The sequence below is a fragment of the Microcoleus sp. Pol7_A1 genome, assembly GCF_036701085.1.
GTDB lineage: Bacteria > Cyanobacteriota > Cyanobacteriia > Cyanobacteriales > Microcoleaceae > Microcoleus > Microcoleus asticus.
This window is the reverse complement of record NZ_JAUBQD010000017.1, coordinates 1-111,476: the sequence shown is the minus strand read 5'-3', so window position 1 is coordinate 111,476 and position 111,476 is coordinate 1. Positions and strand designations below refer to the sequence as shown.

General features: G+C 45.8%; 94 protein-coding genes, 1 tRNA gene and 3 pseudogenes. 43 read left to right on the top strand and 55 right to left on the bottom strand.

Annotated features, from left to right (window positions below):
* Positions 1 to 555: 555 nt before the first annotated feature.
* Complete coding sequence (locus QUA20_RS12715) at positions 556 to 1,758, bottom strand: argininosuccinate synthase (protein WP_333189182.1); 1,203 nt, start codon at positions 1,756 to 1,758, stop codon at positions 556 to 558.
* Positions 1,759 to 2,069: 311 nt separating this feature from the next.
* Here QUA20_RS12715 and QUA20_RS12710 point away from each other — a divergent pair, with 311 nt between their 5' ends.
* From QUA20_RS12710 to argZ, 3 genes are all read left to right on the top strand, one after another.
* Positions 2,070 to 3,008 (top strand): glycosyltransferase family A protein, encoded by a 939-nt coding sequence (locus QUA20_RS12710; RefSeq protein WP_333189181.1) that lies wholly within the window; start codon positions 2,070 to 2,072, stop codon positions 3,006 to 3,008.
* A gap of 568 nt (positions 3,009 to 3,576) precedes the next feature.
* Positions 3,577 to 6,339, top strand: coding sequence for a PAS domain-containing protein (locus QUA20_RS12705; RefSeq protein WP_333189180.1), 2,763 nt, complete (start codon positions 3,577 to 3,579; stop codon positions 6,337 to 6,339).
* A gap of 377 nt (positions 6,340 to 6,716) precedes the next feature.
* Entirely contained in the window at positions 6,717 to 8,831 is a 2,115-nt protein-coding gene (gene argZ, locus QUA20_RS12700; protein ID WP_333189179.1) for a bifunctional arginine dihydrolase/ornithine cyclodeaminase, read from the top strand.
* A gap of 640 nt (positions 8,832 to 9,471) precedes the next feature.
* Here the strand turns inward: argZ and QUA20_RS12695 are convergent.
* From QUA20_RS12695 to QUA20_RS12675, 5 genes are all read right to left on the bottom strand, one after another.
* Positions 9,472 to 10,617, bottom strand: coding sequence for a citrate synthase (locus QUA20_RS12695; protein ID WP_333189178.1), 1,146 nt, complete (start codon positions 10,615 to 10,617; stop codon positions 9,472 to 9,474).
* Between the two features lie 234 nt (positions 10,618 to 10,851).
* Complete coding sequence (gene sixA / locus QUA20_RS12690) at positions 10,852 to 11,346, bottom strand: phosphohistidine phosphatase SixA (protein ID WP_333189176.1); 495 nt, start codon at positions 11,344 to 11,346, stop codon at positions 10,852 to 10,854.
* 86 nt (positions 11,347 to 11,432) lie between these two features.
* Positions 11,433 to 15,059: a diguanylate cyclase domain-containing protein gene (locus QUA20_RS12685; protein WP_333189175.1), complete on the bottom strand. Its 3,627-nt coding sequence runs from the start codon at positions 15,057 to 15,059 to the stop codon at positions 11,433 to 11,435.
* A gap of 727 nt (positions 15,060 to 15,786) precedes the next feature.
* On the bottom strand, positions 15,787 to 17,061 hold the full coding sequence (locus QUA20_RS12680) for a bifunctional oligoribonuclease/PAP phosphatase NrnA (protein WP_333189174.1): 1,275 nt from the start codon (positions 17,059 to 17,061) through the stop codon (positions 15,787 to 15,789).
* A 245-nt stretch (positions 17,062 to 17,306) separates the two neighbouring features.
* Positions 17,307 to 17,804, bottom strand: a complete 498-nt coding sequence (locus tag QUA20_RS12675) for an HNH endonuclease (protein WP_333189173.1) — start codon at positions 17,802 to 17,804, stop codon at positions 17,307 to 17,309.
* Between the two features lie 344 nt (positions 17,805 to 18,148).
* Between QUA20_RS12675 and QUA20_RS12670 the strand changes: the two genes are divergently transcribed.
* Entirely contained in the window at positions 18,149 to 18,613 is a 465-nt protein-coding gene (locus QUA20_RS12670) for a COP23 domain-containing protein (RefSeq protein WP_333189172.1), read from the top strand.
* 88 nt (positions 18,614 to 18,701) lie between these two features.
* Here QUA20_RS12670 and QUA20_RS12665 read toward each other — a convergent pair whose 3' ends face one another.
* Positions 18,702 to 21,479 (bottom strand): AAA-like domain-containing protein, encoded by a 2,778-nt coding sequence (locus QUA20_RS12665; RefSeq protein WP_333189171.1) that lies wholly within the window; start codon positions 21,477 to 21,479, stop codon positions 18,702 to 18,704.
* Positions 21,480 to 21,620: 141 nt separating this feature from the next.
* The gene (locus tag QUA20_RS12660) at positions 21,621 to 21,749 is read right to left on the bottom strand and encodes a hypothetical protein (RefSeq protein ID WP_333189170.1); all 129 of its coding nucleotides are present in this window, start codon (positions 21,747 to 21,749) and stop codon (positions 21,621 to 21,623) included.
* A 33-nt stretch (positions 21,750 to 21,782) separates the two neighbouring features.
* Here QUA20_RS12660 and QUA20_RS12655 point away from each other — a divergent pair, with 33 nt between their 5' ends.
* Together QUA20_RS12655 and QUA20_RS12650 are read left to right on the top strand one after the other, a co-directional pair.
* Positions 21,783 to 22,466, top strand: a complete 684-nt coding sequence (locus tag QUA20_RS12655) for a 5-formyltetrahydrofolate cyclo-ligase (protein ID WP_333189169.1) — start codon at positions 21,783 to 21,785, stop codon at positions 22,464 to 22,466.
* Positions 22,467 to 22,514: 48 nt separating this feature from the next.
* Positions 22,515 to 23,033, top strand: coding sequence for an O-acetyl-ADP-ribose deacetylase (locus tag QUA20_RS12650; protein WP_333189168.1), 519 nt, complete (start codon positions 22,515 to 22,517; stop codon positions 23,031 to 23,033).
* Between the two features lie 47 nt (positions 23,034 to 23,080).
* On the opposite strand, the gene QUA20_RS12645 is transcribed toward QUA20_RS12650, so the two are convergent.
* The 3 genes from QUA20_RS12645 to QUA20_RS12635 all read right to left on the bottom strand — a co-directional run bounded on the left by QUA20_RS12645 (position 23,081) and on the right by QUA20_RS12635 (position 26,942).
* Positions 23,081 to 23,680 carry a Uma2 family endonuclease gene (locus tag QUA20_RS12645; protein ID WP_333189167.1) on the bottom strand — a complete coding sequence of 200 codons (600 nt, stop codon included), beginning with the start codon at positions 23,678 to 23,680 and terminating at the stop codon, positions 23,081 to 23,083.
* Between the two features lie 324 nt (positions 23,681 to 24,004).
* The gene (locus QUA20_RS12640) at positions 24,005 to 24,955 is read right to left on the bottom strand and encodes a phytanoyl-CoA dioxygenase family protein (RefSeq protein ID WP_333189166.1); all 951 of its coding nucleotides are present in this window, start codon (positions 24,953 to 24,955) and stop codon (positions 24,005 to 24,007) included.
* Between the two features lie 121 nt (positions 24,956 to 25,076).
* Positions 25,077 to 26,942, bottom strand: coding sequence for an AAA-like domain-containing protein (locus tag QUA20_RS12635; RefSeq protein ID WP_333189165.1), 1,866 nt, complete (start codon positions 26,940 to 26,942; stop codon positions 25,077 to 25,079).
* A gap of 276 nt (positions 26,943 to 27,218) precedes the next feature.
* On the opposite strand from QUA20_RS12635, the gene QUA20_RS12630 reads away from it, so the two are divergent.
* The 3 genes from QUA20_RS12630 (at position 27,219) to QUA20_RS12620 (ending at position 29,377) form a co-directional block, all read left to right on the top strand.
* The gene (locus tag QUA20_RS12630; RefSeq protein WP_333189164.1) at positions 27,219 to 27,392 is read left to right on the top strand and encodes a hypothetical protein; all 174 of its coding nucleotides are present in this window, start codon (positions 27,219 to 27,221) and stop codon (positions 27,390 to 27,392) included.
* 31 nt (positions 27,393 to 27,423) lie between these two features.
* Positions 27,424 to 27,762 carry a hypothetical protein gene (locus QUA20_RS12625; RefSeq protein WP_333189163.1) on the top strand — a complete coding sequence of 113 codons (339 nt, stop codon included), beginning with the start codon at positions 27,424 to 27,426 and terminating at the stop codon, positions 27,760 to 27,762.
* A 289-nt stretch (positions 27,763 to 28,051) separates the two neighbouring features.
* Positions 28,052 to 29,377: a serine hydrolase gene (locus QUA20_RS12620; protein ID WP_333189162.1), complete on the top strand. Its 1,326-nt coding sequence runs from the start codon at positions 28,052 to 28,054 to the stop codon at positions 29,375 to 29,377.
* Between the two features lie 117 nt (positions 29,378 to 29,494).
* Here the strand turns inward: QUA20_RS12620 and QUA20_RS12615 are convergent, their stop codons facing one another.
* From QUA20_RS12615 to QUA20_RS12590, 6 genes are all read right to left on the bottom strand, one after another.
* Positions 29,495 to 29,863, bottom strand: coding sequence for a DUF4342 domain-containing protein (locus tag QUA20_RS12615; RefSeq protein WP_333189161.1), 369 nt, complete (start codon positions 29,861 to 29,863; stop codon positions 29,495 to 29,497).
* A 220-nt stretch (positions 29,864 to 30,083) separates the two neighbouring features.
* Positions 30,084 to 31,559: a glycogen synthase GlgA gene (gene glgA, locus QUA20_RS12610; RefSeq protein ID WP_333189160.1), complete on the bottom strand. Its 1,476-nt coding sequence runs from the start codon at positions 31,557 to 31,559 to the stop codon at positions 30,084 to 30,086.
* A 40-nt stretch (positions 31,560 to 31,599) separates the two neighbouring features.
* Positions 31,600 to 31,845: a hypothetical protein gene (locus QUA20_RS12605; RefSeq protein WP_333189159.1), complete on the bottom strand. Its 246-nt coding sequence runs from the start codon at positions 31,843 to 31,845 to the stop codon at positions 31,600 to 31,602.
* A complete protein-coding gene (locus tag QUA20_RS12600) occupies positions 31,832 to 32,131 on the bottom strand; it encodes a hypothetical protein (RefSeq protein ID WP_333189158.1) in 300 nt (99 codons plus the stop codon). Before QUA20_RS12600 ends, QUA20_RS12605 begins: the two co-directional genes overlap by 14 nt.
* 104 nt (positions 32,132 to 32,235) lie before the next feature.
* Positions 32,236 to 32,376, bottom strand: coding sequence for a hypothetical protein (locus tag QUA20_RS12595; protein ID WP_333189157.1), 141 nt, complete (start codon positions 32,374 to 32,376; stop codon positions 32,236 to 32,238).
* Between the two features lie 33 nt (positions 32,377 to 32,409).
* Positions 32,410 to 33,138: an AIM24 family protein gene (locus QUA20_RS12590; RefSeq protein WP_172191029.1), complete on the bottom strand. Its 729-nt coding sequence runs from the start codon at positions 33,136 to 33,138 to the stop codon at positions 32,410 to 32,412.
* 180 nt (positions 33,139 to 33,318) lie between these two features.
* On the opposite strand from QUA20_RS12590, the gene QUA20_RS12585 reads away from it, so the two are divergent.
* Positions 33,319 to 34,815 (top strand): glycosyl hydrolase family 57, encoded by a 1,497-nt coding sequence (locus QUA20_RS12585; RefSeq protein WP_333189156.1) that lies wholly within the window; start codon positions 33,319 to 33,321, stop codon positions 34,813 to 34,815.
* A gap of 143 nt (positions 34,816 to 34,958) precedes the next feature.
* Here the strand turns inward: QUA20_RS12585 and QUA20_RS12580 are convergent, their stop codons facing one another.
* Together QUA20_RS12580 and QUA20_RS12575 are read right to left on the bottom strand one after the other, a co-directional pair.
* A complete protein-coding gene (locus QUA20_RS12580) occupies positions 34,959 to 35,258 on the bottom strand; it encodes a hypothetical protein (RefSeq protein ID WP_333027404.1) in 300 nt (99 codons plus the stop codon).
* 49 nt (positions 35,259 to 35,307) lie between these two features.
* Positions 35,308 to 35,919, bottom strand: a complete 612-nt coding sequence (locus QUA20_RS12575) for a DNA-3-methyladenine glycosylase (RefSeq protein ID WP_333189155.1) — start codon at positions 35,917 to 35,919, stop codon at positions 35,308 to 35,310.
* Between the two features lie 20 nt (positions 35,920 to 35,939).
* Here QUA20_RS12575 and QUA20_RS12570 point away from each other — a divergent pair, with 20 nt between their 5' ends.
* On the top strand, positions 35,940 to 36,062 hold the full coding sequence (locus QUA20_RS12570) for a hypothetical protein (protein WP_006633228.1): 123 nt from the start codon (positions 35,940 to 35,942) through the stop codon (positions 36,060 to 36,062).
* Positions 36,063 to 36,161: 99 nt separating this feature from the next.
* On the opposite strand, the gene QUA20_RS12565 is transcribed toward QUA20_RS12570, so the two are convergent.
* The gene (locus tag QUA20_RS12565; protein WP_333189154.1) at positions 36,162 to 36,680 is read right to left on the bottom strand and encodes a pentapeptide repeat-containing protein; all 519 of its coding nucleotides are present in this window, start codon (positions 36,678 to 36,680) and stop codon (positions 36,162 to 36,164) included.
* A gap of 47 nt (positions 36,681 to 36,727) precedes the next feature.
* On the bottom strand, positions 36,728 to 36,910 hold the full coding sequence (locus QUA20_RS12560; protein ID WP_333189153.1) for a hypothetical protein: 183 nt from the start codon (positions 36,908 to 36,910) through the stop codon (positions 36,728 to 36,730).
* A 295-nt stretch (positions 36,911 to 37,205) separates the two neighbouring features.
* Here QUA20_RS12560 and QUA20_RS12555 point away from each other — a divergent pair, with 295 nt between their 5' ends.
* Entirely contained in the window at positions 37,206 to 37,709 is a 504-nt protein-coding gene (locus QUA20_RS12555) for a hypothetical protein (RefSeq protein ID WP_333189152.1), read from the top strand.
* Between the two features lie 108 nt (positions 37,710 to 37,817).
* Positions 37,818 to 38,138 carry a translation initiation factor gene (locus tag QUA20_RS12550; protein ID WP_333189151.1) on the top strand — a complete coding sequence of 107 codons (321 nt, stop codon included), beginning with the start codon at positions 37,818 to 37,820 and terminating at the stop codon, positions 38,136 to 38,138.
* A 154-nt stretch (positions 38,139 to 38,292) separates the two neighbouring features.
* Here QUA20_RS12550 and QUA20_RS12545 read toward each other — a convergent pair.
* Positions 38,293 to 38,379: transfer RNA gene (locus QUA20_RS12545), tRNA-Ser, on the bottom strand.
* A 34-nt stretch (positions 38,380 to 38,413) separates the two neighbouring features.
* The gene (locus tag QUA20_RS12540) at positions 38,414 to 39,331 is read right to left on the bottom strand and encodes a TIGR04168 family protein (protein ID WP_333189150.1); all 918 of its coding nucleotides are present in this window, start codon (positions 39,329 to 39,331) and stop codon (positions 38,414 to 38,416) included.
* Between the two features lie 211 nt (positions 39,332 to 39,542).
* On the opposite strand from QUA20_RS12540, the gene nadA reads away from it, so the two are divergent.
* From nadA to QUA20_RS12500, 8 genes are all read left to right on the top strand, one after another.
* On the top strand, positions 39,543 to 40,511 hold the full coding sequence (nadA, locus tag QUA20_RS12535) for a quinolinate synthase NadA (RefSeq protein WP_333189149.1): 969 nt from the start codon (positions 39,543 to 39,545) through the stop codon (positions 40,509 to 40,511).
* Between the two features lie 179 nt (positions 40,512 to 40,690).
* The gene (locus tag QUA20_RS12530; RefSeq protein ID WP_333189148.1) at positions 40,691 to 41,308 is read left to right on the top strand and encodes a TIGR04282 family arsenosugar biosynthesis glycosyltransferase; all 618 of its coding nucleotides are present in this window, start codon (positions 40,691 to 40,693) and stop codon (positions 41,306 to 41,308) included.
* Positions 41,309 to 41,630: 322 nt separating this feature from the next.
* On the top strand, positions 41,631 to 42,347 hold the full coding sequence (locus QUA20_RS12525; RefSeq protein WP_333189147.1) for a TIGR04283 family arsenosugar biosynthesis glycosyltransferase: 717 nt from the start codon (positions 41,631 to 41,633) through the stop codon (positions 42,345 to 42,347).
* Between the two features lie 114 nt (positions 42,348 to 42,461).
* Positions 42,462 to 42,971, top strand: coding sequence for a photosystem I reaction center protein subunit XI (locus tag QUA20_RS12520; protein WP_172191067.1), 510 nt, complete (start codon positions 42,462 to 42,464; stop codon positions 42,969 to 42,971).
* A 57-nt stretch (positions 42,972 to 43,028) separates the two neighbouring features.
* Positions 43,029 to 43,145: a photosystem I reaction center subunit VIII gene (locus QUA20_RS12515; protein WP_015174678.1), complete on the top strand. Its 117-nt coding sequence runs from the start codon at positions 43,029 to 43,031 to the stop codon at positions 43,143 to 43,145.
* Between the two features lie 337 nt (positions 43,146 to 43,482).
* On the top strand, positions 43,483 to 44,037 hold the full coding sequence (locus QUA20_RS12510; protein WP_172191051.1) for a hypothetical protein: 555 nt from the start codon (positions 43,483 to 43,485) through the stop codon (positions 44,035 to 44,037).
* Positions 44,038 to 44,175: 138 nt separating this feature from the next.
* A complete protein-coding gene (locus tag QUA20_RS12505) occupies positions 44,176 to 45,063 on the top strand; it encodes a hypothetical protein (RefSeq protein ID WP_333189146.1) in 888 nt (295 codons plus the stop codon).
* Positions 45,064 to 45,242: 179 nt separating this feature from the next.
* A complete protein-coding gene (locus tag QUA20_RS12500; protein ID WP_333189145.1) occupies positions 45,243 to 46,256 on the top strand; it encodes a DUF2996 domain-containing protein in 1,014 nt (337 codons plus the stop codon).
* Between the two features lie 173 nt (positions 46,257 to 46,429).
* On the opposite strand, the gene QUA20_RS12495 is transcribed toward QUA20_RS12500, so the two are convergent.
* Together QUA20_RS12495 and QUA20_RS12490 are read right to left on the bottom strand one after the other, a co-directional pair.
* Positions 46,430 to 47,251 (bottom strand): alpha/beta hydrolase, encoded by an 822-nt coding sequence (locus QUA20_RS12495; protein ID WP_333189144.1) that lies wholly within the window; start codon positions 47,249 to 47,251, stop codon positions 46,430 to 46,432.
* A 92-nt stretch (positions 47,252 to 47,343) separates the two neighbouring features.
* Positions 47,344 to 48,069, bottom strand: a complete 726-nt coding sequence (locus tag QUA20_RS12490) for a lysophospholipid acyltransferase family protein (RefSeq protein ID WP_172191059.1) — start codon at positions 48,067 to 48,069, stop codon at positions 47,344 to 47,346.
* 104 nt (positions 48,070 to 48,173) lie between these two features.
* Here QUA20_RS12490 and QUA20_RS12485 point away from each other — a divergent pair, with 104 nt between their 5' ends.
* The 5 genes from QUA20_RS12485 (at position 48,174) to QUA20_RS12465 (ending at position 51,778) form a co-directional block, all read left to right on the top strand.
* Entirely contained in the window at positions 48,174 to 48,431 is a 258-nt protein-coding gene (locus QUA20_RS12485) for a hypothetical protein (RefSeq protein WP_333189143.1), read from the top strand.
* Positions 48,432 to 48,486: 55 nt separating this feature from the next.
* Positions 48,487 to 48,801, top strand: a complete 315-nt coding sequence (locus tag QUA20_RS12480; RefSeq protein WP_015174671.1) for a hypothetical protein — start codon at positions 48,487 to 48,489, stop codon at positions 48,799 to 48,801.
* Between the two features lie 129 nt (positions 48,802 to 48,930).
* On the top strand, positions 48,931 to 50,658 hold the full coding sequence (locus QUA20_RS12475; protein WP_333189142.1) for a succinate dehydrogenase/fumarate reductase flavoprotein subunit: 1,728 nt from the start codon (positions 48,931 to 48,933) through the stop codon (positions 50,656 to 50,658).
* A 320-nt stretch (positions 50,659 to 50,978) separates the two neighbouring features.
* Positions 50,979 to 51,341, top strand: a complete 363-nt coding sequence (locus tag QUA20_RS12470) for a type II toxin-antitoxin system RelE/ParE family toxin (RefSeq protein ID WP_333189141.1) — start codon at positions 50,979 to 50,981, stop codon at positions 51,339 to 51,341.
* Positions 51,342 to 51,466: 125 nt separating this feature from the next.
* Positions 51,467 to 51,778 carry a helix-turn-helix transcriptional regulator gene (locus tag QUA20_RS12465; protein WP_333189140.1) on the top strand — a complete coding sequence of 104 codons (312 nt, stop codon included), beginning with the start codon at positions 51,467 to 51,469 and terminating at the stop codon, positions 51,776 to 51,778.
* Between the two features lie 67 nt (positions 51,779 to 51,845).
* Here the strand turns inward: QUA20_RS12465 and QUA20_RS12460 are convergent.
* Together QUA20_RS12460 and QUA20_RS12455 are read right to left on the bottom strand one after the other, a co-directional pair.
* Positions 51,846 to 52,735 (bottom strand): annotated as a pseudogene (locus QUA20_RS12460) (Uma2 family endonuclease).
* A gap of 130 nt (positions 52,736 to 52,865) precedes the next feature.
* Entirely contained in the window at positions 52,866 to 53,777 is a 912-nt protein-coding gene (locus QUA20_RS12455) for a tetratricopeptide repeat protein (RefSeq protein WP_333189139.1), read from the bottom strand.
* Between the two features lie 581 nt (positions 53,778 to 54,358).
* Between QUA20_RS12455 and QUA20_RS12450 the strand changes: the two genes are divergently transcribed.
* Complete coding sequence (locus QUA20_RS12450) at positions 54,359 to 55,606, top strand: hypothetical protein (protein WP_333189138.1); 1,248 nt, start codon at positions 54,359 to 54,361, stop codon at positions 55,604 to 55,606.
* Between the two features lie 244 nt (positions 55,607 to 55,850).
* Here the strand turns inward: QUA20_RS12450 and QUA20_RS12445 are convergent, their stop codons facing one another.
* The 5 genes and pseudogenes from QUA20_RS12445 to QUA20_RS12425 form a co-directional block, all read right to left on the bottom strand.
* Positions 55,851 to 57,026, bottom strand: a complete 1,176-nt coding sequence (locus QUA20_RS12445) for a homocysteine biosynthesis protein (RefSeq protein ID WP_333189137.1) — start codon at positions 57,024 to 57,026, stop codon at positions 55,851 to 55,853.
* Between the two features lie 137 nt (positions 57,027 to 57,163).
* Complete coding sequence (locus tag QUA20_RS12440; protein ID WP_333189136.1) at positions 57,164 to 57,784, bottom strand: Uma2 family endonuclease; 621 nt, start codon at positions 57,782 to 57,784, stop codon at positions 57,164 to 57,166.
* Positions 57,785 to 57,800: 16 nt separating this feature from the next.
* Positions 57,801 to 58,973: an AI-2E family transporter gene (locus tag QUA20_RS12435; protein WP_333189135.1), complete on the bottom strand. Its 1,173-nt coding sequence runs from the start codon at positions 58,971 to 58,973 to the stop codon at positions 57,801 to 57,803.
* A 172-nt stretch (positions 58,974 to 59,145) separates the two neighbouring features.
* A pseudogene (locus tag QUA20_RS12430) lies at positions 59,146 to 59,764 on the bottom strand (Uma2 family endonuclease).
* Between the two features lie 121 nt (positions 59,765 to 59,885).
* Complete coding sequence (locus tag QUA20_RS12425) at positions 59,886 to 60,065, bottom strand: hypothetical protein (protein ID WP_333189134.1); 180 nt, start codon at positions 60,063 to 60,065, stop codon at positions 59,886 to 59,888.
* A 126-nt stretch (positions 60,066 to 60,191) separates the two neighbouring features.
* On the opposite strand from QUA20_RS12425, the gene QUA20_RS12420 reads away from it, so the two are divergent.
* The 3 genes from QUA20_RS12420 to QUA20_RS12410 all read left to right on the top strand — a co-directional run bounded on the left by QUA20_RS12420 (position 60,192) and on the right by QUA20_RS12410 (position 64,523).
* On the top strand, positions 60,192 to 61,514 hold the full coding sequence (locus QUA20_RS12420) for a methyltransferase domain-containing protein (RefSeq protein WP_333189133.1): 1,323 nt from the start codon (positions 60,192 to 60,194) through the stop codon (positions 61,512 to 61,514).
* Between the two features lie 114 nt (positions 61,515 to 61,628).
* Positions 61,629 to 62,150, top strand: a complete 522-nt coding sequence (locus tag QUA20_RS12415; RefSeq protein ID WP_333189132.1) for a type IV pilin-like G/H family protein — start codon at positions 61,629 to 61,631, stop codon at positions 62,148 to 62,150.
* 138 nt (positions 62,151 to 62,288) lie between these two features.
* Positions 62,289 to 64,523 carry an O-linked N-acetylglucosamine transferase family protein gene (locus QUA20_RS12410; protein WP_333189131.1) on the top strand — a complete coding sequence of 745 codons (2,235 nt, stop codon included), beginning with the start codon at positions 62,289 to 62,291 and terminating at the stop codon, positions 64,521 to 64,523.
* Here QUA20_RS12410 and QUA20_RS12405 read toward each other — a convergent pair.
* The 8 genes and pseudogenes from QUA20_RS12405 to QUA20_RS12370 form a co-directional block, all read right to left on the bottom strand.
* Positions 64,520 to 68,275 (bottom strand): tetratricopeptide repeat protein, encoded by a 3,756-nt coding sequence (locus QUA20_RS12405; protein WP_333189130.1) that lies wholly within the window; start codon positions 68,273 to 68,275, stop codon positions 64,520 to 64,522. The genes QUA20_RS12410 and QUA20_RS12405 overlap by 4 nt on opposite strands.
* A gap of 39 nt (positions 68,276 to 68,314) precedes the next feature.
* Complete coding sequence (locus QUA20_RS12400) at positions 68,315 to 73,627, bottom strand: O-linked N-acetylglucosamine transferase family protein (protein ID WP_333189129.1); 5,313 nt, start codon at positions 73,625 to 73,627, stop codon at positions 68,315 to 68,317.
* Between the two features lie 49 nt (positions 73,628 to 73,676).
* Complete coding sequence (locus QUA20_RS12395; protein ID WP_333189127.1) at positions 73,677 to 74,069, bottom strand: tetratricopeptide repeat protein; 393 nt, start codon at positions 74,067 to 74,069, stop codon at positions 73,677 to 73,679.
* A gap of 667 nt (positions 74,070 to 74,736) precedes the next feature.
* Positions 74,737 to 75,099 (bottom strand): Uma2 family endonuclease, encoded by a 363-nt coding sequence (locus QUA20_RS12390; protein ID WP_333189126.1) that lies wholly within the window; start codon positions 75,097 to 75,099, stop codon positions 74,737 to 74,739.
* A gap of 115 nt (positions 75,100 to 75,214) precedes the next feature.
* Positions 75,215 to 75,907: pseudogene (locus tag QUA20_RS12385) on the bottom strand (Uma2 family endonuclease).
* Positions 75,908 to 76,155: 248 nt separating this feature from the next.
* The gene (locus QUA20_RS12380) at positions 76,156 to 77,646 is read right to left on the bottom strand and encodes an MlaD family protein (RefSeq protein WP_333189125.1); all 1,491 of its coding nucleotides are present in this window, start codon (positions 77,644 to 77,646) and stop codon (positions 76,156 to 76,158) included.
* Positions 77,647 to 77,771: 125 nt separating this feature from the next.
* The gene (locus tag QUA20_RS12375) at positions 77,772 to 78,152 is read right to left on the bottom strand and encodes a four helix bundle protein (protein ID WP_333189124.1); all 381 of its coding nucleotides are present in this window, start codon (positions 78,150 to 78,152) and stop codon (positions 77,772 to 77,774) included.
* A 62-nt stretch (positions 78,153 to 78,214) separates the two neighbouring features.
* The gene (locus QUA20_RS12370) at positions 78,215 to 78,997 is read right to left on the bottom strand and encodes an ATP-binding cassette domain-containing protein (RefSeq protein ID WP_333189123.1); all 783 of its coding nucleotides are present in this window, start codon (positions 78,995 to 78,997) and stop codon (positions 78,215 to 78,217) included.
* 171 nt (positions 78,998 to 79,168) lie between these two features.
* Between QUA20_RS12370 and QUA20_RS12365 the strand changes: the two genes are divergently transcribed.
* Complete coding sequence (locus QUA20_RS12365) at positions 79,169 to 80,569, top strand: gluconeogenesis factor YvcK family protein (protein WP_333189122.1); 1,401 nt, start codon at positions 79,169 to 79,171, stop codon at positions 80,567 to 80,569.
* 136 nt (positions 80,570 to 80,705) lie between these two features.
* On the top strand, positions 80,706 to 81,155 hold the full coding sequence (gene tsaE / locus QUA20_RS12360; protein ID WP_172190356.1) for a tRNA (adenosine(37)-N6)-threonylcarbamoyltransferase complex ATPase subunit type 1 TsaE: 450 nt from the start codon (positions 80,706 to 80,708) through the stop codon (positions 81,153 to 81,155).
* A 41-nt stretch (positions 81,156 to 81,196) separates the two neighbouring features.
* Here the strand turns inward: tsaE and QUA20_RS12355 are convergent, their stop codons facing one another.
* The 3 genes from QUA20_RS12355 to QUA20_RS12345 all read right to left on the bottom strand — a co-directional run bounded on the left by QUA20_RS12355 (position 81,197) and on the right by QUA20_RS12345 (position 83,258).
* Positions 81,197 to 81,529 (bottom strand): DUF5615 family PIN-like protein, encoded by a 333-nt coding sequence (locus QUA20_RS12355; RefSeq protein ID WP_333189121.1) that lies wholly within the window; start codon positions 81,527 to 81,529, stop codon positions 81,197 to 81,199.
* A gap of 3 nt (positions 81,530 to 81,532) precedes the next feature.
* Positions 81,533 to 81,874, bottom strand: coding sequence for a DUF433 domain-containing protein (locus QUA20_RS12350; protein WP_333189120.1), 342 nt, complete (start codon positions 81,872 to 81,874; stop codon positions 81,533 to 81,535).
* Positions 81,875 to 81,935: 61 nt separating this feature from the next.
* On the bottom strand, positions 81,936 to 83,258 hold the full coding sequence (locus QUA20_RS12345) for a dihydroorotase (protein ID WP_333189119.1): 1,323 nt from the start codon (positions 83,256 to 83,258) through the stop codon (positions 81,936 to 81,938).
* A gap of 400 nt (positions 83,259 to 83,658) precedes the next feature.
* Here QUA20_RS12345 and lepB point away from each other — a divergent pair, with 400 nt between their 5' ends.
* Positions 83,659 to 84,267 (top strand): signal peptidase I, encoded by a 609-nt coding sequence (gene lepB / locus QUA20_RS12340; protein WP_333189118.1) that lies wholly within the window; start codon positions 83,659 to 83,661, stop codon positions 84,265 to 84,267.
* Between the two features lie 104 nt (positions 84,268 to 84,371).
* Here lepB and QUA20_RS12335 read toward each other — a convergent pair whose 3' ends face one another.
* On the bottom strand, positions 84,372 to 85,895 hold the full coding sequence (locus tag QUA20_RS12335) for a peptide ligase PGM1-related protein (protein WP_333189117.1): 1,524 nt from the start codon (positions 85,893 to 85,895) through the stop codon (positions 84,372 to 84,374).
* A gap of 356 nt (positions 85,896 to 86,251) precedes the next feature.
* On the bottom strand, positions 86,252 to 87,868 hold the full coding sequence (locus QUA20_RS12330; protein ID WP_333189116.1) for a glycosyltransferase family 39 protein: 1,617 nt from the start codon (positions 87,866 to 87,868) through the stop codon (positions 86,252 to 86,254).
* A 318-nt stretch (positions 87,869 to 88,186) separates the two neighbouring features.
* Here QUA20_RS12330 and recA point away from each other — a divergent pair, with 318 nt between their 5' ends.
* The gene (gene recA / locus QUA20_RS12325) at positions 88,187 to 89,326 is read left to right on the top strand and encodes a recombinase RecA (protein ID WP_333189115.1); all 1,140 of its coding nucleotides are present in this window, start codon (positions 88,187 to 88,189) and stop codon (positions 89,324 to 89,326) included.
* A gap of 313 nt (positions 89,327 to 89,639) precedes the next feature.
* On the opposite strand, the gene QUA20_RS12320 is transcribed toward recA, so the two are convergent.
* Together QUA20_RS12320 and QUA20_RS12315 are read right to left on the bottom strand one after the other, a co-directional pair.
* Complete coding sequence (locus tag QUA20_RS12320) at positions 89,640 to 89,972, bottom strand: hypothetical protein (RefSeq protein ID WP_333189114.1); 333 nt, start codon at positions 89,970 to 89,972, stop codon at positions 89,640 to 89,642.
* Positions 89,973 to 90,094: 122 nt separating this feature from the next.
* Positions 90,095 to 90,814 (bottom strand): hypothetical protein, encoded by a 720-nt coding sequence (locus QUA20_RS12315; protein ID WP_333189113.1) that lies wholly within the window; start codon positions 90,812 to 90,814, stop codon positions 90,095 to 90,097.
* A 561-nt stretch (positions 90,815 to 91,375) separates the two neighbouring features.
* Between QUA20_RS12315 and QUA20_RS12310 the strand changes: the two genes are divergently transcribed.
* Positions 91,376 to 91,849 carry a Coq4 family protein gene (locus tag QUA20_RS12310; protein ID WP_333189112.1) on the top strand — a complete coding sequence of 158 codons (474 nt, stop codon included), beginning with the start codon at positions 91,376 to 91,378 and terminating at the stop codon, positions 91,847 to 91,849.
* A gap of 29 nt (positions 91,850 to 91,878) precedes the next feature.
* Positions 91,879 to 92,103: a response regulator transcription factor gene (locus tag QUA20_RS12305; protein ID WP_172191715.1), complete on the top strand. Its 225-nt coding sequence runs from the start codon at positions 91,879 to 91,881 to the stop codon at positions 92,101 to 92,103.
* Between the two features lie 116 nt (positions 92,104 to 92,219).
* Here the strand turns inward: QUA20_RS12305 and QUA20_RS12300 are convergent, their stop codons facing one another.
* The 3 genes from QUA20_RS12300 to QUA20_RS12290 all read right to left on the bottom strand — a co-directional run bounded on the left by QUA20_RS12300 (position 92,220) and on the right by QUA20_RS12290 (position 95,184).
* Complete coding sequence (locus QUA20_RS12300; RefSeq protein WP_333189111.1) at positions 92,220 to 93,116, bottom strand: alpha/beta hydrolase; 897 nt, start codon at positions 93,114 to 93,116, stop codon at positions 92,220 to 92,222.
* A gap of 217 nt (positions 93,117 to 93,333) precedes the next feature.
* A complete protein-coding gene (gene dacB / locus QUA20_RS12295; protein ID WP_445304672.1) occupies positions 93,334 to 94,782 on the bottom strand; it encodes a D-alanyl-D-alanine carboxypeptidase/D-alanyl-D-alanine endopeptidase in 1,449 nt (482 codons plus the stop codon).
* Positions 94,783 to 94,857: 75 nt separating this feature from the next.
* Entirely contained in the window at positions 94,858 to 95,184 is a 327-nt protein-coding gene (locus QUA20_RS12290) for a (2Fe-2S) ferredoxin domain-containing protein (RefSeq protein WP_333189109.1), read from the bottom strand.
* Between the two features lie 244 nt (positions 95,185 to 95,428).
* On the opposite strand from QUA20_RS12290, the gene QUA20_RS12285 reads away from it, so the two are divergent.
* From QUA20_RS12285 to QUA20_RS12275, 3 genes are all read left to right on the top strand, one after another.
* Positions 95,429 to 95,890 (top strand): CBS domain-containing protein, encoded by a 462-nt coding sequence (locus QUA20_RS12285; RefSeq protein WP_333189183.1) that lies wholly within the window; start codon positions 95,429 to 95,431, stop codon positions 95,888 to 95,890.
* Positions 95,891 to 96,010: 120 nt separating this feature from the next.
* A complete protein-coding gene (gene nblB, locus QUA20_RS12280; protein WP_333189108.1) occupies positions 96,011 to 96,685 on the top strand; it encodes a phycobilisome degradation protein NblB in 675 nt (224 codons plus the stop codon).
* Between the two features lie 481 nt (positions 96,686 to 97,166).
* Complete coding sequence (locus QUA20_RS12275; RefSeq protein WP_333189107.1) at positions 97,167 to 98,453, top strand: CAP domain-containing protein; 1,287 nt, start codon at positions 97,167 to 97,169, stop codon at positions 98,451 to 98,453.
* A gap of 224 nt (positions 98,454 to 98,677) precedes the next feature.
* Here QUA20_RS12275 and QUA20_RS12270 read toward each other — a convergent pair whose 3' ends face one another.
* A complete protein-coding gene (locus QUA20_RS12270) occupies positions 98,678 to 100,318 on the bottom strand; it encodes a bifunctional diguanylate cyclase/phosphodiesterase (RefSeq protein WP_333189106.1) in 1,641 nt (546 codons plus the stop codon).
* A gap of 440 nt (positions 100,319 to 100,758) precedes the next feature.
* Between QUA20_RS12270 and QUA20_RS12265 the strand changes: the two genes are divergently transcribed.
* Positions 100,759 to 101,289, top strand: a complete 531-nt coding sequence (locus QUA20_RS12265) for an adenylate kinase (RefSeq protein ID WP_333189105.1) — start codon at positions 100,759 to 100,761, stop codon at positions 101,287 to 101,289.
* A 165-nt stretch (positions 101,290 to 101,454) separates the two neighbouring features.
* Here the strand turns inward: QUA20_RS12265 and murQ are convergent, their stop codons facing one another.
* Both murQ and QUA20_RS12255 read right to left on the bottom strand, forming a co-directional pair.
* Positions 101,455 to 102,369 (bottom strand): N-acetylmuramic acid 6-phosphate etherase, encoded by a 915-nt coding sequence (gene murQ, locus QUA20_RS12260; protein WP_333189104.1) that lies wholly within the window; start codon positions 102,367 to 102,369, stop codon positions 101,455 to 101,457.
* Between the two features lie 217 nt (positions 102,370 to 102,586).
* A complete protein-coding gene (locus QUA20_RS12255) occupies positions 102,587 to 102,961 on the bottom strand; it encodes a DUF3110 domain-containing protein (RefSeq protein WP_172192320.1) in 375 nt (124 codons plus the stop codon).
* A 435-nt stretch (positions 102,962 to 103,396) separates the two neighbouring features.
* On the opposite strand from QUA20_RS12255, the gene QUA20_RS12250 reads away from it, so the two are divergent.
* Complete coding sequence (locus QUA20_RS12250; protein ID WP_333189103.1) at positions 103,397 to 110,074, top strand: translocation/assembly module TamB domain-containing protein; 6,678 nt, start codon at positions 103,397 to 103,399, stop codon at positions 110,072 to 110,074.
* A 38-nt stretch (positions 110,075 to 110,112) separates the two neighbouring features.
* Here the strand turns inward: QUA20_RS12250 and QUA20_RS12245 are convergent, their stop codons facing one another.
* Positions 110,113 to 110,265, bottom strand: coding sequence for a hypothetical protein (locus QUA20_RS12245; protein WP_333189102.1), 153 nt, complete (start codon positions 110,263 to 110,265; stop codon positions 110,113 to 110,115).
* Between the two features lie 162 nt (positions 110,266 to 110,427).
* Between QUA20_RS12245 and QUA20_RS12240 the strand changes: the two genes are divergently transcribed.
* A complete protein-coding gene (locus QUA20_RS12240) occupies positions 110,428 to 110,790 on the top strand; it encodes a hypothetical protein (RefSeq protein ID WP_333189101.1) in 363 nt (120 codons plus the stop codon).
* On the opposite strand, the gene QUA20_RS12235 is transcribed toward QUA20_RS12240, so the two are convergent.
* Positions 110,752 to 111,027, bottom strand: a complete 276-nt coding sequence (locus QUA20_RS12235) for a hypothetical protein (protein ID WP_333189100.1) — start codon at positions 111,025 to 111,027, stop codon at positions 110,752 to 110,754. The genes QUA20_RS12240 and QUA20_RS12235 overlap by 39 nt on opposite strands.
* Before the next feature lie 191 nt (positions 111,028 to 111,218).
* Between QUA20_RS12235 and QUA20_RS12230 the strand changes: the two genes are divergently transcribed.
* Entirely contained in the window at positions 111,219 to 111,377 is a 159-nt protein-coding gene (locus QUA20_RS12230) for a DUF4351 domain-containing protein (RefSeq protein ID WP_333189099.1), read from the top strand.
* Positions 111,378 to 111,476 lie beyond the last annotated feature (99 nt).

Here is a 111,476-nt window from a genome sequence, read left to right as displayed (position 1 = left end):
TGCTTACTTAAATGGCTTAATTGGTAAGCGAAGAAATGTTTGAGTATAAATACTCATCGCAAAAGTGACACGCTCCCTCCATTTTTTAGTGATGTCAAAGTTTAAAATCTGCTTTTAACTGTTGTAAGTCTATTATTTTTCCCCTATGGGCTTGTTGAATACCGCATTGCAACTGGGCAATAAATTCGCGACCGTAGAGAATTTATATGGTTTCTAACAGAGATTCAAATTGTTTAAAACTGAGCACAATGATTGCCGATTTTCCATCCTTAGTGATGATAGCTGGCTCTGCTGCTAAGTCATCGCGCTACTTTGGCAGTTGTTGTTGCGCTTCTGTAATTGTCAGGTATTTTGGTGTATTTCCAGGAGTTAAATTTTATAGTTATTATAGCATGGTTAATTCAGCACAATATCTGCGCTAGCAATTCATTTAGCAAATAAGGTGCGCATTGCGCACCTTACTCTTAGTCCACGCACCATCCGGACTTTGTTTGTGTAGCCTCGAATTCGATTCGGCGGGTTAACATCGGCTTTCTAATCCGATTGTAATTAACACTAACCCCTATTTTTCTCCGACCAAATGCGGGTTGGCAGTCCCCAAACGTAGACAAAGCCTTCGGCCGCTTTGTGGTCGAATTCGTCCTCTGCGCCGTAGGTTGCTAAATCGAAACTGTACAGGGAATTTTCGGATTTGCGGCCGACAATTGTGGCATTTCCTTTGAACAGTTTGAGCCGCACAGTTCCAGTTACTCGCTTTTGCGTGTCCTGAATAAATGCGTCTAAAGCTGTTTTCAAAGGATTGTACCAAAGACCGTTGTAAATCATTTGGCTGTAGGTTTCTTCGATGCCTCGCTTGTATCGCGTTACATCTGCTGTCAGAGTCAAACTTTCTAAGTCCCGGTGCGCGTGCATCAAAACTAAAATCGCTGGTGTTTCGTAAATTTCCCGCGATTTAATTCCGACTAGGCGGTTTTCAATCATGTCGATGCGCCCGACTCCGTGATTTCCAACTATTTCGTTGAGTTGGGAAATTAAGGCGACTGGTGATAAATCTTTGCCGTTTAAACTGACAGGATTTCCGCAATCGAAACCGATTTCAATATATTCTGGTGTGTCGGGAGTTTGCTCGATCGCCTTTGTCATCAAATACACCTCTTCCGGCGGTTCCGCCCAAGGATCTTCGAGGATTCCGGCTTCAATAGCCATTCCCAACAAGTTGCGATCGATGCTGTAAGGAGAAGATTTTTTCACGGGCGACGGAATGCCGCATTTCTCGCCGTATGCGATCGTTTCCTCGCGGCTCATTTTCCACTCCCGCGCCGGTGCTAAGATTTTAATCTTGGGATTGAGCGCGCCGATCGACACATCGAACCGCACTTGATCGTTTCCTTTACCCGTACACCCGTGGGCGATCGCATCTGCACCGTATTTTTCCGCAGCTTCTACTAACAATTTAGCAATTAGCGGGCGAGCCAGCGCCGTAGAAAGGGGATAGCGATTTTCGTAAAGTGCGTTAGCTTGAATTGCTGGAAACGCATAGTTTTTGACAAATTCCTCGGTAGCATCGATTACCAGCGATTCCGAAGCACCGGATGCCAAAGCTTTTTTGCGGATCGGTTCTAATTCGTCTCCCTGTCCCAAATCCGCGGCCAGAGTAATTACCTCTTCCACACCCCACTCGTTTTTGAGGTAAGGAATGCAGACGGAGGTATCGACTCCGCCCGAATATGCTAGCACAACTTTTTTAGCGCGACTCATTGCTATTTACATCCTGAATTTAACTGACATCTTGCACCATTTACTATAATCCCGCTCCGGGGCGGGCAAGATGCCCAACCCACAAGAAAATTTAATTTGTGTGGAACAGGCCCGAAAGCCTGTTTCTGAGAATGGTGCAAGATATCCGATTTAACCGACTTTTCATTATGCACCTAATTGACATCGATTCTTGTCAGAAATAGTACAGATTTATATATTCTTTTTTTGCTAAAGTTTGCTATTTTGCGGAGGAGTTGCTGCGGAAAATCTGTTACCGTGGGATACGGTAACTGTGGCAATGGGGAAAAGGCGTGTTTTTTAGTGTTGTGATTCCGACGTACAATCGTAAACCGATTTTGGCAAAATGTCTGCTGGCTTTGGAAAATCAGCAGTTCGGTGAGATTGTCAGAGAGTATGAAGTAATTGTCGTGGACGACGGCTCGACTGACGGGACGCTGGAGTGGTTGGCGGCAGATGCGGACTTGTTGCCTCATGTGCGATCGATCGCCCAATGTCACCAAGGCCCGGCGGCGGCCCGGAATTTGGGCGTTGAAGATGCTAAGGGCGATACGATTATTTTTATTGACAGCGATTTGGTGGTAACAGAGCATTTTTTGCAAGCACACGCCGATGCTTTGCTACAGGGTTACAAAGATACTGATGCGGTTTTTACTTACGGCAGCGTGATTAATACTTGCAATTTCGACAATCCTACTTCGGAACCTTACAAAATAACGGATTTTTCGGCGGCTTATTTTGCTACGGGAAATGTGGCGATCGCCCGCCACTGGCTGCTGGGTGCTGGACTGTTTGACACTCGGTTTCAACTGTACGGATGGGAAGATTTAGAATTGGGTGTCAGGTTAAAAAAGTTAGGTTTGAAACTGATTAAATGTCCGGCTGCTGTCGGATATCACTGGCATCCACCTTTTAGTTTAAAGCAAATTCCGGGCATGATTGACAGAGAAATTCAGCGGGGCAGAATGGGAGTTTTGTTTTATCAAAAACACCCAAGTTGGGAAGTACGAATGATGATACAAATGACTTTTTTGCATCAAATACTCTGGGGAGTTTTATCATTGGGCGGGATGCTGAACGAGCGGACGATGGCTCCTTTTTTGCAGTGGTTGATTGACCGAGGCAAGCCGCAGTTAGCTTTAGAAATTGCTCGGATTTTTCTGAATTGGTATAACGTTAAAGCCGTGTACGCCGCAAGCGGGGAATTGCAGACCGAGACAAAGATACCATAAATCAGCCCGATGGCGCAAATAAAATATGAGATATTGTAGGAGTTTTTCAGGGCGTATTGGTGTCAATTTAAGCTCCAATGTAGTAACGGTATACTGTTTTACAGTTAGGCCAAAATCCCCCTAGCCCTGCTTAAAAAGGGCAATTTAGGGGGTTCAAGACTTGGATACAAACAAGACAGACAAAGGATTTTAGTCTTAACTTGACACCAATAGTCATGGCTGGTTTAGTTGGCGTTTAGAGTAAGTAGATCTACTGAAAAAACCTAACACTGAGTCACTCAGTAAATGCAGGCGAAACCTGGTTATAGACACTGTAAAAGTTTTATGTTTAATCAAAGTTGCTTAGCCTGTGCTTTGAGCAAGCTCTGCTTTTCACTCGATTGACTGCGATAATTTGAGCCGCAAACATTTTCAAAGGACGCTCATTTTTGATATTATGATAGATGATTTAGGAGTACGCTATATATAGCCGATAGTTGTGCTAATTTCCCGGGAAGTGTGAGGTACAAGCGGTTAATAGCTTTAAAAAGGTTCCCCCAAATAAAATTCAATAGTTCGAGAGCCTGCTGTGAATACAACTGACGGTAAAGATCCAAGACTAGAAACTCTTACACTTCAAAACACTGTCTTACAAGAAAATATTTTAATGGTGGACGACCACCCAGAAAGCTTGCGGCTTTTATCCCAGCTTTTGTCTAAGCGGGGATATAAAGTTCGGCCGACACGGGATGGCAAATTGGCTCTCAACTTTGCTCTATCGAGTCCACCTGATTTGATTTTGCTGGACATCCTGATGCCAGGTATGGATGGCTATCAAGTCTGCGAACAGCTAAAAGCTTGTCCGGAAACCAAAGATATTCCTGTGATTTTTATCAGTTCTTTAAATGAAGTTTTTGATAAAGTAAAAGCTTTTTCGCTGGGGGCAGTAGACTACATTACTAAACCGTTTCAAACAGAAGAAGTGGTGAGTCGCGTCGAAAATAAACTGCTTCTGAGCCGGCTTTATAAGCAAGTTTTAGCACAAAATGCGCAACTGCAAGCAGAAATAGAAGAACGCAAGCGGATCGAAGCAGAACTCCGAGACAGCCAACGCTGGCTGTCGGCAGTAATTCAAACGAATCCTAATCTTTTGTACGTTTACGATTTGATAGAACAGCGAACTCTGTATATTAACCGCGAAATTTATAGCGATATTGGCTACAGCCTTGAAGAAATACAACAGATGACAGGAGCATTTATTCATAACTTAATACACCCTGACGATTTGCCGGGATTCTCAGAACACATGAGCAGGATTGAGACAGCAAAAGACGGTGAAAGCTTTGAGTTTGAGTACCGAATTCAGCACAAAAACGGTGAATATAGCTGGTTTTTGAGTCGGGATACCGTTTTTGCCAGAACAGCAGACGACAAACCTTGGAAAATTCTGGGAACTGCTACTGAAATTAGCGATCGCAAACAAGCTGAACTCGAACTTAAAACAGCTTTAGCTGCTTTGGAACGGCAAATCAAGCAAAGATTTCTGCTAGAAACAATTACTCTGGAAATTCGCTACAGCTTAAAGCAGGATCAAATTTTTCAAACAGTGGCGGCCCAAATAGGTCGAATTTTTAATGCCGATTGCTGCTTGATTCACACCTACAAAGAACACCCAAATCCCCGCATTTTTAATGTGGCTGAGTACAGAAAAACCGCGTCTAAATCGCTTTTAGATGTAGAAATACCCGTAAAGGGCAATCGTCACACTCAGTTTTTATTATCCCAAGATCAAGCTGTAGTTGCTGATGATGTCTTTGCCGAACCTCTGCTAGAAAACGTCAGAGAATTGTACTGTCAAATAGGTTTGAAGTCGATGATCTCCATCCGCACTTCCTACCAGGGAAAAGCTAACGGAATGATATGCTTGCACCAGTACGATCGCCCCCGCCACTGGACGCAAGATGAGATCGGATTATTGAAAGGTGTGGCGGCACAAATGGGAATTGCGATCGCTCAAGCCAATCTTCTCGAACAAGATAAACAACAGCGACTTAAACTTCAGCAGAGCGAAGCTAGTCTAGCAGCAGCCCAGAAAATTGCCCATATCGGCAGTTGGGAATTTGATTTACTCACCAAAAAAATTACTTGGTCAGAAGAAGTATTCCGCATTTTTGGTCTTAACTCAACCGCAACTGAACCAAGCTCTGCCAAACTTTTAAAGATGTGTCATCCCGACGACAGAGACTTGTTCCAACAAAGTGTCCACCTGACTATATCACAAGGAATTTCTTACAAAAAAGAGTTCCGATTTTTGCATCCCAGCGGGCAAATTCTATACCTGGAAGGAAGGGGAGAAGCTGTTTTTAACGAAACCGCAGAAGTAATCAAACTGTTGGGAACAGTCATGGATATTAGCGATCGCAAACAAGCCGAAGCAGCTTTGCAAATTAGCGAACAGCGAGAACGAGAAAAAGCGCAACAGCTAGAACAAACTCTGGAAGACTTAAAAAATGCTCAAACCCAGCTCATTCAAGCCGAAAAAATGTCAACTATCGGGCAAATGGTAGCGGGAGTAGCCCACGAAATTAATAACCCCGTCAACTTCATCTACGGTAATATTATTCCCGCCGCACAGTACGCTCGCGATTTGGTAAACTTAATCGATCTCTACCAGCAACACTATCCCGAACCAGTTGCCGAAATTGACGAAAGATTGGCAGAAATAGAAGTAGATTTTATCGCTGAGGATTTTCCGAAAATCCTGGCTTCAATGCAAGAAGGTGCTAACCGCATTAAGCAGATCGTGCTGTCTTTGCGAAACTTTTCAAGACTCGACGAAACAGAGCGCAAAGTAATAGATATCCACGAAGGGATAGAGAGCACTTTGGTGATTTTGCAGCACCGATTGCAGTCACAAGTAAAACGTGGGGAAATTCAAGTTATTAAAAATTACGGCGAACTGCCAAAAGTCGAGTGTTATCCGGCTCAATTAAATCAGGTATTTATGAATTTACTGTCGAATGCGATCGACGCTGTGGAAGAGTCATCAGCAAACTGTACTTGCAAAGTTAACCAAATTCGCATTGTTACTGAAGTCAGCAGCGACAATCAAGTGTGTGTGAGGATTTCTGACAGCGGGCCCGGTATCCGTCCCGAAGTTCAGTCAAGGATGTTTGACCCGTTTTTTACTACTAAACCGATCGGCAGCGGCACTGGTTTGGGGTTGTCGATTAGTTACCAAATTGTTAAAGACACCCACGGCGGTAAGTTGGAGTGTCATTCAGAAGTTGGCCGGGGGACAGAATTTGCGATCGAACTGCCGATTTCGCAAAAGTTGAAAGTTAAAAGTTAGGATAAGCTGTTATATCTTGTCCGGTAAATTAACCATAATTCTTGTAGTGACCAGTTTACCAACAATCTATAATATAAGCCAGAGACGAGCATAAACGCGCCCCTACCGTCAGATTGGAGGCAATTCAACAAAGATTATATTAATCGTCTATCAGAACCTATTCTATGGTGCGTCCTAACCTGACATTTTATCTAGTATTTCCTGTGAACGATTTGTCATTTAGTTTAATGTCATCCTAAACATGATAAAATAAAGAGTTAGCCTTTAGAGGCTCCAGACGTTGCGCTGCTAAAATTAGTAGTGAATATTACAGTTGCTATTATACAAACTCTGTCAACATACGTCTGCTGTAGCGTCTACCACATTTTAACTGAATTATGACTGACTCAATTCGCTTCCTCATGTGCGCTCCCGACCACTACGATGTAGACTACGTGATTAATCCGTGGATGGAGGGAAATGTCCACAAATCATCGCGCGATCGCGCCGTCGAACAGTGGGAAAAACTCTACCACGTCCTCAAAGACAACGCCGTGGTAGACCTCGTACCGCCAGAAAAAGGCTGGCCGGATATGGTTTTCACCGCCAACGCAGGCTTGCTGTTAGGCAATACCTTCGTCCTCAGCCGTTTCTATCACAAAGAACGCCAAGGCGAAGAGCCCTATTTCAAAGCATGGTTTGAAAGCAAAGGTTTCACCGTGCACGAACTCCCGAAAGACTTGCCGTTTGAGGGCGCTGGCGATGCTTTGCTCGATCGCGAAGGACGCTGGTTGTGGGCCGGATACGGCTTCCGTTCCGAACTAGACTCGCACCCGTTACTAGCAAAATGGCTCAACATTGAAGTGCTTTCGCTGCGTTTAGTTGACGAACGTTTCTATCACCTAGATACCTGTTTTTGTCCCCTGACAGGCGGCTATTTGCTCTACTATCCAGCCGCATTTGATTCCTACTCAAACCGCTTAATTGAAATGCGAGTGGCGCCGGAAAAACGCATTGCCATTGAAGAAGCAGATGCCGCAAATTTTGCCTGCAATGCCGTCAATATTGACAAAATTGTGGTAATGAACAAGGTTAGCGAAGCCTTGAAAACGCGCATCACTAAGGCCGGTTTTCAAGTGATTGAAACGCCGCTGAGCGAATTCCTCAAAGCTGGCGGTGCTGCTAAGTGTTTGACGCTGCGGGTAACGGAACCTGTGCAAGAAGAGCGATCGGCAAACGTGATGGTAGAAAGCCGCACAATTCGCATGGAAGGTCACTTGCTCGATGCCGGTTTAATCAGCCGCGCTTTAGACTTAATTATCGAAAACGGCGGCAGTTTCCAAGTGCTCAATTTCAATTTAGGAGAGCAGCGGCAAAGCACATCATCTGCAGACGTTAAAGTTTCGGCTCCTTCCCACGATGTGATGGAAGAAATCATGGGACTGCTGATTGACTTGGGTGCAGTGCCCCCGCCCCAAGAGATTTGCGACGCTATTTTAGAGCCTGTAGTGCAAGATGGCGTCGGCCCGGACGACTTTTATGTGAGTACGATTTATCCCACGGAAGTGCGGGTAAAGAACCAGTGGGTGAAGGTACAAAATCAGCGGATGGATGGAGCAGTAGCTATTACAGAAGCGGCAGAAGGCCCAGTGGCAAAATGCAAATTATTGCGCGATTTAAAAGTAGGTGAAAAAGTAGTTGTTGATGTGGTCGGCATCCGCACCATCCGCAAAACAGAATCGCGGGAACAGCGCAATTCTCAAGAATTCAGCTTTATGTCGGGCAGCGTTTCTAGCGAACGCCGCGTCGAATTGGTAGTAGAACAAGTAGCGTGGGAATTGCGCCAAATTCGCGATCGCGGTGGCAAAGTTGTAGTTACGGCAGGGCCTGTTGTCATCCACACCGGCGGTGGCGAACATTTAGCGCACTTAATTCGTGAAGGTTACGTGCAAGCGTTGTTGGGCGGAAATGCGATCGCAGTTCACGACATGGAACAATCGAATATGGGAACTTCTTTAGGAGTTGACATGAAACGCGGCGTAGCGGTGCGCGGCGGACACCGCCATCACCTGAAAATAATTAACACTGTACGGCGTTACGGGAGTATTGCAAAAGCTGTTGAAGCCGGGCTGGTTACTAACGGTGTGATGTACGAGTGCGTGAAGCATAATATACCCTTTTCCCTAGCAGGTTCGATCCGCGATGACGGGCCGCTTCCTGACACGCAAATGGATTTAGTTAAGGCTCAAGAAGAATATACTGAGCTGTTACGGGGTGCAGATATGGTGTTAATGCTGTCGTCTATGCTGCACTCAATTGGCGTGGGAAATATGACGCCGGCGGGTGTGAAGATGGTCTGTGTGGACATTAATCCGGCGGTGGTGACGAAATTGAGCGATCGGGGGTCGATCGAATCTACTGGAGTTGTTACCGATGTGGGATTGTTCCTAAGTTTGTTGGTGAATCAATTGGATAAATTGACCAGTCGCCATCATGTAACTCAATCCGTGTAGACTTGGCGGTTGAAACCGCGTCTATACAAACTTTCGTCCCTCTGTAAGAGACTGAAGAATAGAGGTTAGTAGGGTGCGCATTGCGCACCTTACTAATTCCTAGAAATTTTGAAGCAAAAAGCGATGGTACAAGAATTAATAGACCTCAGAAATTGTATTTTAGAAGGCAGAAATGAAGATGATCTAGCGAGAGTCGATGAATTAGAGGGCAGGAGCAAACAAGCAACTTTACGGAATAATTGCTGTAAAATACTGAGGGTAATAAACGATGCGTGCGATCGCACCCTATCGAAAGCTATTCGTAAATCAGAGGGTGGCTGGGGCGGGTTTACTTGCTCTTTCGCGCTTTTTTAGCGATTTAGATCGACCCGCCCCTATATTGCCTACAACTTTGATATTGCAATAAAAAGCCTCAGACCCGCAAGCCTGAGGACCGGAGTTCCTGAAAATCGTCACTTCTTACTATTGTTGCCAACAAACAGCACAATATACAAGAGGGGTGCAACCCAGCACGGCAGCTTTTGGCAGACAGAGAGAGATTGCTTCCTGAGTCGCAACGCGAAAGCAATGTTTAATTCAACACTTCACTTTGCAAAACAATTCTTCTCGCCATTTACATATCTGGGTTGATAATTTTGCTTTAGGATGGGAGTCTGTCCTCGATCGCAATATAAGGAGCACCGTGAGTTCCCGTATATATTTGAGTCGGGCGGTAAATGCGGTTTGCCTCTAGTTGTTCCTTCCAGTGGGCCAACCAGCCGGCAACGCGGGCGATCGCAAAAACCGGCGTAAACAAGTCGATGGGAATTCCCATTTTTCGGTAAACCAGACCAGAATAGAAATCTACATTTGCATAAATTCCTTTGTGACCCAAGTTCTCCTCAACCACTTCTTCCAACTTGACAGCAATGTCGTAATAATCGTCGTGGCCGAAGTTCTCAAACAACTGTTCCGCTAACCTCTGAAGAATAGTTGCTCTCGGATCTTTCACCTTGTAAACTCGGTGACCGAAGCCCATGATTTTGTCTTTATTTGCAACGCTCTTCTCGACAAAAGCCCGCACGTTTTCTACCGAACCAATTTGCTCCAACATATCAATCACTTCTTCATTAGCTCCCCCGTGCAGTGGCCCAGCCAAAGTGCCAACGGCTGAAGCAATCACTCCGTAAGGGTCTGTCAGCGTCGAAGCTGTTACCATTGCCGAAAATGTAGAGGCATTAATTGTATGTTCAGCGTGGAGAGTCAGACAAGTGTCAAAAATGCTAGCTAACAGCGGATCGGGTTCTTGCTCGTTGAGCATATAAAGAAAGTTAGCCGAGTAGTTCAAATCATCCCTCGGCCGCACCGGATCATTTCCCCGTCGCATTTGCTGGAACGCTGCTACCATTGTGGGAATCTTAGCTAGCAGCCGCACTACAGCTTCTCGAATGTATCCCTGGTTGGGGAGAGCTCGGCGCGAGTAGAACAAGCCCAGGGCGGCCGCTGAAGCTTGCAGGGCGTCCATTGGATGTCCTCTTTCAGGAAAGCATTTCATCATGTCCCGGATGCGATATTTGATCCGGCGGTGATACCGAATTTCATGCTCGAAAGCTTCTAGTTCTTCCTTTGTCGGAAGTACCCCCCAGATTAATAAATATGAAGTTTCAACAAAGGAACTTTTCAGTGCTAGTTCCTCGATGCTAATCCCGCGATATTCCAGCAATCCTTTTTGTCCATCGACGTAGCTAATGCTGGACAAGGTGGCGGGAACACCTTCTAAACCTGGTTTGAATTCGCCGACGACCATTGCGATACCGTTTTGTGTGAGTTGAACAATACTAAAAGTACATTACCAGAAACCAAGATAGTGTCACAGTCTTGACAAATAATCATTTAATTGCGGTTCAGAAACCGGGTTTTTCAACCGAGAACCCGATCGCACCGCTGCGTATTTTCGCCCCTTTTTCCCGGTTTTGGCGTCCGGGAATGCGGGTTTAAGAGGGCTGGCGCCTCCTGTTACTGTCAGGGCGGTTCGCTGTTTCTAGGGCAGCAAAAACTTGGGCGGAGTTAGCCAAAACATTTGGCTGCGGCCCACTGGGGACCCGGTTTCCGGGAGGATTAAGCCGATGATACCTGCTTTTTTGAGAATCAGGGCATCTTGCGATCGAGCCCAAAGCAAAGTTTCTGCCCAATGGCCTAAATCTGGTTGGTGGCCGACCAGGGCCAAGCTGCTGCTACCTATTTCCTGCCACTGTTTGTACCACTCCAGCCAGTTCCCGATGCCTCCTGAAGGTGCGAGGGCGGCGGATTCTTCTATTTTGGAACTGAGACCGACTGTTTGCAGGATTTGGGCGGTTTGCTGCGCCCGCAGTAGGGGACTGGTCAGAATCAGGTCAAACTGAATTTCGAGTTCGTACAGCCGCTGGGCGATTTTCCGGGTTTTACGATCGCCCTCTTTAGTGAGCGGGCGTTCTGAATCTGTATCGTATTCTTCGGGTGAGGCTGCGATACCGTGGCGGATCAGGTAAATAACCATATATCAATACTTCCAGGCATTTTATCCCATTTTTCTAGGAGCGGTCTAGGATATACCTACCTTCTTTTGCCTATTCTACAACTGGATTAGACCTCTGGCGCCGTTATCTGGTTTGCGCTTGTGTAGCGATCGCGCCCTTGTCGTTTCGCATCGTACAATGCTCGATCGGCGAGGGCAACGAGTTCATCCGGTGATGTTGCCAAGGAGGGAATCACAGTCGCAATTCCCATGCTAACGGTCACGATCGCGCTCACATCAGATTGCTCGTGAGGGACTGCCAACTGTCGGATTGCCTGACGCATCGACTCCGCAACCGCGATCGCCCCTGCAGCATCCGTATTCGGCAGGATAGCAGCGAATTCTTCGCCCCCATAGCGCACAAACAAATCGGTAGAACGTTTAACCGCGGCTGCTGCGGCTTTCGCGACTTTCACCAAACAAGTATCCCCAGCTTGATGTCCGTAGCAATCGTTATATCGCTTGAAATAATCTACATCCAACATAATCAACGAAAGCTGTTGTTTGCCCTGCATCAGTCGGTGCCATTCCGACTGCAACCGCTCATCAAAACAGCGGCGGTTTGCTACTTGTGTTAGCCCATCTGTCGTAGCAATTAATCTTTCTCGTTCCGCCCGGTGTCTTAGCATCTCATCTGCCCGCTTGCGTTCTGTAATATCAGCAAAAGTCGTCACTACTGCATAGGGTTGAGACTGATTGAGATGGAACAGCGGTTGAGAATTAATCGAGATCCAAGTCAGCGTTTTATCCGATTTGTGAATGCCCATAACCACATTCGATTGCGGTTGTCCCGTGCGCAGGGTAATTGTTGCCGGATGCTGTTCGCCCGGGAACGGTTCGCCATCCTCCCGAACGGTTCGCCAGTCTAAATCTTCTATCGATGTGTGCCCCATCATTTGCTCCGGGGTCAGCCCGATAATCCTTTCGGCACTAGCATTGCAGGCAGTAATTTGTCCGTCTGCTAGCTGGAGTACGACACCTTCTGTCATGGTGATAATCACAGAACGGTACCGTTCCTCGCTTTCCTGCAATTGACTCAGGAGAATGTTCTTAGCATCAAATTCTGAAGCCAGATGCAGGCTGCTTGCCAGAAACCCGGCCATCAGTTGTAAAGTCTGGATATCTGACTCTGTAAAGGCAGAGGGTGTAGCTGAAAGCACTTTTAAGACGCCAACCCGATCGTCCTGATAGAACAAGGGAACAACCACCATTGACCGGAGACCAATGCGCTCGCAGGCAGCCCGATTTACCCGTGCATCGGTTTCTGAATCCTCGCAAAGCATGATTTGACCCGTCGCAATACATTTTCCCGATAAACTTGTCCCTACTTTGATCCGTAATCCAATATAGGGGGTGGCGATACCGCTGGCTGCCCGATACACCAATTCATCCCCTTCCACAATTTCAATCACTGCTCCATCGGCGCGGGTCAAATCTTGAGTCCTCTCTGCAATCACGGCCATGACTGCATCGAGATTGGGATTGTGGATGGCGATTTTCTGTTGGGTAGCAATCACTATACTCAGACGCTCGAACTCTTGTTGTAATGCTGCTTCTGCTTGCTTGCGATCGGTGATATCCTTCATAAAGCAGTGATGCCCGATCGCTCGCTCCTGCGAGTCGTAGGCTGCCAACATCACCAATTGCTTGTAAAAAATCGAACCATCTTTCCTGATACCGCGGGCCTCAACCTCCACTCGGCCCTCGGCTCGCATTTTTTGATAAGCCGCTATCATCCTGTCGCAGTCCTCAGGATGAACTGTTTTCTGCCAATTCATACCCACCATTTCTTCAGGTTGATAACCCGCTATATTGGCGTAGGCTTGATTAACTGTGATATACCGTCCGAAAATATCCAGGCGCGAGATGCCGTCCACCGCATTAGCAAGAGCTGTACTCATTTCTCTGAGTTCTGTTTCCGCCTGGACAAGATCCGTAATGTCTTGGGATGTACCAAACAACCGAATGACTTGTCCCTCTGCATTGAGTTCGACCTGTCCTCTGGCTTCGGTATGGCGGATAGAACCATTCGGGCGCAAGACTTTGAGGCGCAATAGATAAGGCTCTCCCCGAGTCAGCGCTCGTTGAACTACCATTTGTAGCTGTTTGGCACTTTCGGGATGGTAAATCCGCAGGTTTTCTTCATAGGTAGGTTCGCCCAGTGCCCTGTCGCGTCCCAAAATCTCAAATAGTTGGGGAGACCAGGTAATTTTACCCGTAATCGCGTCCCATTCCCAGCTACCGATGTGGGCAACCCGCTGGGCTTCTGACAACCTGGTTTCATTCTGTTGCAGGGCAGTTTCTGTTTGCTGGCGACTAGCGGTAATGTCATTTTCGTTGACGACCAACATCGGGTTGCCTGTTACCGGGTCTTTGGTACACCGCACGTCGATCCTGTGCCAGCGAATCCCCGCCAGAGTTATCACTTGAGCCTCAGTGATCGAGACCTCGCCGTACCCTTGAACTCCCATTGCTCGCTCTCCTACCTGAGGGTCAACAAAGTGGCTCAGAAAAGCATTGTCTGACGCAGAGCGAGGGTGCAGCGCATCCCCATAACAGCGCAAGGCCGCCGGGTTTTCCAGCAGCGGTAAGCCTTCTAGGGTGTACAGGGAAACCATGAGCGTGGTGTGCCGGAGTGCCTCGATCGATCGCAGGATTTCCGGCTCCATTTGATGAGCGCTTTCGACCGTACCCTCGACCAGCATTGCCAAACGCCCGCTCTCTATCCCGATCCCAGAACACCGACAGCGGACAGAAACAGGCTGACCGCCCGGGTAAAACGTCCACTGCTCGGACAAGGTTTTGCCTTGCTTAAACTGCTGCAGATATGTCTGCAAGCGAATCCGAGTAGACTCTGACACATCGCTAAAGTTGCGGCTCGCAAGTTCTTGCTGGCTAGAAGCGTTCCACAGGTACAAGGATGCTTGGTTGGCCCACCACATTTGCAAATGCTCAATATCAAATATCCAGATCGGGTTTTGCAATAACTCAAAGGCTCTGAGGTGGACAATACCCCCGCTCAGGGAACAGGCAAACTCTGGTTGCAGGCAATTTTCATGGACTATTGGCGCGCTGTCTGTATTAATTGCAGTTTGATTCGGTTCTGTTTTGAGTTCCGGCGGTTGATTTGGCGGCAGCACCGGGTGGTGAGATATCAGGTGCCGCATCCTCAACCCAAGCAGCACTGCAACGTGTTGCAGGATCTGAACGTCGAGAGGTTCCCACTGACGCGGACTTCGGCATTCATGAGCAATCAACAGTCCCCAAAGCTTCGGAGATTGCTGCTGTTTGCCATCTAGCAAGATTGGCACAACTAAATTTGCCTGAACCTGGGTGCGATCGAGCAATTCGACATCACAAGCTTGAAGATGACCGCTGTGAATATCAGAAATGCTGCTAGTTTGTCCCTGGCTGTAACGCTCTACCCAGGTAGCTTCAAAGCAAGAATCATAAATCTGTTTTCCTAGGATTCGCGGCCACTGAGCATCAACCGATTCAGCAAATACTACGCCATCTCCCTGTGGTAGGAAGCGATAAATAATCACGCGATCGGTTTGCAGCAGCACCCTCGTTTCTTCTACCGCACATTGCAAAATTGTCTCCAGATCGCCCAAGTCGTTGATTTGAAGTGCAATTTCAGTAATTTTTTCTAGAATATTCTCTAATGACCAAGAGAAAGTCTCTTTTGTAGACATCTCCGTGTTCCTTTTTTTGTTAAGTATTTTTTTACTATTCTAACCCGCCACCAAAAAATATAATAATTTGTTTTAAGCCGTAGCAACTGCTTGTTTGGTTGAGGAACGAAACCAACACTTTATGTTTGGATTAAAACTTTAATGAAATGGTACAAATTTTATTTTTTATGTGAGTTAGCCAATAATTTATGTTTTTCCGTCTCTATTTGGCTTCTTGAGCGGCTTTTTTATATAAAAAGTTAGCTAAAGTTTCCTCACCAACTCTAAAAAATTGTAATTTATTTAAGCAATTAATTTGGAAATATCAAAAAAATAACCCTGTAAAACTTTTAAGATTCAAGGATTATATTGTGAGTTTAGTAAGCTATATAAAACTAAGTTTTTCCAGCAATCGGGTTTGTTTTTCAAAATACTTCGTTGTTTTTATTTACAATAGTTAAAAAAAGGTTTCTTTGGTGTATTTGTGGAAAATAATCAAATTTATTCTTGTTATTCCTGGAAAAATCAACCGGGTTTTTTAAACCCCTTACTTCGTTCAAACCCTCAATAAGACTTAAAAAACCCGGTTGATGAGAGTTAGAGTGCGTAGATGACCGATCGTCAAGTTGAGATTTTGCCCGGAAGCAAAAAAAAACGCGGCAAAACCTGGTAGCAACCGGAGACCGAACCCAGCAACAGCCTGGGAAGGCTGTTGCTGGAAGAAATACCGCACCTACAAAATCCAGAGTTAATGATCGTAAACAGGATTGTCTTTAGGACTAATTAATTTCAGCAACTTTTGCTTGATCTGGGTATCGAATACTTCCCATTTCAGCCTCGCATAATCGCTATTCTCATTGTCGCCGGAAAGAAATCCTACCGGAATTTCAAAACCTCCTGCTTGACTTCTACCACCGCCAAAAAAGCGTCCTTGAGCATCTTGACCGAAAGCTTCTTTAATAAATTCGTCGGGGTCGAGAGTGAGTTTAGTAGTTCGCAGCGAGCCAATTACTACTTCAATTTCTTCGTCTTTGTCGTGAACAATTCCATAAACAACGGCTGTATGTACGTTCTCCTCTGTTACTAAAAAGTCCGCCGCTTGGGGAATAGAATCCCGATCGTCATAGCGGAGGTAGCCGATGCCGGCGATCGAAAAATTGTTCTGGACGGTGCGGTTTTTGAGCGCTCGCTCGATCGCGTCCATCACCCATTTAGAACGAGACGACTGCAACACCGCATTCAGCAACTGCGGGTCGTAAAACCGGCTCAAATAAGCCGCAGCTAAAAAGTCCTCTTCCTGAGCTTGTCTGAGGGCGTTTGTATCCGATCGCAAACCGTGCATCAAAGCTGTAGCGCACTTGATGTGCAGACTGACGCTGCCGTCGAGAGTTAGGAGTCCAGCCTGTAAATACTCGGCAAAAATCGTGGCTGTAGCGCGGATTTGAGGGCGCAAATCGGTAAATTCTGCGTTCATTTCCCCCTGCAAATTGTGGTGGTCGATGACGGCGGCGATCGGAACTCCAGCCGCTAAAATAAACTCGGTTAAGTTACAAGTCGTGCCTTGGTTGTCGATGAAAGCGCAGCCCTTATACACCGACAAATCCTTAGTTTTTAATGTTTCCAGCGTCCACCGCTGCAACGGCAACCCTGTCAATTTAACTAAGGCAATATTTTCTTGGTGGCTGAGGGCGCCGGCGTAGATAATCTCGCATTGGATATCGTACTGTTCGGCGATTAATTTGTAAGTCCAAGCGCTTGAAAGTGCGTCTGGGTCTGGAAAATCTTGCAGCAATATTAACTGGCGAGTGCCTTTGTGCCGATCGAGCATTTGGCGCAATTGCTCAACTTTGCGATCGTGCAATTCCTCGCGGAGACTGGTGCGATTCTCTTCGGAAGCAACTTCGGCTTTGCTGCGCCGTTTCCCAGGCGCACTCACTCTGGGTACAACCTCGGTGCTGGGTTCAAGCTCACCTTCGCGGTTATCAGATGTTTCATCGGAATTAGCAGGGAAATGGTCTTTCATTGTTAAAAATTAACAATTTAACTATTCAGGATTTGCGCGACATTCGCTTTTAAACCCGGTTTGCTTGTAGATGCCTTGTTGTCAAAGCCAATACTTCTTACGAGAAACCGGATTTAAGAGCGTAAATTCTGTCTTTAACTTTTTAACTTTTTAACTCGTGCACCCCGGGTGCGTTGCGAGGAAGGAACCAATCTCAGAAATCAGAACTTCCGCAAAAAACCCCCGCGCTTGCGCTGACAGGGGTTTTAAAGGCCTATTACATATTTTTGCCATTCTTTGTGCATACCGCTCTTAACGTGTTTAGTCACTTCAAAATAAAGACCGCTGTGAGGTTTCCTCGGCGGATAGCGCAGCGGCATTCCCGCTTCTTTTGGCGTGCGGCTGCCTTTATTGACATTGCAGCGGACGCACGCCGTAGCGAGGTTTTCCCAAGTGTCGCATCCTCCGCGCGATCGGGGAATCACGTGATCGAGCGTCAAATCGTCCCCGGTATAACCGCAGTATTGACAAGAGTGCGCGTCCCGGTGCAAGATGTTCCGGCGGGTAAGCGGAATATCCTTATAGGGAACTCGGACGTAATGCCGCAGTCGGATCACAGTTGGTAGCGGAAAATTTGGCGCAATAAATTTCCCGTTGTGTTCTACCTGTTCTGCTTTTCCTTTCAGCAACAAAACTACCGCCCTTCGCCAATTGGTGATGTTAAGGGGTTCGTAGGAGGCGTTCAGCACCAGAACATTGCCCATTGTTGATTATTAAAGAGAATATTTTTCCCGATAGTAACACAGGTTCGGCTTTAGGTGGGGCGGGATCGGGAAGGGCAAGGCTCAGCAAAAAACGGTCAAAAACCGCACCTTTACCCTATACCTTCGCGCCTGCGCCCACTGTGGCTGCACCTATTTTCTGCCGCCGGCGTTTGTCAGCGAGCATTTTTCCCTGAGTTTTGGCCTCGATGAGGCCAGTGTGTGCGATGGCAAAAATTTGCAGAATTAATTTTATTTTTTTCCCTAAATGCCTAATCTTCCCGGCAAAAAGCAGTCTAACTTTTTAGAGTATTAGTAACCTTAAATGAAAAAGCTTATTACTGCTCATGGAATTTCGGCTCTTAAAGTCAGCTTTTAGCGCGTCAATTATTGCCCTTGTTGCTCCGATTTTAGCAAGCAGTCCCGCCTTTGCCCAAACGCCTTCATTCTTCTGCGGCGCTGCTGGCGGCCGCCCAGCTACAATTGCTGTCCAACAAGGCAAAAATATTCCCGTTATTCTGTGGCTAGCTGATAACTATTTCAATGAATCGGGAGAAGACGCGATTACTCGGTGCACCCGAGTCTCGGGAATTCTCAACAACTCGCAACCACAAGGCAACTGGGAGAATATTATCACATCAGGTGCATCTCCCAGCGGTCAACTAATTATTTGTGCAGCTAATTCTCAAGACGGTTCCTGTAGATTATTATATCAAGTACCCAAAGGGCAAAATCCCGAACAAGCCCGACAAGAACTCTTAAGAAAAGTCAAAAATCCTAATGTAAGTGTTTCGCCGGTTAAGATAAATTGATAGTCAGAAGTCATTAGCTACGGGTAGGAACACGGCATTGCCGTGTCATACTTGCAGATTATTGAGAGGACACGGCATTGCCGTGTCCCTACTTGCAGATAGTTGAAACTCGTGTAAAATACTTCGGTTGAGTGGTGAAAAAATTGCAGCTTTGCTTCAGCAATTCTTCTAACCCTTCAACCTGCCTCAGCCAGACAGTGCCGTTGCTTCCAGCTACAGCAAGTTGCTTTCCGTCTCGACTCCAACTGACGCTAACAACATTCTCCTCGAAGTCAAATTGAGCAACCTGTCGCCCCGCTAAATTCCACAGCCGCACACTCTTGTCAATTCCCACTGTAGCAAGCCGTTCTCCGTCGGGACTAAAACTAATTGCTTTCGCATCAAAATGCAATGTTTGAAATTCATTAACTAATTCTTTTTCTGACATATCCCACAGGGCGACTTTGCCATTCAATGTTACTGTTGCAAAGCGATACTGGTATTGATCCGAACTGAAACTGAGCCCAATTGCCTGAAGTGGCAGTGTTTTTTTCAGCTTTCCCGACAAATTCCAAATTCGGACTGTAGATTTGCCATCTAAAGTTGTTAAAAAATCGCCTTTTGGGCTAAAATTGACGCTTCTCACTAAGCCGTTGTGACCCGGTATTTGCACGCTAGGTGATGCTAATTTGGGCAGATTTGACAATTTCCAAATTGCAGCCTTGCTGTCTATTCCTGCCGCAGCTAACAACTTTCCTTCGGGACTAAAACTGATGCTGGTAACAGAGCCTTGAATTCCTTTCAATTGAGAAATATTTTTACCTGATAAATTCCATAATTTAACGGTGCTGTCCCTTCCGGCAGTCGCTAAAAATTTACCGTTTGGGCTAAAGTTTACCATATTAACTGACTGCTGCAAAGCTTTCCATTCAGCAATTTTTTGCCCGGAAAAGTTCCAAATCCGAACCCTATCATCTATTCCTGCGGTTGCTAACATTTTCCTGGTTGGGCTAAAACTGATGCTGGTAACTGCACCTTTATGAGCTTGCCAATTTATCTTGGTTTGCGGCGGAAGTGATGATGCTTTCGTCTGCTGTTGTTGACTAATTTTATCAAGAATTATTTGTAAGGCTAACAGCGGTCTAGTTGCCGGATATTCTTCTAGCTTGTGTTTGTTTTTAACCAAGGTTTTTAATCTTTTTCCCGAGGCGATCGCCCTCAGTAAAGCTTCTGATAAAGCTTCGCTGTTTTCTGTCTTTTGAGATACCGCTAACAGTAAAGCATCGCTGCCATTTTGTTCGATTTCAATACTTGCTTGTGCTAGTTTAAACCGCTGGTAAGCGAGAGTTGAAAAGCCGATCGCCCCCACTAACGATGCTGCCAGTACCGCAGAACCGATTCTGATCCAATGTTTGGCTTTTTGTTTGGCAGAGTCAGCTTCCATCAAAGCTTTTTCGGCATCACACACAGCTTTTTGGGTTTCTAGTTTAGCTGAATGCAGCAGTTGATTTTGGTCGCTCAAAATAACTTTTTGGCTGGCCGTCAAAAACTGAAAATCTTCGTTTCTTAAACTTTTTCCTGCCGCCCAAACTAATGCTGACTGCAAATCATCCCCTCGCAACAGTTGAGAATTATCTTCACAGCTAGAATTTAGCCAGAGTTTGATAGCTTCCGAGTAAGGCGAGAGGTTTTCTAATTTTTGTTCTATTAACTCTTTGTTAAATACAGCTTCATAAATAGGATTAGAAATTGTTAATTTTTCCCGGCGCTTAACGATTAATCCGCTCAATCGCAATTCCATTTGTTCGGCACTGCCATCGGGGACAATTTCAGCTTGCTCTAAAATTTGCTGATACAATCCGAGTCTCCTGACAATGCGCTGGTTTTCTTTGAAAAGCCGATCGCGAATTGTGGACAAATGTTCGGGCACATCTTGAGTTTCCCAATTTTCCACGATTTTCAAGTGCACTACCTTCTCAACCCACTCTTGAGAAGTGTTAATTTTATCTTTTTCCCCCTCTTGGCAAGGGGCGGCTGCATCTTTCTCCCCCCCTTGGCAAGGGGCGGCTGGGGGGGGTAAATTCGGGATTAATTGTGGATTTTCCAGCAGAAGTTTGCACAGCTTTTGAGTCAAAAAAGGCTGCCCGCCCGTCCAATACAAAACCTCTCTCAAAACTTGATTAGGGCTGTCTGTAAGCTCTGCCAACCCCGCTGCTAGCGGTTGAGCTTCTGTTTCGTCAAAACCAGTTAATTCGATCGCCTTGCCAATATTAAAAGGGGTATTGGTGGTGGCATTTTTCTCGCGGCACAAATCGGTGGGCGATGCTACACCTAAGAGGGCCCAAGTTAGGCGATCGAACTCTGAATTGTTGGCGCGCTTGTTGTAGCACGATCGAATTAAGGCTAAAAAATCGTCGGCGGGAAAATCTAGGGCGAGAATGCTGTCGATTTCGTCAATAAAAATGACAATATTGCTGAAAATGTTGGGTAACAGTACGGTTTCGATGAATTCGCTCAATCTTTGAACCGGGGTTAAAAAATTGCGATCGCGCCACCAAGTCCGCACGTTGACAATATCCGACAGGCTAAAGTTATTTTCGAGAATGCGTAGCAAACCAGCATACCACTGTTCGGGAGTGACGCCGCGGTTGCCAATTTCGGAAATGTCGATCGCAGCACAAGCAATTCCTTCATTTCTCAGCCGCTGAATTGTCCGCACCTGCAAGCTAGATTTGCCCATTTGCCGGGAATTCAAAACATAACAAAATTCCCCGGCTTTCAATCCGTTATAAAGGTCGTCGTCTGCTTGCCGCTTCACATAATTTGGAGCGTTATTTGTTAAACTCCCACCGACTTGATAGTAACTGGGCTTTGTTGTAAAATCCATAAAATCAAAAAGAACCTTCGGCGGTTTAAACCGCAAAGAGAGTCAAACGAAGTCTCTCTCTAAGAGACTAAATAATCGAGGGGTTATTATAATTTTGTATGATTAATTGTACCACAATAAATGAATATACTTAATTAAATCTCAGATACAAATGGCTAAAAAAGTTGCTAGATGAGCATTTTTATTTCTTCCTTCTTCCTTCTTCCTTCTTCCTTCTTCCTTCTTCCTTCTTCTTACAGCATGAAAACTGATTGGACTGGATACAACCACGACAAAGACAAGTTAAGAGCTGAAATTTGGTCTTTGCTGAAGCAGCAAGCCGCATCTATTGGCGATCCGTTTGGTCATATTCCAAACTTTGTCGGTGCTGAGTTAGCGGCAGAAAGATTGGCAACTTTACCAATATGGCAACAAGCAAAAACGATTAAGTGCAATCCAGATTCGCCACAAATTCCGGTGCGATGGCGTGCTTTGCAGGAGGGAAAACGCCTGTATATGGCAGTACCGCGCTTGACAAGCACGCGCTGTTTTGTTGAGTTAACTGCTGAGGATTTGCAGCGGCAAAATATATCAATTGCCGAAAGTGCGATCGCCCGCAAAGCACTCGCTTGCGGAAAATTGGTAAGTTTTGCAGAAATGGAGCCGATTGATTTAGTAATAGTCGGCTGCGTAGCGGCAGGCCCCAACGGTGGAAGAACCGGGAAAGGTGCAGGATTTGCGGATTTAGAATTGGCTATGTTGAAGGAATTCGGGTTAGTTAAAATCGATACGCCAATTGTAACAACAGTGCATCCTTTGCAAATAGTCGAAGATTCGCGTTTGCCAATGCAAGCTCACGATTGGGCGCTGAATTGGATTGTTACTGCCCAGGAGGTAATTGAAACTAATACAAGTTATCCGCGTCCGACAGGGTTAAACTGGAATTGTATACGGCCGGAACAGTTGAAACAAATTCCGATTTTGCGAAAGTTGAGAGAGCAAGACTAGATAACGAGTTTCTGTGCTAAAATTGTCTACAGTTTACTATTGTAGAACATGAAAGTTATTTTGGGAGACATTACAAAACTGGAAGTTGATGCGATCGTGAATGCTGCAAATAGCAGCTTAATGGGTGGTGGTGGAGTAGATGGAGCAATACACAGAGCAGCAGGATCGGAACTTTTTGATGAATGCCGATTACTTGGAGGATGTAAGACTGGTGATGCTAAACTAACTAAGGGATATAAATTGCCTGCACGCTTCGTCATCCACACAGTAGGGCCAGTATGGCGGAAGGGTAATGATGGAGAACCGGAACTCTTAGCCGAGTGTTACCGTAAGTGTATGCAAATTGCCACAGATCGAGAGTTTGAGAGTTTGGCATTTCCTTGCATTAGCACCGGCATTTACAGCTATCCTAAAGCTCTAGCAGGTGAGATTGCAGTGAAGGTATGCTCGGAATATATACAAAATAATGGTGGTTCTCAAAAAGTAATTTTTTGCTGTTTCGATCGAGAGAATTATGAAATTTATGAGAGGATTCTATCTAAATACAACCATAAAAAATCTCTCTAAAACTTCATCAGACGCACCCTACAAGTTTAGGATTTACTCATTGTATCTTAAGGCCAAAGAGAATTTACAGCGATCGCCCCAATTTCTATTCCTTCAATAATAATCGGTATAACAGCCGATCGCCCAAAATCTAACCTTCGACTGTAATCTGGCTGCTCAACTTCAACAAGAGGTTGAGAGTACACCTCAACCAGTCCTTCAAGAAGATTCACAATCCAATAAATCGCAATTCCAGCGCGGGCATAAATCCGTTTTTTTACAGTTCGATCGCGCTGAAGCGTCGTATCGGATACTTCAATAATCAGGGCAATATCTTCAGCACCAGGATGCCGATCGATATACTGTCGCGTATCCCCTCGAACAACCACTATATCAGGTTCGGGTTCGCTGTTAGATAGCGTTATCGGTTCTTGGGAATCAACATACCACCCCGCAGGTAAAATGTTCTCTAAAGCTGTTCTGACAAGACGAGTTGTTACTCGATGCGGTGGATTTTTTGGCATTTTGAAAACCAGCCAACCTTCCAGCAATTCTACAGAGTCATCATCCGTGAGAATGCCAGCTTGAATTATCGCATGATACTGCTCTATGCTCAAGCGCAAAATCAGATCGTTCGGAATTGCTGCGACGCTTTCAACGGGCGACATAACAGTATGCGGGAGTTAATTTAGTTATGATTTTACCTGATTTTAACATATATCTACTTTGTGGTGAACACGCGCCATGCAATGAAAGCAGTAAAACCTAGATAACCAAACACGGTAATCCAGTCTAGCCAATTGTCGGAAGTTATCAAAAAAATATCGTTCACGGGCACCGTTCACCTGATTATTAATTACAGAAATCATACCAAATCCCGGTTACTTATCCCCATTTCTCTGTTCTCTTCCTCTGCTTGCTCTGCGTCAATAGCGGTTAAATCATTCCGATGCAACCGGAATTGAGATGACTGGCTTTTTGGGAAAATTATATTAACTTTTTTTCATAGTTTCCCTATGCTTATTCAAGAAATCTAACAATGCTTCCGCCTCCGGTGATGGCTGTAAACTGGCGTAAGAATAGCGATACAAACCTCTGCAAATCAGAGATAACCGCGTTGGGAAATCAAGCACTGATGGGATATCGACGATCGCATCATCAACGGGTGGAATATCCCCTCGCTGACAATATACTGCATAGCTAATTCGAGGCGATTTAGCCCGACTGCTGCTGCGGCTTCCCCAGTGAAAAACGTATTGATCCCAGCACGATAGAGTACCAGCTTGTGTAGGTAAAGCCCGGATATCTTCCAAGGCAAATTTAGTAGCTTTTGTTTTGAGATTTTTGATAGCTTCAGCATACTCTGGATCGCGGTTTGCCGGAATCATGTACATACATGAATTGAGGGGATTAGCCTCAGTAATTGTTACCCAGAGAGTAAGCACTGTCGGCATACCGTTGGAGTCTATAGTATTTTCGTACTCGGCGTCGCGGTGAGGCTCAAATCCTTTGCCGCTGTCAGAAGTTTCTATGTAATAAACCCAAAAATTTGGAACTAGCTTGTAGCCGTTTCCCAGAATTCCTGTCAAAGTTGAGTTAAAGTAACCAAATGCTTGATAGAAGACATCGTAGACGAGGGCAAACATTGTCGGAAACCCTGCTTTTCTGACATTTTCTATACAGTCGCGCATCTGGTGAATAGTAGCAGCAGGTATTACGCTAGGTGTTTGGAAATAGCCTTCTTCTCGCAGTTGCAGCCTGTACTCGTGAAATTCTGCTTTTTGGATTCCCGAAAATTCTGAAAAGCCATCAAATGGTCGATCGGAAATAGTGGAATTGGGGTTGATATCGCGCCAGTAGTTAATATCTTCTGCTTGTGGCAGAAGTGGAATTAATTTATCTAAGTCAAGAGACTTTCTCAGAATGACAGTTTCTTCAGTCATCGACCCTATTTTACGTTGATACTGCACAGGGGAAAGCCGGGACGATCGCTCTTTTGCGATATTTGTGCTAATCTTTCCCCCTACTGCTGATTTTACGTCATTAACAAGCTAAAATCTCCAATTAATTAACTCCCAAATTTGTTTTAAAATATTGCCGGTACAACTCGCACCTCGGCACGCACTCGTTACCATGCAATTTCACCAACCCCAAACTGTCTAATTTAAACGCCTGCATCGCTTTTAATGGCACCGGAGAATCCGCCGCTGCAATCTCTCTCATTCCCTGCGCCAACTCTGGATATTCTTCTAAATTCCACAACTGCCGGCGCAAATGGTCGCTATAAATTCCAGCATCTGCGATCGCAGTTTCTTTTAATTCATCGAGTGTCAAATCCGATCGCGAAATGTGATATAATGCAACTCGCACTAAATACGGATGTCCGCCGACAATTGCCATCAATTCCTCAACTTCGGCTTCCGACCAATTCAAGTTGTGGCGCGCTGCTAAATCTTGTATTTGCTGATGGTTGAATTCTGGCAAATCTACGGGAAGTCCGACATTAAAAGGCGATTGATTGATGTTCATCGGGATGTAAACTTCGGTGGAGTGAACTACAATTAATCGCAGTTTTTTCCAGATGTCGCGCCGCTTCGATTCTTCGTGCCACGCCCGCAGCAGTCCTAAAAAGTCTTCGGCAATGTCGGGATATTGAAAAACGCGATCGATCTCGTCTAATCCTAAAATTAAAGGACTGTCGATTTGCGGCAAAATGTATTTTTCAAAGTAATCTTTGCAGTTGACTTTGCTGCCAAAAATCTCGTCCCAATAATCGTCTAATTGATTTGCTAAGTGCAACTCGCGACCGACGTAAGCGCAAAACCACTTTAAGAATTTATCTAAGTTGGCAAATACGGCTTTATCTACTAACTGAAAAGTTAGTGGCACGGTGCAATAGCCTTGACGGGATCCGTGATGCAAAATTCTTGCCATCAAGGAAGTTTTGCCCATTTGTCTCGGTGCTTTGATTCTAATTAACGCGCTGGGCTGCACTATAGTTTGATAGCAGCGTTCTTCGATGGGCGGGCGTTCTACATAAAATTGAGAAGCGACATCGACTTGTCCTCCGGGTAATTCCGATTCGGCGGCGGGTAGAGGTGTTTCGTCGCTGCTAATTTCTAATAGCTGTTTTTGTGTTAAATTTTCCGTTTCTTCGGTCACTGGTACGGGTTCTTCTGCTAGCAAGTTCAGAACTTCTTCGATAATAATTGGAGTGTCGGCTGTGGTTTTCCATTCCCTCTGTTTGATCCGGTACAGATAGCCGCGCAAATCGTGATTTAGAGGCGCGTTCAGCGGAAAACCGACGCGGATGGGGAGAATTATTGGTCTTCTGTCAGCGCGAGCATCTTGCAGTTCTTTTGCTTGCTGAACTTGATATGTTAGCAGTTCGCTTTGGCTGACCGTTGGCGGCAATAGTAGGAGCAAATAATCGCATTCTTGGAGGAAAAAATTAATGCGATCGAACCAATTATCTCCCAATCTAATGTTATTTTCTGCTGTAAACACTGTATGACCGATCGCGCTTAAGGCCGTTTCTAACTGTTTTCCCAACTCGCGATCGGGTTCGGCGTTGCGATAACTGACAAATACTTTAACAATTCTGCTGCTGGTGGCTGTTTCCCCCGCTGGCGGCAAATTGTCCAGCTCGTCTAAATTTTCCGGTTCTTCAAGTTTAGCCGATCGGTGGTCGCCATTCGCCAGAGTCATCTCAAAAGCCGCGAACAACTGGCGAATTTTACTCAAATCCGCACCTTCTCTACCCTGCTTAATTTTGCTGACTGTATCGGCACCTACGCCAGACTCGGCCTCTATTTCAGTCAGAGTACCTCTAATGTTATGTCGGTCAGACCATTCTTGGAGCGCCTCGTTAAGTTTCTTTAAGCCAGAGGCAGTGAGAATGCGACCGCGATCGCGTTTTGACTTGAGCACTTCGCTTGCACTGAAAGGGAAAGGAATCTAGGAAGTTTAACGCCTTAAGTCCCTATTTTAGGCGATTTTAAGGGAGATAGTCAGCTAGCCGGAATTTAAGGCATTTTACTTGGAGTAGTTTTTGGGGCGATCAACTCCTCAAACTCTGTCCTGATAACGGCTTCAACAGTTGAATATATTTGAGTATAAAAATTTTTTCTTAACTCCCCAATCTCCGCCGCTAATGACCGCTTAAATTTTTAGAGTAGATACACCCAGCAGAAAAGGAGCAGCCAAATGAGCAAAATCTTACACAGACTGGCAATGGCCGCTTTAGGAACCGGCGCCATTTTCACAATTAATACACTTAATAATTTAACAGAAGCATCAGCGGCTGGTAAATTTGACCAATCAGAAATTCATCAAAACACAGCTTTTCCAATTCCCGTACCGGGGCAGTTCCATAAATAGGGAAATTCATTGATTTAATTAAGGAGAAATTATGAAGTCTACACTTTGCTCGCCGCAACCTACAGCTACAAAATCTGACTCCGTTGATGCTGAGGCGATCGATGCCTGCACTGCACTTGCGTGGGTTGAATTGGTAGCATTAGATGCCAGCGCTCTCACAGGGGATGATTGGCTGGCTTTGTGCGATGATATTGATAGCGGGGAAATCTACCGCTGCTGGTTTTTGTGGCGCGACCGCGAAGTTAGCGGTAATTGGGAAGCTTACGATCCTTTGAGCGATCGCCGATTTGTTGCTAAAGAAAAAGTGTTGCTCAAAGCCGCGATCGACTCGCTCGAAGATGCTAGAAATCTGGCGACACCAAAACTTTAATTCATCTAAGGCGCATACATTTCGCGCGGACAAAACAATAATTGGGCGAAGATAATTGACGACTGACTAAACAAACTTTCGTCCGCCTGCACGAGACTGGAAGAAAAAGGGGTAATAGAACCGGATTTGATATGAGTCCCGAAAACCAAATATTCTCAAAGAAAATAAAAAAAATTACGGCGGCAGGCAGAGTTGACTGTATGATCCTATGTGCTTCGTCTCGAAAGCGGTCGAGAACACTGTGACCGCCGCTTTCTCGTTGCCACTGTTAAACTCTTTGTCTTTAAACATGACTCCAAAACTGCGATGGCTGTTGCCTGCTTTAATTAGTGTTTTGTCGATCGCCCTACCCGCAAAAGCTGATACACTAACATCTTGGCACTTCGATGCCAGCGAAAACCAACTCAATTTAACCACGGATTCAGGAGTTCAGCCGCAAGTCAAACTCATTGCAAATCCCACCCGCTTAGTAATTGATTTACCGGGAATAGTATTGGAATATCCCGAAACTCCTCAAAGCTACAACTCAGCTATTCAACAAATTAGAGTCGGACAGTTTGACACCGAAACTACCAGGTTAGTCATACAATTAACTCCAGGTTATAAGTTAGACCCGCAACAAGTCCGAGTCATTAGAGAATCTGCCACGCGCTGGTCGTTTCAGTTGCCAAATCCCGAGCAAATAGCGGGAAACGAGTCTGTTATACCTACAGCTATTACCCGGATAGAACAAACAACAGGTCAAGTTACGCCCACTTTTTCTCCCGCAAATCAGAGAAACTATTCCGCTGATTTGGGGATGTCAACAGGCTTGGAAATGACAGCCATCAAGCCTCAAATCGAAAGTGCGATCGAACAGTATAGATCCCTCAGCGCCGGAATGTTTTTTCTGGATTTAGATACAGGAAACTATTTGGATATCAAGGGCGATCGCGTATTTCCGGCCGCGAGTACCATCAAATTACCTATTCTGATAGCCTTTTATCAAGATGTAGACGCAGGCAAAGTTAGCCTAGACGAAACATTAGTTATGAAGTCCGACTTAGTTGCCAGCGGGTCTGGAACTATGCAAGACGAACGAGATGGCACTCGGTTTAGCATCAGAGAAACCGTAGATAAAATGATTACCATCAGCGACAATACAGCCACCAACATGATTATTGAACGTTTGGGGGGAATTGCTAAACTCAACGAGCGTTTTCGCAGTTGGGGATTAACTGATACGAGGATTCGCAATTGGCTCGGCGATTTTCAAGGAACAAATACAACAAGTTCTGTGGATATGGTAAAGCTGCTGGCGATGCTGTCTCGCGATAAATTAGTCTCTGAATCCAGTCGGGAACAAGCTTTAGAATTACTGCGACGCACCACAACTAGAACGCTGTTACCTTCGGGTTTAGGCGCAGGAGCCGTGATTGCTGACAAAACCGGAGATATCGGTTTTGTGGTTGGCGATGCGGGAATTATTGATATGCCCAACGGCAAGCGTTATTTGGCCGCAATATTTGTCAAACGTCCTTACAATGACCCGATTGTGAGAGATTTTGTGCGTCGGATTTCGCGGATTGTTTACAATTATTTAGACCAACCTGCGGCGAAAGTACCGGAATTATAGAACTCATGCAAAAAACCCGCTTTCTGGTAAAAATCGTCGATTGATACGAACAATTAACACAGAAACGGGGTTTTTGGTGTGGCTTGCGTAAGCGCTGAATTAACAATTAACTTAAGACTATTCTTTCCGCTCGATGGCTACAGTCAAATGAGCCGCAACTGCCCCAACTGTAGCAAGTACAGCAGCAATTGGAAAGGCTACCGAGCCTGCAACACCGCCCACCAATCCAGCCATCAGCGGAATGTCTGCCAAAATCCGCCCTTGCGAGTTTTTGATGACGAGGCGGCGGAGTTTTCCTTGCTCAATTAGTTCTTTGACTTTAGCAATTAAACTGTCGGCGCTAATCTTGAATTCTTCCACTCTGACTTTTTCTTCGGTTGCAAATTCTGAAGCGAATAAAGGAGTTTCAACTGTTGGGTTGGCTGAATTTCCGGCTGCTGTTTCGTCTTGTACGATCGTTACTTGTTGTTCTAGTTGTGAGTTCATTTTTTGTAGGGGCGGGTGAAAACCAACCGTTTAATTTGTATACCCTTATCTTCGGCGATCGCACTTGGGAATGACAGGCAAGGAAACCCTACAATCTGCATTCGTACTTTCCACCCCCCCACTTTTACTCAAAACCTTATCTCTGTCTGGTTAGAAAAGGGCGGGTTAATCTATTCCTAAAGGTATAGAAAATATCTTTGGGAAAAGCCGCCCCTAGTGATTATTTGTGTCGAATTAGCTCGTAAATTTCCACATAGTCTTTAGCTGGATATTTCCACGAATTGTCACAATTCATGCCTTGAAGCATGAGTTTTTCAAATTCATCATGATAGTCATACCACAATCCGATCGCCCGATCGAGCGCCGACTCTAAAGCGCCGTAGTCGCTTTGGTAAAACACGTAACCGTTGCGCTCTTCAGGGAGGTGGCGGGTGTCGTAATCTCGATCGAACACAGTATTCACCAAACCGCCAACTCCCCGCACCACAGGAACAGTACCGTACCTCAACCCGATCATCTGAGTCAGCCCGCAGGGCTCGTAATTGCTGGGAACCACAATCATATCCCCACCCGCATAAATTAAGTGCGACAGTTCCTCATTAAAACCTAGTTCTAAATGGCAGTCTGGATTATCATTTAAAAACTGTCTTTCGTGCTGGAAATGCGCGTTAATTCCCGCTTCCGTCGCAGAACCCAAAAGCACGAATTGCGCTCCCTTACTCAGAGAGTAATAAATTGCGTGGTGGACGAGATGAACGCCTTTTTGGTCGTCCAAACGGCCGATAAAGGTAATAATAGGCTTGTCAGCATCGCGCAGTAACAGGCGATCGCGCAAAGCTTTTTTAGTTTTGGCTTTTCCTGCCAAATCCTCCTGAGTGTAGTGGTGCGGAATATAGCGATCGGTCTCGGGATTCCACACATCGTAATCAATGCCGTTGAGCACCCCGCGAAACTTCTCTTGATACAAATGCAAAGTGTGGCCCAAACCGTAGCCAAACTCGCCGAGGTGAGCTTCCCAAGCGTGGTGCGGCGAAACTGTGGTGACAAAATTAGAGTACACAATGCCACCTTTCATAAAGTTGATGGCAAAAGGGTTAAAGTTATCTCGGAGGCGATCGTACTCAAAATAATAATCCGGTCTGTGCAAACCCGTTGCTTGCAAAATATCGCTACCTCCCATGCCTTGATGTTTGAAATTGTGAATGGTATAGCAGACTCGCTGATATTCCATCCAATTGTATTTGTAAATTTCAAACAGCAAGACAGGCACCAAACCAGTTTGCCAATCGTGACAGTGAATCACATCGGGACGCTTGTTGCTTCTGAGCAAAAATTCCAAAGCGGCTTTGCTGAAAAATGCAAACCGCATATTGTCGTCATTGCACCCGTAATAACAGCCGCGATTAAAAAAGTTATCTTGAGAGCGAGGTTCGATGAAAAAACACAACTGCCCGTGCACCCAGCCGCACAAGACATCACAGAGGATTTCGCCGCCGTACCAGGGCACAGCCAAATCCCGGTAGGCCTCGTGAAGTCCCCAAATGTGGTCGTACCTCATGCAGTCGTACTTGGGTAGAATAATCTCGACGCAGTGGCCGGAATTCTGCAACTCCCGACTCAAACCGTAAACTACGTCGCCCAAACCCCCTGCTTTGATGACGGGGGCGCACTCCGAGGCAATTTGTACAATGTACATTTTTTTTTCTCGCTCCTGGATAAATCAAAAAAATAATTTCTTAACTTGACAAAGTATATGAGTTCGCGACAAATAAGCAAGTCGGCCATTGGGAATACAAGGAAATACGCACAGCTAGCGGATGTTGGGGCAGATTCGGGCGATCGCTGGCAATAGCCCAACGGGGAAGGATATCATCGAGGCGAAGCTGCAAGCTCTCCTTCAAAGGAAAAATCATCGGTTGAGCAAGTCGAAATTGTGGCAACTCGATCGCAAATTCCGCAAAATTTAACTCATTTTCTCGCATTTGTCAACTCAATCTTTTGAGCCAAATCGCCATTTGTCTCGTCTAGTTCCGAATATCGATCGAATAACTCACTCAAAGCTTCTTCTCCAGCAATCTCTCCATTACTGACAAACTTCTCTACCTCCACCGAACCATCACTCAAAAATTCAATTTCCCACCGTTCCCCAGGTACAGATACAATTACCATCATAGCTTCATCGCGATGATGCGCTAAACTGTAATCAATCGCCTGTTTTTCCAATTTTTGCAAAAATAATATTACTTGGTCAAACCCATTATTTTTCATCTATCAAATCTCCGATCGCTCAACAATTTGCGAGCTATCCTAAAGCCTGGGATATTGTCTTCAACACCTCTTTCTATTTGCTCCCATATCATCATTTCGCTAAATTATTCCCAACTTGACGAACTTGCCGGAAGCTGTGCTTGTTTTATACTACCTTTTTTACCTTTGAGAATCTCAGACACTTTCATGCCTGCAAATTTTTGTGCGATGTTTCTTCCTCCTTGTATTGCATAAATCCAACTCATATTTTTCATGCCGCTCGACAGCAATGGAACAAGTTATCCCAAACCCATCGCATCATTTTCACATACTAATAATTTACCTTTCCCTTGATAAAACCAAACATAACCCTCCCCGCCGCCTTTGCCAAAATGACCTAATTTTCGATAATCTTCTTCAATTCCCTTGGTAAATCCTTTAACCAAATCGCAATCAGCTATCAAAGTTTCACCTTGTTTGAGTTCAACAACCTTAGCCGGTGAACTTGTAGCTGCTACAACAGTAGCTTTTTGCTCGCGCAAAGCTGTAACAGCAATTCTCCACCTACCGTCATTAGAAGCAGCCACTTGTCGGAATTTCAGTTTTTTAGCACCGATAACTACATTGTCGGAACAAAACTGAAATACACCGTCATCAAACTCCCACTGCTCTGCATCCGAAAGCTCGATCGGCGTATAATGCAGGAAATTCCCTTTTTGTCTCGGTTCGAGCTTCACCGTACCAGTTCCTTGATATACGGGAGCGTTGTAGTCCATTTCCGTTGTCAAAGATACCCACATATCTTTCAAACGGTTATCCGTTTTATAAACACCGGAAGTCAATTTCCCCATACACCAATGCAGCGCACCTTTTTGAATTATCACTCCCGAATTGTTCAAGTTAATTTCTACTTGCTGAACGAGGGGAATATTTTTAGTGGGATGGTAAAACTTATTGGTTTCAGGATTGATGTTATTTTGGATGTACCACAAATCCGTTGGTTCCAAAACTTGGATTTCGTATTTCATAATATACCTCGCGTATTTAGTTGAAATGTGTTAAACATTTGACCCTTGATTTGGGACTTTCGCGATCCCGGACTTATCTTGTAAAATTTATCTTTTGCAGACATCCTCTGCTACTGTTAAAGTATCTAGCTATCTTAGCAATAGCAGACAGCGCCCCTCCACAATTGTTGAGAAAAATTTATGCCTGCGATCGCACAATCTCCCAATTTACCCATTTTACAAGAAATCAACTCAGGATTACCCAATATTTGCGGCTCCGAAGCAGAAATTAATGCCGCAGCCAATAGCAACGAACCAATCTTTCTACCTACCACAAATCTGCGCCTAGAAAACATTCAAGCCGGATTTGCCTGCGCCCTGCATATGCACCAACCGACAATTCCTGCCGGTGCAAACGGCGAACTGATCTGCAATCTCCAGCATATGTTTGAACATCCCAACCAAGGAGATAATCACAACGCCGGAGTCTTTGCTTGGTGCTATTCCCGCATGGGAGAATTTATTCCCCAACTAATTGCTGAAGGCTGCAACCCGCGAATTATGCTCGACTATTCGGGCAACTTATTGTGGGGATTGCGCCAAATGGGACGCGACGATATCTTTGATAATCTCAAGCGGATTACCTGCGATCCTCAATATCAACCCCACGTAGAATGGCTGGGGACAATGTGGAGTCACGCCGTCATTCCTTCAACTCCCATTCCCGACATCAAACTCCAAATTCAAGCATGGCAACATCATTTTGCGGCAATTTTTGGCTTGGATGCCCTGAAGCGTGTTAAAGGTTTTTCGCCCCCAGAAATGCACTTTCCCAATCACCCTGATACACTTTACGAATACATCAAAGCTTTGAAAGAATGCGGCTATCGCTGGCTGATGGTGCAGGAACATTCTGTAGAAAATCCCGACGGTTCGGGATTGTCGCAAGACCAAAAATATATTCCCAACCGTTTGGTTGCCCGCAATTCTCGCGGCGAAACAATCAGTATTACTGCTTTGATTAAAACCCAAGGTTCAGATACGAAATTGGTCGGTCAAATGCAGCCTTATTACGAAGCCAAAGGACGCAATAAACAGCAAATTGGCAATGTCACAGTTCCTTCTTTAGTTACTCAAATTGCCGACGGCGAAAATGGCGGCGTCATGATGAATGAATTTCCCAGCGCCTTTGTCAAAGCTTGGCACGAAAACCGCGAACAAGGCGGGGGAAAATCCGGCGTTGTCGGTTTAAACGGGACTGAATATTTGGAAATAATTGAGGCGGCGGGCGTTAATCCTGAAGATTATCCTGTTTGTCAGGGGATTAACCAGCACAAAATCTGGCAGTTAGTCGATCCTGATAGTGCGACACCGGAAAAAGTGGAAAGTGCGATCGCCCAACTCAAGCAAACCGACCATAATTTTCACATGGATGGTGCTTCTTGGACTAACGATTTGAGTTGGGTAAAAGGCTACGAAAACGTCTTGGAACCGATGAATCTACTCAGCGCTGCATTTCACCGAAAATATGACCCGCTGGTGCAGCAAGATGGCGCCGTTACTAAGCAGTTTGAATACCAACAAGCTTTGCTTTACAACTTGCTGCTACAAACAAGCTGTTTCCGCTATTGGGGACAGGGAACTTGGACTGATTACGCGCGCGAACTTTACAACCGTGGCGCTGCTTTAATGAAGTAGGAGAATTTATTGTAGGGTGCCCCGGAAACAAAGTGTTTGAGCCTCCTCAAATATCGGCGCTGAGGCACCCTACATCTAGAAAACTTTATTGATAAAGAGAGGACAAAAGTCCTCACTACAAACACGGACTTACCAATTACTGTCTACATTTCCTGCATCAGCCGCAAATAGTTTTGCCGCATCTGCGTCATATTTTCCATCATTCTATTAGCCATATCTTTCTCAACATCGCTCATTTGTTGCCAAAATAAAGCCGATCGCCTCGCCATAATTGCTTCTTCCCACAACATCTCCAAAAGTTGCGCCGCCATTGGGTTTTCAGCATCGATAATCCCACACAATTGCTCGAAGGCCCGGTTAGCTTCGGTGTGAGTGCTAACATCCTGAACCAGGGTTAGGCATTTCTTGAGTTGTACGATCGGATTTTCAGAAGAGTAAGCCATAATTTCACTAAGATAAGCTACAAAATTTACGCTGATACCTTTGACATTACTAGAGTTGTGACACAGCCGTAGAGTTCCCTACATACCACCGCCAAGGCAAATCAATTCCTTGAGAAATTCCGATCCGCGTAGTTTGCACAAAATTTATTGTACCCTCCTCCACAGCTTGCTGAAAGCGATCGCTCCGGTGTTCTAACCGCAGCGGTTGGCCTGCACCCAAGGGAAAACCGCTTAAAGTTCGATCGAGCTTCAGTACCTTACACAGTTTCCCAGGCCCGGCGGCGAGGCGCGATCGCTTCTTCTCGGGAATTCCAGCGAATTCTTGGGGAACCGCATCTACCTGCAAAGCTCGAATCAGCACAGCACTAGCAACTCCCTCTGCATCCGTCACCACGTTAAAACAGTGATACATCCCGTAGATTAGGTAAACGTAGCTCATACCCGCAGGCCCGAACATCACCTCATTGCGAGGAGTGCGCTGTCGGTAAGCGTGACAAGCGGGGTCTCCCGGGCCGTAAGCTTCGGTTTCGACAATAATTCCCCGAATTGTCTCGCCGTCAGGAAACTGCCGCACCAGCGAGCATCCCAGCAAATCTGGCGCTACGCTGGTAGATGGTCGCGCCAGCCAAAAAGATTCTACAATCTGAGTATTTGCACTCACTCAATAACAGCAGGTAAATTATGGACGTTAAGTTAGTTTTAGCAGTCTTGACAGCAGTTTTCACCGTTTGCTGTCTGTTCTTCGGCACAAAAAACGGATTCTACGATACTGACAAGTATCACGGTAACGGTTCTGCTCACTAATTTTAGGCGTGCAGTTAATTTCTTAAAAAACCGCTGCCTGTTTTTCAGGCAGCGGTTTTCTTTCGATTTAATCGATTTAAACATTATTTGCTAGTCTTACTAAGGGTGAATTTTGCCATCTGGCATTTGAGCTTCTTGCAAGCTAGCATTCGATAATTCAGCGCATCCCATGAGGTTAAAACGCATTGTCGCCCCTCGATCCGTTGCTTTCATCTTGAAACCAACTACTGCATTTTCTGGGTTATTATGTTCTGGAACAGCCGTGACATTAAAATCCATATTTGCTTCTTTTTCTTTAGCCTCAAGGTTGAAAGTGATACCAGCACAGCCCAAATCAGCTCCCGTCAGATTGGCTCTATTTAAGTTGGCATTTTTGAGGTTGGCATTTGCCAATTTTGCTCCTGATAAGTTAGCACCTTCTAGGTTTGCTCCCTGCAAGTTGACTCCTTGCAAGTCTAATCCTTTGAGGTTGGCATTTCTAAAATTGCATTCGGGACACTGTTTTGTTTGCAGCAATTCCTTGACTTGGTTTTGTTGATTTGAAAAAGTTAGATATTTTGCCACAGTAAATACAACTGCGATGGACAATCCAGCAGTAAATAAATTCTTTAATTTCATAAATATCCGAAAAGCTGCGGGGGCTTTCTATCGCGGTTAATAGATTTCTACAATAGTGCGATCGACCTCTCCAGAATTTCCACAACAAAATTGTCTGCATCTGAGTCAATAAGTCCGGCGCAATTAAACACCGCCAGACTTATACATCCCGCCTCCTTTCCCTCACCAGTGCTGCTTTGAGCTTCGGACTCGTCCCGTCCGTCTGCTTCACTTTCCTTTGAGCCGTCCACAAACGGAATTTATTATTACCTGAAGGCGCGCATTGGCATATACCTGCGGACTGAAATAAAAGAAACTTTATTTATATCCCTGGAAAGAGGAAATTTTCGAGAGACTTGAGGATAATTAAAATAGAAACGCCATAAACGCCATACTGTAGCTGCGCTGTTAAGTTCTCAGCAACTACTTTTTTTGTCACAATTGCTTTGAGAAATTAATTTACTCTAAAAACTGTTGGCAGCAGCTCAGGTTCCTCAACCTCGCCAGAACACACTCTACCTATAATCCCGACAATTCGGAGCGGCAATGAACACAATCAAACCCGAACCCAAAAGATCGCGCTTCATGGCTCTGCTGCTGACAACGCTGCTGACCTTTCCCTTTGTAAGTGCTTGCGGTTCTAGCGATCAAAGTTCCGTTACTCCGCCTCCTGTTGATAATACTCGCGCTGGAGGAGTGCAACCTAATCGCGGCTCCACTCCTACGCCACAAGCTAAAAAAGGACTCAACACTGCTCAAAAAGTAGGGATTACTTTAGCAGGAGCAGCCGCCCTTTACTACATCTACAATCAGTACAAAAATAAACAAGAAAAGGGGCCGCAGGGAAAACATTACCTTTCCAAAAACGGTCGCGTTTACTACCGCGATGCCCAGAATCGCGCGGTCTGGGTAACGCCCCCGCCTGAAGGAATTACAGTTCCGGAGTCCGAGGCATCGCGTTACCGCGAATTCCAGGGGTACAACAACCAAACTACCGGTCGAGACCTTACTACCGTGCCGGAAGCTACAAGTCCTGTTCCGGCACAGTAGCCTAACCACTTGAGATTTTAGATTGCCGATTTCGTGATTTTCACTTAAATCTGAGATTCTTAATCTAAAACAGCCATTTTTCAACACATAAAAAAGAGGAACTTTATCATGGTAGACGGATTTTTCCGGAAGTTAAAAGATGCGGTCGTCGGGTCAGACAGCGAGCAAGTCGATGCTGACGGCAATTACGAAGATCCCTCAAATCCCGGAGAGTACGGCGACGTGAGTCCGGCCAGCGAAGACCCCTACGGCGACCCCGCCGACAACGCCGGTACCGACTACGGACAGTTCGGCAACGTGAGTCCGGCCAGCGAAGACCCCTACGGCGACCCGGCTGACTACGTAGCGGATGCTGGAATGTTCGGCGACGTGAGTCCGGCCAGCGAAGACCCCTACGGCGACCCGGCGGATGAGGAAGAGTTTAGTTGAGTCAGTTAGCTAGAAAAATTACCTGGTAAGCAACACCACCCCTGCGGGGGTGTTTTTTTTGGGGAAATACCACGAGTGAGCGAAAGATGAGCGGAAAAGGGAACTCTTGAGGCAATAGAGAATCTGAAACCCTTAACCGACAAGAATTATTAAACGGAGAGGGTGGGATTTGAACCCACGGTGACATCACTGCCACACTCGATTTCAAGTCGAGCGCATTCGACCACTCTGCCACCTCTCCGGGCGCATAAATTTTATCATACCAGCAAATGTCTCTAACTACAAATAGCCGCAGATTCAGTGCGCCGATAAAGAATTTGTTCTCTTTCTACCGCGAAATCTTCGCCTACCCATACCATAGACACTTCCGACACTGCTCCATTTTCCAGCAGGACGATCGAGAAATTGCGCAGTTTCGAGCACTCTCTCTCCACAATTCGCGGTACGCTGGCCGCATTCAAATACACCGTACCCTCCGCACTCACCTCCAGCGACTTCCGCAACTCCTGCTTTGTGTGCCGCAGTTTGTGGTGCATATGACCAAAAGTTACCAGAGGTATGTGCTTCCCAGAACTTCGAGTTCGATCGATCGCCTCCGCAAAATCCGGGTCGCCCCAATCCCCTCCCAGCGGCTTCCAATCTCGCCCGCAGGGGTCTTCAGGAGCCTCTCCTAACCCCGTCGGGCCCGTGTGACCCAAAAAAATCACATTTTCGCAATCCGCCTGAGCAGCAGCCGCTGCTATGCGCCGCGCCGACTCCTCAAAACTTTCTACCCCAAACCACTCCGAGTAAAAATCCCCGTACTTCCACTCCGCTCCCCCCCAAGTAAACGGGCGGCTTCCCACCACAGTTACGCCCAATTCGGGAAAATCCCTTTTCCCGTAACCGACGTGAGCTTCTCCCATTAAATCTAACTGCTGTTTCACCCAATTTTCTTGAGTTCGATCGTAAGGGCACTGACTGCGGCCCCACTCTGTCGCCGTGTACCAAGCGTCGTGGTTCCCAAAAACTGCTGCTTTCCGAATGTCCAATTGGGCGATCGCCCGCACCACCTCCACCGACTCATTGCCAAAATCCCCCACAAACAGCACCAAATCAACGTCCAGATGCTTCAAGGCCTCGCCGTCTTCAGGTTCCCACAGATCGTGAACGTCCCCCACCACCGCAATTTTGATAGATTTAGCTTTATTCATGTGATTTGTCATGTGCGATCGATCCCTAGCCCCTTCTTACTCAGCATAAGAAACAGCGACCAATTTTTGCACTCTCCCCCAGCCTATTTTGGATTTTAGATTTTAGATTTTAGATTGGCTGCACTGAACAGCCAGCACTTTTTGGTGAATTCAACTATAATTCAAAATACACTTTAGCTGTCTTCGCCACCTTCACCGGAATATTCTAACTGTGTTTACCACCGCACCTGCTCCGAACTTGACTCAAACCCGACTGCCCGACGACTTGTTTGCAGCAATTAACGCCCTCAAACAAGAGTTGAACGCCGTCATTCTCGCCCACTATTACCAAGACTCCGAGATTCAAGACATCGCAGACTTCATTGGCGACTCCCTAGAACTTGCACGCAAAGCTGCCAACACCAGCGCCGATGTCATTGTTTTTGCCGGAGTTCATTTCATGGCTGAAACCGCAAAAATTCTCAATCCCGACAAATTAGTATTGTTGCCAGACTTAAATGCTGGGTGTTCCCTAGCCGACAGTTGCCCTCCCGAAGCCTTTGCAGCTTTCAAAGCCGCTCGACCAGGACATTTGGTAATTTCCTACATTAATTGTACCGCCGCAATTAAGGCAATGAGCGATATAATTTGCACCAGTTCTAATGCTGTTAAAATTGTCAACCAAATTCCTGAAAATCAGCCGATAATTTTTGGACCAGACCGCAATCTCGGCCGCTACGTCATGGAACAAACCGGTAGAAATATGGAAATCTGGCAAGGAGCCTGCATCGTCCACGAAAACTTCTCAGAAAAAAAGATAGTTCAACTCAAAATCGAAAATCCCGAAGCCGAAATAATTGCCCACCCAGAATGCGAACCTCCCGTGCTGCGCCACGCTAATTACATCGGCTCCACCACCGCTTTGCTCAAATATTCTCAGTCCAGTTCTAGCCAAGCTTTTATTGTCGCGACTGAACCGGGAATCATTCACCAAATGCAAAAGCAAGCTCCGCACAAACGCTTCATCCCCGCTCCTTCCACCAATAATAACTGCGCTTGCAACGAATGCCCGCACATGAGATTAAATACCTTGGAAAAATTGTATCTCTCCCTAAAGAATCAAACCCCCGAAATTACCATGCCTCTAGATATCCAACTAGCAGCCTTGCAGCCCATCCAGCGAATGCTAGAAATGAGCTAACCCCTCGCTATTTTTAAGTAAATATATTGTATGCTGGGTTGGGCGCGGCGATTAAATTAAATCCTCGCCTAACCCATCAACATCGATCGGCAATCCGTGAATCAGTTGTCAAACTCTTTCTCTTCTGTTCCTCTGCGCCTCTGCGCCTGTGAGGTTCCTTTAAAACTCATGAACGATAAATGATGCCGGAAAAACTGATTGTTTTCACTCGCTATCCCGAACCGGGAACAACCAAAACTCGACTAATTCCGGTGCTGGGAAAAACAGGCGCTGCCAACCTTCACCGCTTGATGGCCCAACGGACGATCGCCTGCGCTCTCTCTCTCCAAAAATCCCGCAGATTATCCGTAGAAATTCACCGATCCGGCGGCAGCCAACAACTGATGCAAGAGTGGTTAGGAAATGATATTATTTGTCAAAATCAAAGAGACGGCGATTTGGGCGCAAGAATGACAGCAGCATTTGAAAAGTCTTTTAATTCAGGGGTTGAGAAAACTGCAATTATCGGCACTGATTGTCCTGGTTTGAAAGCAGAAATCATGGCACAAGCTTTTGAGGAACTGAGCCAGCACGATTTAGTTTTGGGCCCGGCAAAAGACGGAGGTTATTATTTGATCGGGCTGCGGCGAACGATACCGGAATTGTTCGGTGGCATTCAGTGGGGAACCAGTGAAGTATTTGCTTGTACGCAGGCGATCGCCCAAAATCTCGACCTCAATATTGCTTATCTTCCCACTCTTGCAGATATCGATCGACCAGAAGACCTGCGCGGTTTAGATATTAATATATTGAAATAACTAAAGTCGATTTTAATTATATTAACTAAGATAATTTATCCTAGTTGATTATAAAAATTTACTCGATCCTGAAACCAGAATGTCATAATATATAAAGTGTATTTGTCTAACCAAATGCAGCGGTTAGACAGCGCTTGAGAGAATACTCCCAGGCGCGATCAAAAGCTAAAAAGTAGCAAATAATAATAACTCACATTTGTACAAAACCCGCCCTCCCAGATCAAAGCCGAATCTAGGCGCTGGTCAGGCGTAAAAAATTAGCAAATAACAGATAAGCTTTGTACAAAACCCGCCCTCTATCTCACGGGCTGCTTAATTCAGTATGCCGCCAGAAAATCGCCATCTCAAAATTTCTATTATAATTCCCGTCTTAAATGAAGCGCCTACAATTGCCCGAGTCATCTCCACCGCCCTTCAGGCAAAAAATGTCGAAATAATTGTCGCCGACGGCGGCAGCAGCGACGGTACAGCAGATATAGCAAAATCTTTGGGCATCCGAGTTATCTGCACGGCCCGAGGTCGCGCAGTTCAAATGAATGCAGGTGCAGCCGCAGCTACTGGAGAAATCCTGCTGTTTCTCCACGCCGACACTCTTTTGCCTCGCGGGTACGACTCTGGCGCGCGTGAGGCACTCGCTAAACCGTCCGCAGTAGCGGGGGCCTTTCAACTCAAGATTGAGGCCCGCAGGTTCTGTCTGCGTCTGGTAGAAACAGGGGTAAACTGGCGATCGAACTTTCTGCAAATGCCCTACGGCGATCAAGCCATTTTCCTCAAAGCAGCTACCTTTGACAAAATGGGCGGTTTTCCCGACTTGCCCCTCATGGAAGACTTTGAATTCGTGCGCCGGTTGAAAAAACAAGGCCGCATCGAAATAGTACCCCAGCCAGTGCTGACCTCCGCCCGTCGCTGGCAGCAGCTTGGGGTCATCAAAACCACCGCCATTAATCAAATAGTAATCATCGCTTATTTCCTGGGAGTGTCGCCCGATCGACTCGCTTTCTGGTATAAGGGACAAAAGAAAAATTCTTCTGAAAACTAAAGAATAGTGAACTTTTCTAAAGCTCACCGTTAATTATGTAAATAGGAAACACGTCCCTGCGTAAAATATGACTTGAACGCCTCAACTTTATTAAACTGCGAGGACAAACAGAATATGGCCGATCCCAGAGATGCAGAGCTTATTAAACCCTTTAACGGCGACCCCTTCACGGGTCATCTAGCAACTCCCATCAGTGCTTCTGATTTCACAAAAGCATTCATTGGGAACTTGCCCGCTTACCGCAAAGGACTCTCGCCCCTAGTTCGAGGTCTAGAAATCGGTTTGGCCCACGGTTATTTCCTCGTCGGCCCCGAAATCGTCTTCGGACCCCTGCGGGATTATCCCGAAGCAGCTAATCTCGGCGGATTAATTACAGCCCTCGTCTTAGTTCTGCTTGGCACACTAGGTATGTCTGCTTACGGTTTGGTGTCTTTCAAGCAAGACAACACCAGCTACCCTAGTGCTAATCCCATGACTCCCGATTCCCTCAGAAATGCTGAAGGGTGGAGCCAGCTTACCGCTGGTTTCTTCATTGGCGGGATGAGCGGCGTCTTTGCTGCCTATTTCTTACTCGAAAACTTTAACGGCGTTGACGCCATTTTCCGGGGTTTAGTCAACAATTAGGTTTCACTGCCAAATACCCCTGTTGGAACACACTAACTTTAGTTTGGAGAATTAGATATGACAGGTTCCTACGCTGCTTCTTTCTTGCCTTGGATTTTGATTCCGGTTATTACATGGTTAATGCCGGTTGTGGTAATGGGTTTGTTGTTTATCTACATTGAAAGCGACGCCTGAGCCTTACCCCGAAAGTAAGACCTAAGTTGGAAAGCCGAAGTAAAACGATTGACGAACAATTTCTCTGAAATTTCTAGATAAATCTAGGGAAAATCAGCAAAAATTGTTTTGAGATTGCTGGCAATCACAAAACTTAGCTTCTTTACCCCCATCCCCAGAATTTATCTGTGGAGCAATCTTTCAGTTTTCTTACTTCAGAACTCGTAATTGCCAAAAAATCCTCTGCCTGCAGGCAGAGGATTTTTTTACAAATAAGACAAATTATCCGATTAGGGAACACAAATTGCCAAATTCTAAGCCACAATTGTTATGGAAACTTATTCATGAGGAGACAGCGATGCAATTTTCCCCCGCACGCCGAATCTTAGCTCCATTCCTGATCTCGGTACTTCTGCTGGTGACCGCCTGCGGTCAAACCCAAGCCCCCTCCCGCTGGGACAAAGCCCAGCAGGAAAGCACCCAAAAACCTGCTCAAGCCAAGCAGACAACTGCTGACAAATCAAGTGCTAGTAATCAAAACCTGCCCAAAAAGGCAGTTGCAGGCGGCCAATTAAATAAATACTTCCCGTCTTCTGGCGGTGGATTCGATCGCGTCTTCGCTCAAGAAAAATCCGGTTTTGCTGAAGCTAAGCTGAACAAAGGCGGTAAAAATGTCGCGATGCTCTCGATTAACGACATCGCCGGCAACCCCTCGGCAGGCGCAAAATTTCAGCAAAGTACCAAGCAAATCGGCGGCTATCCCGCAGTTAATCAGGGTGCTAATATCACCGCTGTTTTAGTGGCAAATCGCTATCAGGTGAAAGTTCAATCCCGCGATCCGTCTTTTACCGCTAGCGATCGCGAAGCTTGGCTGTCAAAATTTAACCTCGGTGGCCTCGCTCGCGTCAAGTAGCAATGTCTATGGTCAAACTCCGCGCCCGACTCCAGTCTGGCGCTATTAGAACTAAGTCTGCCAAAATAAGACTGTGAAGTTCTTGCCATCTGCCAAAAGTAATAGCTTTGATTCCCGTTCTAGCAAAAGGAGTTTTTTGTGAGCAAAACAGTCTTTGAATTAGTCGATACACTGCCTAAAGACAACATGACTGTCAAAGCCCTGCGAGCGCTTGACTTTGTGGTTCCCGGCGAGTGGAACAATTTAGTTGGCTTTGAAAATACCATTCGCACCGTTACTGGCGAAACTGACGAAGAACTGATCCAGCAAATCGGCGAGCGCGCCATCTACCTCTACAACGATAAGTCTCAGGGCTACCAGCGCGCTCTGTGGCTTTACCAAACTATTGACAGTGCCGACAAGGCTTTGGGCAGTGCCGCCCTCGCTAACAAGGTTGCGGAAAATGTCTCGTTTTTGTCGTTCCTCGGCAATATCACTCCCAAGGCTGAAAAAGCTCAAACGATCGACCTTTCTTTGAAGTTAGTCACGGAGTTGCTCGCTTTTTGCCAAATCAACGGTCTTCCCGGCGACAGCATCGGCGATTTTGCCGGATCTTTGGGCGACTACGGCGGCGAATCCCTGATGCGGATGGCAGCTTTGGTTTGCTTTGATGGTTTGATCCCCCTGGGCCCAGACTTTATCATGGCAACTCAGTCTTGGATTCAAAAGCTCTCCCCTAGCGATTTGCAAGATAATCAGGCTTTTAAGTCGATCGGCGACCAGATTCCAGGGGGCTCTCCCGCAGGCCAACTCGGCTTTATTGGCGAAAGCTTTAACTCGGTTTCTGGCTGGATGAGCTCTTTTGTGAGCGATCGAGGTTTGACTCCCCAAAACGTACTCGGCCACTTGCAGAATTTTGTAGACATTTCTGCTGATAAGGTGGACTACGTGGGCGCATTCCTCGACATTACTACCAACTACTACGAACACACCGGTGTTCAAACTCTCGCCCGCCGTTTGATTGAACGAGCTGTCGCAGAGATTTAGAATAATCTCAAGAGTTGTGATGTTTGCGGGCGATCGCCCTGAGTGTGTTGAGTTCAAATTTTTTTGAATCGCAATTTTCTCAGGTTGGTTTTCGATAAAAACTGTGTGCGATAGAGAAAGTCGATCGCCCGCACCTGCACTCACAACTCCTTACCGATCACTTTTAAAAGGAAGCGTTAATGCCAGAAGAACCGCAAAATCCTACTGCTGGGGAATCGGAAACTCCCAGTGCTTCGATCGAGAACGCCCCGAGTTCCGACGCACCCGAGACAAGCTACTTTCCCAGCCCTGACAAGCCTCAGCCGGCTGCTAAAGAACCCGCAGCGAAGAAAGAACCGCAAAATCCTACCGCTGGCGAATCCGAAACTCCCAGTGCTGCGGTGGAGGACGCTCCGAGTTCCGACGCACCCGAGACAACTGACATTCCCAGCACTGACAAGCCTCAGGCTGCTGCTAAAAAGCCCGCAGCCAAGAAAGAACCGAAAAATCCTACCGCTGGCGAATCGGAAACTCCCAGTGCTGCGGTGGAGGACGCTCCGAGTTCCGACGCACCCGAGACAACTGACATTCCCAGCACTGACAAGCCTCAGGCTGCTGCTAAAAAGCCCGCAGCCAAGAAAGAACCGAAAAATCCTACCGCTGGCGAATCGGAAACTCCCAGTGCTGCGGTGGAGGACGCTCCGAGTTCCGACGCACCCGAGACAACTGAGACAACTGACTTGCCCAGCACTGACAAGCCTCAAGCGGCTGCTAAAAAGCCCGCAGCAAAGGCGGACGGCGACAAGCCCCCAGCTAAAGCCAAAAAGGAAAAAGCACCTGCTGTTGAAGACAAGCCCTTTGCGGATTTTATTCAACAAGATTATTTGCCCGCCTTGCAAACTGCTTTAACTAAGCAGGGCGTTAAGGATTTAGAGGTGAGTTTGATCAAGCAAAAACTTCCCGTTGCTGGCATGAGTTCCGCCGGCGATTGCTGGCAGGTAATTGGTAAATTCCAAGAAGGTGAGCGCCAATTTAACCTGTATTTTCCTCAAGAAAATATTCAAAGTCAAAGAGCATTTTCCTGCGCTGAAAATAATACAAAAACCAGCACTTTAGAGCCTTTTTTGATAGACGAGCGCAAGGTTACTCTAGACCTCATGGTTTTTGGCGTAGTTCAGCGGCTTAATGCTCAAAAATGGCTAAATCTTAATTAGTTATTAGTCATTAGTCATTAGTTATTAGTTGTTAGTCATTAATTGCTTGTCTTTAGGCATTTACTAATGAGTTTCAGGGCGGGTTAATTTGCATATGAACTTTAGCGCTCGCCCCATCTCTAATTTTGCCCCGACTGACTCATAAGTCAGAAGCCATAGCTAATGACTAATGACTAATGACTATTGACTAATGACAGGTTTTCTTCGGATTTTGTCAAAAAATTGCGAGCTTGCATAATGCCGTAAAGGTTAACATCTGTTTCTAACAAACAAGCATGACCGCTGTTAGCCAGCAGCACCATTTCAGCATTGGGAATTACCTTGACTAAAAGCTTCGCTTCTACTAGGGAAGGCAGCAGCCGATCTGCACCGCTAGCAATTACTAGCGTCGGCTGTTTGATGCCGCGCAACTGATTTTCGTCAACATTAAACGATCGCACTAACGCCAATCTCCACACAGACGTATTTTGCGGTACTGCTTGCATCGCTTCTAGCAAAGCTCGCCGATCGTCGCGCCCAATCTTTCCTAAGGATGCTAATATCGGCAATAAACCGATTACCGACAGCGGATAAAGGTTGGCCGGCAGCCACTGAGTCAGGTACGATCCCCACTGCACCCAAGGCTGCTGTCGAAACGAAGAAGCTGGATTGACTAACATTAATCGATCGCACAATTGAGGAGCTTCTAAAACAGTTTTCATCGCTAAACAGCCCCCAAATGACTCGCCACACAGATAAACCGGCCGCTGCGGCTTTCCGGCTTGCTTTTCTGCTTCAATTAAGGCAATTGTTTCGCTAACAAGTACCTCCCAACTAGCCATGTCGTCAGCCGGTACAGTTAAGCAGCGAATGTCGAAATGATTTGCTAATTTAGAAATTTGCGGTCGCAGCAGCAAACCGCTGCCATCCATACCGGGCAGAAATACAAATAAAGGGCGATCGGGTTTCGGCGGTTTGGGGGTTAGGAAACGAACCTTGTTGTTAGCATTTGCCATGATTCAAGTCAATCGATTTTAGATTTTAGATTTTAGATGGGAAATCTGACACCAGCCAACAGTCAGCAGTCAACAGTCAACAGTCAACAAACTTACAAACAACCTCGTTGGAGTAATTCTGCAATTTCCCCCTGACAGTGATCTGTGAGTTCAGCAACAACTGCTTTGGCTTTTTTGCCTCGATATTGCTGCTGTCGATCGACAGTAATCCAGTAAGGCCGGCCGATTAAAACATTAACTCGCTGATAAACTATCACAGGATGCCACCCCGATCGATCGAACAGCGGTTCCGAAGGATCGAAAAAACTCAACAACTTGAGGGGTACACCCGATCGTACCGAGTGTTCCTCAAAAGAACTAATCGCCACCGGCAAAACCGCCAAATCCCGCACCGGAGCCCGCAAAGCCAAATGAGCAAATCCCCGCTGAAACTTCCCCACAGTATTGGGTCCAGTTAGCTTCACCATCGGTTCTGCACCCTCGGGAAACACCCCCACCATCTCTCCGCCTTGCAGCAGCGCTGTCGCTTGAGAGAAAAAATGCTGCTGTCGGTGCTCTGGTGCTTCCAAGGGGAAAGCGCCGAAACTCGTGACAACTTCCCTAATCACGGGGACTTGACCCATGTAATGATGACAAGCAAAGCGGATCGATCGACCCAAAGCCGCCGTCAGCAGCACAGGATCTAAGAAACTGCGGTGATTGCTCACCACCAGCACCGGACTCTCTTGGGGAATCCGGTCTTCGCGGTACACAAACGTCTGCGTTCCCAGACCAGCCAGGAAACAGCGCGAAATCAGCAATTTGCTCTCTGAAGACATGGGCCAAAAGACAGGTGGGACGCTGTAAAGGTGGATTCTATTCTCATGAAGCTTAACATTACTTTACCAAGTCGGGGCTCCCTCAAAAAGTAGACTTTCCCCTTATGCCTTTGTTTCGCCATCCTGGACGCACGGGCGGTCATCACCTTGGTTTTTTGGCGCGTTTACTTCTAGTCAGCCCGCCAAAACAGTACAAAACCGGCTTTCTAGGCGTCGGAGTGCGATCGCCAACTGTTTCGGCAGAAATTCCCAGTCAGCAGCAAAAATATACCAAGTGTTGTGGCAACTTATTAAAGAATGTTTACAACAACCCCAAAACCAAGTTGCGGCAGCTAAACTTAGAAATTTACAGTGGGCATTGACGCACTGTCAAAGTATTTTTGGACAAGTCGTAATAGCAATCTCCAGAGGCATCAAATGAATAACATCCAAAACTATCGCCTTAAATGTACCCTCACCTTTGGCGACATTTACGGTCAAATCATTGTTTGGCTGATAGTCATCTTCCTGAGTCTAGCGTCGGCACTCGCCTTGTGGAGTAGCGCCCGCCAAATCTACGCCTTGGCTACCGTCGGCTTGATTTTAGTGCTGTCTCTGCCCTTCTTGCTGTTTGCTTTCGTTACAACTTTACTAAATAACATTGAAGTGCTTGCTGTAGAACCCGGTACGGAACCTCAACCTTCTGCAACGGGAAATCAGTCGCTTCAGAACCCTGCCGAAAGCGCCGGCTAGTCCAATTTGAAATTTTAACTTTTGATTTTCCATTCAAATCAAAAGTTAAAAAACTTCCTGCTCTTTTGGTAGGAAGTTTTTTTTTGCGTCACCATAAGTTGAGCAGAACACTCAAAATAATTAAAAGAAATGCTAGAACACGACGTAATCATTGTAGGCGGCGGTTTAGCAGGTTGTCGCGCCGCAGTAGAAATTGCCCGGACTGACCCCAGTTTAAAGGTAGCTGTAGTTGCCAAAACTCACCCGATTCGATCGCACTCCGTCGCAGCCCAAGGTGGGATGGCATCCAGCCTCCAAAATGTCGATCCCGAAGACAGTTGGAAAGCCCACGCCTTCGACACAGTAAAAGGTTCAGACTATTTAGCCGACCAAGACGCTGTAGAAATCCTCACCCGGGAAGCACCGGGTGTAGTCATAGATTTGGAACACATGGGAGTCCTATTCTCCCGCCTCCCAGACGGCAGAATTGCCCAGCGCGCTTTCGGCGGACATTCCCACCGCCGCACCTGCTACGCCGCCGACAAAACCGGTCACGCCATCCTCCACGAATTGGTCAATAATCTCCGCCGTTACGGAGTTCACATCTATCAGGAGTGGTACGTTACCCGCCTGATTTTGGAAGAAGGCCAAGCCAAGGGGGTAGTTATGTACCGCCTGCTAGACGGTCAAATTGAGGTTGTCCGTGCTAAGGCTGTGATGTTTGCCACGGGCGGTTACGGCCGAGTTTACAATACCACGTCGAACGATTACGCCTCGACGGGAGACGGTTTGGCAATGACGGCTTTAGCTGGATTGCCGCTGGAAGATATGGAATTCGTACAGTTTCACCCGACTGGTTTGTATCCCGTGGGAGTGCTGATTTCGGAGGCTGTGCGGGGCGAAGGCGCTTATTTGATTAATTCAGAGGGCGATCGATTTATGGCCAATTATGCCCCGTCGCGGATGGAATTAGCGCCCAGAGATATCACTTCGCGGTCAATATCCATAGAAATTCGCGCCGGCCGAGGAATTAATGTTGATGGTAGTGCCGGCGGCCCCTTTATTTACCTCGATTTGCGGCACATGGGACGCGAAAAAATTATGAGCAAAATTCCTTTTGCTTGGGAAGAAGCCCACCGTTTGTTAGGAATTGATGCCGTAAATCAGCCGATGCCGGTGCGCCCTACCGTTCACTATTCAATGGGTGGAATTCCTACTAATGTTAGAGGACAAGTTCGCAGCAGTCCTGACAGTTTGGTAGACGGTTTCTTTGCAGCGGGGGAAGCAGCTTGCGTGTCAGTTCACGGTGCCAACCGTTTGGGCAGCAATTCGCTGTTGGAATGCGTAGTTTACGGCAAAGTTACTGGCGCAACCATAGCACAATTCGTGCAAAATCGCAAGTTGCCTGCCGTAGAGGAACAGCGTTATATTGCGGAAGCAAAAGAGCAAATTCAGGCACTTGTAGAACGTCCCGGAAAATACCGAATCAATCAAGTGCGGCAGCAGTATCAAGATACTATGACTGAGTATTGTGGCGTATTTCGTAGCGCCGAATTGATGCAGGAAGGTTTAAATAAATTGGAGGATTTAGAGCGACAATATGAGGAGGTTTACTTAGACGATAAAGGCAAGTTGTGGAATACGGAAATTGTGGAAGCTTTGGAGTTGCGGAGTTTGATAATTGTCGGGAAAATGATTTTAACTTCTGCTTTGAACCGTCAGGAAAGTCGGGGAGCTCATTCGCGGGAAGATTTTACTGAGCGCGATGACGGCAATTTTTTGAAGCATACAATGGCCTATTATTCGCCTGCGGGGATTGATTTGGCTTATATGCCGGTGGCGATTACGATGTTTGAGCCGCAGGAGAGGAAGTATTAATTAGTAGGGTGGGCGATGCCAGCCCTGTTAAGGTTGTGAAGAAATCCCTCAAACGCTTGAAATTGGGTAGCGGGCGATCGTTAAATCTGATTCTTTTAAAAGGCGATCGGCAATAAACCAGGTTTATTGCCGATCGCCACCCCCTAGAATGACGCAAATCAGTCTATCGCACCTTGACTGGGCTGGCTGGCAATGCGTACCTTACCAATTGAGAGGAAATTCGGCAATCTTTAGTCTCTTCTACCACTTTTAGTTATCTTGGGCTATAATTATGTCAGATGCGACATATTTGTAAACTTTATGACTAGACTACTTAATTTATGGAATCCCAAGGCGAGAACAAAGATGTTGTTTGGCTCATCAGAGGCTCCGTAAAAACTCCCCCTTTTTCCGCCTCAGCGCGAATTGAGGCAGGGATTTTATTAAGGATGTTACAAAATGGAGAAATTTTAGCCATGCCTGTCTCTCGGCCTATGCCAAGCATCAGCCCTCACTGCCACGAATTGCGGATCGATGATAGTGAAGCCGGTAAACAGTGGCGAATTATTTACCGGATTGACTCAGATGCTATTGTCATTGCAGAGGTGTTTCAAAAAACTACCCAGAAAACGCCTAAGCGCGCGATCGAAAACAGTCAAAAACGACTGAGATTGTACGACGATCAAAGCTCAGGAGAAACCTAGTTATTTCAGGACTTCCTTTAGGGTGGGCATTGCCCACCTTACAAATTGAGAGACAATTCACCATTCACAATCCTTGCTCTGTGCAATTCATATAATTAAAAGAGGTAATATTTACAATGGATGCCATGAAACGTCAACGTTTAGAAGCAGCAGGTTGGCGGGTGGGAGATGCCGCAGACTTTCTAGAACTTTCAGCCGAAGAAATTGCTTTTATTGAGATGAAGCTGTCTCTAATTAAACGCTTGAAGCAGCTTCGCATTAGTCAAAATCTTTCTCAAGAAAGTTTGGCTAAGAAAATTAAATCTAGTCAGTCACGGGTAGCTAAAATAGAAGCTGGCGATCCGTCTGTTTCTCTTGATTTGATGGTAAGGACAATGCTAGCGCTGGGAGCAACTCGCGAGGATGTGGCACTTGCTATTACTTCTTCCAAAAGCTGAGAAGCAGACAGTTGACATTTGAGAATCTTATAGAATTTGAAGTTAACTGTATCCCGATAAAACTATCTCATCCGTGATAATTGTGGCTAACTTCCTCCACCGATAAACTTAAGGCCTCCGCCACTTGTTCGGCACTCAACCCCATTCCCAACAACCGGGGAATTGCATCCCTTCTTGCCTGAAATTCAGCTTGTCGTGCCTGTTCTGCACTCTCGGCCCTTTCGCGCTGTTGCTCCCCTCGCAATCTCTCTAATTCTGCTCTTTCATCGCCAATCAACAGCAAATTACCTTCCTCGTCCCACCAGCGCAGCCAAAGCATGGTTTGATTTTGATAACTGCCTTGCCAAAGTCCCAATTCTACGCCTAAAGGTGCAATGGGAAAATGACCGCGCTGATTGAGTTCTAACAGTTGATAATACCCGTCAATCAACCGATAAACTTCTAATTTGCCATTATTAACTTGGTAGATGCCGTAATAGGGAATTCGCATCACCCGCTCGTAAACCCAAAACTTTCCAGGTTTAGTGACTACCCCTTTATCGGTGCGCGATAAAGGAGTACGTGAAGCGAAGATATCCCGAAGGAAATCGCGCTCTTGATCCCCGTTCCCGCTGGCAAATTCCAAAGCAATTAATGGTGCTATGTGTTCCCGCCACAGCACGTAGAAACGCCGAATTTGACCGTCAATGTTAGGAGGTACATTCGGAACGTTAAACCAATCAGGAGCTTCTGCACCTTCGCCGATTCAGTTTCTCGCCAGTAAATGCCGCAGTCTTGACCGATGGCATATTGTCCGTCAGGATGCCGCTGCTGCACAATTTACCCGATCGAATCAGTTAAAATTAAACTCTGCGGATGCTCCTGAAAATTTTTAACAAAAGTATCGTCGGAGTCTGGTAATTGAGTGTGGTCTGGAAAAGCAGGAGGTACAACAATGCGGTTAACGCTAGCAGTCACAATTCCCTCCGAGGTCTTACCTAATTGGTAATTAGTAATTGGTCATCTCAAATCTAGGTTAAAGAACTCGGCATGGGTAGGGACACAGCAGTGCTGTGTCCTTACAGTTATAAGGTACTTAAAACACTCCTTAAGGTTTTGGTAGCGCACCTTCAGGAATTGGGGAAGCCGCAGGTTCGGGACTGGCATCTTCTGCTGTTGGAGAAGGCGAAGGAGTGCCGCTAGCTAACTGATTAATTTGGTCTTTATAGTTAGGAGGAGCTAACTCAGTAGCTCGATCGAACAGCGTTTTTGCCTCATCTGTTTTGCCCTGTTCCTTCAGCACGATCGCCTTTCCTAAAGTCGGGCGAAAATCTTTGGGATTAGCCTTAGCAGATTCGTCGTAAATTGCGATCGCCTCCTCGTAGCGCTTCTGCACAGCATAAACCTGTCCCAAAATCAACTGCACCGAAGTTACATCAACACTTTCCGGTTTTGCCTGATTGGCAGCCGGAGCCGCCTTCAGCGTATCTTGCAGCAGTCCGATCGCAGCTTCCGGCCGCTGCTGCACTAGCAACAAATTCACCAACCCCTGCAAAGCCTTAATTTCCCCAGGCTTAGACGCTAAAATTGACCTGTAAGCTTGAGCAGCCCCTTCGCGATCGCCCGTGCGTTCCTTAGCCTGAGCCAGCAAAATCCCGTATTCAGTAGTCTCGGGATTCAGCGAAGCCAACTTTTCCAAAGGACCGATCGCATCCTTAATGTCCCCCACTCCTTGCCCGATCAACTCCAGCCGCACCTGCAACAATCCCCGCAAAGCCGTTACGTTGTCAGGTTCCCGCTGCAAAACCAATTCGTACCCCCTCGCCTGAGCTTGCAGCAACTCTGATTGCTTCTCCCCAGACTGCGCCGTCTGAACAGGCGTTGGAGTTGACCGACTTTGCACTTGGCTGGCCTTGAGAATACTGTCCAAAATTGGCACAAGAGAAAATCCCAAAAAAGCGATGAGCGACAGCACCACCACCACAGTAATCAACCCACGACGCTTGTTTGCTTTTTCCATAATTCAACTATCCCAGCTTAAAATCTACTATTTTCTAAGAATTAACGCATCGCCCGGGGGCATCTGCCATTTAACTAGATCGGTGCAACGGTAAAGGTTTTTAACTTCAAAGTCCCAACGGACAAAGCAGCCTTTTACTTGCAGCTAATATGGTAACAGACCCACAACTCCATGCTAGCTAAACAATTTTGGACACTCAGACCCGCAGCCCCAAGGACTGCGGTGTCTGTCCAATTTAGTCTGGTCAAGCTAAAAATTACCGAAAATATGGCGGATCAGCCCGTTAGGTAATTGGATTAAGTAAAATAGGCAAGCTGAATATCCTAAATGCTATTAGCCAGCAACTCCAACTCGGCGCGATCGGCGATCGATCGGTCAGCAACTCCTAAAGTTCTTGCTCGCAAGGATTTTAGCAGCCAGCCAACCGATCGGCACTGGTAGCGTTGAAAGTTGGCGTTGACGGGTCACAACCAGACCTCCGGGCGCAAGCCCCAAGTCAGGTGCTAGTAGTTTTTAAAGCAGTTTCTTCAGTTTATTCCTAATTTCCCTTAAGGGATGTGTCTCCGCTGCAAGGAGTTTTTATGAACCCCTCTCCCAACCGGTCTTCCAAATCGTCCAAATCTACTTCAACTCGCAAGGCTCAGCCCAGCGAACTGGCCGTCAATCCGCCTAAAGATACAGATTCCATTCCTGAGACACCAGACGAAAGTCCGGTGCCTTCGGCGTTGGCTGCACCTGTTGACGAAAATCAACCGCCAACGCCAACAGACGCCCCAGCGTCCAAGGATAAGCTGCAACGACCACGCTACAGTTCTGCCCTCGACAAGGACAAAACAAAGCCAAAAGACCCGCCCAGCAATCCTCCTGCAGCATCCGCGCCATCTGCGCCTTCGGAATCTGCCAGCGCTAATCCAGCGCTCGCAGTCGCACCGCCCGGAACCGCCGAGACTGCTGCTAACGAAAGTCAGGGCGCTGAGGACATACCCTCCGTCATGCGCCAACATCCCATTCCCCCCCCCAGCGAACCCAGACAGTACCGAGCTGTTGGTTTGGTGCGGGGCCGCTACACGCAATCAGAAGAGCAATTCACCCGGGGTATGCTGATCGCTGCCGACGGAACTGCCATCGACGCAGTTTTGCTGGGTAGAGTCATGAGTTTAGTCAAAAATCACCTGGATCTAGAACAAGAACACTTGTGGGTGGTATATCCCCGCACCAGGCAAGAAGACGGCAACTTACACGCCCAGATTATGGGAGTTTGGGAGCCGGAAACGCTCAAGAAACCTCCCGAACCGTCCTCTGATGAGGAAAATCAGGAAGCAGCGGAGATTGAGACTAGCGACGAAGCATCTACCGCATCTTTGCCACCCTCGGAACCTGATGTTGAAGATGGCTATTTTTCGATTAGAGGTGAGGTGATTTATCAATCCCAAGACGAAGACAAGTATGTCATCGTCAAAATCAAGCAAGCTCCCCGCAAGAATGACGACAAGATGAAGTTTTTTAAACTGAAACTCAAGGGAGATTTAGCAACAAAAGCGATCGGGTTTTTTTGGGATTTCCACGTCAAATTGAAAGCTGACAGTCTGATGATTGAGCAGGCTAATAATATTGGTGCCCTGCCGATTAAAAAGCGGAAATTCCCCCCTGGCAGCAAGCCGCCCGGTGGCTTCAAAGGAGGAGGGAAGCGTCCGTTTACTCCTAGGCCCAGCGGTGACGGTGCTCCTGTAGGGCGTCCTACCATCAAGTCCGCAGCAGCACCACCACCGCCTGTGCCGAAGGAACCTCTTCCTAAGCCGGTTAAGAAGCCTAAGCCGATCGAGGAATGAACCCATTTTAGATTTTAGATTTTAGATTTTAGGTGAGTGCATCATTTTCTTATGTGTGCAGTTTTTTACCAGAATTCTTAAATCGAAAATCTAGAATCCTGGACGCACTTGCGAGGATCGGAAACCGGGTTTTTTGACCAAAAACCTAACTTTTCAGGCAAAGCTGGGGACAAGCAACCCGGTTTCTAAAACCTTGTGCGTCCACAAATAATCTAAAACCGCCAAACCGCCAATCTAAAAGCCTTTATTCTAGCCTCACTTGGGCACCCCACAAATCTTGCGGGAGAAATACTCTATCGGCTGGTAGAGGAGCAACTGGGGCCGTGAGGGTAAATTGACCCGCTTCAATTTGCTGCTTCAATTCCAATGCTACTTGCCGGGAGAGAAACATACTCGCCAGGGGGGCCGCCCGTACTGGTTTGCCTTCGATCGTGATGCGGCCAGTCTTTAATTGAGCATAGCTGACTAAACCGAAGGTGGGACGAACGCGCCGGGGGATAGAGAAATCTACCACCGGCGCTACTATTTTTTTGTCGGATACTGCACAGTGGGCGACGACTGTTTCGTTTAAGACGGGAAAGGGGATGCCGACTCCCAGCATCAGGGATGGGCCGTAGTTTTTGAAGTAGCAGCCTCGCACCCATTTGGAGTTCATCTGTTTGGCGTCGCCGATTAGTGCGAGGGTGGCGGCCGGGCCGATGGGGGTGCGGTTGGGCTGGCGTTTTTGCAGGGGGAAGTGCTGGGTTCCTTCCCAGGTGATGTAGCCTTGAGCGCCTCCTAGGAAGATGCGGGTGCCGATGCCGATGATTTGGAGGTCGGGGTCGTTGAGCAGGGGAGACATGGCTCCAAGGTTCGAGTAGACGGCGTTGCCGAGGTTTGGTTGCAGCGGGCCCAGGTAGGTGAACAGCGGGCGATCGCCTCCATTGACGCCAACAATAAAGTTTTGATATGCGTTGCGGGGATTGAATAAATAAAACTGGTTGATTGTATCGCGGGTAATCGTCGTTTCAAAGGAGGCGCGGGGGTAGCAGTCTGTTACTTGCCCCAAAGCCCGCAACTGCACTGGTTTCCCGGCTATTAAGTCTTCGATGACGTGTCCGCCACCCCGTTCGCGGGATTCTTCGCCGTCTTCGGCTACTTGGGTGGCTCCCAGGTACAGGTCTACTGCCCCGAAGCCCGAGTAGGCTAAAACGCCGTCCAGCCAGCACTGGCGGATTTTTATCGGCGGGTCGGTATGGCCGAGGTTGATGATTGCACCGGAGGATTCCATCGGCTCGAAGGTACCGGTGGTAATCACATCGACTTCTTTGGCTGCTTGGGTAATGCTGGTTTCTTGAACTCTAGTTTTGAGTTCTTCGATTGTCCAGACTGTGGCTTTGCCCTGGCTGATTTTATCGTTGATTTCGTCGATCGATCGCATAAGACTATTTTAGATTTTAGATTTAGATTTTAGTGTGATGGAATGTCGATCGACCGAATGCAGTTTTGGCGATCGACCTTTTTATTGTATTCGCTATAAATTAGCTACAAACTCTGTGTTTGCAATTGCTGCCTCACCTACTGCCGCCTATACCGGACAATAGCATTATCGTCCTGAGTTTCTGACATTTGTACTAAATTATCCAGCAACGTTGCAGCCATAATTGGAAATGGGAGACTGTATGCGCAAAAAAAATATCTAGGATTTTGAACGTTATCAATTTGCACAGTTTCTAGCCTATATCGCCTTTTAATAATTCCTAGCTGCTGATAAATTCGTAATCGATTTGAGGAGATACGGGTCAGATAGACTTCAATGACTAAATCTGGTGGCGCCTCCTTTGAAATTTCCAACTTTTTACCGAGAATACTGTCAAGATTTTGGATATAAAAACATGAATTTGGTTCTGTACCTTGTTGTAAATCGGAGCGATTTAAACTCGTCGAACCAAATCCTTTAAGTCTCAAGTGTAACTTTTTAGTTAAAGCGGTTACGATGCGTTTCAGGTCGCAATTTATGTTTTTATGTAAGTCGGACGGTATCATGATTTCTAGCACTCCTCGACTGTAAGCGAATTTAGAGGATCTGCGGTTTCCTGATTCTGCCAATAACGTCTGATAAGTTGAGCAACTGATAGTTGGTAAAAGCACTCCTTGAGTAGTTTTTAAACGTGGATTGTCAAGGGGTGCAACAGTCATTATCGATATAATTCAATTATTGATTTTCAGGAGTGTGGCTTTCTGTATTATTTGGGAGTTCTAATTTTTGTTCGGGCAGGCTTTCTGGCTTGTTATGTGTTACTCCTAAAGATTCGTACTCCTCGTGAATAGCGGTATCGATCGCTGCTAGCTTTCTGGGATTAGTATCCCACTGGTTGAGAATGTCTTTAATCAAAACTTCTCTAACCCAAACTTGAGCCACAACGGTGAGAGGAAGGGCCAGTAATAGTCCTAAAAATCCAAAGAAGGTGGCAAAGAATACTTGAGCTATTAAAGTAACAGCCGGCAGTAGCGCTACTTGCTGCGCCATAACGTAAGGGGTAAGGAGGTTGCTTTCAAATTGTTGAATTAGAAAGTAGAGGATAAGCACAAAACCGGATTTTAAGGGAGAGTCTAAAAGTGCGATCGTCACTGGGGGAATGACACTCAAACCGGGTCCGATATTGGGTATTAAGTTCAGCAAACCAGCTAAAACAGCGTGAGCTAGAGCTAGGGGAACTTGCAATACTGACAAACCAATTAAGCTGAGAAAAGTGATGACGCTCATGCTAATTAAAGCACCGATTACCCATCTGCCAAGGGCTATTTCGCATTCATCTAAGATGCCATCGATTCGCCGCCGATAAAAAGAGGGAAATAGTTGGATAAATCCTTTGCGGTAAGATAAAGGTTCTGCTAATGTCATTAAGGTCAAAACTATGACTAGCAAAAAGCTGAGAATAACGCCTAAGGTGTTGCCTACAAAAGCTCCTGCGCCACCGACGAGTTGATTGAATAGGGGTTGCAGTTGTTGGATAATGTCGTTAATATCAAGATTCGGTAGTCGCTGACCAATTTGTCCAGAAAAGCGAGCTTCAATCTGATCGATCCACTCATTTAACCTTGCTATTCCTTGAGGGGCTCTTTGGGTAAGTTGTTGAAACTGTTGGGCAAAGGGTGGTACAATGATTAGGAATAATCCTACGAAGATCAGGACTAGGAAGCTAACTGATAAGAGTACGGCGATCGATCTTTTGAGTCCGAATTTTTGCAAGTAGCGCGCTAGTCTGTTTAAGGCTGTGGCTAAGACGACGGCGGCAAACAGCAGCAGTAGGGCCTGCCTGATTTGCCACAGGATGTAACAAGATGCGATGAGGGCTAATAAGCCCATCCACTGTCCTAGCTTCATTAGATTTTAGATTTTAGATTTTAGATTGAGGAATAGGGTATTGGGAATTGCTGCTGGCTAATTGCTTTGCAGCCCCGAAGCGATGAATCGCATCTCTACAAGATACCTTAGATGCGCGCGATCGCATCTTTAATCAGATACCCCTACTCGGACATCAGCATAAGCAGCCTCCTCAATTACCTTTTGCGAACACCTGCTGCGCTGTCAGCTTCAATTCTGGGAAAGTTGGGGACTCAATAGGTTGGCCTTCTCTGAACAGTTTGACTTGGTACTCGCCGTCAATTAGTTGATAAATCGAAAAAGTTGGTTGCTTGGGGTTGCCAATAAACCGTCTGCTGTCCAATCCTAGATAGTCTATAATCCAATATTCTTGAATACCCATTGACTCGTATGCCTCAAGCTTTAGGGTATAATCATCCCCCCAGTTAGTGCTAGTTACCTAGACGATTAGGGGGACTGATGAACCCATTGTGATAATTGATGATTTTTCCCATTGTGGCTCGTTTCCAATGGTTTCTTCGTTGAAGTACAATGATATCTGGCTCATATCCCGACTCCTCGCGTATGGGTTTGATGACGCATTTTTTGGGGATAAAATATGGCAATTGTAGCCTTTGGATTTCAAAGTATAGATGCGCTACAAGAAAACCTGTCAGTTTAGAATGTTTGCCTGTTGCTTTTGGCATCTCACCAATTTCTCGATTGTGTAGTTCGTAGGGGTGTTCTGAATTTTCAGGATACCAGTCAATGAATTCATCGAATGTTACTAATTCTGTTATCCTTTGAATCATTGTGAGTGCCTTTAGTTTGGTTTTGTTTGATAGCTGTACGGGTAATTAAGATTTTGGTAAAAACACAGTCTTTAGACATAGTGTAGATCGATCGCACTTTTGGATTGCGTCTCTACTGCTGCTATTGGCGCGATCGCCACCCGAGGATGGCAGCTAAGATGATACTGGGGGTAAAGACGGCGATTAGGGCGTTGAGGTCGGTTGAGGGGATGGATAAGCTAGGCCCAGCGTATTTGATGGCTAGGGAAAGGGCGGCGGAAATGGTGAATACTTTGAGGATAGGGCTGATGTTGGTGTTCATGGACGTGGTAGTTGGTTGGGCGATCGGTTTTCAGACTATTATTGCAAGTATGTGTTGCGGGTGGGCGGGCGATCGGTTATTTTGTGAGATACTAAGGTAATTTGCCAGCGTTGAGTGTAATTGAAAATGGATCACCAAAATTTAGAGTTAATAGAAAACATTCGCCAGCAATTTAACAATACTCCTTATCCCAGAACCCCGCTGGAAGAATCTCCAAAAGACAAGAGTGAATTGCTCTACCTTCATAATCTTGTAACTGCTTATTACTTAAGAAATAGAAGAGTTATTAATACAGAAGGTAAAGTGATCCTGGATGCGGGATGCGGCACCGGTTATAAATCCTTGGTTTTAGCTATAGCCAATCCGGGAGCGAAAATAGTAGGCATCGATTTATCAGAACAATCGGTGAAATTAGCTGAGCAACGTTTACAGTATCATGGGGTTGCTAATGCAGAGTTTTATGCTTTGAAGATAGAAGAGTTACCAAGTTTAGGGTTACAGTTTGACTATATCAATGCTGACGATGTTCTGTATCTCTTGCCCGACCCTGTTGCTGGATTGCAAGCGATGAAATCAGTTCTGGCGACCGATGGCATCATCCGCACAAACCTTCACAGTTCAAATGGTAGAGCCGGAGTATTTCGCGCTCAAGCTGCTTTCAAAGCAATGGGATTAATGAATGGATGTCCAGGAGAATTGGAGGTGGAAATAGTCCGGGAAACAATGGAAGCATTACAAGATAAAGTAGGGCTTAAGGCATTAACCTGGAATTCCGATCGCGTGAAGGATGAGGGATGGATTATGGTTAACTATTTATTCGTGGGTGATAAAGGTTTTACCATTCCTGAAGTGTTTGCAATGTTGAGAGGTGCTGATTTAGAGTTTATCAGTATGGTGGCTTGGCGTCGGTGGGAGTTGATGGATTTGTTCAAAGATCCAGATGATTTGCCTCCGTTTTTGGCGATGAGTCTCCCAGAAACTTCTCTGGAAGAGCGACTGCATTTATTTGACTTGTTACATCCCGTGCACCGTTTGTTTGATTTATGGTGCGGCAATCCCAATCGAACTCAGGCTTTTGTACCCGTTGCGGAATGGACGGAAGCTCAATGGCGGGAAGCACGGGTACACCTGCACCCTCAACTGAGGACTTCTCAGGTGAGAGAAGACTTGAGTAATTGCATTGACAGCCAGACGCCGTTTGAGATTAGCCGTTATATTATTGTGCCAACTCTAGCGCCAGTGGCGATCGAGAGTAAAATGGCGGCTTGTTTGCTGCTACCTCTTTGGCATGGGCCGCAGTCTGTGGTGTCCCTAGTAGAACAGTGGCTCCAAATCCGCTCGCAGATCGGTGTTAACCTAGAGTCTGTTAGTGATGAGACTGCCTTTGAGGAAGTCAAGGAACTGCTGATTAGGCTGGAAGTCTTTCTGTATGTGCTTTTGGAGCCTTAGAGCCAGGAGTTGAAAAAAAAAATAGTTTGGGGTGATATTAAAGCGCCGACAACTGGGTAAGTTACATATAAGAGTTAGAAACGAGCATCCCACCCCCTCAAGGAGAAACAAATTATGAAGACTGAATTTAAAGCCAAGTTCCTGCAACACATCAACAAAAGAAGACAGGATCAAGGTTTCACCCTGATTGAACTGCTGGTTGTTATCATCATCATCGGTATTTTGTCTGCTATTGCTTTGCCTTCCTTCCTCAGCCAAGCTAACAAAGCCAAGCAGACAGAAGGTAAGCAGTACGCCAGCTCAATTATTAAGGCCCAACAAGCTTACTACGCAGAAAATAGCAAATTTACCGATCAAATGACTCCGTTGGGTATTGGTCTGAAAACTTCTACCCAAAACTATACATACACCCTCAGTCTCACAGGCACAACTGGAGCTCAAGCCGCAGCAAATCCAACTACCGGTGGCGCGCTCAAATCTTATAACGGAACTGTTGGGTTGATTCCTTCGGGAGACGCGAAAGGTACGCAATCCATACTTTGTGAGAGTACAAGTAGTGGTGTAGCAGCCGTAGCCGGTACTGCTGATGGAACGACTGTTGCTTGTGGGACTGGCATGACAGAAGTGACCAAGTAATTTCTGAGTACAAACATCTTTGTTTGTACAATCAAAAAGCGGGTAGTGCCCAGGGTACTATCCGCTTTGCATTATGGGATTTGGTATGATGGATTTTCCAACTGTTTGCAGTTAAAACAGCTTTTAGAGGCTTCTTCTATGGTTTCTCAAAATTTGACCCTAAGACCTGATTGGCAGCAACAAGCAGATCAATTTATTTTCAGCGGAAATTATCATCAGGCTGCACAGCTTTACGAACAAGCCATTGCCGCAGCACCCCAAATAAAGTCTTACTACTGGCATTTAGGGCTGATATTGCTGTTGGAAGGGCAAGAAACAGAGGCTCAGACAACTTGGCTGTTGGCAATGACCCAAGGGGAGTCAGAAGAGATCGATCTGTGGACGTCTCAACTGATGGAGGTACTGCAAGCTGAAGCAGAACGACAAGAGTTAGAGGTAACTAACTATTCAGTAGCTTGGGCAATTCGACAGCACCTGCGAGAAATTAACCCTACAGAGATTAACAACGTTCTGCATTTGATAAAGTTGTCTATCCTATTGGAAACTTATACAGGAGACGAACTGAGGGATTTAGGGGTAATTGAGCTTTTCCAATCTGAGCCTCTGCTTGGGGTAGATTCCGATTTATTGGTGCAAGTATGGAAGCAGAGTTTAGATAGAGCTCCTTTCCATCCCTCATGTTTTGACTTAACGGAAGCCTGTCTACCCTATGTCAAGGAACCTCTACTTTTTATAGATAATTTAATAGAGTTTATTTATCAGATTTCCTATTCAGCCAAAAGATTTACTCTCGGAGTCCGTTTCACTGAATTAGGTCTGCGTTTATCTCCTGAACATCCAGAATTACTGCGAACTTTATCTTGCCTTTATCAAGATATCCATGACTACGATAGGGGAATAGAAACTGCTAAACTTTGCTATTCTCTCATGGATAACTTAGCCGATAAAATTTATGCAAATCACTTGATCATGCGTGGTTTAATGAGTGCTGGTGGGTATTGGAATGAGTTTAGTTCTGTGATTGAAAGGCATAAGTTGCTTCTTGACTCTTTAAGTAAAGAGCAACCAACTTACCTCGATTCAAGTGCGACGATTCGCTTATTAAGTTCTAGTTTTTTCTTCCCATATTTTCAGGACGAACCTCAAGAAAATGTCAAAATTCGTTCTCAAGTAGCACAGCTTTGTCAATTAAATGTAGAAAATTATGCCAAGGAGAAAGTAGAACAATATAGGCAGCGGCACTCTTCTATTTTAAAAATAAAGGGTTCTGACAAGCGGTTAAAAATAGGATATATTTCCTATTGCCTCCGTACCCATTCTGTAGGTTCACTAGCAAGATGGTTATTTCAGTATCATAACCACGAGCGTTTTGAAATTAATGCTTATTTTCTGGCAGCGGAACATACCTGCGATCCTTTACAAGATTGGTACATTAGCAAAGTAGATAGAGCTTATAAATTAGGACTAGATGGGGCCGGAACTGCCGAAAGGATTTATGAAGATGAGATTGATATTTTGATCGAACTCGATAGCCTAACGCTGAATAATACTTGTGAGATTATGGCAATGAAACCCGCCCCTATTCAAGCGACTTGGCTGGGGTGGGATGCTTCAGGAGTGCCAGCAGTTGATTACTACATTGCCGACCCCTATGTATTGCCAGAATCAGCTCAGGAATACTATACGGAAAAAATTTGGCGTTTGCCACAAACTTACATAGCAGTAGATGGTTTTGAGGTAGGCGTACCAACCCTCCGGCGCGAAAATTTAAATATTCCTAGTGATGCAATTATCTATCTGAGCGCTCAGAGAGGATATAAATACAATCCGAATACAGTACGGCTGCAAATGCAAATTCTGCAAGCAGTCCCAAATAGCTATTTTATTGTCAAAGGTTTAGCCGATCAAGAAGCACTCAAAAACTTTTTCATCCAGATAGCGACATCCGAGGGAGTGGATGAGAAGCGCCTGCGGTTTTTACCGTTGGTTGCTTCCGAGGCTGAGCATCGAGCTAATTTAGGAATTGCTGATGTAGTGCTAGATACTTATCCCTATAACGGAGCTACAACTACTATGGAAACCCTATGGATGGGAATTCCAATAGTAACTCGTGTAGGAGAGCAATTTTCTAGCCGAAATAGTTACACCATGATGATAAATGCAGGGATAACTGAGGGAATTGCATGGACGGATGAAGAATATGTGGAATGGGGAACTCGCTTGGGAAAAAATCCGAGTTTGCGACAGCAAATTGCTTGGACTTTGCGACAGTCACGGCAAACTGCGCCTCTATGGAATGGGAAAAATTTCACCCATGAAATGGAAAAAGCTTATGAACAGATGTGGCGAAAATACTTAGATTCTTGTAATTAACAGTTCAATTCTTTAGGCTTATAAGCTGTTGCCCAAAGATTGAGAGATTCGCGACGGACTTCAACTGGATGGAAACCAGCTTGCTGCATTTTCTGAGCCAGGCTTTCCTGTGTGAAACCCGTGCGATGTGCCATGTAGTATTTACCTTTAGCGAGATCTGTACCCCAACCATAGAGAATATCAATTGCAGCGATTGGACCAGCAGGAGAAAGATAGATAGGCTCCTCTAAGTTCCCTTGAGCTACATACTCTGCTACTTTTTGGATATCTGGCAAGGTGATTAAAACAAATCCACCTGGCTTCAGTACGCGGTAAAATTCAGCTAAGGCGATCGGGACTTCGTGTGGATAGATATGCTCAATATTATGGGATGACCAGATTGCATCAACCGACTGGCTGGACATCGGACTCATATCTGTAATAGAGCTAATAATATCTGGCTTTACATTTGGGTCAATATCAAGCCGCACTTCCTGCCATTCATCAGTTTTGAAAGTCTCATGCAAGCCTGATAGAGAATCAGGACCGCAGCCAACATGGAGAACTTTTTTCTTAGCTGTTGACAATAGTGGCGGTGTTTTTGCATCAATTGTTAGCTTCTCTTCCACCACCTGTTGGTAGAACTGTTGCGGTGTTTTTGCATCAATTGTTAGCTTCTCTTCCACCACCTGTTGGTAGAACTGTTCCAGCGCTTTGACACAAGTTACGTCTTCGTAGAGAGTAGCATGGCGATCGCTCATCTGCTGGGAGAGAGTATGTCGCCATTCCGCATCTAATCCCAATTTTACAGCGATGTCAATATACTCTGCCTCATCTTGGGCAATCGTATCTGTTATACCTAGTATTTTTAGCATCCCATAGGATTGACGACCGCGCATCAATTCGCCAGGACAGGTGACGATGGGCAAATTACAAGCGATCGCTTCTAGGGTAGTAACGCCTCCCGACCAATTAAAGGTGTCCAGAAAAATATCCGCAAGCAAATTAAGTTGCCAGTAACTAATCAGAATTTGCCGGGGTAAAATGATGCAATAGTCTTCGCTGTTCAAGCGATATTTAGCAAAAGCTTGTTTAAGGCGCTGCTGTAATTTCTCAGTAATAAAGGGGCTTTCGTGAGCTACGAAGACAAACTGAGATTGAGGTACTTTTTGAGCAATTTCTGGGTAGATATAATCATACTGCGGGAGATACTTAGACAAAGATTGACAGGATAAATACACTACTGCGTCCTCGCGCAATTGAAAATCAGCTCTTTTTTTTGTCCGTGGAGGAATGATTGGTTGAGTACAAGACATTCCTAACTTAGGCAAGCAGATTAGTTGTTCAGAGTAATGTTCCTCAGCATTCTCTGGTTCCATTGCCTCACTAGATAGGAAGTAATCGATCGTTGGCATACCCGACGTAACTGGATGTAACCAGGTCGCACATTGGATGGGTGCAAGTCGCAATGCTGCCATTTTTATCATCTCCGGGTGCATCCCAATTTCTACAAAAACCAGGAGGTGCAATTTGTCTGAGACAATTTGTTTACAAACGCCTTCTAGATCGCCTGCAATCTGATGAAAAACATCGCTATAAACTCGAAATTTTTCAGTTATGGCGTCCTCTTCAGGGCTGATATGGTAGCAATAAACCTCAAATTGCTGGCGATCGCAGTTGCGAAGCCAACCAAGCAAAATTTGGCCTACCCCTTTGCCGCGCATACCATGAGAAATATAACCAATGCGAATTTTCTCTTTTGGGTTGAGGGTAGGCATTGGACGGGGCAATACCCAGTGGGGATAGTTAGCCGCCATAATTCTATGAACTAACTGCCCATACTGTTTTTGTAACTCTAAGTCGTTACTACCTTGGTATTGAAGTAGAAAGTTTTGATAGCAACTGATCCCCCTTAAAGCATTCTTTTTCATTTCAGCATTTTCTAAGAAGATTTGCTGATTGAAATTCTGTAAACCTTGAGTAAATCGTTGCCTATAAAACTTAATTTCTTCTGGGTATTCATAAAGGACAGGCAGTAGGAGTTCTGCTTCTCGATTTAGTTGTAAAGCATTTGGCAGAAGTTTTGAGGCTTTGCTAGCCACTGCGATCGCTTCCTGTGTCCGCCCAGCCTTTTGTAAGGTTAATATCCATGAAAAATAAATATCCTCGTCCCTTGGGTATAAACTGATGCTATCTTCATAAACTTTCAAAGCTTCATCATATTGATTCGTTAATTGATAACAGTCAGCCAAGGCTATATAAAAAGCTACATCTCCGGTTTTAATTTCTAAAATTTTTTGAAAGTAACTAATAGCTACTTCATATTTTTTCTGCCGATAAGAAGCATACCCTAAGTAGGAATAGGCTTGAGCTTTATCATTTTTAGCTTCAAATGCTAGCCCTAGATTATTGAGAATGTCAGGATGGCGAGGCTGGAGCCTAAGGGCTGTTTCATAGACAGCGATAGCCTCATCAATTTGCTGTCGCAACATCAGAATGTTACCCAAATTCAGATAGCCACCAAAATGTTCTGGATTAGCTACGATTGCCTGACGATAAACTGATTCAGCTTGCTCGATTTCACCCGCTTCCGCAAGGATATTACCTAAATTGTTATAAGCTTGGATATTCTCAGGATCTAGCTGGATCGCCTCTTGATAAGCTCGAATAGCTTGCACGCGATCGCCAACAGCTTCTAGTACCACACCTAAATTATAATGCCTGAGCCCTTTGATCGGGTCAATTTCTATAGACTTGAGGAGCAACAATAGTGCATCTTGATATTGCTCTCTCATGTAATATAGCGTACCCAAATGCAGCCAAGCATCGGCATTTTCAGGTTCCCATCGTAAAACTTCTTGATATTTTTTTTCAGCTTTTTCTAGATTATCGCTCGACCAAGCTAAAAATAATTCTTCATCCTGTGGATTGACAATTTTACCCTTATTTTTCGGTGTTATTGCACCAGAGCAGTGCAATTCTACGGCTTCGTTATGCAGAGTATCTATAAGTTTGTTGCGCTCTTCTTCTTGCAGCTTATTTAAAGATGCAATGACTGCTTGATTTCGTCTCGTTCCGAAAGTTTCTCCCTCCTCTCGATACTTTCTAGTCGTATCCCAAACAAAAAGTTGCACGCCATTCCAAATTTTATAGTTATCAGACCCGTCCGCCTTATCTAAAAGTAACTGGCATTGAGGATGAGCAGCTAGAAAATCGTAGTTAGCTTGTTGGGGAGCTGACCAATTGCTATTGCTGACAAGAATGAGCGCTCGCTCCGCCAAGAAGGGTCTTACCAAAAGTAATCCCATTAAATGCGATCGGTAATCGTGCGCTCCATCATAAAAATAAAAACCAATTTTATCTTCAGTCTCAAGTCCACCCAGTTCGGAGAAAAACTCTTCAAACTCTTGGGGGCATAGAAAAACTTGTTCTGACAAATTGAAGTTTGATAAATTTTCCGTCAATTTTTCAAAACTATCCCCAAAAGTATCAAATTCAGAGAAGTTATCCACTGCATAAGCCATGCGGTCTGGATGCTCCAGAAGGGCTGCAATTAAACTGGAACCTTGGAAGCATCCCACTTCACAGTAAACCTCATTAGGTTCCAGGCATTCCACAGCAAAATTGAGCAACTGCATAACGTTTGCCGTTGTCATACCTGTAACTTTTTCCAAAATTTTATGAAAACGGTCAGCCGATTTGGGAAATGCTAAACCTTGTTCCCAGTTTTCATATAAGCTAGGGAGTTGCTCGAAAAATCTTTGATAATCCATATTTTCAACGTTTCAACAGAAACTTCTTGATTCAACAATTCAATACTTCATGCTTCTGAGATTATCTATCGTATACGAGGAGAGGTTACCTGCTTCTAAGGATGCGATCGCCTCTGTATCCTCATGCTGTAACATGATTCTCCCCTGAAGGTGGGACATCAAAGCTTGCCATTGAATTTTGCTCAACTGTCCAACAAGTGAAATTTCTGGTCCCTCGGAAACATCTAAATCTTCTTCCATTAAAAGGTTCATGGCAACGCTCGACAAAATAAGATTGGCATCATCATCAGAAACATTGCTACTGTCTACCAGTAAAGTCATCTTACTTTTGTCTGGGTGAGTGGCGATCGCTCTAATGACACTTACTAATTCTTGTAAGAGTAATTCTTCAGGCTGACCCCAATCAGGGAAGATAATCAGGTTAAGCGCGCTCAACCTTAAGTTGTCTTTAAGAATATTTCCCTGATATTTTGCAAAAATCTCTTGAAACACTAACCCTATCCTGGCAGAGTAAGAACGGCTATCCAGAAATCTAGGGGTATTCTGCATTTTTTGGTTGAGCAGGTTACTTTTCTGGAACCGCAATTCTGGATTAGTTCCTAGAGCAACTGCCAACTTGACATAAGCTTCTTCGCTATCCACTATTAAATCAAACATTTCCAGTTCTCGCAGCAATGATGCTCCCATATTAGAACGCGCATAATCTCCTGACATCACGACTGTCGGCAAACCAACCTCTAGTGGATCGATTAGCGATGTCATTCCGGCATAAGGATACGAATCTAAATATATATCTGCAACTTTTAAGCGTTCCTTTACATCAGCCCGGTTAGGCACTGCGTCAAGAAGGATTAACCTATCTTTCCCTACACCGTGCCTTGCCAGTGTAGCCAATATACGTTGCTGAAAAGCTGTTACTGGATAGATAGGAGCCCAGTTGGGATTAAAAGGATATAGTACCAGCACAGAATTGGGTACGCTAGCTAGTATTTTCGCCCAAGTCTCTTCAACTTCTGGGATAATTTTATAAAAATTAGCGCCTGAAATATAGATAACAGCACTCTGAGCAATATTTAAGATTTCTCTATTGACATTTATAGTTGTTAAGAGCTGTTCTTCAGTAGCAAAGTCAAAACATTGAGCAGGAACATCTAAAGTAACTAGGGTTTCACTGTAATGCTGCTGAGGGTTACTTCCAGCTTCAGTCAGTTTACTAGAAATGTAGTAATCTACATGACGCATCCCTGTGCTTACAGGGGAATTCATGCCAACTACTTGCACTCGTGCCAGCCTATGAACAGCTAGCTCAGCAATTCGGTTAGTTTGTGCTGTTACATTAGTAGCAATAAAAAGAATATCTAGATCGCCGTCACGGATAGTTTGTACTTGGCTCTCCAAATCTTGCGGAAGTCGAACAGCAGTATCAGCACAACCTAGACAATAGCGTTCAAACCGATGACCCGTAGCATTGACAAAATAGATAATAATTTCAAACAAATCCCTATTCAAGGATTTGTAGACTGGTAATGTAGCAAATATTTCTGCTTGGGGATTAAAATTAGTAGCAATAATTCCTAACCTGATCTTACTTGTGTCTTGCAGCTTTTCAGGGAAACTATAATCGAGCTGATGCCCTTTACTTCTTAAAGTCTGTTCTATAATTGTTGCTCGCTTTACATATATATCCTTCAAGTTTGCTTTTGTAAAGTAAAGGACAAAGTTCGCCGAATAGGTGAAAGTTATAGCCACCTCTCGCCACACTTCAACATCAAGTGGAGCAAAGATGTTGGTATGTAGCTCATCTACCCATCGCTGTATATGTTGGTAGTATTTCTCTACTTCCCCAACCTCCTGAAATAAAGGGGGGGTTTTAAATAGTAAGCTGATGTATTCATTAAGGAATGGCTCAGGGATTTGGGAGAGACTTGATTGCAAAGATAACTGATAAGCAGGCTGGTCTCGCATTGCCACCAATAGCTTTTTGATAGATTCTTGCGGGTTATATCCTTCCGACTTATCCCCATTTTCATTTGTTATAGAAATTGCCATATTCATTAAAACCGAAGAAACTATTTTAGCCATCTTTGACCAAGAAAACTTTTTAGCTTGTTCTAAACCCTCCCTAATCAATGAGTTCCGAACCTTGGGTTTTTGTACCTCGCAAAGTGCCTGGGCAAATCCTTCAACATCCTTATCATTTACATATAAAGCTGCTTCTCCAGCCACTTCGGGGATAGAAGCATTAGGACAGGTAATGACTGGGCAACCGCAAGCCATCGCCTCCAGCACTGGTAATCCAAACCCTTCATACAGTGAGGGATAAACCAGTGCAATAGCACCCGAATAAGCCACTCTAAGTTCTTCATCATTAAGGTTTAGCTTATGAACTACCGTCCCGGCTGTGTAAGCTCTAAACTCTAATTCTAATAAAACACTACTTCCTGTACAAATAACCTCAAATCCTTGCTTACTGCTAAGTTGAGCAAATGCTTGAAAAAACAATTCAGTATTTTTATAGTCCGAACCACCCCCGACTGAAATGAAGTATGGTTTTGAAATGCCATACTTATTCTTAAAATTACTAATCTCTTCTTTACTAGCTGGTGAAAAAGAGCTTTTGACTCCACAGTGAGCTACACTTACTGATCCTAAATCTATATTAGAAAAAAATTTTACTAAATCTTGGGCTGTGTTTTCCGAGATAGCAATATAGGCGGAGGCATGGCGGATACCGTGATGCTTTTCCCTCCACATTGGCTCATTCAAATTAGCCTGTAAAACTTCTGGTATCATGTCATAAGCCATGAATACGGAAGGGGTTGATAGGGGAGTCGTATAATAGGTGGATATAAATAAATCAGCGCCCTCTTCATCACACACTTGCTGTAGCATTTGGCGATCGGCGTCCGCTGTCCCGTAGTTATAAGCTGGGATAGTAAGGTATCGAATCCCCGCAATTTTGGGAGCGGTTCCAGCCCTGTCCAGAATGATAATATGTTGAGAAAAACCATTTTTGGCCCATTCTTCTAGCAAAGATTTCCAGACACGAGCTATTCCTGTTCTGTAAAGTTGGAAAAAAACGCCATCAATCAGAATCCTCGTAGATTGTGTTTGAGTTGTTAAAGTTCTACTTTGTAATCCATCGGGTTCTACAAATCGCCACCGGGTGCCGTTAGATTCTTTTTGGCAGATCGGGACTACACCGCAGGACTCGGCAGTATCAACGGTTGTTCCATCCTGCACCCAGCCTAAATACTGGCGTAATAGAGCTGGAAATTTAGTCTGCTGCTGCAAAGCTGTCCATTGCGAGAGAGCATTGGTATAGCCATAATATTGTTCTTTAAACCTCAATTGTTCTGGTATCACATAAGCAAAGTGCTGGAAAACTAATCCCCGGTTTTCTGTTTCTTCGTGTCGAAAAGCGTTGAACTCTGCCACATTTCTCAACTCACCATCTGGTAAAGGTTCAGCTAAAATGGGGGGTTCATGACGTACCCAGACGTGACCCGGCTTGAACCTCCAAGTTCGCAACCATTCTTGTGCTGGGTTCTGAGCGTAACAGTTGCGAGTGCTAATAACCAGATTCTCTCCGACAAAATACCAACACCAATAAAAAGCAGCGGTTTTTTCAGGATTATTGATGAACATATATCGGGCAGTACAGAGTTGCTCAACAGTCCACAATTCATCCACATCCACTTGCCACAGCAAACACTCCTCGCGAATATTAGGTAGTGGTGCATTCACCATTTCACGTTTGCCTTCCCAGAAAATACCCTCTGGTTTACGATAAACAGTGACATTTTCTGGATATAGCTGTGCCAGTTCGTCTAGATATTCTGCAGTGCCGTCATTGCTGCGTCCCTTGGAGTGGATTTCGTCGGTAATACGTCCGCCATTTCGCAAAGACCACGCTGTATCATGCTTCAAGTCCGCTACACCCTCGACTAGATGCCAATGCCATTTATAGGGGAGTTGTTTGAATACTTCTATGTGATACTCGATGAATGGTTCACCATTGAGGACAATAGTAAAGAAGTGAATCGGTAATTCAAGTGATGAAGTAGAGGAGAAAGCAGTAGATTTTTTTTGACCGCAGGCGAGAGTGGACGAATACTCATGATTGAGCAAGCGATGTTTGGCAATATTGTGCCATACAAGTTCCGAACCAGGCCAAGTAGGTACAACGTTGTGAAAAGCTATCCATCCCCCATCGTTAACAAGGGGGAGTGACTGCTCATAGTCTTTCAAAACGTCTAAAAACTGATGAGAACCATCAATAAAAATAAAATCAATAGCTTTGTCTCCTGTTAATCCTTCCCACTGGCTTAATATTTGATGCGAATAACCCCGCAATGGTACTACATATTGAGATAATCCATTTTTTTCTATATTTTCTTGCCAAATATCAAAAAAGTTTCTGTCCGAAAAGTCCGTATCATTTCCGTCCCATGTATCTATGCAATAAATTTTTCGATTAGTGCCTATGCAGGCATAGGACATGGCAACGGTGGAGCGTCCTTTGTACGAGCCTATTTCAACGATTACAGCATCATTGGGGAGGGACTTTACTTTATTGAAAAGGTACTCTTCTTGCCCTGGAACCATGAAACCTTGAATGGCTTCAACAGCGGACTGAATGGTTGTATAGCTGATTGGTTGAACTGCCCTTTTCTTGAAAATTGCAAACCCATTGCGTACACTATTGTTTTCGGCGATCAGAGTATAATCGGAATCCTGATACAGCCGCTGGAGATTGTAATAATTTTTAAATGTATTAATATCATCTAAAATAATATATTTTGCTCCATAAACCTCGTCTAGTTCTGAACTTCCCGTAAATTCCGATCCATCTATTAGTGCAACGTCAAAAAAATCTATATTGTTTTGTTCTTTAATTTGAGCGATACCCCTCCCTGATACCCCTGATTGCTTTATATATTCAATATCCTGATGCAGCCAGTTTATAACCTGTTCAAGTGGATAGTAGTTCAGATTTGTCTGATTGCTTTTGTAAAATTTAATGACTTCCTGTTCATCAGCAAACTGTTCTATTGAAACAGACGAGACGTTGTAACACTTTACAAAAGGATCGTCCTTGTAAGTATTTTGGAGTTCTGCAAACCGAGGCTTTGAAATTTCAAGGCAGAATAATGTGGGCTGATTAGGATTTTCCCGCAGCCCGGTTACCAATGCTTCTGTGCTACCTTGCCCTGAAGATGAGCCTATTTCTAAAACTGTTTGAATATCTTCTTCTTTGGCAATATTTTGGAGGGTTCTGTAAAAATCATCGTTTTTAATTTCAGGAGGAATCAGACGGTTGAGTTCATAATCGAAAACGTTATTTTCCATTATTTTAAAGACCCTGTTTTCAACTGTTTATTGGCTTACCGATCGCCTACTACTTCCCCTTTGCCTGCCCCAACAGCGCCTTATAATCAGCTCTGTCAGGATTGAGCTTCACCAACTTCTCCAAAGGCTCGATCGCCCCCACCTTATTATTCATCTGCAACCGCACATTTGCCAAGCCCTCCAGAGCCGTCTGATTCTGCGGTTCCCGCTGCAAAACCGTCTCATATCCCCTTTCCTGCGCCGCCAGCAAAGACTCCTGAGAAACAGCCATAGGCGTCGGCTTTTGTTGGTGCTGGCTGCTCAAACCGCTGCTGAACAGACTGAAAATACCAAAAATCGCAGAACCACCAAACGAAACCATTGATACTAACGCAAAAATCTGCTTAATTCGATCGCTCCGATGAACCGGACGAGCACTAGATTTTTTCTGTGTACTTTCCATTGCTAACTCTTGGTTTCGCTGTTTTCCAGGCACTCAAGAAGCGCCTATATCTAGATTGCCCAAGTTCGATCGCAAAACGATCGCCTTTCGCCATTTAAAATTTGAGAGCAATTTTAGCATTTACACAAAACCTGAGATTTGTCAAGGACATTTAGGTAACAATAACACGCGATCGAGTTCGGTGAATGGCGATCGCACCCTTACTTTTTAGCCGTTACTCTCAGGCTATTCGCCAAACCGACTCGGTAACACGCTAGCAAAGATGCGAGTTCATGAGCACGCTGGCATTCCGCTTCTAGTGCTGAGGCTAATTCATCAGAAAGCAGTAATTTTTATCGATTATCTTCCCGAGCAAAAACAATGAGTTTTTAATTTATTTATCAACGGAGTTGCAACAGTTCACGGCGACTTTCAGTAATCAATTGATAGCTATCTTCCTGTTGGTAGTATTGAGATCGATCGCCCTTTTGAATTCCTTAATTGCCTCAACATGACTCGGCATATGAACACACCTGACGAGTAAACCAATATCGAGTTGTGGGAGCAATTGGGAACTTGCAATCTCTTCGTATGCTTGCTGGCTGAGAGCATACAGAGACAGTCGGCTGTTTTCCCAAAACCAGAATTCAGGGATTTGCAGCCGTTTGTAAGCCTCTAGCTTATCAATTCAGCCGCTAGTGACGACTACTTCGATCGCTAAATCGGGACGTTCTCTCTCAGCACCCAATTCGTAAGACTTGTCTGCTTCACACTTCACCAGTCGCGATTCATTTTCTAATGTCAGAGACTCCGTAGGGGTGAAATCGATTCCTGCCGCCATCATGTAAGTTTCTACCAACGCACCGATACGTCCTTTGGCTGTTTCGTGTTTTCTTCCAGGCTTTTTCTGAATCTCCAGTATCCCATCTAAAAATGACAGCCGAACTCCTGAAATATCCAGCACCGGTTCTAAGGTTTTGAATTGTTCCCAAGTTAACCCTGGAAATAGCAACGGCCGATCTAATTTTTCTTCTAATGTTGTTGCAGTCATGCCGATCGCTCCTTAATTGTGGTTATTTTTAATCTAAAACGCCCTTGCTGACTCGATTGTGCAATCAAAATGGGATTGGATTAAGGGCCCAAAGGTCGATCGACCTTCCACACCTTCAAATGCCATCAGGATCGATACCCTGACTTCTCAAGTATGCCATTAGTCGATCGACCCTCTGGCGTTCCTCTTCGACCCTCTGGCGTTCCTCTTCGGCCCGTTCCGCACCCCACAGCAGCAAATTGCCATTCTCATCCCACCAACGCAACCAATAACCCGTTCTCTGAGATTTTTTACCTTCCCAAAGCCCCAGAAATAAACCCATTGATTTTATCCAGAATTGCTGATTAGCATCCTGTTCTTGCAATTCGTATTCTCCAGAAGTCGAGAGTCTGTACACTTCCAACACTCCCGATTTAGGTTCAAAAATTACATAGATCGGTACTTGCAAAATTTGCTCGTAAAACCGCCATTTCCCGTAAGGATATGTCGGTTTATTTGAATATTCACTGCCGTCAGTATCCGATAAAAATTCCATCACTACTGCGGGTACTTCTCCCTCAGCATTGGGCGTATAGCTGCAGCAAATTTCTCCTGTTTCTGTTGGCAATACCGAGGGAACCTACACCCAATCCAGTGCTTTTACTACTGTTTTGTCGTTAACTTTGGCACAGAGTCCAAAATTGGAAGCTATTAGCATTAAAGCTAGGATAAATCCTGCGAGTTCCAAGGCTTCTCGGAGGGCCGTGGCTAAAAGTGGTTGGTCGCTGTTTTCCACAGGATCGTCTGGTAATTTAAAGTCATCTGGCAATTTTTCTCAAGTTATAGTATACTGGTTTTTGGTTGCGTCCGGTTTCGATAATGTTTGCGTCATTAGGTTTTCCTTATTTCGATAGAAAGAGTTTTTTGTTAATAGGATTTGGACAATAACTTTAATACCTGGTGCGAAAGTCGCACCTTATTAACTAGCTGTAAGTGGGGTGCGTATTGCGCTGGTTACTAACTAAAGTAGCTTGCGAATCTTGTTGTGCAATTGCGGTTATTCAATGATACCATGTTTTAAGGGGTGTTTTCTGGAGCAACTTGTTCTACTGATCTTGCAGTTTTAGAAGGTATAACAGGCAATTTTGGCTGTTTTTGCAAGCGAGGAAATCCAGGCTCTACTGATGGATTTCTGGCAGTTTTACTCGCATTTACTTTCTCAGAAAGGGGAGCTAATGTTTGAGTCACTTTAACTTGCTGTCGCAGTTGTTCTGTCGAACCCAACAAGCCTCCTAATCCGTTGAACAACCTGCGAATATTGTTGCGGAAAGCCGGATCTCCCGTCAAATCATCCACGTCGGAAGTAATTTTCTGGACGTTCTGAAATGTAGCTCGTGCAGAATCAAGAGTTTGCTGCAATAATAGCAAAGTGGCCGGATTGTTTACCTGGCTGGATAAATCTCGCAAATTACCAGAAGCTTGGGCTGCATTCGCTGATAAAACTTCTAAATTGTTCAGCAATTGTCCTTGGTTGATTCGATTAATTGTCGGACTCAAACTGCTGACAGCTACCCGCAGTTCCTGACTGCTTTGATTGATGTTATTCAGAGTTGAAACTAAACTGGCGCGGTTGGTTGCTACTAAAGAATTGAGTTGGTTAGCTGTTAATGTAACTTGATTGGCTGCTTGAGTTACTGAATTAGCAGAATTTATCGCAGCGGCAGATACGGCTTTTGTGGAAGTGTCCGCCGTAGCTGCTACTTTAGAAATATCAGCCGCGACTCCTGATATTTCCCCTTTAAGCGATTGATTTAGACTGCTTGCCTCTCCCTTTAATGATTGATTTAAACTATTAACTTCTCCCTTTAAGGATTGATTTAAACTTGTTAAATCGGTTTTTATTGATTGATTTAAGCTGCCAAGGTCTCCCCGTACAGATTGATTCAAAGTTTTTATTTCGGTTTGGGCAGTTTGAGTTAAATTTGATAAATCTTGAGTGAGTTTAGCAGCGCCTTTAGCTGTGTTAGCTGTATTTTCTGCCAGGGATTTAATATTGTTGAACAGCGCGGGGTCAGTGTAGAAATTAGCTAGGCGGACTGTGGATTTAATTAGTTCGTCGATAGTGACTCCAGCTTGACCTTTTAAGCGCGAATTTTGGCAGATAATCTCTGGGGGACAGTCGGCACTAACGGGATTGGCGGTAAGTAATGATTCTGGCAAAATCGAGTTGGGGGTAATGTCGATCGACGATTCGCCAATTAAACCGGATTTATTCGCTTCGATCACCACATCCCGGGGAATCACTAAAGTACCGGGGGCAATCTCCAGCGTCACGTCTACGCCGTTGGAACCCGGTTTGAGGGCGGTAATTTTACCGACTGCAACTCCGCGATACCTGATGGGCGTGCCTATTTGCATTCCTTGGGCGCTGGCAAATTCTACGGCGAATTTGTAGCTGCGGTTGCCTACCTGCACGCCCCGCAACCAGAGCACTAAACCACCAAATAAACCGATTCCTACTAAAATTAAGAACCCGACAGAACCTTCTCTTACAGTTCGCGATTGCATATTACCTCATTAGTCATTAGTCATCAGTCATTAGTCATCAGTCATCAGTCATCAGTCATCAGTCATTAGTTGCTAGTTGTTAGTCATTAGTTATTTGTTGTTAGCACTCAGTTATTGTTTGTGATTTATTGCTCGTGATTTTTAGGGGATGATCCGATAGAGTGTATGTAGGAGTTTAATTGAGGAGCTAAGTCATTAATGATTGCTGTGAATATATTGACTTGTTCAAGAGTTAAAAGGTTTCGAGTGTAAGCTCGTCTCAACCAATGTTGAGTTTCATATAAAGAACCTCTAGCTATCTTGACAAAACGTTTATTGTATTGATAGCTGCCTCGTCCGACTCCTTCTGCTATGTTAGCACCGATGCTATCGGCTGAACGGACAATTTGTTGGTCGATCGTATTTTTGGCAAATGGCTCCCAAGTGTTAACAGCTTTCCAAATTTCATCAGCTAGTCGTTCTGATAATTTATAAACCCGCAATTCCTGAAAATTTTTTGTAGCCATATTACCCTCGACTTTAATAACTAATGACTGCTGACTAATGACTAATGACTAATAACAATTGACTATCCAATCACTTGAATTGGGCCAGTAACGCTGCCGCTAAAAAATTGTTGAATTAACAAATTATCTGTTGATGCAATATCGCTGACAGTTCCCTCCCACTGCACTTTGCCTCGATAGAGAAACACGATGCGATCGGCAGTGCGGCGGATGGTACTGTCTTGGTGAGTAACGATCGCATAAGTGCTGCAAACACCTTGGGCCGCCTGCAACTCGCGGATTAAATCTTCAATTACCGTCGAAGCGATCGGATCTAAACCCGCCGTCGGTTCGTCGTACAGCAAAACCTCTGGATTATCCCTGTCATTATCAGGATTTGCCATGATGGCGCGGGCAAAACTTACCCGCTTCCGCATTCCCCCAGACAACTGCGCCGGATAGCGTTCGCCAATTCGCGGCAAACCCACCATCTCCAACTTTTCCTCCACCAATTCCCGAATGCGGCGGCGCGGCAGCTTAGAATGCTGGTAAAGTAAAAAACCGACATTCTCCTCCACCGTCAGCGAATCAAACAAAGCCGCTTGCTGAAACACCATCCCAATTCCGATCGGATCTGCCACGTCGTCCACCCATCCGACCCTGCGCTGTCCCTGAACGAAAACCTCACCGGCATCCGGGGCCAACAAACCCGCAATTATCCGCAAAATCGTAGATTTCCCCGTCCCGGAAGGGCCAATAATTGCCAGGGCCTCTCCCCGATAAATCCTCAGATCTACTCGATCGAGGATCGGGTTCTGGCCGAAGGACTTACTTACCCCCTTGAGTTCGATTAGTGGCTCAGCCATAGGATGTTATCAATAAATTATCAGTCCTCAGTCATCAGTCTAGCTAATGACTAATGACTCATGACTAATGATTAATGACTAATGACTTAAATTGACTGCCAGAATCAAAACTCTCTTGTATTGTAAATTTGTCAGCTTGAGCTGTTCCAATACCCTTAAGACTAATTAACCATGTCAATTAGTTCACTTCCTAAAGCCCTCCGCGTCTTGGCTAAAGCCAAGCAGGTTTTTGCCCAATCCAGAAATCCTTACCCCCCTTCTTTGCGGAACGGGCGAGTTCACCAGTGGTTTAAGTGGTTAGCCCCCGGACTGTTGGTGAAACGGTGGCTGCTGATCAGTGCCAGCGGCGTGGTACTTGCCACTTTGGGTTTAGCGATTTGGACTGGGATGACTCCCATTTTCTTCTTATTGCAATTGTTGAGAAATTTTTTGGCGTGGATTGCCGAAGTTGTTCCCAATTACGTGTCGGGGCCGCTCATCATTGTTGGCGGGATTTTGTTAATTCTGTGGGGGCAAACTCGCAGTTTGAACTCTATTACTCAAGTGCTGATGCCCGAAGGGAATGAGGAATTGGTCGATCGCCTCCTCAACCACCGCCGCTTGCACCGCGGGCCGAAAATTGTGGCACTTGGAGGCGGTACGGGCCTTTCTAATTTGCTCAGGGGATTGAAGGATTACAGCGCCAAAATCACTGCTATTGTCACGGTGGCGGATGATGGGGGGTCTTCCGGGCGGCTGCGGCGGGAAATAGGGGTATTGCCGCCGGGAGACATTCGCAATTGTTTGGCGGCTTTGGCAGATGAGGAAAAGTTATTAACTGAGTTATTTCAATATCGCTTTCAGGCCGGTGACGGTTTGATGGGTCACAGTTTTGGGAATTTGTTTTTGACGGCGATGAGCGATATTGCTGGAGATTTGGAACAGGCGATCGCCGCGAGTTCTAAAGTTTTAGCAGTTAGGGGAGAGGTGCTGCCGGCTACTCTGAGCGACGTGTCTTTGTGGGCAGAACTCGCTGACGGCCGCAGGATTGAGGGGGAGTCCAGCATTACAAAAGCTAACGGAAAAATCCTCAAAATAGGCTGTACTCCTGCTAATCCTCCGGCCTTACCTAGGGCTGTGGAAGGGCTTCGGGAAGCGGATTTTATTATTATTGGGCCAGGGAGTCTTTATACGAGTGTGATTCCGAATTTATTGGTGCCGGAAATTGCTGATGCGATCGCCAACAGCGAAGTTCCGCGCATTTATGTGTGCAATATTATGACTCAGCCGGGGGAAACTGACGGATACAGTGTTGCAGACCACATTCGGGCGATCGACCGCGCTTGCGGCCGGCCTCTGTTCGATGCTGTAGTAGTTCAGGGAAAAGTCCCTTCTGCAAAGGCTTTGATCCGCTATTCTCAGGAGAATTCTTATCCGGTTGTACTCGATCGAGAAGCCGTAACGCAATTGGGGCGGCGAATTGTCATCGCAAACGTGATGGATGAAGATAAAAATACGGGTTTAATTCGCCACAATTCTCAAAGGTTGGCGGGGATGTTGCTGCGTTGGTACGGTCGCGCCCAGAACATTTAAGCTGCTGACTGTTAACTGTTGACTGTTGACTGTTGACGGTGCAGACTAATGTTATTTGTTATTAGCAGCCCCAAGCGAGCAACTAATGACTAATGACTAATGACTAATGACTAATGACTGATAACTAATGACTAAGATGATACTTTCTCTTCCAGATGCTGAAGCTACGCGCAAGTTGGGCGTATCATTAGGTCGATCGCTCCCCCCAGGCACTGTAATCTTATTACAAGGAGATTTAGGTGCTGGCAAAACTACCTTGGTTCAAGGTATCGCTGAAGGTTTAGGAATCTCAGACTCGATCGAAAGTCCTACTTTCACCCTGATTAACGAGTATTTTGCAGGGCGAGTTCCGCTGTACCATCTCGATTTGTATCGACTGGAACCCGAAGAAGCCGAAGCTTTGCACTTAGAAAGTTATTGGGACGGGTTAGAAAGGGATTTGGGAATTGTGGCGATCGAATGGGCGGAAAGATTGCAGTACAAACCAGAGAATTATTTGCAAATTTATTTGAGTTATCTAGATAACGGGCGGCAAATTGAAGTAATTGGTAATGGGGACTTATTGAATTGGCAATTGGAAATTTGAGAAAAGGCGATTTTCTTCGGGATAGCTGCGCTCGCGCTTACTTACTGCGGACGGTTGACACGAATCAATTTACCTCTCAAAGTTTCCTCAATTGAAATAGCATCATTGATGCGTGTTGCCAACCTTTCTAGATTTTTATCGTCTGTACACACGATAATACCAGTATGGTTGGGTTGTTGAGCGTGCAAACGAATGAAATGCCGACGATTTTGCGTCATAACGGCCCGATCGTTATTCACAGCAAAGGCTAATACTTCGGGGTCATCATCTCCGGCATTTCCTGCCTCTTGAATAGTCAGGGCATCGTGACCGAAATTTCGCAGTAATGCCACAACAGGAAACGGGAACTGTTCATCTGCATAGAGACGTGCCATAAATTATACTTCCTGCATCATTGCTGCTGCTTCTTCTCGGAGTGCTGTTTCAATTTCTTCGGAGTTAGCCTCAGCATAAGTCCAGACATTTACTAAGTTTGCAGCATTCAAATGGGGATAAAATTGTAGAAGTTCAGCATCGCTTGAACCTTGACGGCGCAAACTCACGAACAGCCAAACGGGAAGTCTAGTTTTGGCAATGCAAGCATCGCCGCCACACACGTCGGGAGTTTTGGTAATTCCTGGCCAGCTATTGTTTAAACTTTGGGTTAAAAGCCGGATGGCTTCAGCTTTCTCAGTCGGAGTTAAGGCCAGGAGTTGTGTTTCTAGTTCTTGGAGAAGCATGGGTAATATCGCCTTTGCGATGCAGGAATACCCAATTATAACATTTGAGTTAAATTCATGCTTACTCAGCGTCAAATGTCAAGGCTTCTCCCCTCACATTTGTATCCAACTTACCATTCTCAAACACAACTTTTCCTCCAACAACAGTCACAACTGGCCACCCTGTCAAACTCCAACCTTCAAAAGGACTCCAGCCGCACTTGCTCACCATTTCTTCTCGCACCACAGGTCGATAATTCTCCAAATCTACTAATACCAAATCGGCATCAAAACCCGGAGAAATCTCCCCTTTGTTGGGAATTTTATAAGCCTTAGCAACTGCCGCCGACATCCAATTAGCAACTTGCGCAACCGTACATCTTCCCTCTACTGCTTGCGTCAGCATCAAAGGCAAAGAAGTTTCGACTCCCGGCATTCCAGACGGCGTATTCGGATAATCTTGAGCTTTTTCTGCTAATGTGTGCGGCGCGTGATCGGTGGCGATAAAATCAATTACGCCGTCTAATAAAGCTTGCCAAAGTATTTCGTTATCGCGGGGTGCGCGCAAAGGCGGATTCATCTGAGCTAAACTGCCAATTTTTTCATAGGCGCTGGTATTTAACAACAAATGCTGGGGCGTCACTTCCGCCGTTACCCAACTCGGTTTTTCCTGACGCAAAAACTCAGCTTCATCCCCAGTTGAAAGGTGCAGAATGTGCAGACGGCGCTGATATTTATTAGAAAGTTTTAATGCTAGCTGAGTTGCTAATAAAGCTGCTTGATTGTCTTGAATTTGCGAGTGCACGGCAACATCGGAAATCCCGGCAAATTCCTGACGCCTCTGGTTGATTCTAGCTTGGTCTTCTGCGTGCACGGCAATTAGTCGATCGCCCTTGGCAAAAATCGCCTCTAAAGTTGCTTCTCCATCCACCAAAAGCTGTCCGTGCATCGAACCCATAAAAACTTTAATTCCCGGAGTCGGATTCGCAGTCAACAAATCCGGCAAATTTTCGGCTGTTGCACCAATAAAAAAGCCGTAATTCACCAAACACTTCTCGGCAGCGCGACTTAGTTTATCATCTAAGGCAGCTTGGGTTGTTGTCAGGGGTCGCGTATTCGGCATTTCCAAAAATGAAGTCACGCCGCCTTTAGCGCAAGCACAGCTAGCGGTAAACAAGTCTTCCTTGTGTTCTAAACCCGGTTCTCGGAAGTGTACCTGGGGGTCAATGACTCCGGGTAACAGAGTTAAGCCTTTCGCATCTATTTCTCGATCGCCCGATTCGGCAATGGACGGAGCAACCCGAACAATTTTGCCCTCGCAGATTTCCACGTCCCCTACTAAAAACTCGCCGTTGGGCAGAAGAACGCGAGCGCCGCGGATTAACAAACTTGATTTGGTCAGCATAAGCTATAATTAAATGAGTAAGGTGTGTGTCAGCCTGGAAAAATTTTATCCTCAAAAGAGTTCTGTCAATAGTAAGAAATATGAATGCGAGTTGCGCTCAGAAACTCGGTTTATACGGAAAATAAGAGGTTGAGGACGATATATCTATGTAAGAAACCGGGTTTCTTACCTGGCGCGTTTGAGGTAACAGGCAGATGCCTGTGAAGCAACAAATATTTTTTTTTAGGAGGCGGCACTCCTAGCCCGCTCCTAAAAAGATTATTTCAACACAAATAGAGGTTTTGCAGTCGTCTGCAGGGCCAATGCAAAAACCCACCCCGCCGGCGAAGATTTTGTAGATTTCCTGAAAAAACTCCGAATTAAGTTTATAATTTGTATCCAGCCCAGTCACTTAATACTTATGACTCGTCTAGACAAGTCAGCCGACGAAAAACCTCCGCAAGACACCGAAAATCCTTGGATAGAAGGAATTAAGACGATCGGCTTAGCAGCATTTTTGGCCTTTGGCATCCGCACCCTGGTTGCCGAAGCTCGCTACATTCCCACCGGCTCGATGCTTCCAACCTTACAAATTAACGATCGATTAATTATAGATAAGGTGAGCTATCGATTCCAAGAGCCCCAGCGAGGAGATATTATAGTGTTTATGCCTCCCGATCCAGCTAGTTTGTGCACGGGACAGCCGCCGCCGATCAAAGATGCCTATATCAAGCGAGTGATCGGACTTCCAGGAGACACTGTGGAAGTTAAACAGGGAAAAGTTTTTATTAACAAGCAGCCGCTACAGGAAAAATATATTGAAGAAATTCCACAGTATCCCTACGGGCCTGTAGTTGTAGCTCCAAATTCTTACTTGGTGCTCGGCGACAACCGAAACGCAAGCTGTGACAGCCATTATTGGGGCTTTGTACCGAGGCAAAATATTATCGGTAGGGCAATCGTCCGTTTTTGGCCGCTCAACCGCACAGGTTCGATCGATCCCACGCCCATTTATCCCCCTAAAAATTAGCTACAACCCGCAACCCGCAGATTTTCATCTGCGGTTGTCAGTTTAAAGTACCAATTACCTATTAGCCATTTCCCACGACCAAATAATTAATGGTTAAATGAGATTTAGTATGAGGTTTCGCGATCGAGCACTTTCACAACTTTGTTATACATCTGCTCAGCTTCTTGCTGCGAATTGCCGATACTCGTCAATCCCAATTTGCCAAACTCCGACAAACAGCCCATTAAATGAAACACACTGCCCGTCTCAGTACCGGTGTCAAAATGCAGTTGATTGTCAGCAATAATATCCATCAAATCGTTCGGCAACAATCCCCGATAACGCTCTTTTTTCAAATTGTCGGAAGCAACATAATATTTCGGACGGCCCTGCTGACTGTAAAACAATCCCGTAGTACGCTCGTACCGACCGTTTGTTAACAGCTTCAAAGCCATAAACGGATGAGTTGTGCCTCCTTTCCGTAAGTTAATTTCTATTGCTTGAAGATCCCATTTCCCATCGGATTGCTTTACCGCGAGAAAATCCACTCCAAATCTCTCTAAAGCACCTTTTTTAGCTAAGTTTTGCCCTACTTTCCATCCCAATTCCTGCAACGCTATTCGATAAGATTCGTCCGCCGGAAATCGGCAGCCTAAGAAAATTTGACCGTCTGGGCCTCCTAAAATTTGGTCGTGGGTTGAGAGAATTTCTACTTCGCCGCTGGGGACAATTCTGCCTTGAACGCTGGGCGAGAACTTTTTTTCTCCTTCGATAAATGCTTCGGCAATTGCTCCTAATTCGGGAATGCGACTGCTAAAATTTTCCCAGGTTTCGCCTGTGGATTGAAAGCGTAAATTATGGAAGCTGTCGCCAATTGCCTTCGCTCTTTCTGTAGGTGCTTTACCTGCGAGTGGCTTCAGATCTAAAATTGCATTCCCTTCCCCCGAAAAACCTTCATTTAACTTAATTACCATCCGCTGCAAATGCGGCTGCCTTTCCCACAGCCCGGCCGCAGCTTCCGCTAACTCTTCCGCATTCCAAACCAACTCGGAACCGTCAGGACAAGGCACGCCACATTCTTTAAAAATTTGCCTGCTACCGCTTTTTGTTCCCCAGTATAACAGATCGGGATCGCTGGCCCACAAAGGAATCCCCAATTTAACAGATAACTCGCGTTCTAAGGGCGTCGAGTTGTAACAAACCATATAAGATTTTGTCGGCCGCGCTGCTTGACGAATGCGCTCCATCAAGCGGGGACGCTCTAAAATTTTCTGGGTGAGGGATTTGGCAGAAGCATCGTAAGCACAAAACAGCAAAAGCCGATCGCGCGCGTGAGAAAACGGAATTCCCGGCAACAATTGCAGGTAATAATCCACAATCATCGGGTGCAAAGGCTCGGAGGTAATGTAAATTAAGCGCGTGCGGGGATTTCGCAGGCGAATCAATGAAAATAAATGCCGCTCTTCGTAGTGGTAAGCCCCCTCAATTTTCAGCATTTCTTGCTGATCTAAGCTGAGAGAAGGAATGACGATAATGTCACAATCTCCGCTGTCGAAGTCTTCGATCGCTCCCCAGCGTTCGCGTAATTCTGTCTGAAGATTGCGAAATTGCTGTGCGGATTCGGAAGATGAATTATTTAACTCTTGCATTGCGTTTTATCCTAAGTATTCAAATAATTATTGCTGATTATGTCAAATGCGTCCGCCCAAATACCTGAGACAACTGACACAGTTTTTTTCTGACGCACTTTAGCGGGAATTTTGACAAAAATGCCCCAATAGTGATTTAAGGTGTGTCAGTCGAAATATTTGAGGCAACTCAAACAGTTTTTTATGACCCCGCCCAAAAACGAATACCGTGCCACGTACTCCTGTCGTGAAAATCCAAAAATTTTAGACCAAAGTTTAATCTCCCAGATTTATCTGTGGAATAAATCTAAAATCTAAAATCTAAAATCGGCTGACGTACCCTACCGGGGACGAGCGTCCATTTCTGTCAAGCTGCTCTAAGAAGCTCGCCGCACTCGAAAAAGTCTGGCATACTCCAATATTGGATCTAAGCGGCGTTGATTTTGCTTGAGTGCCGATCGCAATTTTTCCGAAGGGCGGAATACCAGGGGAGCCGAATATTTGTTCAGCATCTCCATATCTGGCGACTGGCTCAGCAGCATCAGCCGCACGTCTTTGTCAAGCAAATAACTCAGAGAAAGCAAATCTCCCATGTTAGTAAAATCGTTACCGCGATCGCTAATTACAATTGTATCTTTAATCGATCGGTTAGCTATCGCCTCTTTGTTAATAATTTTCGCAACTTCAGCATTAAAATAACTCAAGTCTTTGCTCCACCAAGTATCAGAAAAAGCGCTGACCGTACAGGATGCTATACTTGCTGTAAATACCAAGGCTAAAATAACTTGCCAAAACCGCTCCTGAGTTTTCACGTTACTTGCGAGCAAGTAAGCAACTCCTAGCTGCACTCCCGGAAAGCAGGAAATCAGATAGCGACTGACGGCGGAACGTTTGCCGCCTAAGATTATATCCGGTAACGCCAGGATCGAAAAAGGTACAAAAATTGATGTTAAAATAAACAACCAAGTTGAACTGCTAGTCCAGCGGCAGATTTTGTAAATCGCTGCGGCCATTAACAGCAAAAATGGCAATCTCAGCACATAAGTCCAGATATTATCAAAGCCTAAGTCGAAGTCAAAAAATAATGCTGTAAAGCTGAGCGCCCACAATTTGACAAGATACAGCAAACCAGGAGATACTCGCGTCCAATCTGTCGTAGCTGATGCTCGTTCCAGGTTTGTTGCCAGCACGTAAATCCAGGGAAAATACAATATTAAAGCTGCTATTACTGCTAGAAAAAATAGGGAATTAGTTACGTGACCTTCCAATTCTCTTTTTTTGACAAACAACCAGTAAGCAATTATAAAAACTCCGTGTCCGATGAGAGTTAAACTGAAAAAAGGGTGAGTGTAGAAACCAATGGCGATCGCCAGCGAGTAACACGCCCAATTTTGCCAACCCCGCAACCGCACTGCTCTCAGCAGCAGCCAACTGCTGCCAATAACTGTGGCTGTCAGCAAACTGTACTGCCTTGCTGTCTGAGCAAACAGTATGTCAAAGGGAGATAAAGCCAAAAGTGCTGTTGCTAATAACGCCGCCAAATTCGAGGCAAAAAGTTCCTGAGCTAAAGCGTACATCAAAGGTAGCGACAGCAAACTCAATAGTGCTGGCAAAGTGCGGGATGCTGTTAGAGAACTGCCAAATTGCTGCATCCACCAACGAGCCATGAGAAAGTATAAAGGCGGATGCTGCGGGTCTTCTAGTGCTAAAGAACGAATTGTATCTGCTTCTGTACTTCCCGGTTTAATCCGCTGATATTTTTGCAATTCGGGTGCGGGAACAATCCGGTTTTGGAATAGTTTGTCGTCGATTTCTTGGCGGGTGAAACCAGCAGCGCGGATTGATGTGTAAGCTTCGTCGTGCCAGTAAAGTTTGCGATCGATCTCGAAGAACCGAAATCCGATACCTAGTAAAATGCCGATCGCCAATAAGCTCATCAGCCAGCGGGAATTTTTGGTATTAACAGATGTGTCTTGATGTGTTGTAGATCCCATGCTTGTCCTAATTGTGGCGATTCCCTGCGGGATAGCTACGCTTCACGGAATTTGGCACTGTAGACCATCTTAAACCTCACTCCGAGAGCGATCGATACCTAGTACATACCCCAACAGACAATAATTCTACCCTCTGCCGGATGCTGAATACCTTCTAGATCCGAGCCTTGTGAAAGCTGGCTCAGGCTGAACCACCCCTAAAATCAAGAATCTTCAACCAGATCCTCCCAGAACCTCCAGACCCCAAAAATAACTGCTAACATACGTGTTGTACAGTTAATCAACAAGCTCCGCAAGGGGTCTACCCGCATACCGCAAATGGCAAAAAAAGAAACGTCTATAAAAACTTCCACTGAAAACTCAGAAAAGCAAAAAGCCCTAACTTCCGTACTGTCCCAAATCGAGCGCAGCTTTGGCAAAGGGGCGATCGTCCGATTGGGAGACTCCACTCGCATGAGGGTAGAAACCATTCCCACCGGAGCCCTGACACTGGACATTGCTTTGGGCGGCGGTTTGCCAAAAGGCCGAGTCATTGAAATTTACGGCCCGGAAAGTTCCGGTAAAACCACTCTAGCTCTCCACGCGATCGCCGAAGTCCAAAAATCCGGCGGAATCGCAGCCTTCGTCGATGCCGAACACGCGCTCGATCCCACCTACGCCTCAGCTTTAGGCGTCGATATTGAAAATCTATTAGTTTCCCAGCCGGATACCGGCGAAATGGGCCTAGAAATTGTCGATCAACTCGTGCGTTCCGTCGCCGTCGATATCGTAGTCATTGACTCCGTAGCCGCCCTCGTCCCCCGCGCCGAAATTGAAGGCGACATGGGCGACTCCCACATGGGTTTGCAAGCGCGCTTGATGAGCCAAGCTTTACGGAAAATCACCGGCAATATCGGCAAATCCGGCTGTACCGTCATTTTCCTCAACCAATTGCGGCAGAAAATCGGCATAACTTACGGCAACCCGGAAACAACAACCGGCGGCAACGCACTCAAATTCTACGCCAGCGTGCGGCTCGACATTCGCCGCATTCAAAGCTTGAAAAAAGGTACCGAAGAATACGGCAACCGCACGAAAGTTAAAGTTGCTAAAAATAAAGTTGCTCCGCCTTTCCGCATTGCCGAATTTGACATTGTATTTGGCAAAGGCATTTCTACTTTAGGCTGTCTGACTGACTTGGCCGACGAAATGGGAGTAATTATGAAAAAAGGTTCTTGGTATAGCTATAACGGCGAGAACATAGCTCAAGGACGAGACAAAGTGATCCAACACATGGAGAAAAATACCGACTTCAAAAATGAAATTGAGGAGCTAGTTAAAAAGAAACTTGAGACTGGTGCTGTGGTTTCTGCTAATTCTGTTGCCCCTGTTGACAATGATGATGAGGATGTAGAAGATCTAGACAATGTAGAAGATCTAGATAATGTAGAAGATGTAGAGGATTTGGAAGAAATCTAAATCTTTTAGTCAATAAATCCCATAGCTGTTAGAGCCCGGACTTTTTAAAGAAGTCGGGGCTCTGTTTATTCTGTTTTTTTAAGATGTAGGGGTAATATCAAATGCGGTAGCATCGGAATTAATATTACCCACAGCTTTCGAGACCGTGAGTGCAATGCCGTGTCCCTACAATTAATCGCGGTAGGGACACGGCAATGCCGTGTCCTCTATATAATTCCGGTGCAACCGGAAACGATATAAAGCATTTGAGAGAATACAAAGAACCCCGACTTCATCGAAGAAGTCGGGGTTCTAAAATAAGAGTATTTCACGTTTAATGTTGAGGAGTTTGGTTGAAGGAAATCTCTAAAACTTCTATCTGCTGGTTGAGAGTCGCAGAGCGCTTCTGAGCATATTTGTCGTGCAGAAAAATAGTTAAGCCCACACCCACTGGCAAAACAAAATCGGTGCTTACGGCAGTGTCGGATCTGTAATTTACGCCACCCTTTATAGCTTTCTGCCCCAAACAGTTGCAGGCAACCGCAGCTTCTTTGAGGTACTCGGAATTGCTGCTGTAATTGTCTGCTTCCTTTGTGTTTTTATCCTGAAAGAACCGAAGGTTATTGCAAGCAAAGATTTGGCAGAAGAAGCGATGCTGCTGGGCCACTAAATCGCAAATTAAGTTTTAATTAGAACAACTTAGAACAACAGAACACCCAGCAGCCTCACTTCTTTCTTTAAGAAGTAGGGCTTTGAGATGAGCAGCAGTTTATCTATCATTTTTGTCACTTACTGTGGCAAAGAAATTGGCTGAATGTATTGAGAATTAGCGCGCACGTAACAGCCATTTGTTGTCAGCAGCCAGGGTTGATTTTTCTCAATTTTAATGGCATTTGTTCCCCTGAGTTCACAGAAAATTTTATCTTTGTTCGCGCTGTAAACTTGTTTAATTGCTCCGTTTGGCGTCTGGCGACAGTTGAGTTTTCCATCCCGTGAGGTGATTCGCCACAATGGCCAAGTTCCAGAACCAGCAGTTTCAGTCAACCAAGTATTAGCATTGCTAGAAGTATAGTCGCCACTTGCATTAGGACGCGGTAAAGCTTCGACTAAATTTACTTTAACTGTCTTGCCCACAGAAGGACAATTTTCTCCTGCTTTCACCTTCCAAGTAACTTCAGCTCCCAATTGGCTGCTCCTTCCAACTTGACGCGTGACAATGGTAATATCTCCAGAACAAACAATTTTTTTGCCAGGGCCACTCGCACTGTCTTTGAAAGTTCCGTTGTAATAATAAGAGCCTGCTGCTCCTTCGGAACGGGTAACTTTAATATTGCCCAAAAATTCGCGATTGCCTACTTTGGTCAAGTAAAAACTGCTGCGATTGTTCCCTTTTTCTGACAGGTTTAAAGTAGTTTTACCGTTGGGATCAAGATAAGTGGTAGCGCTAGCAGCACTGCACCAAATTAATGACAAAACTCCTGCATTAAACCAAATATTAAGTCGTTTCATGGCAATACCTTTTATGAATTTATACTTTATTATACCTAGTATGTAAATACTTCACCAGTCGCTTAAATGAGTGACACTCATTTGAGCGAATGCGCACTCGTCTGACCCTAGGCGGGGAGCATCCCCGGCATCAACTCTGCATAACTTCACCTTACTTCAGGTCCCTTCAACTCTCTTCACTTGCTAGCACCCGCATCGCTTGGTTTACACGGTTCAACTTCTGACTCATTGCAGCTTCCAATAATGAGCAGCAGAATAAATTTATATACGTAAGTAAGGGAGTTCCAATCACCGCTAGATACTGTGGATTTTACGGTTACTTCCCGGCGGGTCAAGTTGCGGTAACTAACACTAGCCCGATTTTGACAACTGGCAGATTTTACCTCTGAGGCTGTTTGTAAAGAAATGTAAAAGCTCCTGAAAGCCAATTGCTGTGACAGAAAGTACGGTTTCTAAGCTGAGTAGGTAAAAAAAGTCGTCTTGATTCAGCGCAAAAATGAACTTGACAAACACCAATTAATTTGCCCGAAACTTAAATCATTGTTGAAGGGAGAATCAATCATGGCTGACGGTCAATTAGAAGTTATATTAAAGATGGCTCGAACAATTAATCCTCAAATTGAGAGCGATCGACCTTTTGAAATAGACTTGGAAAAATTGCGCCAACTGCCAGCAGGAACATTAGGGTGCGAAGTGGCGCGGTTTTTAGACGAACAAGGCTTTGAGCCGATCGCATCGGGAGACTGGATTCAGCGAAACCACGACGTTTGGCACGTTCTGACCGGTCTTTCAGCTTCAACAGAAGATGAATTGGTACTTCAAGCGTTTACTCGCGCTCAAGTATTTCGTCCTTCCTGTGCGATTTTAGTGTTAGTTGGACTGATCGGCGGCAAATGCGCGATCGGACAAATTATCAAAGGCTTAAAACACGGAAAACTAGCCACTCGGCTAATAGACTGGGATGTTGCATCTGATTGGGAAACTCCTTTATCTCAAGTTCGAGAAAAACTCGGAATTCAACCCTTAATTGATTAGATTTTAACTCGTTACCTCATTGCAAAAGTATGCAAAGCACAAGTGACAAACCGGAAATTAGCCTGAGTCCACGGGAAAGAGCGATCGCCCAATTAGTAGCCCAAGGCCTGCCAAACAAATGTATTGCCAAAAATTTAAATATCAGTCACTGGACGGTTGCTACTTACGTAAGGCGGATTTTTATCAAACTCGGTGTTTGTTCCAGAACTGCAATGATTGCACTGCTGATCCAAGAAAATTTGCTCTGGGATTAACAAACAGTTGAATTTGTCAGATATCAAGAACGGGCAAGATGCCCGTTCCACAAAAATTCAATCTTCTTGTGGAACGGGCATCTTGCCCGTTCTTATTTGCAAGCGTTAATTTTTTTCTATGCCAAAGCCAAAGAAGGAGAAGAATTTCTCAGAAAACTCAGCAATTCTCGATTCACCGTTTGCGGTGCTTCCTGCTGAATCCAGTGACCGCAGTTAGGAACTAATTTCAACTTAAACGGAGCCGTAATTAATCGGTCTAAACCTTCTACAAGTTTGTGGCTCAAAAACGCATCTTCTTCTCCCCAAAGCACCAAAGTAGGTACTGTCACAGGTTCTAATTTCTGTCCCCAATGCCAAAGCCGCTGCGGGTGAAACATCTGCTGGTAATAATTCATCGCCGCCGCTAACACTCCCGGCTTTTCTAAAGCAGTCTGATAAATCTTAGTTTCCTCAGCGCTAAAAGCTCCTTTGCGAACAGCTTGTCCTTGAAAAACATTTTTCACAAAATCTTTCAAGTTTTGCCGGATCAACCATTCGGGAATGCCGGGAACCTGAAAAGCCAAAACGTACCAACTGCGGCGGATTTGATCTAAATTGCTCGCCATTTCCTGCACGAATCGCTGCGGGTGCGGAGCGTTTAAAATTGCCAAGCGGTTGAGCTTTTCGGGGAATTTTTGAGCTAAGTGCCACGCGATCGCACCTCCGCAATCATGACCGACAATATGAGCTTTTGTATAGCCGAGCCGATCGATCAAACCGCGAATATCGGCGCTCAGCGTATCTAAATCATAGCCGCTTGTCGGCTTGTCGGAATCGTTGTAGCCCCGCAAATCCGGCACCACAACCTTGAAATGACGCGCTAAGGCAGGGATTTGATGGCGCCAAGAGTACCAAAACTCTGGAAACCCGTGCAGGAGCAGAACGAGATCGCCTTCTCCTTGAGAAACGCAGTGCAGGCGGATGTTGTTGGTTTCGACAAAAATGTGTTGCTGTTCGGAATCGAAAGAATTCATAGTTGGAAAGTTAGACTTATTTTGGGGAAGTACAGAACCCGCCGACTGGTAGCAGGCTGAAACTGCCCAATGGTTTTAATGTTTCTGCTTTTATTGTAGCTGCTTTTCGAGTCCCGGCGCTGCAATCTAATTAAACTTAAAACTTGTAGGGTTTTTGGGTGTTCTGTTTTTTAGGTGTAATTACTAATCTTAACTTTCTCACCTTAAATCTGTTGTTTTAACAGCGGCGCAGGCGATTCAATAATAGCACAATTTCGTCAGTTGCCGATCGCATTTTTGCAGCCGATAGGTCAGATTGATTCACGATAATGCTAAACACCAGCGGCTCGTAATTCGGAACTTCGATATATCCCGACAGCGCCGAAACTCCGCTCAAAGTTCCTGTTTTTGCTTGCAAAACTACGCGGTTTGGTGTAATATTTAAGCGATTTTTCAAAGTGCCGTTCTCGCCCGCGATCGGCAGTGACTGGCGGTAAATAGATGCAGCAGGTGAATTGGCCATAGATCTCAAAGTTTGCACCAAGGATTCTGGACTAATTAAATTGTGCCGAGACAAGCCGGAACCGTCGGTTAATATGTAGCTGTTTGGATTTACTCCTAATTGAGTTAAAGCTGTTTTTAACTCTTTCAAACCGATTTCACCTGTATCCTCTTGTGGCACAGGCATCTTGTCTGTAACTTTTCCCAACAATCTCAATAAAACTTCTGCATAAAGATTGTTGCTTTCTCGATTAGTTTCTTTCACCAATTCCGCCATCGGGGGCGATTCAACGGTAGCTAATTCTTGATTTAAATTGCGAGGCTCAGATGCAACGAAAGCCTGTTTAACAGGAATTCCCTCAGCCGCCAGGACTTGCTGAAAATGCTGCAAAAAATTATTAGCTGGGTTGACAACGGCGACATAAGCTGGTTCTGATTCTGCACCAACTTTCAACTGTCCGCTAACTCGAATTGCAGGTCGATCGAACTCCCGGCCAACTTCAATAAACTCAGATTCGCTTTGGGCGACTGTTACTGAATTGTTCTGAATTTGCCACTGATTTGCCAGCTTTGGTTCGGCAAAAGTAACTTTCAGAGGTTGCCCGAGATCCTGCGGGGACAAAAGAAGTTCGATCGCGTTTTGATTGAAAATTAAACTGTTAATCGGCGCTCCGTAGCCTGCTTGCGCGTCTTCCCATTCCCAATTCGCATTGACTGCACTGCCTTGAAAATAGCTGTCATCGCCAATCAACTCATTTACTTGACTGATTCCCCGCTGCTTCAACTGCTGCGCCAAGGATTTCAATTGAGGCTCAGCAATGCTCGGATCTCCCCTGCCCGCAACGTACAAACTCCCATTTTCGCCGCTGTAAACCGATGTTTTAATCCGAAAATCTGCACCGAGTTTCTGCAAAGCAGCGGCTGTGGTTAGCAGCTTGACATTTGATGCTGGAATAAAATATTTTTGGGCGTCGCGGCTGTAGAGAGTAGCAGTAGAAGATAGAGGTTGAATCAAAATGCCCCAGCGCGATCGGCTAAATTCTGGACGGTTGGCGATCGCATCTACTTGCGCCCCCAATTCCCCAGGACAAATATCCCCAGCAACCGTCTGCGTTTGAGCCGCAGCCGCCGACGGACGCCCCAGAATTAGGACTAACAAACTAAGCGCAATTCCTTTGATTTTCAAAGTGCAAGTCCCATAACAATAACTATTCAAATTAGATGCGCCCGAGCTGGGAAGTTTCACCGAATCAAGTCAATTTTAATAATAATAACGGGCATGAATTCTCGGATTGAACAGCGCCTCTACAGGTTTTCCCTCTTTGAGGTGTTCTTCCACAATCAACGGCACATCACTCGGTTTAACTCGACAATACCAAATTTCGTCGGGGGTAACTCGCACCGTCGGGCCAGTGTTGCACTGTCCCTGACAGCTACTGGCCTCAACTTTTACCCCTGCAACTTGTTGAGCTTCAAAAGCAGCTAGCACTGCTGCTGAACCATTTTTCAGGCAAGATTGATACTGGCAAACCAATACACAGCGCGGTTCTGGTTGGGAGTCTGGTTCTCGGGCTGGAGATTCTGGCATTGGTAAGGATTTATCGGCTCTTTAATATATCTTAACAATCTTGTCAGGCAGATGGCTCGCCGGAGGGAGGCAAACGGCAGAATTGTATAGTGCGATCGAAAAAAACAGCAAAATTCTGGCATTCAAAATTTTTCCTTGTTTCTACCTTCAAACCAATCCTTTCAGCAGAGCTGCCTTTCTTCTGTCTGTGTCACGCTTTCCCTATATGATCGATTTAGAGCAACAACTCAATCAACCGCTAATCATGCCAAAAACAGTAGCCGATGTAATGAGCCGCGAGCCGATTTTGGCGCGACCCGAAATGCCCTTGAACGAAGCGATTAAAATTTTAGCCGATCGACGCATTAGCGGTCTTCCCGTCGTAGATGAGAATGACTTGTTGGTAGGAGTCATCTCCGAAACCGACTTGATGTGGCGGGAAACCGGCGTAACTCCGCCCGCTTACATCATGGTGCTCGACAGCGTGATTTATTTGGAAAATCCATCTCGTTACGAGCGAGAGCTCCACAAGGCTTTAGGACAAACAGTAGGAGAAGCGATGAGTACAGAGCCAGTTACCATCGATCCCGACAAATCTCTCCAAGAAGCTGCAAAACTGATGCACGATCGCAGCATCCACCGATTGCCGGTGCTTGATACTGCTGGCAAAGTAATTGGCATCCTCACTAGGGGAGATATTATTCGAGCGATGGCGGCGGAATCTTAATTAACTGTTGCAGTTCCAGGACTGTATCAGAAAATGAGTCGATCGCTCCTTAAATCTCGCTCGCTTTTGGCAATTACCAATTACCAAATCTAAAATCTAAAATCTAAAATCTAAAATCCGATGAGCATTACCCCTGAGTCTGTCGAACAATTGCTGAATTCCGAGGATTTTGGCGAAAGACTGCGAGCAGTCAACCAACTGCGGCAACTAGATCCGGCGATCGCCTATAAACTGATTCAAATTGCGATCGGCGACAAAAACGTCCGGGTTCGCTACGCAGCAGTCAGCCAAATATCAACCCTCGGCACGCAGAATCTGCCGAACGCTTTAGAGGTACTGCGAAACAGCCTGAACAACGACCCCGAACCCGACGTACAAGCAGCAGCAGCCGATGCTTTGGGCGCATTGAAATTAAGCGATGCTTTAGAAGATTTGCAGCAAGTTTACAGCAGTACATCTGAATGGCTGGTGCAGCTCAGCATCGTTGCGGCTTTGGGAGAAATGGGAGATCCGAAAGCCTTTCCGATGTTAGAAAATGCCCTCACTTCTGAAAACGAATTGATCCAAACCATTGCAATCAGCGCATTAGGTGAATTGGGAGATAAACGCGGGCTGCCGCTGCTGCTTCCCTACGCTTCCAATGCAGATTGGCAGATCCGTTACAGAGTCGCCCAAGCTCTCGGGCGGTTGGGCGGTGCAGAAGCAGAGACAGCTTTGGAAATTCTCGCCAAAGATGAGGTTGAGCAAGTGGCTCAGGAAGCTAGAGCCGGACAAGAGAATATTTTAAAGTTGTGAGTTTTGAGGTGTGAATTTTGAATTAATTTAGAATTTTTTGTGAGGATTCTACTAAAAACTCCGTTCGCGATCGCACACAGAATTCAAAAACCCGGTTTCTTCCTATATTTCTCGTGACAGTCCGCCAAACTCGTAGAAACCGGGTTTCTAGCCCGCTAGCCAGCGGGCTGGGTGCGCACCGCAAACCTTACTAATCAGAAAAATCTCAAATCTCCAATCTCAAATTGTCTTGATGCCACGGGCGATCGCTAATTTCCTGTAAACTCTCCTCAAAGTCGATCGCACTCTTCCCTTTCTCAACCAGAGCCGGGATCTTGACATCGGCACTTTGACAACAGCTATAATGAGAATAAATACAGCAGCGGCATGGGTTAACACAATTATTGAAATGTACCCAGCCAGCTAGCGATCGGGGAAACTATCGCTAAGAGGGCAAGCAATCTACCAGCAAAACCCACTCTTAAAAGTGTTTATCATCCCCATGCTTGAACAACTACAAAATTCTGGTTCTCAGTCCTCGGACATTTTAACAGGAGAGCGATATGCCTCTCAAGTCGCACCAACTCCAACCAATCAAAACTTTATTTATAGAGTTTTAGAACTTACCAACATCGAACGCAGTAAATTAGGTTTGTCCCCGCTAACCTTAAATACTCAGTTACTAAATGCGGCGGAAAATCACAGCCAAAACATGGCACTGCAAGATTTCTTTTCCCATACCGGAAAAGATGGTTCGTCATTAGCAAGTCGGGTTACTGCAACGGGCTATAAATTTTCAGCGGCAGCAGAAAACATCGCTGCGGGCTCTTCTACACCCGAACAAGTTGTATCATCGTGGATGAACAGCAGCGGCCACCGGGCTAACATTCTTAACCCGAATCTCAAAGAAATTGGCATCGGTTACTATTTCTTAGCCGACGATACTGGCACAGAAAATTGGAATCACTATTGGACGCAAGTTTTTGCGACTTCTCTTGACGGTAGCGTCAATCCCGCACCCACACCAACACCCACACCAACTCCCACACCAACTCCCAACACATTGGTATCGATTATTTCCCCAATACCCAATGCTACAGGGGACGGCAGCCCGACGACAGCACCCAAAAATACAGCCAGCGGCGGCAATTATTTCCTATCAGATAGTGCCGATAGTCAAATACCGATAAATGCTGCGGGATTGCCAATTTTTGCCCTTTCCGGCAAAGATAATATCAGCGGGGGAGAAGGTGCTGATAGCATTAATGGAATGCAAGGTGCGGATACAATTAATGGCGCAGGCGGCAATGACAGCTTATCGGGCGGCAAAGAATCCGATTCAATTGATGGCGGTGTTGGCAATGATTTTATCGGCGGCAACAACGATAACGATCGACTAATCGGATCGGACGGTAACGATACGATTCGCGGCGGTAAAGAAGATGATATCTTGATTGGCGGTAACGGCGAAGATTTGTTGGCGGGCGATCGCGGTCAAGATATTCTGACGGGCAGTGGCGGAAATGATACGTTTATTTTAGCAGGAGGTTTGTCTGCTTCGGCTACTTTAATTAGTGCGGATGCGATCGCCGATTTTGCGATCGGCGATAACATTGGTTTGACTGACGGTATCGGTTTTGCAAACTTGACTTTTGAAGCTGTGAGTTTGCAGTTGGATGGAGGCGCAAGCATCGCTTCTACGGGGATTAAATCGGGCAGTAATTATTTGGGAATCGTGCAGGGTGTCAGTCAAAGTCAGCTTGCATCTTCTGTTTTTGTCAACGCCTAAAAAACAGCATACCCAGATTCCCGACTTCTTGGAGAAGTCAGGAATCTAAAAACGAGAGCGCTTTACGTTTAACTTTGAGAGTATAATCGGGGTGGCTTTTTTGAGAGATTGGTTGTTATACAGTCATGGACGGAAAAACACGGCGGTACGATCGCATTCAACTCAACCGCAGGCATGGATACTGAGTTTACGATCGCATTACCAGGGAAAGCTAATGGTTCAGCTTAAACGTGGCTGGCAAGAGGGATAGGTGCTGCATCAGACTGAAACGACTCGTTTAGCAGTTTGGCGATCGTGTCAGCGTTAGCAGGGCGACTGAAGTAAAACCCTTGACCTTCATCGCAGCCTCGCGCTTGCAGGTAATCACGCTGCTCCTTGGTTTCAATGCCTTCTGCGGTGATCGTTAACCGCAGACTTTTTGCCAGAGCAATGATGGCATCAGTAATGGTGGCGCTGTTCGGATTAGACAGTACATCTCGGACAAACGATCGATCGATCTTGAGCATATTAACCGGAAACCGTTGCAGGTAGTTGAGGGAAGAATAACCTGTGCCAAAGTCGTCTAGGGCGAGGGACACGCCAAGTTCTCGCAGTTGCAATAAGGTTTTGACCGATCGCTCAATGTCAGTCATCAAGGCAGTTTCAGTCACTTCCAGTTCTAAATACGCAGCTTCGAGTTCGGTCTGGGCCAAAATTTGGCGAACCATCTCAACCAGATTCGCCTGCTCAAATTGTCGACCCGACAGATTCACCGAAATCCGCAGCGCTGGCATCCCAGCCAGTTGCCAGCGACGGGTTTGAGCGCAAGCCGTTCGCAAGACCCATTCACCAATGGGCACGATCTCGCCATTGGCTTCGGCGATCGGAATAAATTTTGCCGGAGAGACTAAACCCTCTGTAGAATGCTGCCAGCGAACCAGCGCCTCCGTTGCTGTCACCTGTCCGCTGTCGAGGTCGATCAGCGGTTGATAGTAAACCAGTAGTTCGTTACGCTCCAGCGCTCCGCGCAGGCTATTTTCTAGGATCAGTCGCTCCTGTAACTCAACGTTCATTTCGGGTGAATAAAATTGATAGTGACTCTGCCCTTGCTGCTTTGCCTGATGAAGTGCGAAGTGAGCTTGCTGAAGAAGTTGCTCTGCAGAATTGGTATTTTCTAAATGGTTCAATGTAATGCCAAGACTGGCGGTGAGGTGGATCGGTTGGCCCTCTATAGAGAAAGGTTTTGCTAGCGTACTCAGCAGCAGTTGGGATAGCTTGACCACACTCTCCAGCGAGGGGAGTTCGCTGCGAGCGATCGCAAACTCACCATCGCCCAAACGCGCCAAGAGATCTGACCGATCCATGCACTGTACCAGCCGTTGGGAAACGGCTCTAATTAGTAAGTCAGATATCCCAGGCTCCAACGCATGGCGCATCGCTGTCAAATCATCGATACCCAATACCAGAACTGCGACCAGGGATGAGTGATTTTGGGATCGGGTTTGATTCAGGCGATCGCAGAATAAGTCACGATTTGGCAATCCAGTCAGTTTATCGTAGTGGGTAATGTAATCAATCAATTCATCTAGTTTGTAAAGCGTTTGTGAGGAATTTGCCATCAGCGTACCGACTTCATCAGCAAACTCTGTGGGTAAGTTCGGCAATGTTTTTGTATCGAGGTAGTTTTGTAGAGCCTCCGAGGTTAAGATTACCGGAACCAGGAGGTAGCGTAGCGTATAAAGCGTTGCTGCCGTACCCGCTAATGTCGCCAGCAGAGCAATCAGCAGAACCCGGACTGATGTCTCTACAGAGTAAGCATTTGAGGTAAGAAACCAGACCATTAAGGTTAGCAAAGGAACGTGCGTGCCTAAAAATGCAACCATCATAATTTTGGCAGTGTAGCTTTTCTTCAGCCAGGGGAGATGCGCCAAGGATGAGTATAGATTAAGGTTAGGCTTTGGTTGCATAGGACTCGGTTTGAGAATTTAAAGTGGGTAAAGTATCCAGCAGTCTGGTACTAGGTGTGTTGGCTTCAGAAACGGCTTTTTTAACTAAGGAGCGATCGCCTTAGATTTGACCGATATTTTACAAATCGATCGACAATACCGAGCCGCGATTGCTTGTCTGATAAAGTATCCAAGCGATCGCCAAACAACAAATATATATACTGACCCTAATCGCCTTTTTTTAAAACGTCAGTGATCCGCGCCACAAATCACAAAATTGACTTTTTTGAAAGCTACAAATTAGATCGACCTTCAGCTTTTAGTATGCTACTGATAACTAATGACTAATGACTAATAACTAAATTACTAAAAAGGAAATTATGAAAAAAGTAGCCGTGTTTGGTAACGCTGGAGGCGGTAAATCAACTCTCAGCAAGAGATTATCGGAAATCACTGGTTTGCCACTTTACATCTTGGATAAGATTCAATATCAATCTGGGGGCGCTGAGGTGAACTATGAAGAATACAAGCATACCCATGAGAAAATTCTGGCGACAGATCGATGGATTATTGACGGGTTTGGTTGCATGGAAACCCTCTGGCTGCGACTCAATGAGGCGGATAGTCTGGTTTTTGTCGATTTACCGCTATACGTGCATTTTTGGTGGGTGACTAAACGGCTGATTTCAGGTAGCTTTATACCCCCAGAAGGCTGGCCTGAAAACAGTCCGATATTGAAGAGTTCAATTAATAGTTACCGCGCTCTTTGGTTGTGTCACAAGTATTTGACTCCCAGATATCGCGAGTATGTCGATCGCGCTCAAAATACCAAAAGTGTTTATCACATCAGATCGGCAGAAGAGATTGCACAATTTTTGGAATCGATCTCGCAAATGACAGTTGACAACTGAATGGGGAATGGGGAATGGGGAATAACCAATAACCAATAACCAATAACAACTGACTAATGACTACTGACTGCTGACCGAAAGCAATTTGGTTTGGGGGGCCGGATTTATCAGTGGGGTCTCTTTCTTCAATCCAAAATCTAAAATCTAAAATCTAAAATCGGTTGACTACTGACTAATTGATGCCACAGCCGATCGCAAATTCCCTTGAAACTCGCCCAAAATTCGATCGCACTCTTCCTTCTCCAAACCAGTCCAGTGCATCATCAAAGCTAATTTTACAGACTTGCCGCTTTTTTCGAGCAAAAAACCCGCTTCATCCCGGCTCAAATCAGTCAAATCCTGCAACATCCGCACAGCCCGATCGCGCAATTTCTTATTAGTCACCGCCACGTCAACCATCCGATTGCCGTAAACCTTCCCCAGCTTCACCATTACCCCAGTCGAAAGGATATTTAAAGCCATTTTTGTCACTGTACCGGCTTTCAAGCGCGTCGATCCCGCCACTACCTCCGGGCCAACCAACAACCGAATATCAACATCAGCCTCAAAATTCACTTGTTCGACGGGTACGCAGGCCATAAACACAGTCTTTGCCCCCCGCTGGCGCGCCGCCTGCAAAGCGCCCGCGACAAACGGCGTCGTACCTCCAGCCGTAATCCCGACAACCACATCTAAGTTGGTAATTTGACGGTGGCCGATCGCCTCAGCCCCATCCTCAGCCCGATCCTCCAAATCCTCCGAACTCCGCACCAAAGCCCCCGCACCCCCGGCAATTATGCCCTGTACGAGTTCTGGCGGCGTGCAGAAGGTGGGGGGACACTCGGCCGCATCCAGCACGCCCAAACGCCCGGAAGTACCCGCACCGACGTAAAACAGGCGGCCTCCTTGACGCAGAGACTCGGCTGCAATGTCGATCGCTCGGGCTAACTGTTCGCGGGCACGGGCGATCGCGCTTAAGGTTTGGGCGTCTTCCCGGTTGAACAAGTCCACTAATTCGATCGAACTGAGTTGGTCTAAATTCTCGCTGTTGGCATTCACCTGTTCCGTCAGCAGATGCCCCCGTTCTTCCAAATTCTTCATTTTTTGTCAGTTGTTATTTGTCAGTTGTCGGCCTTCAAGCGAAGTCAGGAGACATACAGAGTCCCAGCTTCAGCCTGAGGCCTCTATATACAAATGGAGCCTAGGATTGAAAAAGCTCGAAGATATCAAATTTATCCTTCTTCCCTCTTCCTCCTTCTCTCTTCCCTCAAGATCCATCCGTTAAATCCGCTACAGAATCCGTTGCCGCACCTTCCTTTTACAAAAGTCCTTCGAGTCGGCGGCGAATAGAATCCAGTTCGTTTTGGGAAACGTCAGAATCCGGCTCCGGCTCTGGCTCAAGCTCCGCCTGCCACTGAGTCTGTGTTACATTGTCTTCTGGCGGAATTGCCAGCGCGCCCGCCGGTACCAGTTCCCAATCATAATCAACACTATCGCAGAACTCCTTAATTTCCTCATCGTCGATCGCCTCGACAGTGGGCTCTGGGAAATCCTGAGCTTCCAACATCACGCCAAAGCGGGTGGCGTCGTCTTCTGACTCAAACATCAGAACTTTATTGCGATCGCCGAGTTGAATGGTATGAATTCCCTCATTCTCGGTGCGGGCATTGAAGAGTAAGACGAACACTCGCATAAGTTTTAAAGACCTTCTTAACCACCGTTTTTTTATCTTAGGAGCGATCGGGCCACCGAGCAGTCGATTTTAAATTTTAGATTTTAGATTTTAGATTTTAGATTGACTCCCGATCTTGCACGCGCGGGGAGCGAGAGGATTTTGGGGAGTTAGAATACTTGGTGTTAGGTTGTGTTGCGTGTTTTGATTAAGTTTGGTAAAGGTTCTTGGACTCTGCCCCCGAGTGGGGGACGTGAATCTTGAAATTCGATCCTCTGCGTTGGCGTAGCCCCCGTAGGGGCGGGCTTCGCTAAAGCGCCACCGGCACTTCCCGCCTCAGTCCTGAGTCTACCAAAGGCAGAAGGTACGCTTACGAAGCACAGAAATTATACCTGTCTAAAACCCGCTGATTTCCTCACCCAATTCCTGAATTCTCACAAGCTTTGAGAAACACCCATGACTAACTCGGACGATAACAAAAATCAACTCGCACCCCGCCCCCACCGCCGCTGGTGGCGTCTGGTGCTGCTTAGCGGTACGGGATTGGGCATTATCGCCTTGGTTGGGGCGGCGCTAGCACACCAGTGGGTGCGGGAGAAGTTAGCTCCTTTGGTGGAAACTGAAGTCAGTCAGTTGCTGAAGCGCCCTGTGCAACTCGGACGTTTGGAGGGATTTTCTCTGACAAGTTTGCGGTTTGGTCGATCGACTTTACCTGCAACTCCTACCGATCCGGATTACGCTTCTACAGAGGCAGTGGAAGTGCAATTTTCGGTTTGGCCGCTGCTGTTCAACCGCACTCTCAAATTAGATATTACCTTAGTTAAACCCAGCGCTTATATCGAACAGGATGCTCAAGGCCGGTGGGTTAATATTCCAACTGCGGAGCAGAAATCTCCGGGTTTATTTAAAACTGAAGTTGAAGCAATTCGAGCTGAAAATGCCGCGGCAGTTTTGGTGCCGAGTCCCCCAGTCGGACAAAAAACTTCTGCTCCTATATCTGTAAATATCAAAAATGGCAGTGCTCTATTTCGCGACCAAAATCACCGCGTTCTCTACGAAATAAACGGTCAGTTTACTAACAGCGATAATTTTATACTTAAAGCTGATTCTCTGTTACCTGCGGCTCAAACTAACCTGCAATTGCAAGGTCAAAATTTGCCTTTACCCGACCTCGCTCGCTTGCTGAAAGTTTCCGGCATTTCTTTACAAAAAGGTCTTGCTAATGGCAATTTGACCGTGCAAGTGCGAGACAATAAACTATCGGGAATTACCGGAACTGCTAGTTTTGCAGGAGTGCAAGCCAGTATTGCTCCGCTGAAACAAATTATACAAAATAGCAGCGGTCAGTTGCGGTTTCAGGGAACTAATGTGATTGTCGATAGTCTGGCGGCTAATTACGGTCTAATTCCGCTGAGAATAGCAGGAACAGTTGCAACTGGAACTAATTTTAATTTGGATCAAGCTAGCTTCAATCTGACAACGAACGTGCAACCAGTCGCTTTTGCAAGTGTTGTCAGTGCGGTGGAGACAGAGTTAGGGCAGAAAGTAGTATTGCCGGTTGCTGTTGCGGGGGAGGTGAAGGCGGATGTCAAGCTGACTGGAACCGTTGCTTTGCCAGTGCTGACAGGTACGATCGCCTCGACAAAACCCGCTACAGTCGATCGACTGCAATTAAACAGTATTAGCACTAATTTCAAATTGGAACGCGGGAGAATGGCTCAAACCCCAACTCCCAATTCTCAATCTTCTATTCCCCCGTTTTCCTCTTTAGCTTTGACTTTGAGCGATTTTTTGGTAGTGCCGGCGGCGGGGGGTAAAATTGGCGGCAAAGGTCAAGTTGATATTGCTTTGGGAAGTGAGAATTCGCGATCGGGTTTGGTGTTTGATTTGCAAGCTGAAAACTTGCCGGCAGATAATCTCGCCCAAGTTTACGCTCTCCCGATTCCTGCTACTGTTAAAATTGGCACTGTCTCCGCCAAAGCTCAAGTTTTCGGCCCGTTAGACAACATTCAAGCTAGAGTTCAATGGCAAGCACCGCAAGGGACTTTCCCCGCTGCGGGCGAAATTCGAGCCGGAGGCAATTCGGCGGATTTGCAAAATACGGTTGTGAAAATTGGCAACGCTTCTGTTAACGTGGATGCTGCGCTAAAAGACCGTCAGTGGCAAGCTTTGATCGAGGGCGATCGCTTGGCCCTCAACAGTTTGCAGCAACTCGTACCGGGGCTGAATTTGCCTCCTGAACTAGCAGGTTTGGTCAGCGGAACCGTCGAAGCAGCAGGAACTCTCGACGATTTGAGTTTAAATGCGATCGCTGCGACGGGCAAAGGAACGCTGAATATTGCTGACAGTATTGTTGATGTTAATGGCGAACTAGAATCGGGTAACTGGCAAGTTGTTGGCAACACTGAAAAAGTAGCTGTCAATCAATTAATTGATATTGGCTTGCCGTTTTTAGAACGTGCTAATTCTAACACTTCAACCGCAAATCTAGAAAATCTAAAATCCAAAATCCAAAATATAAAATCGCTCGGCGGACAGCTAGCAGGTGAATTTAAAGCCGCGGGAAATGTTGACAATTTGACTGCTGGCGGAATCAATATTAGTGGCAACGGTAGGCTCAATTTTGCTGACAGCAATGTCAATTTAAACGGAGAATTGGTAGCGGGAAACTGGCAAGCAACAGCAGAAACCGATCGCACTTCCATCAGCCGCTTAGTAGATTTAGGATTGCCGATTTTAGATGTGGCTTCAGCATTCAATCCCGAAAATCAGCAATCTGCCAATCTCAACAATCTAAAATCCAAAATCCAAAATCTAAAATCGATTGACGGATTGCTATCGAGTCAATTTACAGCATCGGGAAGTCTTGACAATTTGACTGCTAGCAGCATCAATGCCAGCGGCAGCGGCAGACTCAATCTTGCTGGCAGCAATGTTAATTTAAAAGGAGAATTGGTAGCCGGAAACTGGCAAGGAACAGCAGAAACCGATCGCACTTCCATCAGGCGCTTAGGAGATTTAGGATTGCCGCTGTTAGATGTTGGCTTAGCTTTCGCTGCTGACAATCCCCAAACAGTCGCCAATATCAACAATCTAAAATCCAAAATCCAAAATCTACAATCACTTGACGGGCAAATATCCAATCAAATTCAAGCTAGCGGCAGTCTTGATAATTCAACCGCCGCTGACATAGGCGTCAGCAGCAGCGGCCAACTCAATATAGGCGACGGTACTCTTGCTTTTAGAGGTAAATTAGAAGACAGACGCTGGCAAGCTTTCGCCGATGCCGATCGAGTTATTCTCAGCCGCTTAGAACAAACTGTTCGCAATCTCCAACTGTTTCCGCTGACGGCGACTTTGCCTAAAGGATTTGACGGCAGAGTTAACGGCGAATTCCAAGCAGCGGGCAGTTTGGATAACTTGACAGCCAAGGGAATTAGTGGTAGCGGAGAAGGGCGGATTTTGGTCGATCGACTCGGGGCGATCGATACTACGGCAAAATTGGAAAACGGCAACTTGCAAGCTTTGCTGGAAACGAACGGAATTGCCGTCAGTAATTTAGAACAAACCCTCAAACAAACAGGTTTGCTGACAGCGGATTTACCGCCAGAAATTAACGGAACCCTCGACGGCCAAGTCCGCATTTTGGGAACAGTAGATAATCTAACCGCCAACGGCATCACCGCCAACGGCGACGGACAAATTAGACTCGCCAACGGCGGAGGAATTGTCAATGCTAAAGGCAGCGCCGCATCGGGAAATTGGCGCGCGTCAATCGAGGGCCAGCAAATTGCTCTAAGTCGCTTCCAGCAGGCTTTTGAGTCGCAGCGACAAAGCTTGCAAGCGCAAGGTGAAGTATCTGATGCCCCAAATCTACCCCAGCTTCAAGGACTGTTTAACGGCAATGTCAATTTATCCGGGCCGATTGCCGCTTCCCCGCAAACAGTTCGCGCCGGCGGCAGTTTCCGCATCTCGGAATTGCCGTTTTTGAAACAACCTTTTGAGGCAGTATTTAATTGGGACGGCAAACGGGTAGAAATTGAAAACGCCACAACTCCCGGTTTGACGGCAAATGGCTTTGTTAACGTCGAACTCGCAGGTAAAGGAGGGCCCTCAATTTCCAACTTAGATTTGGATGTCAGACTCGCCAACTTTAATCTGGAAGCCTTACCAGCAGAACAACTAGGATTTTTGTCGGCAATTGCGGACAAAAATTCCTCACAGCAAAACCTACCCCTGCGCGGCAATGTCGATTTTACCGGCAGCCTCACCGGAACCCTCGCCGCCCTCAGCTTAGTTGGCGACGTGGAAGTGCGGGATTTAGCAGTAAATCAAATCGCTTTTGACCCGGTACTGGCGGGGACTGTGAATGCGGATGCTGGGAAAAGTGTAGATTTGCGTTTGGCCGGCGCCAGCGACAAAATCGAAGTAGCTTTAAATCAATCTTTTCTGCCGACATCTTTCTTAATTCAACGCGGGGAATCTGTGGCTAGGGGCCAAACCGAGGGAGAAACTTTGCGAGTTAATTTAAGCGATTTTCCCCTGGCTGCTTTGAATCTATCACCGGGGAAAGAGGCTGGTTTGGGGCCGATTACCGGTACGGTTTCGGGACAAGTAAATGTGCCCGGTTGGAAGCTGCCGTTAAATCCGGCGACTTTGCAAGCAAGCGGACAAATTGCGATCGCCCAACCGGCGATCGGCTACATTAAAGGTGACAGTTTCCAAGCCGAATTTAGCTACGCTAACGGCAGCGCCACTCTCACAAATGGCATATTCCGCCAAGGCAGCGGTCAATACTTAATTTCCGGTAATGTTCAAACAGGCGCAAACCCGCAATTTGCCGGGAAAGTTAACGTCCAGCAAGGCAATTTGCAGCAGGTTTTAGCCGCTTTGCAATATTTCAATTTAGGCGACTTGGCTAGAGGCCTAAAACCTCCCGTTTACGGTGACAGTGGCGACGTGCAAACTGTGGCAGTCGGAGAACCGGATGCCCCGCTAATCGAACAGTTGCGCCGCTTGGCAGAAATTGAAACTATTTTGCAGCAGCAGCAGGCAGTGAAATCATCAGAAAAATTGCCTGCCTTATCTGAATTGCAAGGCACTTTTGGCGCGGAAATTGCTGTCGCCGGTTCTTTGCAAACGGGCGTGCAAGCTCAATTTAACGTGAAAGGCGATAACTGGCAGTGGGGAGAATATGTCGCTGAAAAGTTCAGCATTGAAGGCAGTTTTCAGGAGGGGATTTTAACTGTTTTGCCTTTGGAAATTCGATCGGGCAAAAGTGCGATCGGCTTTTCGGGACAACTCGGGCAAAAAGCTCAATCCGGGCAGTTGCGGGTAGAAAATGTACCCGTGGAAGAGTTGGCAAAACTGGTGGAATTGCCTTTTGTGGATGTCACGGGAAATTTAAATTTGCGGGCGAATTTGGCCGGCAGTTTGGAAAACCCGCAAGCCACCGGAGAATTGAGTTTGCTTGAGGGTACGCTAAACGGAGAACCGATTAAACAAGCCGACGGCAGTTTTAGTTACAGCAACGCCCGCCTGAATTTTGGCGGCAGCGCTTTGGTAACTCAAACCGAACCGATTGAAGTGCAGGGAAGTTTGCCTTTTGAGTTGCCTTTTGCAGCGGTGAAAGCTGACAGCAATCAAATCGATTTGAGGGCGAATTTGCAAAATGAAGGTTTGGCAATTATTAATGTATTGACTCCGCAAGTTGCGTGGGTCAGCGGTCAGGGACAGGTGCAAATTCGCGTCGGAGGAACGCTGCAAGAGCCTGTAGCGCAAGGAATCGCGAATTTTCAAAATGCAACCGTCCGCGCGAATGCCTTCCCAGAACCGCTGACAGGGCTGACTGGGACGGTGCGCTTTGAGGGCGATCGTATTCGGGTAGAGGGAATTCGGGGACAGTTGAGTCAGGGAGAAGTTGTGGCCGCTGGCGTGATTCCGCTGTCTGTGCCCTTCGCAGAGGGCGATGTGGATGCGGCTAATCCTTTGGCTGTAAATTTAGACAAGTTGGCAGTGAACCTCAGAGGATTGTACAGCGGCGGCGTAGTCGGTCAAGTGCAGGCAAGGGGCACGGCTAGGCGTCCGCAGTTGAGCGGTAATATTGAACTGTACAACGGTGAAGTATTTCTCCGGAGTCCCGGCGGCGGCACAACTGAGTTAGCTTCTTCCTCTTCTGCTTCTGATTCTGATTCCACATCTTCTGCTTCTCCTGCGACTGAGGTTTCTGCTTCCCCTACAACTGAGGTTTCTGCTTCTCCTGCGACTCCGACTTCCCCTTCCTTTGAAGTTGGATTGAACGATTTGCGGCTGAATTTGGGCCGGGGAATTCGGGTAACGAGTGCGCCGATATTAAGTTTTCAGGCGACTGGGGGCTTGACGGTGAATGGAACTTTAGATGACCTTCGCCCTGTCGGTACGATTCGGTTGACTTCCGGGTCGGTGAATTTGTTTACGACAGAGTTTAGACTCGATCGAGGATACGCGCAGACTGCTACCTTTGTACCAGGACAAGGACTCGATCCGACGCTGGATGTGAGATTAGCAACTTCGGTGCAGGAAGTAACGCGGTTCCGCACTCCCGGCACATCTGTAGCCTCTGAAATAACAGACGAACCGACAAGTTTCGGCAATGTGCGGAGTGTCCGAATTCAAGCGTTAGTGCAGGGAAGGGCTTCTCAGTTGGCGGAAAGCCTGGAGTTGAGGAGTTCTCCGAGTCGATCGGAAACAGAAATTGTAGCGCTATTGGGCGGCAGTTTCGTGCAAACTTTGGGACAGGGAGACAGTACACTGGCGATCGCAAATTTAGCCGGTGCGGGTTTATTGAGCAACCTTCAATCTGCGGTTACCAACGCCACAGGATTGAGCGAATTTCGCTTATTTCCCACTCGAATTAGAGGCAACGAAGCACAAACAGCTAGTTCTAGTGCGGGTGCGGGTTCTCTCGGTTTAGGTTTAGAAGTTGGGTTTGACATCACGCGCAATATTTCAGCATCAATCATTCGAGTTTTGTCAGCAAATCAACCGACTGAATTTACTGTGCGTTATCGATTGAGCGATAAAATTTTACTCAGAAGTTCGAGTAATTTTCAAGGAGACAACCGCGTCACTGCTGAATATGAATTGAGGTTTTAGGCATCAGCCAACAGTTCACAGTCAGCAGTCGTCAATCATTAATTGTCATTGCGAATGCAGCGACAGCGGAGTGAAGCAATCGCATATTCTGCGATCGACACTGTAGATCCCGAGCGATATAATACCAATTCTGTAGGAAAACGGCATTGCCCTGTGCGGCGTGAGGCTGGGCGACTTTTAATAATTGGCATAAGATTCTGGACTGTAGCAATACTTTTTTAAATTGGTATAACCGAACATGATAATCGCAATACCCCATATCCCATACCCATTCCCAATTAATTTGCTATAATAGTAACAGCAGCAAATTGGTGCTGCAAACCCCGCACACAAGATTATAGGAGTTAAGTCAAATGGCAAACAAACTCCAAGTTAATACACAGTCGATCGGCTACAGCGACTTTTACTGGAACCGCTTTAGTCCGAGAGTGGCGACTATCAGCAGTGTCCGCAACGCCAATCACTGGGACGGCGGATTTATCACTTATATTGCATTTCCCACAAAAGTAGAAGCTACAGCAGCAATGAAATATTTGCTCTTGCATCAAAAAGCTGCTGATGTCGATATGCGGAAAGCCAAGCGAATGAAAGCAAAAGGCATTCGGTGGGAACTCAAAATTCGGGGTTTAGCTTTTAATGAAGTGCTGAAGCTGGCGACTATGGATATAACTGGAAAGCTAGTTATGTCGCCTGCTACTACTCAAGCCACAGGCTGATAATTGAAAAACTTCGTAGTTGCGCTCAGGGTGGTAAAGCGCAACTACCAACCTAAAAATCCCTAAAATATTGCATTTTCCTTCTTCCTTCTTCCTTCTTCCTTCTTCCTTCTCTAATATGCGTTTCATCAGTCCCAAAGCAGACTTTGCATTCAAAAGAATATTCTGAGCTTCCGAACATCCAGAAATTTTAATCAGCTTCCTAAATGCAATGCTGTATAACGGAGAACCAACCATCTAAGAAATAGAAATCATTTACCCTTATTTAGCAGGAATCGTTACAGGATTGAAAGACACTTACCTGGATGTCAAAGCCAAGATTACCGCCAAAAAACCGTGATTGTTGAAATGCAGGTACTCAACGCCGCCCCCAAGGAATCGAACAAGAAATCCAAAGGGGTAAAATTGAGGGGGAAATAGGATTAATTATGCGTCCGATCGTGCGGTGGGTGGGTGATGTTACACAGGAAGTTCAAACTAGCATCCAGGGGTTATCTGGGGAACAGTTAGATGATTTGGGAGAGGCTTTGTTGGATTTTAGGAGTCAAGAGGATTTGATCGCCTGGTTGGAGTCGGCGGCGGGATGAACTGATGAGTTAAAAAGAGAGTCAATCGATTTTAGATTTTAGATTTTAGATTAAAGAATTGAAGCATTGACCCCACGGATAAATTCGGGGGCTCCTTTA

Coding starts and splice junctions, on each gene's coding strand:
- QUA20_RS12595 (WP_333189157.1), bottom strand. CDS start 32,376: ATGAGTTGGATTTATGCAATACAAGGAGGAAGAAACATCGCACAAAAA.
- QUA20_RS12335 (WP_333189117.1), bottom strand. CDS start 85,895: ATGCAAGAGTTAAATAATTCATCTTCCGAATCCGCACAGCAATTTCGC.
- QUA20_RS12565 (WP_333189154.1), bottom strand. CDS start 36,680: ATGAAATTAAAGAATTTATTTACTGCTGGATTGTCCATCGCAGTTGTA.
- argZ (WP_333189179.1), top strand. CDS start 6,717: ATGACTGACTCAATTCGCTTCCTCATGTGCGCTCCCGACCACTACGAT.
- QUA20_RS12380 (WP_333189125.1), bottom strand. CDS start 77,646: ATGCAATCGCGAACTGTAAGAGAAGGTTCTGTCGGGTTCTTAATTTTA.
- QUA20_RS12480 (WP_015174671.1), top strand. CDS start 48,487: ATGAATAACATCCAAAACTATCGCCTTAAATGTACCCTCACCTTTGGC.
- QUA20_RS12715 (WP_333189182.1), bottom strand. CDS start 1,758: ATGAGTCGCGCTAAAAAAGTTGTGCTAGCATATTCGGGCGGAGTCGAT.
- QUA20_RS12625 (WP_333189163.1), top strand. CDS start 27,424: ATGAAGTCTACACTTTGCTCGCCGCAACCTACAGCTACAAAATCTGAC.
- QUA20_RS12305 (WP_172191715.1), top strand. CDS start 91,879: ATGCAAAGCACAAGTGACAAACCGGAAATTAGCCTGAGTCCACGGGAA.
- tsaE (WP_172190356.1), top strand. CDS start 80,706: ATGATACTTTCTCTTCCAGATGCTGAAGCTACGCGCAAGTTGGGCGTA.
- lepB (WP_333189118.1), top strand. CDS start 83,659: ATGACTCGTCTAGACAAGTCAGCCGACGAAAAACCTCCGCAAGACACC.
- QUA20_RS12555 (WP_333189152.1), top strand. CDS start 37,206: ATGAACACAATCAAACCCGAACCCAAAAGATCGCGCTTCATGGCTCTG.
- QUA20_RS12365 (WP_333189122.1), top strand. CDS start 79,169: ATGTCAATTAGTTCACTTCCTAAAGCCCTCCGCGTCTTGGCTAAAGCC.
- QUA20_RS12620 (WP_333189162.1), top strand. CDS start 28,052: ATGACTCCAAAACTGCGATGGCTGTTGCCTGCTTTAATTAGTGTTTTG.
- QUA20_RS12245 (WP_333189102.1), bottom strand. CDS start 110,265: ATGCCAATTATTAAAAGTCGCCCAGCCTCACGCCGCACAGGGCAATGC.
- QUA20_RS12615 (WP_333189161.1), bottom strand. CDS start 29,863: ATGAACTCACAACTAGAACAACAAGTAACGATCGTACAAGACGAAACA.
- QUA20_RS12250 (WP_333189103.1), top strand. CDS start 103,397: ATGACTAACTCGGACGATAACAAAAATCAACTCGCACCCCGCCCCCAC.
- QUA20_RS12525 (WP_333189147.1), top strand. CDS start 41,631: ATGCCGCCAGAAAATCGCCATCTCAAAATTTCTATTATAATTCCCGTC.
- QUA20_RS12265 (WP_333189105.1), top strand. CDS start 100,759: ATGAAAAAAGTAGCCGTGTTTGGTAACGCTGGAGGCGGTAAATCAACT.
- QUA20_RS12695 (WP_333189178.1), bottom strand. CDS start 10,617: ATGGTCGTCGGCGAATTCAAACCAGGTTTAGAAGGTGTTCCCGCCACC.
- QUA20_RS12345 (WP_333189119.1), bottom strand. CDS start 83,258: ATGCTGACCAAATCAAGTTTGTTAATCCGCGGCGCTCGCGTTCTTCTG.
- QUA20_RS12300 (WP_333189111.1), bottom strand. CDS start 93,116: ATGAATTCTTTCGATTCCGAACAGCAACACATTTTTGTCGAAACCAAC.
- QUA20_RS12255 (WP_172192320.1), bottom strand. CDS start 102,961: ATGCGAGTGTTCGTCTTACTCTTCAATGCCCGCACCGAGAATGAGGGA.
- QUA20_RS12235 (WP_333189100.1), bottom strand. CDS start 111,027: ATGGTTGGTTCTCCGTTATACAGCATTGCATTTAGGAAGCTGATTAAA.
- QUA20_RS12530 (WP_333189148.1), top strand. CDS start 40,691: ATGATGCCGGAAAAACTGATTGTTTTCACTCGCTATCCCGAACCGGGA.
- QUA20_RS12375 (WP_333189124.1), bottom strand. CDS start 78,152: ATGGCTACAAAAAATTTTCAGGAATTGCGGGTTTATAAATTATCAGAA.
- QUA20_RS12515 (WP_015174678.1), top strand. CDS start 43,029: ATGACAGGTTCCTACGCTGCTTCTTTCTTGCCTTGGATTTTGATTCCG.
- QUA20_RS12675 (WP_333189173.1), bottom strand. CDS start 17,804: ATGGGCAATGTTCTGGTGCTGAACGCCTCCTACGAACCCCTTAACATC.
- murQ (WP_333189104.1), bottom strand. CDS start 102,369: ATGAAGAATTTGGAAGAACGGGGGCATCTGCTGACGGAACAGGTGAAT.
- nblB (WP_333189108.1), top strand. CDS start 96,011: ATGAGCATTACCCCTGAGTCTGTCGAACAATTGCTGAATTCCGAGGAT.
- QUA20_RS12410 (WP_333189131.1), top strand. CDS start 62,289: ATGGTTTCTCAAAATTTGACCCTAAGACCTGATTGGCAGCAACAAGCA.
- QUA20_RS12465 (WP_333189140.1), top strand. CDS start 51,467: ATGAAACGTCAACGTTTAGAAGCAGCAGGTTGGCGGGTGGGAGATGCC.
- QUA20_RS12475 (WP_333189142.1), top strand. CDS start 48,931: ATGCTAGAACACGACGTAATCATTGTAGGCGGCGGTTTAGCAGGTTGT.
- QUA20_RS12645 (WP_333189167.1), bottom strand. CDS start 23,680: ATGTCGCCCGTTGAAAGCGTCGCAGCAATTCCGAACGATCTGATTTTG.
- QUA20_RS12455 (WP_333189139.1), bottom strand. CDS start 53,777: ATGGAAAAAGCAAACAAGCGTCGTGGGTTGATTACTGTGGTGGTGGTG.
- QUA20_RS12520 (WP_172191067.1), top strand. CDS start 42,462: ATGGCCGATCCCAGAGATGCAGAGCTTATTAAACCCTTTAACGGCGAC.
- QUA20_RS12270 (WP_333189106.1), bottom strand. CDS start 100,318: ATGATGGTTGCATTTTTAGGCACGCACGTTCCTTTGCTAACCTTAATG.
- QUA20_RS12490 (WP_172191059.1), bottom strand. CDS start 48,069: ATGTCTTCAGAGAGCAAATTGCTGATTTCGCGCTGTTTCCTGGCTGGT.
- QUA20_RS12370 (WP_333189123.1), bottom strand. CDS start 78,997: ATGGCTGAGCCACTAATCGAACTCAAGGGGGTAAGTAAGTCCTTCGGC.
- QUA20_RS12230 (WP_333189099.1), top strand. CDS start 111,219: ATGCGTCCGATCGTGCGGTGGGTGGGTGATGTTACACAGGAAGTTCAA.
- QUA20_RS12435 (WP_333189135.1), bottom strand. CDS start 58,973: ATGAAGCTAGGACAGTGGATGGGCTTATTAGCCCTCATCGCATCTTGT.
- QUA20_RS12510 (WP_172191051.1), top strand. CDS start 43,483: ATGCAATTTTCCCCCGCACGCCGAATCTTAGCTCCATTCCTGATCTCG.
- QUA20_RS12585 (WP_333189156.1), top strand. CDS start 33,319: ATGCCTGCGATCGCACAATCTCCCAATTTACCCATTTTACAAGAAATC.
- QUA20_RS12650 (WP_333189168.1), top strand. CDS start 22,515: ATGAAAGTTATTTTGGGAGACATTACAAAACTGGAAGTTGATGCGATC.
- QUA20_RS12685 (WP_333189175.1), bottom strand. CDS start 15,059: ATGTCTACAAAAGAGACTTTCTCTTGGTCATTAGAGAATATTCTAGAA.
- QUA20_RS12670 (WP_333189172.1), top strand. CDS start 18,149: ATGGAATTTCGGCTCTTAAAGTCAGCTTTTAGCGCGTCAATTATTGCC.
- QUA20_RS12350 (WP_333189120.1), bottom strand. CDS start 81,874: ATGCTTCTCCAAGAACTAGAAACACAACTCCTGGCCTTAACTCCGACT.
- QUA20_RS12405 (WP_333189130.1), bottom strand. CDS start 68,275: ATGGATTATCAAAGATTTTTCGAGCAACTCCCTAGCTTATATGAAAAC.
- QUA20_RS12680 (WP_333189174.1), bottom strand. CDS start 17,061: ATGAAAGACCATTTCCCTGCTAATTCCGATGAAACATCTGATAACCGC.
- QUA20_RS12605 (WP_333189159.1), bottom strand. CDS start 31,845: ATGCGAGAAAATGAGTTAAATTTTGCGGAATTTGCGATCGAGTTGCCA.
- QUA20_RS12665 (WP_333189171.1), bottom strand. CDS start 21,479: ATGGATTTTACAACAAAGCCCAGTTACTATCAAGTCGGTGGGAGTTTA.
- QUA20_RS12395 (WP_333189127.1), bottom strand. CDS start 74,069: ATGGAAAGTACACAGAAAAAATCTAGTGCTCGTCCGGTTCATCGGAGC.
- sixA (WP_333189176.1), bottom strand. CDS start 11,346: ATGGTTATTTACCTGATCCGCCACGGTATCGCAGCCTCACCCGAAGAA.
- QUA20_RS12570 (WP_006633228.1), top strand. CDS start 35,940: ATGGACGTTAAGTTAGTTTTAGCAGTCTTGACAGCAGTTTTCACCGTT.
- QUA20_RS12440 (WP_333189136.1), bottom strand. CDS start 57,784: ATGACTGTTGCACCCCTTGACAATCCACGTTTAAAAACTACTCAAGGA.
- QUA20_RS12275 (WP_333189107.1), top strand. CDS start 97,167: ATGCTTGAACAACTACAAAATTCTGGTTCTCAGTCCTCGGACATTTTA.
- QUA20_RS12420 (WP_333189133.1), top strand. CDS start 60,192: ATGGATCACCAAAATTTAGAGTTAATAGAAAACATTCGCCAGCAATTT.
- QUA20_RS12540 (WP_333189150.1), bottom strand. CDS start 39,331: ATGAATAAAGCTAAATCTATCAAAATTGCGGTGGTGGGGGACGTTCAC.
- QUA20_RS12285 (WP_333189183.1), top strand. CDS start 95,429: ATGCCAAAAACAGTAGCCGATGTAATGAGCCGCGAGCCGATTTTGGCG.
- QUA20_RS12355 (WP_333189121.1), bottom strand. CDS start 81,529: ATGGCACGTCTCTATGCAGATGAACAGTTCCCGTTTCCTGTTGTGGCA.
- glgA (WP_333189160.1), bottom strand. CDS start 31,559: ATGTACATTGTACAAATTGCCTCGGAGTGCGCCCCCGTCATCAAAGCA.
- QUA20_RS12445 (WP_333189137.1), bottom strand. CDS start 57,026: ATGCGATCGATCGACGAAATCAACGATAAAATCAGCCAGGGCAAAGCC.
- QUA20_RS12330 (WP_333189116.1), bottom strand. CDS start 87,868: ATGGGATCTACAACACATCAAGACACATCTGTTAATACCAAAAATTCC.
- QUA20_RS12495 (WP_333189144.1), bottom strand. CDS start 47,251: ATGGCAAATGCTAACAACAAGGTTCGTTTCCTAACCCCCAAACCGCCG.
- recA (WP_333189115.1), top strand. CDS start 88,187: ATGGCAAAAAAAGAAACGTCTATAAAAACTTCCACTGAAAACTCAGAA.
- QUA20_RS12485 (WP_333189143.1), top strand. CDS start 48,174: ATGCCTTTGTTTCGCCATCCTGGACGCACGGGCGGTCATCACCTTGGT.
- QUA20_RS12390 (WP_333189126.1), bottom strand. CDS start 75,099: ATGACTGCAACAACATTAGAAGAAAAATTAGATCGGCCGTTGCTATTT.
- QUA20_RS12315 (WP_333189113.1), bottom strand. CDS start 90,814: ATGAAACGACTTAATATTTGGTTTAATGCAGGAGTTTTGTCATTAATT.
- QUA20_RS12400 (WP_333189129.1), bottom strand. CDS start 73,627: ATGGAAAATAACGTTTTCGATTATGAACTCAACCGTCTGATTCCTCCT.
- QUA20_RS12580 (WP_333027404.1), bottom strand. CDS start 35,258: ATGGCTTACTCTTCTGAAAATCCGATCGTACAACTCAAGAAATGCCTA.
- QUA20_RS12550 (WP_333189151.1), top strand. CDS start 37,818: ATGGTAGACGGATTTTTCCGGAAGTTAAAAGATGCGGTCGTCGGGTCA.
- QUA20_RS12310 (WP_333189112.1), top strand. CDS start 91,376: ATGGCTGACGGTCAATTAGAAGTTATATTAAAGATGGCTCGAACAATT.
- QUA20_RS12630 (WP_333189164.1), top strand. CDS start 27,219: ATGAGCAAAATCTTACACAGACTGGCAATGGCCGCTTTAGGAACCGGC.
- QUA20_RS12450 (WP_333189138.1), top strand. CDS start 54,359: ATGAACCCCTCTCCCAACCGGTCTTCCAAATCGTCCAAATCTACTTCA.
- QUA20_RS12590 (WP_172191029.1), bottom strand. CDS start 33,138: ATGAAATACGAAATCCAAGTTTTGGAACCAACGGATTTGTGGTACATC.
- QUA20_RS12425 (WP_333189134.1), bottom strand. CDS start 60,065: ATGAACACCAACATCAGCCCTATCCTCAAAGTATTCACCATTTCCGCC.
- QUA20_RS12470 (WP_333189141.1), top strand. CDS start 50,979: ATGGAATCCCAAGGCGAGAACAAAGATGTTGTTTGGCTCATCAGAGGC.
- QUA20_RS12240 (WP_333189101.1), top strand. CDS start 110,428: ATGGCAAACAAACTCCAAGTTAATACACAGTCGATCGGCTACAGCGAC.
- QUA20_RS12640 (WP_333189166.1), bottom strand. CDS start 24,955: ATGACTGAAGAAACTGTCATTCTGAGAAAGTCTCTTGACTTAGATAAA.
- QUA20_RS12290 (WP_333189109.1), bottom strand. CDS start 95,184: ATGCCAGAATCTCCAGCCCGAGAACCAGACTCCCAACCAGAACCGCGC.
- QUA20_RS12500 (WP_333189145.1), top strand. CDS start 45,243: ATGCCAGAAGAACCGCAAAATCCTACTGCTGGGGAATCGGAAACTCCC.
- QUA20_RS12600 (WP_333189158.1), bottom strand. CDS start 32,131: ATGAAAAATAATGGGTTTGACCAAGTAATATTATTTTTGCAAAAATTG.
- QUA20_RS12415 (WP_333189132.1), top strand. CDS start 61,629: ATGAAGACTGAATTTAAAGCCAAGTTCCTGCAACACATCAACAAAAGA.